Below are 94,077 nucleotides of genomic sequence, written 5' to 3'. Positions count from 1 at the left end.
CCTGTGTTACGTCGTTGTTCCATTCGTTTTTGTCCAGTTCCTTGTAGAAGTTCTCGTACAGCATCGGGCGCAGGTTCCCAAAATCAAGGGCCGTCTGTCCTTCCTCGCCCGGCTTCACGCTGACATCCAGGATGCCCGCCGTGAAGTTCGTATCGACCTTCTCCGTGTCTGTGAACCACGCCATTGTGCCGCCCACCAACAGGCACAGCACCAACAGCAGGGACACGCCAGACAAAATGACTCTGCTCTTTTTTGCCTTCATGTCTTTTCCTCCATTCTATTTTTACATCCTCAATAGCCGCCCTTTGCGGCCGTACAAAATAAGGAATATAGGCATTCCTTATTTGTTGTATTATTATACCATTTTATGGTTCTGCTTTATTTCTATATTTAAAATTTGGTTATTTATATCCTATATAATTTATCCATAAATATTATTATATTTTGGTGAATCATGCATTATTCGCCCCGATTTATGATTCATTTTTCTATTTAATATATTATAAGCTGTTAATTACACGTTTGTATTCCTAAAAAATTTAGGAACAGGCAAAATTTATATTCCAGGTCATGTTTACACGCTGCATTTCATGAAAATCTAATTTATCATACTCAGAAAATTGTAGTCAGCTTTCCAAAATAAAAGATGTGCCGTAGAAAAATCCACGGCACACCGAATCAATCGAACCAATAGAAATCATTCGATACTTGTCAACCTTTTCCACTTTTACAGTAAATCGCACGGGCGATGTAGACGTAATTGCCTCCTGGGTCGCAGCATCCAGCAAAACGCCGTCTTTTTAAGATTGCTTCTTAAGCTATGGCGGCCCTCGCCGTGCGCCCTCTCAGCCGAACAGCCGTCCTCCCGTCACGCCCACAAAGACCATGGAGAGAATCCCCACATAAATCAAAACGGAGGGCAAGCCGCGGAACGCTTTCGGCATATATTCGTTGCGGTAACGTGCCAACGCCTCAGAAAGCACGAGTGCAGCCAAAAAGAACGCTACGCCTGTCCCAATCGCGAATCCTGCCGCCTCATGTGGGCGCATAGCAAAACTGCGCTGCATATACGGCATCGACAGCACGATGCAGTTGATCGCAGCAGGCGAAAGGATCGCCCCAACCTTGCCGTAAATTTTCGGTAAAAAAGTCTTTAAGACAAAGGCCACCAGGAGATAGGCCAGCGCCGCACAGAACGCATAAACCGCCGGGCGCATAAACAGCAGGGTGCTGTTTGATAACAGCACCGGCCCCAAATAGCAGGCCGTCAACGCTGAGGCCAGGGAAAAAAGCCCAACAAAACAGCTATAAAGCGCAATGGTTTTTGGCTTGCGCGCAGCGCGCAGCACACGGCTGAAGCCAATCCCGCCTGTAAAAATGACATTTTCTGCGGTAACCGCCAACAGCGCGGCCAAGCAGAGCTCCATAAACATATTCATCCGCGCGGCACCCGCCTTTCCGCCTTTTTATCCCGCCGGGTATCCGCCCATTTGGTGAAAGCAGCAGCAAAGCCCAATAGGATAAACCCAAAGAACGGCAGGGCTGTGCCCTTATCTGCCGCAATGTAAGTCCCGGTATTGCTGTTCCAGACACTGCCACGCTGAAGGAATTCCCGCAAACAGGCAAACCCACACAAAACCAGGGAATATCCGATCATACAGCCAAAGACATCCGCCAGTACAGCGCGCGCCAGATGATACGGCGCATAGTCGTTGCAGCGGGACAACACCATCGAATTGCAGATGGTCAACCCCGCGTATATCCCCAACGAATGCAGGGACCCCGGGAACAACTGGTTCAAGCACCAGGCTGCCGGCAAGTAGAACACGGCGTTCACGGCAAGCACAGCACCAGGGCGCAGCCAATTGGGCACTAAACCGCCGAGGAAACAACAGGTCAAGGCCGCCGGGAGCGTCATCAAAAACAACAGGAGCGAAAGCTCCACCGCCATGCGCAGGTTGTAACCCGCCGCCACTACCGGATACAGCCCTAAAGCCCCGATCAGCACAGGGCTTTTAAAGAACAGGCCGTTTGTAAAGACCGTCCGGGTTTCCCGCAGGGTGGAACGTCCGGATGGACGCGTTTGTTCGGTTTTAGCTTTCAACGATCTTCCCTCCCCATACGCGCACCGCGCCGGCCGCCCGGTCCAAGAGCGGGGCAATCGCATTGGACGCCAATATTGCAAAGCACGCCCCCTGTTCATATGCACCAAAATGGCGGAACGCCATCACCAAGGCGCCGCAAAAGGCGCCGTAAATGCTCCGCGCCACCGCGGTGCGGGGGGCGGTCACCGGGTCCGTCACCATAAAAATTGCGCAGAAAAACAGGGAACCGGACATCAGCTCGTATTTGACGGACGTCAGCGGGCTGCAAGCGATGCGCGGGCACAGCGCCGCCCACAGCGCTGCCGCAAGCAAAAAGAATACCGGCGCTTCCCAATTGGCAATCCGCCGGAAAACCAGGAACAGGCCGCATGCGCCGATCACCAGCATGGCGGTCGTCCCCATGGGCCCCACAAAGCGGCCCCAAAGCATCTCCAACGGCACGATATCGGGCTTGAGGCCCTCCTTCAGGACCCCCGCCGGCGAGCGCACTTCCATATAGGTACAATCCCCGAACACCGGCAGCACCCATCCAATGGTGGAATTCACATAGGAAAACATGCGCTCCGGCCAACAGATGGTGACAAACGCAACCCCCGCCGCAGCCGGATTAAACGGCGTGCAGCCCGTCCCCCCGAACGGCGCGCGCACGACCAAAACCGCAAACAATGCCGCCACCGCGGGCATCCAAAAGGGCGCGTTCACCGGCATCAACAGGGCAATGACCAAGCCGGTAACCAATAGGGACGGGTCCGAATGGATGGTGCGGCGGCGGACCAGGCAGACCGCGACCTCCGCCAGGCAGCAGAGGGCCACCGTCACAAAGGCCATCGCCAGCGGCCGCCATCCATAATAGACCGTTGGGAGCACCAACAGCGTACACAGGGCGAGCGTCACGTTCCACATCAGGGACGGGACGCTGCGTTCTTTTCTTAAACAGGGCGTTTCCTGCAACGAAGGCATCTCATTCGCCCCCTTTCTTGAATTCCGCCGCGCGGAGCATCTGCGCGACCAAGTCGATGCCGGAGGGACACGCCAGGCTGCACGCAGCGCAGGCGATGCAGTGCTGGACGTTTACCATGCGCAGGGGATCGGGGTTTTCCCGGGAAAGCTGGTCGCATACCTCCCAAGGGCGGATCCCCCGGGGGCAGGCGCGCACGCAGCTTCCACAGCCGATGCAGGGATAGGTTCTCCAGCGGGGCTGGCGCTGCAAGGCGATCAGGCAGCGCGTGTCCAGCGTCACAGGGGCGTCCAGGTCGGGCGCCCGCTTTCCCGTGATGGAGGAACCGACAAAGCAGGCGCCGGGCGTCCCCTCCACGCCGCAGAAGGCGAGAAGCTCCCGCAGCGGGGTCCCGACCGGCACACGCAGGTTATATGGGTGCGGGACCGCGTCCCCCGCCACCGTGACCACCGTTTCGGTCTGCGGCGTCCCATTCTCCAAAAACGACGCCAAGGCGGCGCAGGCCTGTACGCCGATGAATCCCGTTGTGTTTCCCTTGGCATATAAGCCCCGCTTGAGCAGTGCGCGCGCCGGGTAGCGCTCCCCTGCCGGCATTGGTTCTACCGCAGGGCAGGCCTCGTGAACCCGCTTCATCTCCTTGCGGGAGCTGGCGGTGACCCGGCACTCCGCCGCGCCGCAGGCCCTTGCCGCGGCAGCCAACCCGTCGGCCACCTTCTGCGGCTGTTCCCGCAGGACGGCCACCGCGGATGCGACATAGGGGTCGTCGTCAATCGCATTGGCAAGCAACAGGTTTACACCGCGCCTGCGGAACCGCTTCAGCTTTTTGTACAGCGGAAGGCCATCAAATTCATCGATAATCCCGGCGGATGCTGCGGCCGAAATTACTTCTTCCTGCTGCCCCTGGGCGGGCGGCTTTTGTTCCGGCCCTTCATACGCCCAGTCCGGCACCAAAAGGGCGCAGGGGATCGTCCCCTGCAGGGGAAGCGGGAGCTCACGGATCTCCTTGATCCGCCCTGCAGCCGGGGCATGGGCTGGCACGGAACGCTGCGGGGCGGAGAGCGGGGCGCCTTTGTCCACCCAATCCCCGGGCTCTACCAGGCGTTCGGAAAGCACCGTACATCCCACCAAGGGAACCCACAGCTCCGCTGGCCTTGGGAGCTCCTGAATCCCCTGTTTGAGCGGTTCTTCTCGGTGCGGCTCCAGATGGACGCCGCGCGGCAGTAGCGTCAAAGGACCACCCCTTTCCCTTCCCGGAGCGTTGCAATGGCCTTTGCAGCGTCCGGCGCGTGGAATACGCTTGTCCCCGCCACGCAGACGTCCACCCCTGCTTCCTTCGCGACGGCCGCTGTCTGGGGATTGATCCCCCCGTCCACTTCCACAAATGCGCCATGGGCTTTCAGGGTGCGCACTTTGTCCATCATGGGCGCCATAAACGACTGCCCACCAAAGCCGGGCTCCACCGTCATGACCAAAACCATGTCGAGGTCGTCCAAAAACGGCAGCACCGCCTCCACCGGGGTCTTGGGCTTCAGGGCCACGGCGGGCTTTGCGCCCCCCGCGCGGATCGCCCGGATCGTCTCATGCACACTGCTCTCCGCCTCCAAGTGAAAGGAAATGATATCCGCGCCCGCCTTTAAAAAGTCATCCACATAGCGGAGCGGCTCGCTGATCATCAGATGGACGTCAAACGGCAGCTTCGTATAGGGCCGGATCGCCCCCACAATGGGCGCTCCGAAGGTCAGGTTCGGCACAAAATGGGCATCCATCACATCCAGATGGATCCAATCCGCGCCCGCACGTTCCATCCGCGCGGTCTCCTCCCCCAGTTTGGAAAAGTCCGAGGACAACATCGATGGTGCAATCAGCATGACCGCAGCCTCCTTTTTTCAATTCCATGGCCGCCTTGCGGCGCCGGTTGTCTTTTTCTCCATTTTAGCCGAAAACGGTCTTTTTTTCAACCAATGGCGCACCGCCAAGTGATTTCTGGGAAAAGGCATCGCAGGCTTCCCTGGGAAAACACCCTTCTTTATACATCTTGCCAAAACGCCTTTCATTCGTTTGGCGCAGATCCCTAGTCCCCCAGAAAAGCCAAATGTGCGCAGGGCAAAAGCCCTGCGCACATTTGCCGCCGCGAGCGAACAGACGCCAAGATCCCGGGGCCAGCTGGACGCCCGGGCCTTGGCCGGGCCCGGGCAATCTATCTGAAGCGGTGGAAAATATATTTGCCCCGCACCCTCATAGTATGCGCCCCGGCCCAAAATGGATTGCAATTTTCCGAGAAATTGCTTTGCTTCCGATCGAGCGTTAAGCTTCACAACCTCAGCCTTTTCTTTGGCATGGCTGCCAACCTCACTGCCCGCCGCTTTTCTTCCGTTCCCGGTAATACGCCATGCACAGCAGCACTAAGGCAACCGCCATCACCCCGCGGAACGCCCAGCCCAGCGCGCCGGCAAACAGATCCTGCTGCAAAATAGCCCCTGCGAGCCACCAGCCGCCCATCACCAGGAATAATGCACCGGCGAAGTAGAAGATCTTATTCATCTTCCCAAACCGGAAGAACAACAGCAGGGCAACAGCAAACCACATGGCTGCATATACGTAATCCAACAACCCCCACAACCCTTCCTACCGGACCTTTGGGTCCGCATTTGCCATCCAGTATACGCCCTGCCAAAAGCTCTGTCAACCGGTCAGCTAGCGCGTTTGAGCGGCCCAGCCCCCACCGGCGCGCGGTGCAGGGCTCGCATCCTCCTTTGCCGGCGCAGGCGGCAGGCATACTCCCTGCGCACCCGCAGCGTGCAGCAGACCGCCATGGCAGCCCCCAGCCCCACCTGTACAGCGGTAAAAAGCCCGTTACCCTGCCCCGCAAGCAGGGCAACCAGCCCCATGACCGCCATCATACCGCACAACATTTGATTTTCCAATATCCGCGGCTGGTATTTCACAAACAGCGCGCACGCGCCGGTTATTAACAGAATCCCCATACATGCTAACATCTTATCCCCTCCTGTAAAACGCTCATATGTTCTATTGCAAAGTTATAATAACACATATGTTCTATAAATACAAGGGCCTCCGCCAAAAAATTCGAACATAAGAACGATCCATTGCGTTCCTCCCCTTCTCTTTAGACACCCCAGCCCCCCAAAAAGACAAAACAAAAAGCGCCCACGTAGGGCGCTCCTTGAAATTCCTTATTCCACTGCCAATCCAAGAACCCCATGGCCTTTCCGGCGTTTGGGTAGGCGAAGCCGACTCCCCGCGGCAAATGCCGCGCAGAGGGATTTCCGGCCTCTTTTTGCCTATAACAGGGTTTCCCTTTGGGGAAACCTTACTCAAGGATATAGAGGTTCATATTCCGCACACCGAAGTTGATGCACTCATTGTACGTATCATAGTACAAGTCCGCTACAATCCGGCCGCTCTTTACGCCGCCGCCGGTATCCGCAGCGATCGCATAGCCGTAGACGGTCTTGCCGTCCGGGGATGCAATATACATTCTCGTTCCATACGGGATGATCTTCGGGTTGACCGCCACAAGGCCGACCGCCGCGGGCTTCCCGGTGGACGTATATCCACCGCCCGTATAGGCCGAACTGCGCCCGGATACCACCTTGGAATACTTAATGGTATTGCCGTTGTGATCCGTGAGCGTGCCGTCCCCATTGACGATTGCAATGCCGTTCTTCGGCTTTGCACCGACCGTGACCACCCGCGTGACAGGCTCCTTGAGCACAGTTGTGTTCAGAACCGTCTCCTCCACGAGCTGGCCGTCGATAAACTTCTGGCGCTTCTCAACAGACTGGCTTCCGACCTGGCCTTCTACTTCCACAATCGTCTTGCCCTTGTCAAGATTCGCATCCTTGTTTGTTGTCGTCTCATAAGGAATCTCTTCCGTCACCGTGACGTCCTGATAGGTTACGCGAGAGACGACGATCTGCATACCGTCGCATACGCGCTCATCCAGGTCTACACTGACGAGGTCGTCGGAACCAAGGGTGATCCCCTGGTCCTCCAGGGTCTGTGCCACCGTATTGGAGGGGGCCAAGAGCTCTCTCGTTTCCCCATCCGCTGTGATGGACACCTCATATCTGCGGGTGACCGTAATTTCCGTGTCATCCGTCACTTTCTCGTTCTTCGCAGGCTCCACCACATCGTTCACGCCGAGGGTGACGCCCACTTTTTCCAGAACATCTTCCACGTCCTCACCGTAATAAGCAAGCATAGTGTGGCCGGCGCCGTCCGCCAAAACCGTTGCGTCATACGCGCTCTTCACGGTCAGGTTGATCGCCGTCTCGTCCTCCGAACGGGAGATGTCGTCCATCGGCCCAACTTCGATTTCCGGATATTGAGCCTTTGCCTGATTCAGGATGTCCTGCGTCCCGCCGCTGGTTGTTTGCAGCGTGTAGATCTCCCCATTGTACGTAAGATTGACGTCGCGCGTGGCGGCCATAACCGTGATAACAGAACTCACTGTAATCACGACCATCACCAGCAGGGCGGTCAACCGTTTCAACGGGGTTTTGCACAGGAAGCGCTTTGCGTTCTCCACAAATTGCTTCGCATTCTGATTGAACATTGTTTCACCTTTTTCCTTTTCTGCGGCAATTTCGGTTCGTGCCATCACCCTCCCCCAGCCATCCTGTTTGGCAGGGAAAAGAGCCTACGACAAAGTAAATCAATTACTACATGCGGGAAAAAATCTTCCCGCTCGCCGCTTCATGGTTATTGGGGTTGTCAATGCACGTATTATATTCATCCAATCGCCCATTGTCAAATTTGGAAAAAGCGCGATTTTGAGCATTATGAACAAGTCGAAAATCAGAATTGTCCACCGTTTTCCGGAGAAGCTTCCGTTTTCGACCGGATTTCCCCGTTGCTTAGGAAGATTTTGACCGTGTTTTCTGTGCAGAATGTAAAAACTTTCGGTTACAAACTTGTTACAAAGGTTTCAAGCCTGTATTTTATGCCAGGGGACGGGAAAAAAGCGCGGCAAAAATGCGGGGAGACAAGCCCAAAAACGGCTTGTCCTCTGGCTTTCCGGGCGGATTGGCCTTGGGGGACATTGTATGTCTTTGGCAGTTCTCCCGTCAATGATTTCCATTTTGCAGGTTTGGCATTTCTTCTTCGCGCAAGAGAAAGGCGGACGGCAATTTTCCACACTTCTCAACCGCTTTTCCACCGGATTCCCACGAGTTTTCCCTCTCTTCCACAGGGAGAGCCTTGTTTCTGTGGATTTTCCTCGGACCGGACAACTGTCTTTTTCCTCCTACTGTATATTGGGGTTTGAAGCGGATTTTTGAAAGGTTTTCCACTATTTCCACACAGTTTTCCACCGTTGAAAGGGAAAACTCTGTGGAAAGCCGGTCGAATTGGGGCGCCGCCCACGCTCAAAAACACCGTTTTCCACAGGCACACAGCGGGCACACAGTGCCTCTCGCGGACCTCCGGTCAGGACGCGCCTACGGCGGGCACACAGTGCCTCTCGCGCCTACGGCGAGGGCCACGGCAGCAAACGGCAACGATTGTATCCTCCGCTCCACGGGGGAAAGCCCTACAGAAGCAGATGGGAAGCCTTATTGCCCACCCACAGGGAGCACTCCACAAAGGCCAGGCACACAGTGCCTCTCGCGGACCTCCGGTCAGGACGCGCCTACGGCGAGGGCCACGGCAGCAAACGGCAACGATTGTATCCTCCGCTCCACGGGGGAAAGCCCTACAAAAGCGAGATGGAAGTTTTATGTCCCATCCACAGGGAGCGTTCTGCAAAAGCAGGCGGAAAAGTATATAAGGTTACAAGTTCCTTCCCTGCGGCATGAGCAGGCGCGCAGCGGACGCACCGCGTCTTTCGCGCCTACGGCGAGGGCCACGGCAGCAAACGGCAACGATTGTATCCTCCGCTCCACGGGGGAAAGCCCTACAGAATCAGATGGGAAGTCTCCCACCCACAGGGAGTATTCCGCAAAGGCAGGCGGAAAAGTATGCAAGATGGGGAATCCCTTCCCTGCGGCATAGGTGGACGCCCCCAGTTTCCTTTATATAAATAGAAACCTCCTTGCCAACGCAACATGCTTTTTCTTTAAATATGAGCGCATCAAAATAGACGCAAAGCAACGAAGCTCTTCTTCCGATTGCAAAATCCTTATTAGAAACTTATATACATCTATATACATCAGAAAAAGCCCTTGGAACACGCAAAAAGCCTCCCAACGGGAAATTCCGTGGGAGGCTTCGAATGCTTTTGAATTGGGACTCCAGACGCGCAATTATCTCTTGGAGAACTGCGGTGCACGGCGTGCAGCCTTCAAGCCGTATTTCAATCGTCTGAGCGATGATTTTCCTTGATATTCCGGGCTTTTTTGAGCCTCGGCCCCTCGGTTGTCCTATTCCTTAACCAAAAAACAGGCCACTTTTACGAGGGGACAGCTTGATGAAATGCAGAATTTACTACATCGAATAGCTGTTCTGGTTTATTATACTTTACTCTTGCATAGATGTCCATAGTTGTCTTGCTGTTCTCATGTCCGGCAAGGTACTGGACCGTCTTGGGGTCAACACCTGCATACAGAAGATTGGTGATGTAGGTATGCCGCAGCAGGTGCGGTGTCACATCGAAGTCCAGGCTATACACAATGTTGGGATTGTTTTTCTGATGTCCTCCCAGACTCGGCTGAACAGTGTACTTGATGCTCTGTCCGTTCACATACTTATAATAGGTACGCTCCTTGGTAGACCGAACAACGATGTACTGCCAGACACGTTTGAACTGCGAATATGACAAGGGCTGTCCCTCACTATCGGCAATCACATATTCCGATTTGGAGGCAGCCTTGGCTTCCCGCAGACAATTCACAAGGCATTTGGGAATGGGAATATCCCTTCTTGCTGCTTTCGTCTTAAGCGTTGTAGAGATAACCGGTCTGTTATGCTCTGATCGCCATGCGCGCCGCACAGAGATATATGGAGTGGGTGCATCGAGGAACACACAATCCCATTGCAAGGCGAGAGCTTCTTCTCGGCGCAGACCGGCATATAAGCCGATCATGGTAAACAGATACGGCGGAAGTCCTTTGACGGTTTCCAGCAGCACTTCCACCTGCTGGTCTGTCAGCGAATCTTTCTTTTGGGTCGGTTTCCCTCCTTTTGCCGAAATCCCCTCACACGGATTGTATTCCAGCAACTGGCTCCGCTCTGCCGAGTAAAAAATGCACTTGAGGAGCATATTCACCGTATTGTGCAGGCTCTCGGACTTATTGGACAATGGGATCAGCGCCAGACGAATATCATCCGCTGTTACTTCCTCCATATACATATCTCCCAAAGGCTTGATAACCGTAGGCGATCTTCGACGAAACGTAGTACTGTCAATCTGCTCTAACGCCTCCAGTTCCTTGTCATAAAGCTTTTCGGGCGTCTTTGCATAAAGCGCCACTCTGTTTCCATCCGAATCTTCGACTCTGGTTCTATAATATTCAATGCCGTTAAGCACGACCGTACCATATTGAGGAATTGCCCTTTTTCTTTTTGCCAATTCCGTCACCTCCTAAGAATAATGTCCAGCGCTGTACCTTTGTTTTATCAGACATATTAGGTTCCAGCAAGGATACGGAACAGCTCAAGCTCGGACACTTCGCAGCTTGCGGTATGTAGCGCTTTTTTCCACTGGCTTTGCACGATGGGTGCATTTTGCGATATACTCCTGAAGGCCAGCATCTGTAAAGTACACGCAACCATTTTGCACATACTGAACATAGGAAATTAGCCCACTGTTTCGAGCTGCATCCAAAGTGGCAATGCTAATCCCCAGTAATTTGGCAGCCTCTTTCCGCGAAATCAATTTTTCCATAGGTGGTCCCCCTTTCTGTCAAAGATGTGGTTGTTGCTTTCAAAATCACATGAATGCGCTGGCAACCGAAGCTGCCAGCGCATGGTATCTGACTTTGAAAAATTTACTCGCCACATTTGCCACGCACCCCTGGCGATGGGGACATTCCGGTCTCCGCTGGCGCGGCTGTCATAACTCCACAGCGTCGTTTTACTCGTGCGCCGCAGAGTTCCCCCCAAGTCTTTAGGAGGCCGTGAGGAAGTATCTTAAACCCCTATGCAGTCATCGCGCCCTGAAATGCCACTTTCGGGTATCAGGCTGACGTGGATCGCTCGGAACAGTCCTATTCATCACCTCCTGGGGCTGTCCATCTTCGCGGCGTGCCTGATTCGCTCGTACATAGGTTATGTACCGGAAATGCCGTCTATGAAATTGTCAAGCTCCACATTGGGAGAATGTTCTTCCCTCAATGGGTAGGCACTGATACGCTTCATTTGTTAAGTGTTATTCAAAAATTTTTTTATTTTTTTAAATCTTTGTGCAACAGCACTTCTGGAACAATGCCAAAGACGTGCTACATCAATTTGACGATAACCATCCACAAAAAGTAATGTCAATAGCTCCAAATCTTTCTTCGACAGCTTCTTCAATCTCAACAGTAGTTGTTCGTTTTCCACCGAAGCCAACCATCCATATCGCGTTTGATCAATCTTATCAACATCCCATTGATAAGATAACGATGCAAACTTTCGGAACAGCTGTGATTGACCACATACTTCATCATATTGTTCACAAGGTATTGGTTGCGTATGGTTTTGAAAAACCCTTTGACTGCAAAACCATGCCCAGTCATATTCTTTCATGGCAGCAATCTGTTCTTCGCTCATCCCTGCATCACAATACTCAACTTCTAAACGCTTCCATCTACTATCAAACTTCTTTTTCTCATATCCATAATTAAATCCCATTATTAACCTCCTGTAGATTCAATTTGCAAAATTCACCATGCAAACTAAAATCAGGAGGAGATCGACAACGAGAATCTCTGGGTTGTTTTCCATCCCCAGAAACAAAAATGCCAGCTGATCTTAAGGACCAACTGGCATTTTTATTCGCGCACAAAGAAAACGCATTATTAAGATTTTATAAGTACAACAAGTATACCAAGCACAATTCGATACCAACCAAACACCTTAAAATCATGTTTTTTGATAAAGTTCATTAGGAATTTAATTACTAAGACAGATACCGCAAATGCCACAGCCATACCGAGAACAAGAGCGAGCAGTTCTGCACTTGTAAATTCAAACCCGAATTTTAACAGCTTAAAAGCACTTGCTCCAAGCATAGTAGGTACTGCGAGGAAAAAAGTAAACTCTGCTGCTGCCACTCGTGAAACTCCTATGAGTAAAGCACCTATAATCGTTGCTCCCGACCGTGATGTGCCGGGTATAAGTGATAACACTTGAAATGCCCCTATCAAGATTGCTGTTTTATAGCTGATGTCAGAAAGTGCCATAGTAGTAGGAGTACGCTTTTTATTCCAATTTTCTATGAGAATGAATAACAAACCATAAAAGATTAACATGATTGAAATCACAATGGGGGTTTGGAGGTAAGCATCCAAATAATCATCAAATAGAATCCCCATAATAGCTGACGGTACACAAGCTACCGCAACCTTGAACCACAACGAGAAAGTATCCTTTTTAACAATTGACTGTGCTTTGTTCTTAAATTGAAAGGGAAACATCTTGTTCCAAAACATTACAACCACTGCGAGTATAGCTCCAAGTTGAATAACAACAAAAAACATTTCTTTAAATGCTTCGCTCATATTAAGTGTGATAAATTCGTCCACAAGAATCATATGTCCTGTGCTGCTGATAGGTAGCCACTCAGTAATACCCTCAACAATTCCAAGAAAAATAACTTTTAAGATTTCTATAAAATCAAGTACCATTATTTCAAATCCTCCTTTTTAAAATGATGAAAGGTCATAAGAAAACCAACTGCTGATACAAGAATAATAATAGATACAGACAGCAGTGTAGGATAGCCGGTACTCTGAAGTTTACCCTGCACCAAGAAATAGGTGGCTGTCCACGGATACAACGCTCCCCATTCTTGATTTGAAAGTGCGGCACTTCCCATGACAATCACGGCAGAGCCAATCATCGGGGCGACAAATCCTTTTGTTTTCATAGCAACAAACACAAAAGGAGAAACTGTTAAAAACATCAGGATACTGCCAAACAAAAACTTGGGGAGCCATACTATTGCCACTAGTAAGCTATATCCCTCCAATGTAAAGACAGCGTCATATAGCCCACAAACGATAAATATACCTGCCCATGTTACAAGGGTTAGCATAACAATCCAAAGAAGCAGGGTGCAAAATTTTCCAATTAATAGTTTTGTCCTTGAAATGGGTATGGGCAATATGGTTTTGAGGGTGCTTTCTGTGTACTCTCTGCTAAACAAGTAAGCTGCAATTGCCACATATATCATAATGTTTACCAGCAGCATGATATACAGTACACTGTCGCTGTATATGTCAGACAAGGTAAAGATAATCTCCGGCTTATCAAAATGTGTTTGCAAGGCTTCTATTAACATCAAAAGTGGGGTAGATAATACCCCTGCCACACTAATTAGCACCATTTTTGAACGCTTTAGTTTTAATAATTCACAAGAAATAAGATTAAGCAATACCGCCACCTCCAATCAGTTTAGAAAAGTAGTCCTCTAAGTTTTCCTCACTATCATTTATCCTTGTCACGAGCAGTCCATTTCGTGCAAATTCTCGATTGATTTCTCCAACACTTTGGCTAAAGTCATAAATTCTCACCGTACCGTCCTGCACTGTAAAATCCGTCATGTGGTAGTGGTTTTCTAAAATCTTTCCGGCTATCTCACTGTCAGATAAATCAAATTGAATGTATTTTCGATTCCTTTTGTGAAGCTCGGATATATTCACTTCCTCTACTAAATGCCCCTCGTGCATAACGCCGATAATATCTGCTATCTGTTCAATCTCGCTTAAAACATGGCTTGAGATAAAAATGGTAATGCCATGATTGTGACTAAGTTCAGATAAAAATGAGCGTATTTCAACTATTCCAATGGGGTCAAGTCCGTTAATCGGTTCGTCAAGTATTAAAAGCTCCGGCTCGTGCATAATGGCGGCGGCAATACCAAGCCGTTGCTTCATTCCGAGGGAATAATCGGAAAAGACTTTTCTTTTCTCCTTATGCAGCCCCACAACTTCAAGAGCTTTTTCTACTCCACTTTTAGATACTCCCCCTCGCAGTTTAGCGAGAATTTGCAAATTCTCATACCCTGTTAAATTACTGTAAAATCCCGGTGTTTCGATAATAGAGCCTACTTTGCTATAAAGGGTATGGATATTTTCCTTATAGTTTGTGCCAAACAAGCGTACCGTTCCCTCCGTTGGGAAAGCAAGCTGCAACATCATTTTCATTGCTGTGGTTTTGCCTGCTCCGTTTCTGCCGAGCAAACCATAAATTTTGCCCTTTGGCACATGAAGATTTACCTTATCGACAACGGTGGCTGTTCCGTATCGCTTCGTAAGATTTTCTGTTTCAATGATATAATCCATATTTGATTCTCCTTTCCGTGGGTTGCTGTTCTTGTTTTCGCTGACCACAATCTTATTATCCACGAGTATTGCATAGAAGCCAAGAAATCTACCGTCACAATGCCGACACAATAGATGTCAGCACGAAAAAAGCTCCGACACTTATCGTGTCAGAGCCTATTTTAAAGGGTTTATGGCATTTTACTTTGTTTGGGTTTGCTTTATCCAGACAAATATTTTAGCAACAAATAGCAGAAACATAAGGGCGGTTACATAGGGTTGTCTTGCCGCAGCGAAGAAGCAGATAAAAAGCGTACTCAGCACGAGAGAGCATTTTGTGATTATGTTGCTCCATGATTCCTTTTCAAAACAAACACACATCAGTTTCGCTATCCCAAGTGCAATCAAAACAATAAAAACAATCCAATAGATTGCAAGATATATTGGGGTAGTGTCTGTAAATGAAAGTAGATTGACAGAATAAATATATCCGTCAACAAGGTTACCGTTACCATACAACGGCAAAAGTATAAAAGTAACCGCCATCATATCTAATATTCCATAAATGAAACTGTAAATTTTTTTCAAGTTGGAACGATTTTCAGTTTCGGCAAGTGTAATCAGTTCTTCGCCCGATAGCAGTTCATCTATGGTCACAGAAAAGAATTTAGAAATACACTTGAGCGACTCAATGTTAGGGTAACCCTTGCCGCTTTCCCATTTTGAAATGGCTGTTCTTGATACATATAATTGCTCCGCAAGTTGTTCCTGCGTTAAGTTCTTTCCAGTCCTAAGCTGTTGTAGCTTTTCATTAAATTCCATGATTCTCCTCCTGTTTGTTCCTTGTTTTCATACGTCCATCAACGGGTTTTTCTGCATCTTTTGGTATCATCCATGCACGACCAAATTTTTCAGTTCCGTCAATGCGATTTTCCTCACATAATTTTTGTATCCGTCTTTCCGATATGCCCCATTTTTCAGAAGCGGCTTTCACAGAAATGTAATTCATAATATCAACTTCCTTTCGCAAAGAGTATATAATTATTATATACGGAATGACGAATAATAGCAAGTTTCTCTCCACTAATACGAAATTATACACTACTAAACATAAAATCATACTTCGTTCAAATATCATCACCCGAAATGTACAATGATATAGGATGATATTAAAATGTACCAAGATGAAAGAAAACTTGATTTTAAGCCGTTAGGTATAGCGATAAAAAAAGCTCGGGAAGCAAAAGGGTGGACACAGGAATATCTTGCCCAACTGGTAGACCTTACGCCACGCTCTATTATGTATATAGAGAACAGGGGGCAGCACCCAAGGCTTAACAAATTTTATCTCATTACTACCTTGCTTGACATCTCTGTAGACCAGTTCTTTTTTCCATGCAATGAAGATGGCGACAACAATCGCCGCAAACAAGTTGATGTACTGTTGAATGATATGGAAGAAAAGGAGCTTATCGTGATGGAAGCTACGGCTCAAGGCTTGAAAAAGGCAAGAGAAACTGCGGAATAATTAACGCTGTTTTCGTAAGCCAAGCCAACTGAAAAAAGTGCGACACCTACACAGGCTATCGCACTTTTTAGGTTATTTTTTTATTCTCCACACAAATCATAAAGCTGTTCACATCGGTTTTGAATATCTAAGATTTCTGTTTCGGTTAAACTCCTGCGGTTATGAGTAAGTTGTTGCTCTAAAAAATCACGATAGCCATCAAGTAAGGCATCCCGTAAAAGCTCGGGGGCTTTGCAATGTTCCACACCAAACCATTGCTCATCTTTTTCATCCCAAATCATAACGGTGTATCCTCGCTTAGTGTTCACCACCTCCAAAACACTATCTTTATTTAGGTAATCGTTGAATACTTCTAAAACCTTTTCAAAGGTCATCATTTTATCAGCCCTTTCATATTTTAGGTGCTTATATGTAAGTAGTTTATATACTTATTACGACTATGATAATAAAAGTAAATCATCGTGTAAAGGATACGGATATTGTTTGCGAACAAAAGTGGCAAGCAATGCCGGTGTTAATACACTCGGCCCACAGAGGGAAAAATCCTGACGTGATTTCCCCCTCTGCTTTGCTTGTTGAGGGCAGCGCCCCCAAGCCCCTTTGAACGCAGAATTTCATTCTGCGGCTACGCGTCCGATGGACGCTTATGACCATGACCGGCTTACCGCTGGCCGTGGTCTTTTTCTTGTTCTTTTTTCTGTTCCTCATCCATTTTCAGCAGCCGATCCACATTGGCCTTTGCCGTCAAAAGTTCCCGCATTTCCTCACGGGAACGCCGGTACTCGGCGTAGGTTTTCTTCTTTTCCTCCAGCAGTTTGGCATACTCAGATTGCAGGTCTTTGACCTTGGGCAGCTTCTTCACTCCCATCTCATCAAAGGCATTTTTTGCCGCCTGATGGAGCAGAATTTCTTGCTCATGTTCCTCCCGAAATTTTCGGGAATAACCGGCCTTGCGATAGGCAACATAGGTCTCGCGGGTCTTGGCATAATTAACGATATGGGTACGCAGGACGGCGATCTCTGCCATGCGTTTCTCCGTCGCCTTAATCTGCGCTGACAGCTCATTGTGATGGGCGGTAGCCGCCACCGCTTTTTCTTCCAGCTCTGTATAGTCCAGTAGGTGATGTTCGGTAAGAAAATTCACGGTCTGCGCCATCTGTTTTAAGTTAAAAACCTTGGCCCAGCGTGCATATCCAGCACCTTTCCCGGCCTGCAATTTTGCCTGAATATCCACCAGCAAATTGACCTTGGGTGGCTCCGGCTGCACGGTGGATTTCTTGCGGGGCGTGTGCTGCTTTTCTCCAGCCAGCACCGCACGGATTTCTGTTTCGCTGTACCCGGCTCCCAGCTTGTCATCCATACGGGCTACATTCTTCCAGCCGGGAGCTTTAAGGCGGATTGCTTTCCCGCGCCGAGATACCTCGCAGCCCATCTCGGAAAGCAGTTGCAGAAGTGTGTCAAAGTCTGCTGGCTTTTGCTCCAGCGCCCGGTCAATCATCACCCGTAGCTGTTCCCGATGGGAGGGCTTGGCTTGTTCGCCCAGCCACTTGTTGTAGCTTTTTCCGTGGGGCTTGGGGTTCTCCACAATGGATAGTCCGTTCTCGATACAAATGGTGTCACTTAAACGTCGAACAGCTCTGGTGCTTCCCCAAAAGTTACGGAACTTCCGGTCACAATCCATATTGACCGCCGACCAGATGATGTGATTATGAATATGCGATTTGTCGATGTGGGTGCAGACCACAAAGGAATGATTGCCTTTGGTGAACCGCCTGGCAAATTCTATGCCCAGCCGGTTGGCTTCCTCCGGTGTGATCTCTCCGGGCCTGAACGACTGGCGCACATGGTAGGCGATCACATCATCTGTACCGCGCACTCGTCCGGTGGCGGCAATATACTGCCGCTTTGCCAACAGAAACTCTGCATCAGCAGTGCGGCTGTCACATCCATAGCTGGTAATCAATTTTCCGTTGTCGGTCTTTTGGGGATTTGCCACATAGTCAATAATATCGCTGATGGCACGGCTCTCAGTCCGACCCTTGCCGATATGCAGCGGCATGATGCGTGTGGTTGCCATAAGGGAGACCTCCTTTCCAAAAAAGAAACGGCCTGCATGGTGCAGACCGCTTTTGTTATTCTATTAAATCGTCCTCATCGAGAAAATCAAAATTGTCCTCGATGTCCTCTAACCGCTTCGGAGGAAACCTCATCTCGTATTGTTCTTTTGCCAGCGCACGAACTTCCCGGCGCTTATCTTTCATTCGGTTCTTCAGCCAGGAAATCTGCTCCTTTGATAATCTCCATGGGAGATTCAGCAAGCGGTTTATTGTCATTTGCTCCGCTTGCTTCTCCGGCGGCAAAGAAGCACAGGATTTACAGACGTGCGCCGCATGACCTTTGCCGGAAAATTTTTCATTAGCCTTATATTCTCCGCAGACTTTACAATAATGGCCGTGCTTCTTCATAGGCTCGATTCCTTTTCACTGAGAGCGTATAAACTGCGCACCGCCCCCATGATGATGTTCCACTCCAGATCTGCCGCATAGGAAAATTTTTTGCGGTACGATTCCCAAAGTTTCTGCATAACCGAGCTGTTCTCCACTTCCTCAAAAACTTCGGCAGCTTCTGCAAGATGTCGTTCTGTCCCGCGTTTGTGAGCAGTGGCCCGCAGCGCATCATGGAGAATCTGAGGGTCCAATGTATTCCCATGCAGCTGTTCCAGAATATAAATGTCATAGAAATCTCTCATGCGGGTGTTGGTGGTAGTTCTGGTAATGATCGTTTCCAGCTTTTCGGCCAGAACCGTTTCCAGATTGTACGCCCAAATATCAATGGAGCGATCTTCCAGCATCAGCTTGAAAGAGTAGCGGATCTCCCTGGGGGTAATGGCATCCCCTGTGGAAATGTCAATCTTCAAAGGCGTCACCACACCGTCAAAGGTTGTAGTCATATTTACGCGAATCCCCGGATATTCCGCCTCATCCATAATCTCCGAAATACTTTTCAGCTGGAATTTGACGCCATCATCAAGCGGGACACTCACAATAGCGGAAATCAAATTCTCTATGTCCTCCACATTGACATTGGCTCCTTTTACAGTAGCGTCCAAATCCATCGTGGAACGGGCATCCAGACCAACCATAGCCGCTACCAGCATACCGCCTTTCAGAATAAATTTGTCACGATATTCAGAAAGGGAGATACGCTCCAGAAAACGCTCCATCATGTAGTTCCGCATCAAGAGCTGGGCGTCCGCAGATTTTTTTCTGGAAAGATTGCGGATCAGATCCTTCAACTGCCTTGCTGTTTTTATCATAAAAGCACCTCCAAATACTGCCGCAGAATTTTTTCTACCCGGAACATACCGGCATACCGCATCAATGTCCGCAGGTCTTTGTCTTTTCTTCTGGCATACATCTTTAATGCCCCTTGAAAAGTCTGCATCTCCATGTTGTTCCTGCTGCGGAGCAGGTCGCAGATGGTGCGCTCCAGGTCATAGACAGGAACTGTATGCCCAAATGGTGTCTGAGCCGTTGTCAGGCCCACCCCATGCAGTTCCGCCTTAATGGTGAATACCTGTACGCCCTCTGCTTTCAGCTTGGAGGGATTATATCCGGTCTTGACTGTGACCGTATATTCCAGCGGCTCGCGGTCTGTCAGATCGTGAAAAAATAAAGCTGTCTCATGGGAAAACACTGCCTGTTCGACCCGCAGATGAAGTAAGTACATGGCATCGACCCAGGCATCCTTGGAAAGATAAATTCCATGCGCGACCCGCTCCAATTCCCGTGAGTGCACATAATCATAAAAAACAGGCTTAGAAATACCAGCAGATACTACTTGAGCTGTTCGCAGCATCCCATCCTGTGTTTCCAGCAGCTGATCCAGCTGTTCAAATTGTCCCACCGTACCACTTCCTTTCACACTAATATTATAAGCAATATTAGTTCAAAAGTAAAGTGATGAAAATTCGGCATAATTTTACCGACAGCTTAACGTTCAACAGTTTTGGAAATATGAAGTGGCAGCAAAATAGACAACCTCAGCTGCCCATTTCATCACGATATGAAATAATCTGCTTCTTTTTCTGTTTGGCACACCGTAACGTTGTGGCTGCTCCGCCCCAATCATGGAGAACATAGGCCACCACTACATCGGCGGACTCTACCATCCAGCGATTTCTATGAGAAATCGAAAAACGGCGCGGTACGTTTTCCAGCGGTGGATACACGGTACTGTCATAGCCAGAAACATCCCGGCCAGTGTTCAAATATGCCAATACAAGAACCAGCTCGATTTGCGGATACTTTTTCTTTTGTTCCCGTAAAATAGACGCTGCTAAACTGTCGAACTCTCCATATCCTCCAAGATAAAAAGTTGTTGCTCCTTGCTCAATTAGGTCTTGTGTTACATTGCGAAGCCAATTCGCAATATTGTCTGCCTTTGTGATTTGCGAATGGCCACAAAAAGTTACGTTCATACGATGGCACCCCTATTACCATCATACTGCAAATAGCTCTATTAGTACAGGTACAGGGACCAATTTTAGCAAAACTGCCCATATACTAAATATAGTACAGTCACAGGGGCGGTGTATAGAATGAAGCTAAACGAGGCGGTAAGCAAACGTCTGTTAGAATTACTAGATGAAAGAAAAATGACACAATATCAACTGTATATGAAAAGCGGTGTTCCCAAGTCTACGATTGGAAATGTCATCAACTGCTCGTATGATTCGGTTAAGCTACGGATCATTCATGAGATGTGCCAAGGAATGGGGATTGGGATAGATACCTTTTTTGCATCGCCGCTTTTTCAAGAAGATAACCTAGAACCATAAAACCTCCGACGAAATTCGTCGGAGGTTTTCATATTATCCATAAACCAAATCTTGAATGATAAACTTCAAGTCCTGTACCTTGCCCAGTAGCCAGATTGCAGCCATTGGCAAACCATAGGGACTAATGAGAAATGCTATCACCAGCAGGATAATGCCGTTTTGCAAGGAGTAAGTAATCAGAACTGCCACACCCAGCAGGGCAACCACCATGCTGATAAGCCCCAGCACCAAACCGGAGACATAGACAATCCCCACACAAATCCAGACGAACAGGGTCAGCGACAGAATCACCGGAGCCATTAAAATCTTCAACGGCAGTTTCAGAATGAACCAGATCGCCCTCATTTTTCTTCCTCCTTCCATCGTTCCCGAAAGCTCTGACAGAGAATTTCTGCCTGTCTTTCATCTTCTTCCGTCACTTCTCGGCATCCTTTGGTTAGCCGCAGTTCCTCATAGCTGCGATAATCAGATAACAGCACCTCGAATAGTTCGTCCGGTGTCCGGCTGAGAAGTCCATCCACACAGTAGCGGGAATCTCCATTCCATGTGACGCGGAGATAACCTTCTCGACAAGGGAGGACTTCTTCCTCTAGATCACAGTCCAAATACTCACGAAAAATCTCCAACACCTTCTCAAAGGTTTTCATCTATTCTCAACTCCTTTGCGGCAATCTGTTTTCTACCCATATTATCCTTCCAACATTTCAAAAAGACAAGGATATGGGCAAAAGAAAAAACGGAGGAAGGCGCGGCGAAAAGAACGCCGTTCCTCCCTCCGCAGTTGGGGCATATATCCCTGTTACGAAAGCCTGGAAAGCTGGGTTAGGATTTCTTTCACGCCCTCCCATAACTGCTCCTGCCGTTGGGCTATATCCTCCAGGTCAGCATCATAAATCCGCCCCGTTTCATGTACCCGTCGGGTGAGCTGGTTCAGGTTATTGCTGCTTCGGCGCAACAGGGATACCAGTTCCTTCAGCTCCGGCAAGTCCAGCTGTACCACATAGCCGTCCACAGCCATCTTCCGCAGATAGGCGCTCAGGTTTTTTGTTCCGAACTGTGCCATTTTCTGCTGGATCGCTTCCATCTCCGCATCGGAAACCCAAAACAGGACCGGCACATCCCGTTTACGCTTTTTGGCGCTCATCGTTCCGGCTCCTGTTTCTTCGATAAAGCAGGCTTGTGGGTGGTAGGCTCCTGTTTGAGCTTTTGCAAGACAGAGCCTTTCTCCGGTTCCTGAAGCGTTTTTCGTGCCTGCCGTGTAAACAGATCGGTCAGACCAAGATTGACCTCATCCACAACCAGATAAGCACAGTGGCGCGAAGTGCCGCTGTCCTCCGGCATGGGAATGGTCTTTGCCCAGGCTTTGTTGTCACGGGAAACGCGACCGTCGCTGTCCTTATGCTGGATGGTGTTGGCAAGGATGAACTGTACTCGTTCCGACCCGAACTTTTCCAGCACCGCCTTAACCGCAGACTCCGTATCCAGTCGGTTATCCGCATAGTGGGCGCTGATGGCGTGTTCAATGGCCTCTTTACAGTCAAAGTTTGCCTGATAAGAGCGGTTATATTGTGCCATCTCCCCATGCTGGGACGCATAGGCGGCAGAATGGAGATAGAGAGGGATGGACCGCTGTTCTTCCAAAACCTTACACACATCATCCGCTCGGTTTTCAATGCTGTCCCGGATCACATCCATGTAGCCGGTCTCCAGCTTCTCAAAGTGACGGTACACATCGGCCAGCGGTGTAGGCGAATCCAAAAGCGCCTGGGCCTGGGCATCGGTCAGCTCCAAGTCCTCCATCGCCATCACAATGTCCTCCCGGACGGTGTACTCATAGGTATGGTGCAGGATTTCCTCCGGGGGCTGGCTTTTCAGCCAGTCCCGGTATTTGTCCTGTTCAGCGGCCATCTTCTCATAAAGGGCCGTATTCAGATCGTTGGTATTCATGTTATCGCACCTCCTCATGTTGTTTCGGTTTCTTTTCAGGGCTACGGGGTGGCACCGGGCGCTTCAAGCTGTCCAGCACCGAAGGCCGTGCGCTCTTGGCAACCACAGTTTCCGGCTGGGCATGGCCCTTGCCGTCAATGTTCAGCAGCGTGTCCAGTTCCACCAGACGGGCGGACTTGACTCGCAGATCATCCTCAAAGGGAAACGGCTTTCCGATTTCCTCTTTGGCTGCGGCCTGCTGTTGGTAAAGGTTGTCCAGCTGGTTTTTCACGGCTTCCAAACGCTGAGGCATTTGAGCCAGTGCATTGTCGATACGGGTGAGGTTTCCGCGCGGGTCTGTGCCGAGGCTTGCCCGGTGGGTCATCTGGCCTTTCAACAGGAGCGTATATTCCTGTTTCCAAGCGGAAAACTCCACGGACATAGTAAAGCCCCGATAGCTGCCGATCTGCACCGGTTCGGAGCCTTTGACCTCCTTACAGGCGTCTAGCAAGGCTGCACCGGCGTTTTCTTTGTCAGTCAGCACATCGCCCCGGATCTCCATTCCAGCAAAGCCATCCTCCGGGTGAGGATGGGCGGCCAGGGTCTCCAGATCCGCTTCAAAGCCTTTAATAAACCCCTTGTTAGTTTCGATTTCCTGGGGGAAGTATTTGAGCAACTGATCCTCCAGGCGGTACTGCTTGCTCTGATGGTCAGCTTTCATCAGCTTCAGACGCGCAACCTCCACATCCAAATCCATGCGCTCCTTGATACGGGGGTCTCCGGCGCACAGGGCCTTGATCTCGGCAAAGGACAGCGCCGTTTCGTCCACATCATCGCAGGAGCGGACCGGGCTTTTGCTGGTCATGATTTGCGAAATGAATTTCTGTTTGTTCTCCACCGTCTGCCACAGGTAGGCATCGAAAGTTCCCTCGGTAACATAGCGGTACACATGGACCAGCGGATTCTGGTTGCCCTGGCGCTCGATACGGCCCTTGCGCTGGGCAAGGTCTCCCGGACGCCACGGACAATCCAGGTCATGGAGCGCCACAAGCCGGTCCTGCACATTGGTGCCAGCGCCCATTTTGGAGGTGCTGCCCAGCAGGACGCGCACCTGCCCAGTGCGAACCTTGGAAAACAGTTCTTTCTTCTGCACCTCGGTCTTGGCTTCGTGGATAAAAGCAATCTGCTCGGCGGGCATTCCCTGGGCGATGAGCTTCTGGCGGATGTCCTCATAGATGGTAAAGGCAGGCTCAGGCTCATCCAACGGCACAGCCTGTTCCAGCGCATGAAGTGTGGGATTATCCAGCTGTTTGGCTGCCTTTTTGGAGGGGGCTGCCTGGGGCGTGGAAATGTCGCAGAATACCAGCTGGGTCAGCTTGTCAGCCTCGCCGTCCCGCCAGATCTGCATGATATTAGGCTGCCACATTGTTCTGGCTTACAGAGCTTTTGCCGGTGATCTGCCACTCAGCGGTGAAAGAAGAATAGTTGACCTCGATATTGCGCTGGAGATAAAACGGCGTGTCGAAGGTCTCATACATAAACTGCTGGATGTACTCTTTGTCGATCCAGGTAGCGCCCAGGCGCACCTCAATCTCCGACGCATCCAGGTCTTTGGGCTGGGCAGCGGTAAGGGCCTCCACATTGACTGCAAAGGAAGGGTCCTGCTGTGCGGCCCGCTGTGCCTGACGCAGCTTGCGCCGCACATTGCCGGACAGGTATTCGTCGGCTGTTACATAATGGGGAGTGCCGTCTTTCTCCAACTGCCCAGGTACACGGAAGATCACGCCTTTTAGCTCGGCGGCCAGTTCGTCGCCGGTCTTGCCGGTCAACTCCGCCATATACGCCATATCGACAAAGGCTTTTTCGGAAATTGATACGGCCAGAGCTTCACTTGCGGTATCCACAGTGTCCACCGCCTTGTGGGGCTTGATGGTGCGCTTGGTGAACATATCCGCCTTGCGCTCCAGCTTGCCGTCCTCGTCAATGACTTCCAGCGCGCAGAGCAGATAGTAGCTGGAATCATCAGCAAAGGCCAGCCGGTTCGCCCGGTCATTGATAAGACCATATTTTGCAGAGAAGCTGTCATAGAGCCGGTTCAGTTCGGCCTGTTTGTCCTGGATGGCGCTGTCCGGTGTGGCGGCGTCCATTTGCAGATCAATGAGCTGCTGGACACATTCTCGCAGACCCACCAGTCCTTTCACACGGGCTTCGGCGGTGGCATTCAGGTCAGGCCGTACCATACAGCTGTTTTCACGGTAATACACATCGCCGTCCACAACGGTGTAGGAGTAATTTTTCACATTGGGGTCAGCAGGGATAGAAGTGTCGATGGCTTCGCCCTCGCCCAGCTCCGGCAGCTCGGCCTCCTGGTAGGTGCCGCGAATGTACTTCACGGCATCATGCAGCTGATCGGCAAGCTCCAGCCCCTCGATGGGGTTCACGGTGTAGTCCATGCCGTGGGCGGTGCTTTCCGGTTCCTGTCGGCCCAGCACCATTTCCGGGTGGTCCAGGAAATAGCGGTTGATGGCAAAGCCGTCCTCGGTCTGCCCGGTCTGCGTCCACTCCGGCACGATGTCCAACGGACGGTCACGCTTTTGCAGGAAGATGATGTCCGAAACGACCTCGGCACCTGCGTTCTTTTTGAAAGCGTCATTGGGCAGACGGATGGCCCCCAGCAGTTCGGCGCGCTGAGCAAGATACCGGCGCACGGTGGAATCCTTGGCGTCCATCGTGTAGCGGCTGGTGACAAAGGCCACCACGCCACCGGGACGAACCTGATCCAGAGCCTTGGCGAAAAAGTAGTTGTGAATGCTGAAATTCAGCTTGTCATAGGCTTTATCCCGAACCTGATACTGGCCAAACGGTACATTACCCACCGCCAGATCGTAGAAATCCCGCCTGTCGGTGGTCTCAAACCCTGCCACGGTGATGTCGGCCTTGGGGTAGAGCTGCTGGGCAATACGCCCGCTGATGGAATCCAGCTCCACGCCGTAAAGACGGCTGTTTCGCATTTCCTCCGGCAGCATACCGAAGAAATTGCCTACACCACAGGACGGCTCCAGGATGTTGCCGGTCTCAAATCCCATGCGGCCCACAGCCTCGTAAATCGCTTTGATGACCGTAGGGCTGGTGTAGTGCGCGTTGAGGGTGGAACCTCTGGCAGCAGCGTATTCCTCCGGGGTCAGCAGTTCCTTCAGCTGGGCATATTCCTTGCTCCAGCTTTCCTTGTCGGGGTCAAAGGCATCGGCAAGGCCGCCCCAGCCCACATACCGAGAAAGGATTTTCTGCTGTTCCGGCGTTGCCTGCTCGGTGGTTTCCTCCAGGTATTTCAGCAGCTTGATTGCCTCGACATTGGCCTGGAACTTAGCCTTGGGGCCGCCTTCGCCCAGGTGATCGTCAGTGATACGGAAATTCTCGGCGGTGCGACGCAGATTGGCCTTGTATTCCTCATAAGAGGCTTCCTCGGCAGCTTTGACATTGGGGAAGGTCTGCCACTCGCCGTTTACCTGAATGGAAACGGGGTGTTCGTCCAGTACCTCATCCAGAGTCTTTTCCGGCTCGACAGCAGGCGTGGGCGGCTCCGGCTCATTGGTTCGCAGGGTCTGAACAACCACATCATAGGGCAGATTGTTCTTATCGCCCGGATAGACAGCCACAGTCTCGGCTTGGAAGGCCGGGGTTTCGGCAGCCGGTTCGGGGCGTTCCTGCTCAAAACCGTCCAACTGACGGGCATACATCCCGCGCAGCAAAGGCGCAACCTCGCTCCACTGGAAGAACAGCATGGCCAGACGCTTTTCATCTGCATCCAGCACTTCCAGCTCGATACCTTCCGGCATCGTGCGGTAATCGGCGGTCTCGCCGGTCTCCAGCTCCATCGTTTCCACGATGTTGGGATAGGCCCGGCTCAGCCACAAGGCTACCTCCTGGTTACTCTTGCCGTTGCGAAGAAGCTCGGAAAGCTCCGCCTTGTCCGCCTCACCAATCAGGCCATGGGCCAGCACATCCCGAAGGTCCTGGTCCACCGTATCCAGATTTGCAGGCAGGAATTCGGTATAGAAGTCGTTGCGGTTATCCTCCCGCAAAAGCTGCTCAAACCGTTCCCGGCTCTCAGCCCGGTAGATGGGATAGCTCATGCCGGTGGGCAGCAGCTGCACCGTGTCATCCCGCAGCTCTGTGATCTGATGGGGCCGGTCATCCAGATAGACAATATCACCCACATTGTAAGGAGGAACCGCTGGATCGTAGGAGGTTCGCTCCCGGAGTGTGCCACGAGCCGCAGCGTATTCCTCATCTGAAACCAGAACACGCAAATTATGGGGAGAAGGCTGTTCCGGCTCATCTGCCGGGACGCTCTCTCTGGATATGGCCTCCACATCCGCCATAACACGCTGGATGAATGGGTCATTATCCAGTTTTTCCTCATCCACCAGTTCACCATTCACAATGCCGCGCTCGGCCAAAGCCTCCCGAATGGCGATGGGGTCGATGTTGTCGAACCGGTCCTGTTCCGCTTCGGTGTAGAACCGGTCCTCCTTGATAAGCTGAGCGATCCGGCGCTGTACCTTGGGCCAGGGCAGCACCGTTCCTTCGGGGCTTTCCGGGCGAACCGAAAACGGGGTTTTGCCATCGCCGCCGTCAAACTCATGGGCCAGCCATGCAGCGGTATCTTTTTCCCGCCCATGTTTCTCCATGTAACGGACAACGGCGTGTTTACTTTCGATTTTGCCGTTCCAGTCCTGGATAGCCTTGTCGATGTCATTGTCCGTGAGAGGGTGCAGCAGCTCATGGAGCTTGGGATAGGTCTCGTCGATGATTTCTCGATGAAGGCGCTGGCGGAACTCCGGTGTGTCGGAATAGAGGCGGAGCAGCTCCATGTTGCCAGATCCCAGGACAGCACGGCGAATAGCGGCATTGCCCTCGATCACGGCGTTCTCATGGTCACTGTGACCGCAGGCATTGCGATATGGCACATCTTCCATAACAGCGGCAAGTACAATGGGCTTGTATTGCTCATGCAGTTCTCGAATCGTAGGGGCTGCGGCTGCTTCGGTCTCCTGAAATACTCTGGTCCCGTCTGCGCCAAACTCCGCTTCCTGGGCATTGATGTGCTGTTCCGCCTCATGGTCGATAGAGGGCATGGAATACTCCTGCCGCTCCCTGCCGCCCTTCGGGACAGCGGAAATGGTCACATCATGCTTATCCCGCAGCTGTTCCACAACCTGCTCCAGCCGGTTTGCCGGAAAGCCGCACATTTCCACACGGCCACCGCCGGGGATAGCGCGGGTCGTGAGATTGAGGTCCAGTTCCGCAGCAGCAGTTTTGGCGTCCTCACCGTACAGCTCAAAAAAATCCCCCATTTGGTAGAGGATTATATCATCCGGGTGGCGCTCCTTGACGCCGTTGTATTCCCACACAGCCGGGTCCGGCTGCTGGGCTTGCAGGGCATCTTCTTCCGCCAGGGCCTTTTCTGCCTGGATTTTGTCATACTCCGCCTGTTCCTGTTCTGTGAGATAGCGTCCCTTCTGGATCAGGTCGGTAATCCGTTTGGCGACTTTCTCCCAGGTGAAATGCACATCCGGGCAGCCGTCTTTTTTGTAGTGCAGACCTTTTCCGTCGTGGCTTTCATCGCTTTTCATTGCACCGGACAGGGCATGGGAGTGACCGCCAATACCATACTTATGTTTGAGAAAATCCACCTTTTCCTTATCCGTATGGGGTTCCTGGAAAAAGGTGAAAACTCGGCCCTTACCGCCCTCAAATCCGCTGCCTCTGGTCATGGCGGCGTCGATCTCGTCCTCAGAGATAAACTGCTTGACCGAAGGTACTTCCGTCAACTGAGAGGTAAAGGTGGTGCGAGGCAAGGACAGATCTTGCAGGTTCTCCCAAATTTCTTTGGGTTTATGGTAGTGGAAGCGCAGCAAATCCCGATCCTGCTGGTAGGCCGTCCAGAAGGCAGCATATTCTTCCGCAAGGTTCTGGCGAAACTCCGGGCTTTTCAGCTGTTCGGTGAGCCATGCAGATTCCTCCGGGAAACCGCGCCCCGGATTGTTGGAAAGGATGGGCAGATACCCAGCTTCTCTGGCTTCCTCGCTGAAATCGTGGTACAGATTCCAGAACTTTTCCGCGAGGAGGGAGCGTTCATAGCCCGCAGCCTCAGCCAGCTCCACATTGGTGGCAAACTGGCCGTCCTGCAAAAGCTGGCCGATACGCTCAGCGGCACTCTCCCAGGAAATGACCTGGGCGGACTTATCGTAACGGGCAGTTTTGCCGTGGGAAAGATGGATTCCATCCTCGGCATACCATGCAGTGATGCTGCCAATCCCGCAGCCAGCTTGTACTTTTTGTACTGACGGACGGCGAAGTGGTTGGGCTTCTCTGCCTCCAGCGCGTCAAACATCAGGTCCACGGGGTTCTTGAACTCCTCGTCATCCTCCCGGACCTCCATCGCGTTGATGAACTCGATGAGGGTGGAGAAATTCTGTTCCTCCACCGGGGCCTCGTAGTGGATATACCCAATGAGGGCGCAGTACAAAAGCGTCTCGGCCTTAACCCAAAAATCGTCCCCGGCCTTGCCCTCGCCCTTGGTGTTGGCGATCAGCGTCGTGACCAGTTTCAAGATGTCCTTTTCGGAGTGGATGTAGGCAAAGGGATTATAGTGCATGGACTTCTTGAAGTTGATGGTATTGAGGACTTTGATCCGATAAGGCTCATAGATGTCCTTGCCGTGCTTATCCTTCATGGGCTTGCCGTCCTTGCCCAGCTTGGGTGTGCCGCGCTGAAGCATTTTGCCGCACTCCACCAGGATGGTGCCTTTTGGGTCTGTCACCACATAGGAGCTGTGCATCTGCATCAGGTTCGGTTTCAGCCAGAAGCGGGTCTTGCCGGAACCGGAGCCACCGATCACCAGCACATTTTTGTTTCTGGCGGTCTTGGGGTCCTTGGGGCGGCTGTTCATGGTCAGGCTCTCGGTTTTAGTCAGAATCACATTGTTCTGGAACACCGGGTCGATGTAGGGTGCGATGTCCTCATGGGTGCCCCAGCGGGCGCTGCCATACTCCATACCGTGCCGGTACTTCTTGGCGTTCTTGCTTTTGAGATACACGGCCAATCGCAGGCCAGCGCCGCAGCACAGCCCCACCAGCAGGTCCAAAGGGTGCAGGCTGGGCCACCAGCTGGCCAGCGCCACCGGCAGCGTGGAGAAGAACGAAAGCATTTTTGCCGAAGCGTCCGCACCCACGGCCATCCGCCATCCTTCACCGAAGTTGGTTGCGAACAGCCCCATCAGGATATAGGGCATATTCAGCAAAAGGAGCTTTTTGATGTCAAGTTGCTTTTTCATCTTCATCGTTCCAGCTCCTTCCGCTTGTTCCGGTCCACAACGGCGTGTTTCACCAGCTCTTTGAACTGGCTCAGCTTTGCCAGCACGGACGGACGCTCTGTTTTCTGCGCCTTTCTGACCTTCTTGCCGGTGTACTCGGTAAAGGCAGCGGTCAGGGCATCCGCATCGCGGCCTTTGAAAAAGATCAGGTACTTGGGCGGGGAGCTGCTGCGGTCCTTCTTCACCGCATAGTCAACGCCGTATTTCCGGGCGATCTTTTCAAACTCCTTGATGGAGGGGTCGGTGATCTCGATGTTGGAAACGCCCTGATTCTGGCCGATCAGCTGCTTCACCGTCTGTTTGCCGTGGGGAATCACGGGGGTATCCCGGCTTTTCTGCTTTTGCAGCTTCTTTTCCTTGCGGTGGGCAAGGTACTTGGTGATGGCGGCCTTAAACAGCCGCCCGGTAAACTTTGTTCCGCTGACTACCAGCGTCAAAGTCCTGTTTTCCACTTCCTCCTGCATAGGTCATCGCCTCCTTTCCACGGATTTTGCAGGGGTGGCGCTTGATACTAAGGCGGGACCACCAGCCGCCGCAGCAGGTATTTCATCATGGCAGGCTCCTTTCAACGCAGCTGATCGGAGCGGTCATAGTACAGATGTCCCTGGCGCACCTTGGCATGGCTGAGAATCTTGATGTGGCCCTTTTCCTGGTTCTCCAGGCTTTTCTGGTATCCGGCCTCCGTCAGAAACAGGCGGGTCCGTTCGCCTTTCCAGCCCACCGGCGAATCGTGGGTCAGCACATCGAAGATAATCATGTGCCGGGTGTCCTCGGCAAACCGCTCCAAATCCATGTACTCATGGCCGTGGTAGTTCTGCGCCCCGGCCTTGAGCCGCATTTCCTCCATCAGCTGGCCCACGGTCTTACGCTCAGGCATGGCGCGCACCTCCTTTCCCGCGTCCCTGGCCTTTCACAGTCAGGATACCGTCCAGGGTGGTAGCGGTGATCCGCAGGCGCTCAGCGGTGGCGATGTCATTCTTCACGGTCTCGTCGATGCCGTGGCCGCAGACCACCAGCACATGGGACCGGCGCAGATAGTCTCGCACCATATCCAGCCCGTCCTTGTGTTCCTGGGGAATCTCGTCCTTGAGGAAGGTGGACAAGAACAGAACCGGGCAGATGGGCGAATACCCGGCGTCGTACACCTGGCGGCAGTAGGTGGCAGCGTTCTCGGCGTTCTCATACTGGTTGTTGCTCCAGGGAGCCGTAATGTAGGCAAGAGGTCGTTTCATGGCAAAATCCTTTCTCCCGGTATTGCCGGGCAACAGAAAAGCGGCTGTTTACCAGCCGCCTGTGTTCATATCGTGATTGACTTGTACGGTGTAGTGATTGCTGATCGTGGTGGGCGCGTTGAACAGCACTGCAAGCAAATACTGTTTCATATTGCGGACCTCCGTGGTGTTTTTCTGCATACCGTCCATGACAAATCGGATATGCTCGCTATCCAGCTTCAAGAACCGGGAGCGCACGACTTCATGGGGAAAGTCGCTGCCAGCGATCCGAGTGGTTTTACGTTTGGCACAAACGGTCTCCACCATCAGCTCCACAATCTCGTCCAGGTCCTCACGGTAGGTCGAAAACTCTCTGCACAGATAGTCATACTCGATGTTCTCCAGAATCAATTCCCGATAATTTTCTATCTCTGAGACAGACATCGCATCCCTTCCTTTCCGTTCCGGCAGCTGTGCTGCCGCTGTTTCCCGGAAGGGAATGGAATCGGTACTTGCTCCATGAGTATTTTGTTTTTGAGTATTTGGTTTCTCTATATTTAATTCTGCGGGCTTTTCCGTATCCGGTTTATCCAGATACGGGTTTTCCGTATCTGGTGAAGCCGTATCTGGTACAGCCGTATCCGGCCTTGGCGTTTCTGGCTGCCTGGGCTGGGGTTTCTCATAAATCACATACTCGGTGTCGCTGATCCGGCCTTGTTGGTCCCGCAGCTGGTTCCGCACGATGTAACCGGCGGTTTCCAACTCCCGCAGCGCACTGCCGATGGCATCAACGCCCTCCTTGCAGATTTTCGCAAGTCCACGGGTAGTATAGTTCCAGTCATCAGGCAGGGATAACATCATGGAAAGAAGCCCCTTTGCCTTGAGGGATAGTTCGTGGTTCCGCAGGTGATGATTGCTCATCACGGTATAATCTTTGGTCCGTTCAATGCGAAAAACGGCCATTGACTTCACTCCTTTCTAATTTTAGGGCATGAAAAAAGCCACAATCCTTCGTGAAAAAGACTGTGGCTTTCAGCTGTTTTTGTTGTTCTGCCAGGGCCGGTAAGGACGCTTGTACTTCGGCGGATGACTGAACATCGGCTCATGCTCCGAAAACGGGAGGGTCTGCAAAACCCGGTCAATGTCGGTGGATTCCATATCATACTGGGACTGGCAACTTTCCCGGATGGCATCTTTGATGCTCTGGACAGTACACATATTCATTCCTTTCCTTTCGTAGTGATAATGAGTTTACGGGTGGCGGCGGCGCTTGTCCGGTTTGAAGTCGAGCACATGGCCCTCGATCACACGGGCATACCGCTTGATTTTGATTTCCCGACGCTTCTGGCTTACGAGGGCGGCCTGATACCCGTCCTCCGTAAGAAACAGCCGCATATCATCGCCGGGGCAGCCGTAGGAACAAGGGCGCTGAACGGAAAACTCGATCATCCAGCGGGTGCTGTCCTGAAAACGCTCTACGGCCAAGATATTGTGTCCTTTCAGCTCACGGGCTGAAATATCCCTCATAGGCGGCTCCTTTCATCGTTCCTGGTCTCTCTGGCGCTTCTTCTGCCACGCCTCCAGCAGTTTGATAATGGTTTCCTGCATCCGCTGGGGCGTATAGCTTTTGGGGAAATACTTCCGCAGGGTGTCGGAGGTGAAAGTCACTTTGTCGAGATCACTTTTCTTTTCCTCACCCATGATGACGCGCATCATATCGAGGGTCAGATGTCCCTCCTGGCTGTATTTCTTGAGTCGCTGAGCCTGGGAGAGAGAGGGGGTAGCCTGTTCGCTGTCCATCGCGTCCAGCAAATCCCGCTGTTCTTCTTTTTTGAGAAAGGACAGCTCATAAGCCGGATTGAGGGCGATTTTCTTTTCATCGACCATATCCAGCAGTTCGGGAATCAGCTCCGTCAGGCGGATATAGCGCTGCACCTGGTTCCTACTCGAACCAGCCTGCTGCGCCAACAATTCATCTGCACGCAACTTCGTCCCAAGTTGGGACGAAGTTAAGTCCCCCCGTGCGCCTTGGTGTTTCATAGCCTCCAGCTTCATCTTGTAAGCAAAGGCCCTTTCGCTGGGGAGCAGGCTTTCACGTTGTAAGTTGCTGTCCACCATGATGATAGTGGCAGCATCATCGTCCAGGTCTCGGACAATGACAGGCATGGTTTCTTTCTCGGCCAGCTCACTGGCCCGGTGCCGCCTGTGACCGGCAACCAGCTCATAGCCGCCCTCCGGGTCCGGGCGGGCGATCGCCGGAACCAGAACACCATACTGCCGAACGCTGTCGGCGGTCTCCATCATGGCCTCGTCATCCTTGACTTTGAAGGGATGCCCCTTAAATGGGTGCAGCTCAGACAGCGGAATTTCCTGTATCTTCTCCAGCTTGGCATCCTGGCGGCTTTCCTCGGTGGAAAACAAATCATCGTATGGAGCCAGCTCTACTTTTTTCGCGCTGCTTTTCAAGTTTTATCACCTCCTTGGTCAGATTCTTATAGCCCTCGGCCACCTTGCCATTAGGGTCATGGGCAAAAATGCTTTTGCCCTCGGCGCTGATCTCCTTTGCCCGGACAGAATGGGGAATCTCGGTGCCGAACACCTTGATTTTGCTGCCATAGGTCTCCCGCAGCAGGGCGGCAATCTCCTTGGCGAAGTTGGTGCGGTTGTCCACCATCGTCAGCAATATGCCGTCGATCTGGAGCTTGGGGTTGATCTGCCGCTTCACCTTGTTTACGGTCTGGAGCAGCTGTTCCAGGCCCTTGGCGGGCAGGTACTCCGCCTGAACGGGGATTATGACCCTGTTGGCGGCGGCCAGGGCGTTGACCGTGAGCATACCCAGGGATGGCTGGCAGTCAATCAGGATATGGGAATACTGTCCCTTGAGCGTGTCCAGATACTGCCGCAGGATGGTCTCTCGGCTCATGGCGTTCACCAGGGAGACCTCCATGCCGGAGAGCTGGATGTCTGCGGGCATCAGGTCAACGCCCTCCGGGTGGTGCAGGATACCCTCGCCGGGGCGCAGCGGCTCGTCCATCAGGATACGGCCCATCGCGTCGGACAGGGTAAAGGGCAGCTTGTCCGGCTGGGGGTGGCCCAGGCTGATGGTCAGGCTGCCTTGCGGGTCCCCGTCGATCAGCAGCACTTTCTTTCCGGCCTGCGCCAGCCCAATCCCCAGGTTCGCGCAGGTGGTTGTCTTGCCAACGCCGCCTTTCTGGTTGGCGATGGCGATGATTTGCGTGTTCAATGACTTCACCTCATTTCTGAATTGTTCTATGGCTTCTGGAAATAGAAAAAGCCGCCACTTCAAAAATTGAAAGTGACGGCCTTTTCTTATCCCGGAATGAAATTCCCCGGAAACGCAAAAAGCGCCCAGTAGAAAATACTGAGCGCTTGGCGATTAGATTTATTCTCTTTTGTTCAAATTAGGTCAAATTCAGACAAACCGTTTTCACGAAAAAGGTCTCTTGGAGATGTATAAATAAACATCCCCTTGGCATCCCAAAATCGCGTCTCGGTTGTCCTATTTTTTAACCCATAAGCCCTCTTTTTGGGGTGGTTGTCCACCATTTAACCCATAGAAAACGGGTTAAAAGAGGCTTCGTTCTGTCAAATTGCGTCAAACCATTTGAAAAGGAAAAACCCCGGAAACCGCGTAGTTCCGGGGTTTTTGACCACTTTTGATAAAGTTTAGCGCTTGCTGAACTGAGGCGCGCGACGGGCAGCCTTGAGGCCGTACTTCTTGCGTTCCTTCATTCTCGGGTCGCGCGTGAGGAAGCCGGCCTTCTTCAAAGAGGCGCGGAGGTTCTCGGAATCGTACTGCAACAGGGCGCGCGCAATGCCGTGGCGGATTGCACCGGCCTGTCCCGTTACGCCGCCGCCTGCCACACGGCAGACAACGTCGAACTTCTCGTTGGTCTCGGTAAGCACCAGCGGCTGACGCACGATCAGCTTGAGGGTCTCGAGACCGAAATAATCGTCGATGTCACGATCGTTGATCGTCACCTTGCCGGTGCCCTGGTACAGGCGCACACGGGCGACGGAGCTCTTTCTTCTGCCAGTTCCGTAAAAATAAGGCGCTTTCTCGTACATAGTTCAGTCCCTCCCTTATAACTCCCAGGCTGCGGGCTTCTGGGCGGCATGCTTGTGCTCCGCGCCGTCAAACAAACGCAGTCTGGTCAATGCAGCGCGGCCGATGGTGGTGCTCGGAATCATGCCCTTGACGGCCAATTCCATCGCCTTGGTCGGACGCTGTTCCATGAGGGTGTCATAGCGGACCGCCTTCAGGTGGCCGATATAACCGGTGTGGCGGTAATAGAACTTCTTCTCCAGCTTCTTGCCGGTGAGAACTGCCTTTGCGCAGTTGATGATGATGACATGATCCCCGCAATCGACATGGGGAGCATAGGTCGGCTTATGCTTGCCGCGCAGAAGAACCGCAGCCTGGGCAGCAACACGGCCCAGCGGCTTTCCTGCCGCGTCAATCACATACCACTTGCGGTCGACTTCGCCGGCCTTGGGCATATACGTGGACATAGCGTTTACCTCCAATATTCTTTCAAGATTCCCGAGCCTATCCCTGAATCGCCGCAGGGTTTCCGGCGGCTCAGGGATAGGCTCTTGGCGGGACGGCCATCCCTCAAAAAGGCATGGCACTTCCTACAGTGCGGTTCTTAATATACCATCTGCGGCGCACGGTGTCAAGACCAAAATGCGAAATTTTTAATTTACTTTGTGGATAGCTTCCGTTTTCTCGCATTTTTGGCCGATTATCTCCTGCAAACTCCCCCGTCATTTCAATTGTTAAAGAAATGTCAATCGGGTGGCACTTTTCTTTTCGCCGCGTTTCCGGTATAATAGCACGGAATCCATTGGAACGCTCTTATACATTATATAATATAGGTTATATGGCTGGGGGCGGTCTGAGGCGAAACGGGGGATCATTCATGCAAAAGATTATGGGGGAGATGCGCGCCGCCATGGAGCGCTACGAAATGGTATCATCCGGGGACCGCATTGCGGTCGGCGTCTCCGGCGGGAAGGACTCCCTGGCGCTGCTCTGCGGCATGGCCCGCCTGCGGGACTACTACCCGCAGCCTTTTGAGGTCGTCGCGCTGACGGCCGACCCCTGCTTCGGCGGCCAGGAGACGGATTACAGCCCTATTGCCTCCCTGTGCGCCTCCCTGGGTGTGGAATACCATCTGCGCCGCACGCGCCTGGGGGAGATCATCTTTGAGGAGCGCAAGGAGAAGAACCCCTGTAGCCTCTGCGCGCGCATGCGGCGCGGCATCCTGCACAACATGGCCAAGGAAGCGGGCTGCAACAAGCTGGCGCTGGGGCATCACTTCGACGACGCCGTGCAGACCTTTTTTATGAACCTCTTCTACAGCGGCAAGCTCTCCTGCTTTTCCCCCAAGACGTATCTCTCCCGCAAGGACCTCTGGATGATCCGCCCCCTGATCTTTACCGAAGAGGCGTCCATCCGGGCCGCCGCGCGCCGGAACGCCTTCCCCGTGGTCAAAAGCGCCTGCCCTGCGGACGGCGCAACCAGCCGCCAGGATACGGCAGAGCTCCTTGCCAACCTGGAGCAGCAGTTCCCCGACCTGCGCGCCAAGGCGATGGGCGCCATGCAGCGGGCGCACCTCTCAGGCTGGTGAGCAGGTTGCCCTGCCAGCAGCCATCCAAAGGGGCCCTGCCCCATGAAACAACCGGGCGCACCGCACAAAGGACGCTAAGAGGCAACGTTCACAAGGCGTCCCTTAAACGATCTCGCAGAAACGGCATCCAAGCGGGTATTTCCCGCTGGATGCCGTTTTTTTACAATATCGCCTGGCAGCTATTTTACAACGCCCCTTTTTGTAGGACCGTTTCCAGCGCCGCGTCCTGCTTCTCCTTTGCCCACTCCAAATCCTCAAAATCGCCAAGGGCGGCCAATGATACGGCAGAAGCGTCCACCCCGGCCTCCGGCTGTTCCTGCCGCCCGCGGATGGTCGCCGGGATTTTCCCTTCCAGCTGGCCCCGGGCACTCTGCGCCCGGAGCAGGCAGACCTGTTCCAGCGTATCCACGGCCAGCTGGTGATCTTCATAGGAGCAAAACGCCGTCGGGTCCCGTTCCACATAGGGGGCAATCCTTTTTTCCGTCTGCCGGAGGACAGCTTCAAACCGGCCATTCTCAAAATATCCCGAAAGGAATTCATCAAAGTACCTGTGATAGCGGGCAAAATATTCGTCATGCTTCATCAGGTTGTGATACAGGGGCCGGTTGCGCATAACCTCCCCTTCTGCGGGGGTGTTGATGGGATAATTGATCAGCACGTTGGAGTCCTTGATGGGATTGGTCATCCCCAGGGCATAGGTGCCAAAGGATAGGTTATAGTCCCAGGGAAGGATGCGGAGAATTCCGTCCTCCTCATATAAAAAGTAATTATGCCCGGTGCGTCCCAGATAGCTGTCCCAGTTCATCACAAAAACCTGTACGGTAAAATAGCGCAGCACCTCGTCCACATCGACCGCCGATTCCAAATTTTCGCCGGTCGATAAGACCCGCAGCGCCTCGACCAACCGTTCCCGGTCGGCCTCCGACGCTTTAAACTTCGCGTTCTCGAAGATGTTGGGGTAGCTGTCCGGGTCCCCGTCGATGTATTTGAGCGCTACATCGGCGTTCTCCTCCTTCAGGGAACGATAGTCCGGCTTGTATAATTGCCCAAAATCCTTGCCAAAATTCCGGCGCGCGAAAGCTTCCTCCGGTTCTTCCACCGCCAGAAACAGCCCCCAGTCTTCCCCATTCACCGTCACCCACGCATAGCTGCACAGCGGGGTGGGGACGCCCATAAACGCCATCATATCATAGGCCATATAGGTTTTCAGGTAGCTGTTGTCCTGAAAGGAGGCGTCCAGTGACAATTTGTCAAGGCCGTAGTAATTCCCGCCGTCAATGAATTGGTCGAATTCCAGCTTGAGGCTGTACCGCGACAGGCCGTACTCTTCCGTCAGGCGCAGGGAATTGTTCCCCTTGGCGCGCAGGCCCACCTGCCGGAACGCCTCCCCGTCGATCTCCACCGTACAGGGGACGTATTCCTCTTTTCCCGCGTTTTCGACAAACGCGCCCCAGTCATTGATCTGAAGATCGATGGTATGTACCCTGCTGCTGTTAAACAGGCGGGACGCATACCCCGGCGAGGCGCTGGCCTTTGGGAGCCCCAACGGTTCGCCAAACATCAGCAGTATGGCAAGCAGGGCCGCCAACGCTGCCGCGCCGATGCAGATCCGGTCGATCCATGCACTTTTTATCATCGCTTTATCCCATATAATCGCCGTTGTAGGAGACAAGCACCACCCGGGAAACGCCGGGCATGGCCTCCAGCTGATTGACAAAGGCGCTGTTGTCATCCTTGAGGCGGACTTCATAGTTCAGCTCCACGCAGCCGCTGCACACGCTTTTGCTTTTCAGGTTCAGCCGTTTGACCTGCGACTTTACAAAAATGCGCACCTGTTCCTCGATCCCGCTGTTTTCGCAATGCGCCACCAGGATATACGGCGAATCCACCGTCTTCCTTTTGGAGAATGCGACCAGCACCGCCCCAATAAAGATGCTGCCGAACACCGCCAGAGGGATGAGGCCGGCCGCCAGCACAATGCCCACCGCAATCGACCAGAACAAAAAGGCGATGTCCATGGGCTCCTTGATCGCCGTGCGGAAGCGCACAATGGACAGGGCGCCCACCATGCCGAGGGACAGCACAATATTGCTCACGACCGTCATAATCAGCAGCGTGGTGATGAGCGAAAGGGCGACCAGTGTCACGCCGAAGCTGGCGGAATACATCACCCCGCTGTAGCTCTTTTTATAGACGAAAAAGATAAACAGCCCCAACAGAAAGGCCAAGACAAGGGCGATCGCCATGTCCAGCATGGAGATGCTGGCGATGTTCTCCAGAAAGCTGGATTTGAAAATATCCTGAAAAGTCATTTCAGCCGTTCCTCCCGATTTTCCTTTAATCAAACCTGCGGCATACAGCGTATTTGGAACAGGCCGCCGCCTGCCTTCCGGGAACCTGCACCGCCATGCGGACAAGCTCCGGTAAAAACGCATCGTATTTGACCTCCAACACCGTGCTCTGTTCCAGCGCCCGCAGGTAAAACGTGTCTGGGTTTTGGAAATCCACGTTCCCCAGCCCGGTACAGATGTCCCGGTCCAGGGTAATGCGCACATTGCCGGGCGCATAAAGGAACGCTTCGCGGTCGTAGCGGACGATGGTTTTCGGCCGCAGGCCCTTCCCTTGCAGTTTGCTGTAAAGCTCTATGAAGAGCGGTTCCCCGGAGTCCAACAGGAACCCGTATTCGCCGGCCAGAAGGCTTTGCACCTGCTCCGCCGTCATGCGGGCGCTGCGCTTTCCGCACAGGCCGTTCTGCTTAAACTTTTTTTCCAAGCGGATAAAGGAGGGATCCGCCCCATAATAGCGCAGGCGGAATTTTTCCCTCCGGTTCACCCCGTCGAGCTTCTCCCGCAGGGCACTGTCATAGGGGGTATCAAAGTAGAGGCTCGTCACCCGGTAGCATCCGTCCGCCCCTGCATGCGGGTCATGGGGAAACAATTTGCGCAGCCTTTGGGAAAGCACCAGGTCTTCCCGCAGGTTGATCTGGTGCTTGTATTCGTGCCGCAGAGGGATGGCCTCCGGCGGGTTAGCCGTCATAATCGGAATTCCCATCGTCGTTGTCGCTGTAGTCGCTGCCGCCGTCGTCATAGTTGGTGTCGCCGTAATGGGTTGCGCCGCTGTAGTCCGTGATCCCATCGTTGTTCGGGCCGTAGTCCGTATCGTTGTAGTCCGTCACGCCGTCGTTGTTCGGGCCGTAGTCCGTATCGTTGTAGTCCGTCACACCGTCGTTGTTCGGGCCGTAGTCCGTATCGTTGTAGTCCGTCACACCGTCGTTGTTCGGGCCATAGTCCGTGTCGTTGTAGTCCGTCACACCATCGTTGTTCGGGCCATAATCCGTGTCGTTGTAGTCCGTCACACCGTCGTTGTTCGGGCCGTAGTCCGTGTCGTTGTAGTCCGTCACGCCGTCGTTGTTCGGGCCATAGTCCGTGTCGTTGTAGTCCGTCACACCGTCGTTGTTCGGGCCGTAGTCCGTGTCGTTGTAATCCGTCACGCCGTCGTTGTTCGGGCCATAGTCCGTGTCGTTGTAATCCCCGGAGGAACTCGCCTGCTGCTGCCCGGCCTGCGCATTGACCGCCTTGTGCCCGGCTTTGACCACTTTCCCTGTGGCCGCGTGTACATCGTATTCGTATTCATTGCCATTGGCGGTGAACTCCAGTTCAAAAACCGGGGTCCCGTCGTCGTGGTCGAACTCCTTGTCGTCAAACACGGCGTCTTCTGCCGGGACGTTGGCCTGGGTCAGGGCAATCTCCTGCGCTTTTTCCAGGGTGATGTAGGGGGAGGGCTCCCCGCCCTTCGCATATGCGGGGTCATAATCGTCGCCGTCAATGGTCACAATCCCGGAAGAAAGGCTGATCTCTTTGACCGCCGCCTGGGTGCTGGCGCTCATATCCGCCAGGAAATGGTCGCTTGGGAGTACCGATCCGGGTTCCAACTGCAACACAATATTCTTTTCGTTCCCATCGATGTCCTCTACAAAGTATCCGGCCTCGTTGATTTTCTCAACCAGGTCTCTCAAAACAACGTCGCAGTTCTTGCCGATGTAATCCGGGTAGGCTTCTACAATCCCCTTCCCCTCTTCATTCTGGCCGGCGAGGGCGATCACTTTTCCCTCTTTGTTGTAATCGATTTGAATCTCAGGGTTCACGCTCAGCATGAGGGTTCCCGTTTCTTTCAGCGCAGCGCCTTCGGCTGCCGGTGTTTCCGGAGAGCCGCAGCCGGTCAGAAGGGCTGCTGTGAAAATCGCCAGGGAAGAGACCGCTGCAAAAATTTTTCTTCTCAATTTCATTTTGATAACTCCTCTCAATCTTATTTCAGGTGGCTTTTGTTTTGCCTTACACCCATAGATTACGGAGGGGCGTTTCAGAAACCGGGGTCTCTTGGAAAAATTTTTTAAATTTAATCATCGCTGTCTTCGCCGTCATCGTCGTCGTCATCATCGTCATCGCCGTCATCATCCCCGCGGTCGTTGCCGCCGTCGTAGTCCGTACCGCCTTCCTCGTCCGGACCGTCATCGGTATCCCCATCGCTGTAGTCCGTGGCGCCGTCGTTTCCGGGCCCGTAGTCCGTATCTGCGGGAATGGACGCGCTGCCGGTGGGCGGCAGATTGCCGGAAACCCCGCCGCTATTCTGTCCATTGCCGGTGTCCCGATCGCCGTAATCCGTCACGCCGTCGTTTCCGGAGCCATAGTCCGTGTCCGCTGGGGCGGGCGTGCTGCCGGTGGGCGGCGGGTCATTGGCCGCACCGCCGTTGCCCGGGCCATCGTTGGTATCGCTGTAGCTGGACGTCCCTGCCGGATTGGTGCTGTCCTGGCCGCCAGTGTTTTGGGGCTCGGAAGATGCCGGTGGCACAACGGCTGGCTCCGCCGGTTCGGACGCCGGCTCCGGCTGCGTTTGTGCGGGCTGGGAAGGCGCTGCGGGCAAAGCGCTCTCCGGCGGCTCCTGCCGCCCCTTCTTATGGTCCACAATTTCGACGGTAACCGTCATCCGCCCGGCCAGATGTTCCTCCACTTCCGTGCGCAGCTCCGTCCCGTATTCCTGGAACAGGATGTCGTCCGGGGAGTCGATGGAAATGGAAACCTGGCCCCCTTCGGAAAGGAAGCCCATCGCAATCGCCCGGTCGACCAGTTCATCGGCCACGATCACTTTGTCCTTCCCCTTGCCGTCGTAGCCCTCCAGGAGCTTCTCCCCGTCTTCGTTTGTTCCAACCAGCCCCACAACGTCCCCATGCCGGTTCAGGTCCATCTGGACCTCCGGATTGATGGTCAGGTAGATGGATGAGTAGGGCTGTATATAGTCCTGGTAATAGCCGAACCCAAAGAGGAAGAGGAAGCAGGCTGCGATTGCCGCAACCCCGCTGCAGACCCATCGGGCCGTGCGGCGTTGTTTGGCCGGTCCCTCTTTCATCAGCACCGGATCGTATACCGTCTGCCCCACCTCATAGCGGAGATTTGCCGCTTTTAAAAACCGGCCCTCTTCATCCAGTAAAACCACGTAACCGGGGTGGCATTCCATAACGACATAACTCATTTTGCCGCCACTCCTTTCATCACCTGTTTTAAATGGCCTCGAATGATTTCATATCCATTGGTATAAATCAACAGGAGCGCGACCATGTATTTGCGATGCCGCTCCAGTGTTTTGCGTTCCACGCCGCTGCCGGCCGCGAGCTGTCCAACCGGCAGTTTTTTGGTATGTAAGAGCACATCGAAGAGCTCCGGGTTTTCCCTTGCATATTGCAGCGCTTGCCGGCACGCGGCCAACGTGCGCTGCTGCTTGGGGCAGTTGTCCGCCACGTCGCTGATGCTGACGCCAAATTCCTGCATTTGCCGGGTCAACTCCTCGATTTCCGCACGGGTAGCGTCCCGGGAAAGCATTTCCTCCTGGTGATCCCTTTCTTCCGGCAGCGTATCCAAAAGCGCCGCATCCTCTTCCCCCGCCGGCGTGTCCAGCGAAAGGGTACGGCTGTGCCGCCGTTCCCTGCGGCTGTAATCGATCAGACGGCTCCGGATCAGCATCGCCGCATATTTCAGGAAAGCCCCCCGGACGCGGGAATATCCGCCGATCGCCTCATGAAATGCGATCATCGCGATGCTCAACTCGTCATCGTGCCCTTCCACCGGCGGTCGTTTTAAATATTTTGCCGTTTCCGCCTTGATAAAGGGCATGTATATGCCGATCAGACGGTCCGCCGCCTCCACATCTTCCTTTGCCGCATAGACCTGTTGAATGATTTTGTGTTCGTCACGCATGCAGCAGATTCCCCCCCATTTATAGAAATACGGCCCCTGTTTTTTTAAACCGGGGTCGATAACAAAGGAACTGAAAAAATTATTTAGAATGTTCCATTATAATATCATACAAAGCACAAGGGGAAAGCAAAACGGATGCGGGTTAAATCTATGTAAAATCCATGTTAAATTTCTATTTTGATTTCGATCCCTATCGTTCCCTGAGTATGCGGTGGGACGTAAAGGCTTTCTTTATAAAATCATCTTCGGGCCCTATAACCGGTTGGAGGTCCTGTTTCCCTGGCGGCTTTTTCCGCGTTTTTCCGTATAGAGGTTTCCCTCCAGATACAAAAACCGGGCGCTTCGGTGTGAAGCGCCCGGTTTTCGGAGCCTGCTGCGGCCCGTCAAACAAAGAGCCTTGCAATTGCGGGTACAATCTCCTTGATGACGGTCTGTGTGGTGTTGATGCAAAGGTCAAAATTCAATTTATCTCCCCAGGCGTGCCCGGTATAGACCTCATAATACTTGGCACGCTTCTTATCGATTCCGGTAATCTTCTGTTTCAATTCCTTATCGGTCAGCTTTTCGTCCTCCGGACCCTTTTCCCGGCAGCGCTTGATTTTGCTTTCCATGTCCGCATAGATAAAGATCCGGAACGGCCGGTATTCCTTCAAAATATAATCCGCACACCGCCCCACGATCACGCAATTGGATTTCGCCGCCATTTGTGTGATGATGCGCGCCTGCTCCTGATAGACCGCCATCGTCTGCTCAAAAGCAGGGTTCACCGCAGGGTAAAAACTCCTTCCAATATGGATGGGGAACGAAAACGAGGGCTGATGTTCTACAATCGCCTCCACATACTGTTCGGACAGTGAGGTCCGTTTTGCAATTTCGCTGATGATTTCCTGATCGTAATAGGCAAATCCCAGCGCTTCCGCCAACCGGCGGCCAAACTCTCGGCCACCGCTTCCGAATTCGCGGCCAATGGTAATGATTCGGTTCATCCTACACAACTCCTTTCGTTTTCAGAGGTTTTGTACATTTTACCATCTCATAAACGACATAGATGGCAACGAGCAGCTCCGTAATGGGCATCGCGAACCAAATGGAGTCCGCCCCCGTGACCAACGGAAGCAAATAGATCAGGACCCCGCTGACCACCAATCCGCGCGCCACGGACACAACAAACGCCACCTTGGGCTTCATAAGGGCCTGGAAGTAATAGGTAGAAAAGATGTTCAATGGCAGCAAAAGGAACGAGATGCCATAGCAGCGGAAAATCGTTGGAGCAATTTCCAGGACCTCGGGCGTTGGCGTCATAAAGACGCGGATAAACAGGTTGGGAACCGCCAAACTCAATGCTGTCCAAAAGATGCCGAAAAAGGCCGTTGTGCCCAAAGCATATTTTAAGGTCTGACGAATCCGGTCCCCCTTGTTTGCACCGAAATTTGTAGAAATAATGGGCTGGGAGGCCTGCCCAACACTGTAGGCGCAGCACTGCGCAAACGTACTGATGTTGACAATTACGCCGTACACCGCCAGCGCATTTGTCCCCAAATAGTGCATAATCTGCCGGTTAAACAGGATGGTGAGGATGCCCATCGCAACGTCAATGAAAAAGGTGGAAAATCCGGTTACAGAGATCTCCTTCAGCATTTTGAACAGGCCGGTGGGTTTCACGAAGTGCAGTGTATTCCGCTTCGTGAAGAAATGCGACAGCATCACGATAAACGTGATGGCCGAACCGATGGCCGTGGCAAGCCCCGCGCCATACGCGCCCATATCGCATGTAAAGACAAAGAAATAATCCCCAAACACATTGAAAATGCCGCCCGCCAACACAGCCCCTGTGGCCAGCGCGGGGTTTTTATCGTTCCGCAGGTAGGCCGCAAGCATCTGGTTGAACAGGAACAGCGGGATTGCAAATTTGATGGGGCTCACGTATTCCCGCGCCAGAGAAAGCGTGTTGTCCTGCGCGCCAAACAGCAGCAGGAGTTCGCGGTCGAAAAAGATCACCACCAGCCAAATGACCGCCGCAAGAAAGATCGAGCCGATCACGGAAGCGGTAAAATACGCATTTGACCGCTTCTCCTGGCCTTCCGCCTTTCCCCGGATGGTGCTGAAAAGGACCGAGCCGCCGATCCCCATCAGGAGCCCAAAGCTATAGATGATGTTCCAGACGGGCGCGACCACCGCCAGGGCCGCCGACCCCTCCGGGCCGTGGTACTGGCCGACCATGGCCATGTCTACAATCGAATAGATCGACGTGATCAGGGCGCTGCCAAACGCCGCCGCTAAGTATTTAAAATAGATGGTTTTGATGTTGCCGTTCAGAAAGTCCATTCGTATTCTCCTTCTTCCAAATAAAAAAGGCTGGATAAGGTCAGACATTTCAGTCTGTGCCTTATCCAGCCCATCATTTCTACCGAATGATTTGCCCTCCGAGCAAGCCTATCTATTGTAACAGATTTCTTTTTGCATGTCAAATGCGAGCGGAGGAATCCAGGGATGGGAAGTGCAAAACCCTGATCCCGGCCTTCCGTGCCAAACAAAGAGGGGCCGGGTGGCGCCCCAGCGATCGTATCCTCTTCGGGCGCTGAATCGCTCCGCCGGTATAAAGGCGCTAAAGGCGATATCCTATTCGTATAAATCATTATGATTATACGAAACGTATCGTTTAATATGATACACTTTGTATAATTTATTTCAATTATTACAGATTCTGCTTTGTCCCCGGCAGATATCCAGCCACTGGCATCCCTGGCAAATCTGCTCCAAGCGGCCGGGCCGTAGGATCTGCTGCTCCACCCGCCGCTCAAATTCGTCCCAGGGAATCCGCTGCCCAAACCGCAGGCCGCAGTCCCGCAGCACGGCACGGTCATACCCATCGGGCTTTGGCGCGGACGCGCACCGGCCGCTTTGATTGTGTGGGCAGCTCGCGCAGAGGACGTCCGCACCTGCGGTCAGTTCGATGTCCGTCTCCGGTGCGGCTTGCAGGCCGGCGATGACGCGCGTCATATTCTCGACAAACGCAGGGCTATAGCCCTTTCCCGTAAAGTGCCGGATGCAGAGCCCGTGGTGGGGCCGCAGCCGTATGGCCTTCCCGTTCATACCGAAACCGCCATCCCTGCTTTGGACAGCGTCTTGCGCAGTACGGGTACCAGCAGGGCGGCCACGGCAATCTTGGCCGCATCTCCCGGAAGGAAAGGAACGACACACAGCAACAGGGATTCCACCAGGCCGGTATGCGCGACCACCATATACCAGGCGGTGCCCAATAGATAGCAGAGCGCCAACCCGCCAGCCATGGACAGGGCAAACCAATATGCCTTCCCATGGCACCGTGCGGACAAGAGCCCCACCAGCCATGCCGCCGCAACGTACCCAACGATATAGCCGCCCGTCGGCCCAAACAAGATCCCCATTCCTCCGCTAAAGGAGGAAAACACCGGCAGGCCAACCGCCCCCAGCAAGACATAGACCGCCTGGCTGATTGCCCCGCGCTTCGCCCCCAGCACGCCGCCCGCCACAAAGACCGAGAAGGTTGCCAGGTTGACCGGCACGGGCTGAATCGGGATGGCAATCTGTGAAAGCACTGCGGTCAGTGCTGCAAACAGCGCGCAAAGGATCAGGTTTCGCGTTTTTTCCAACCGGGTCATACCGCCCCTCCTCTATTGTTAACTAAACAATTTATTTAGGTTTACAATTTGCATTATACGGGTTCCGCTGGAAAATGTCAAGGATTGGAAGAATGAAAGGGGCGAATTTTCCAGAACCGTATGAGAGGAAGGCTTTTGATACAAGCCTTCCCCTCGTCTCCCTGTTTTCGCAGCAAAGTCCAACCGGCCTTTGCAGGCGGCAAATACAGGATATATTAAATACATTTTGGATAATTTTCTTTATTTACAACCAAACGTAAACGACGTGTCGTGTGCATAGAGCTCTCCCTTATGCAGCACCGGCGACGGAAAATGCGGGCACGACATCGCATTGGGGAAATACTGCGTCTCCAAGCACAAGCCCATGTTCGTCTCATAGGGCACCCCGGATTTCCCGACCGGGCCATCCAACACATTCCCGCTGTAGAACTGTACGCCGGGCATGGTGGTGCGGACGGTCATCGCAATCCCTGTATCGGGCGAATAGAGCTCTGCGGCGACCTTCTCCCCATCCCCGCCGTCCAGGATAAAGTTGTGGTCATATCCCTTCCCGTTGCGCAGCTGCGGGCAGTCCACGTCCATATCCCGCCCGATTTCCTTGCTCTCCCGGAAGTCAAACGGCGTCCCCTCGACGGAGAGGACGGTGCCGGTCGGCAGGCAGTCCGCATCGTTTTCCGTGAACGATTCCGCCGGAATGCGCAGGATGTGGTTGCGGATCGTCCCCTTCCCCTCGCCGGACAGGTTGAAATAGCAGTGGTTCGTGAGGTTGACCACGGTGTCCGCGTCGGTCTCCGCACGGTATTGCAGGAGCAGCCGGTTGTCATCGGTAAAGGTGTACGTCACGCGCACATCGAGGTTGCCGGGATACCCCTCTTCCCCGTCCGGGGAAAGCCGGTGGAACATCACCGACTGCCCCTCAATGCTGGCGTCCCAAACGCGCTTGTCAAATCCGCAAATCCCGCCGTGCAGATGGTTCGGCCCATCGTTGACCGCCAGATGGTATTCCGTCCCATTGAGCTGGAAAATCCCCTTTTCAATGCGGTTGCCATGGCGCCCGACCACAGCCCCCAGATACCCATTGTTCTGCTCGTATTCCGCAAGGGTGCGGTACCCCAGGCAGACGTCCGTCAACGTCCCGTTGCGGTCGGGCACCCGGATTGCCTGGATGGTGCATCCGTAGTTCATCACGCTCACGGACGCCCCGCTCGCATTTTCGATGCAAAACCGGTATACGGGGACCCCGCCCCGTGTCGTGCCAAACAATTCTTGTGTGACCATGCTTTTTATCCTCCTTATCAAACTCAGTTGGTTGCTGCTGCGCGCCCCGGCATAAGGAAGCTTGCGCGGCTTCCCCTCCGGCACGCGCGCCGGGAAGTCTGGAAGCGATCCCGCTTCCCTTTTCCCCGGAAATCAATATTTCCTGCTCCGGATGTACTGCTGCGCATTCTCCTGTGTATAGACCTTTTCGTCGGTGATAATGCGCAGGGGCAGCTCTTTTCCCGCCATCAAGTCCTTGACCGCCTTCATCAGCTGGGGTCCCAGCAGCGGGCTGCATTCCACCACACAGTTCAGCCGTTTATCGATCAGCGCTTGAAAGGCCGAGCGCGCGCCGTCCACAGAGATCAGCTTGACGTCCACGCCGGGCTTCAGGCCATGGGCCTCCAACGCCTCCGCCGCGCCGAGCGCCATATCGTCATTTTGGGAGAAGATCACGTCGATGTCCCACTTATGGGAGGCCATGTAATCCTCTACCACCTGTTTCCCGCCCTCATAGGTGAAATCCCCGCAGGCTGAATAGACAATTTGGCAATTGGGGTATTCCTGCATAACCTCCTGGAACCCCTGGCTGCGCTCCTCTGAAGGGGACGCCCCCACGGTGCCCTCAATTTCCATAATGCGCACATGCTCCAACGGGTCTTCCATGGTCCCGGCCAACCACCGCATGGCACGCCGCCCTTCCTCCAGGAAGTCCGCGCCGATAAACGTCATATACATATCGTCCTTTTGTGTGCTGACCTTCCGGTCGGAAAGGAGGACCGGAATCCCCGCGTCCTGCGCTTCCTCCAGCACCTCGTCCCAGCCGCTGTCTACAACCGGGCTTAGCACAATGACGTCCACTTCCATCTCAATGAACCGGCGCAGCGCCTCGATCTGCCGCTCCTGGCTCTGGTTGCCGTCCTCGTAGATCAGGTTGATGCCAAAATCCTTGGCCGCGGTCTTGATCGACTGGGTGTTTGCCAAGCGCCAGGCGCTCTCCGTGCCAACCTGTGCATATCCCACGTCGATGATCCGGTCGGGCTCTTCATACACCCGGTTGAGGCTCTCGACGTATTCGTCCGCATTCTCCTTTGTGATGCTGTGGCTCCGCAGGATCACCTGCTTGGGGACGCCGCTGACATTCTGCAAAATCTCCAGCGCATATTGGACAGCCTCCCTGCCGCCGGTTGGGCAGGTGATCGTCTCGTCGATCAGCCCGCGGCGCACCAGGTCGATCCCCCGGTTCTCCCCGGTGAACCCATCGACCCCCACAATGCGGATATCGTCGTAGCCCAACTGTTCCAGCGCGCGGGCAGCGCCGAGGGCCATATAATCGTTGTGTGCGAAAATCGCGTCGATGTCGCGCAGATGCGTGCCGAACGCCCGGACAATATCCTCCGCGGAGTCGCGGGATTCGCTCACAACATGCACCTGCTCCACCCTGACGTTGCCCGCTTCTTCGATGACGCTTCGGAAGCCCTCGCTCCGGTCGATGCTCGCCTGCGAGACGGAACTCCCGCAGAGCTCCAGGACGGTCCCTTTGCCGCCCAGCATGGCAGACACGGATTTCCCCGCCCGCTTCCCAATCAGTTCGTTATCCGGGCCGATAAAGAGGGAATAATCGTACCCCTCCACCACGCGGTCAAGGACCACCACAGGGATCGACTGGTACACTTCGCTCACCAGCGGCGTGACCTTTTTGACGTCACAAGGGGAGACGATCATCAAATCGACCCCGAAATCCAGCAACCGTTGGATGTCCGCGATCTGTTTATCGCTGTTGTCCGTCGCGTCCGTAATGACCAGGCGCACGTCCGGATGTTTGGCAGCTTCCTCCTGGATCTCCTGCGTGAGCACCAACCGCCAGGGCTCCCGCATATTGGCCTGCGATACGCCGATCACATAGGAGATCTGGTCTGGCTGCTGCTTTACCACACACGCGGAGAAGATCGTAAAGAGCAACACAAAAATCAGGATACATGCGCAGGCAGCTTTCCCGATCAACCGGTAGCCTGCCTTTTTGATCCGTTCCCGCATGCGGATTCCCTCCTTTCTACATTCCTGCCGTTGGGCCGGTCATGGATTGGGTTCGCCCCTTTTCTGCAAGCTCTTCTTGTACTCCATAGGCGAAACCCCCAGCACCTTTTTAAACGCGCTGCTGAAATAATGCTGGCTGGAGTACCCGACCGCCTCCGCAATCTCATACATCTTGTGGTCGTCATCGCGCAAAAGCTCAATCGCCCGGCGGATGCGTACCCGCGTGATATAGTCCATAAAAGTGATGCCCGTGCTCTGGCGGAACACCCGGCTCAGGTGCTGCGGGGAGACATGCGTATAGTCCGCCGTCTCTGTGAGGGAGAATTCCTCCCGGGCAAAGTTTTCTTCGATGTATTTTTTTGCATCCCGGACAAGCTGCGGCGTCTCCAACAGGGTACGCAGGTCCTCGGACGCCCCTTCGTATGCGGCAGGCAGGCCTTGCAGCGTATCCCCCAGGCGCCGGGTGAGGAAGACATCCACCGGCAGGTGGGTTTGCAGCAAGTGTTTGAGCTGTTCCCCCGCGGCCTCCCACACAGCGCGCGGTTCCCCCGCGGTGAGCAGCACCAATTCGCCGGCGGAATTCCGGCAGGTGGATACAGGGCGCAGCGTCTGGAAGACCTCATTCGCCATATTTTCCGCCGCATAGAACAGCAAGTCCTCGTCCCACTCGCCGCCGATTTCCGCATTGTCCTTGTTCTCAAGATGCACCAGCGTCACGCCGACTGGCTCCGGGAGTTCCAGCCCAAGGGCAGAAATGCGCTCCTGGATCTCCGCTTCCGTAAAGCGGCCGTCCAGCCAGCCCTCCAGGAATTCGGCGATCAACGCCGGCCGGTTTTTCTCCACCAGCGCCCGGGCCCATTCCAGATACTGGGCCTGTTTTTGCCGGTGCCCAAGCTGGTCTTTTGCCTTGCCCAACGCCTCATAAAAGGTATCCTCCATAATGGGCTTGAGCAGATAGTCAAAGACCCCTAGGCGCAGGGCCTTCTGGGCATATTTAAAATCGTCGTAGCCGGTAATCACAAGGATCAAGGCGTCCGGCTGGACGGTTTTCAGCTTCTCAATAAAATCCAGGCCGTTTAAAAACGGCATGTTGATGTCTACAAAGAGCAGATCCGGGTGATATTCCATCGCCTGTTCCAAGGCCATTTCCCCGTCTTCCGCTTGGGCGACCACCTGTATATCGGGGTCCTTTTTCAGGAAATGGGCAATCCCCCTGCGGATAATCTCCTCGTCATCCGCAATCAGCACCTTGTACATTCCCATCACTCCTCATCAAATTTTTTCGGCTTTTGATACAGGGGCAGCGTAATGGTCACGCGGGTCCCCTCGCCCAGGGCACTTTCCACATGTACGCCATACCCCTTTCCGTAGCAAAGCTGGATCCGTTCCCGGATATAGAACAGGCCGAAGCTCTTTTTTTCGTCCAGCACACTGCGCTCGCTCATCCGCCGGTTGAGTTCCTCCACTTTCTCCTGGAGCATCCCCGCCCCGTCGTCCTGGACCGTGAACACCAGGTTTTCCCCCTCGGGCACACCGGTGATGGTAATGGTGCCGCCGCCGCGCTTTGCCTTTACGCCGTGGTAAATGGCGTTTTCCACCAGGGGCTGCAAAATCAACTTGGGCACCTCGATGGCATAGAGCGATTCGTCCACATGGATCACATAGTTGAGCTTATCCTTATAGCGGATCTTTTGGATATAGAGGTAGTTGGAAACGTGTGTGATCTCTTCTTTTACCGTGATGATGTCCTTCCCGTGGCTCAGGCCAATGCGGAACATATTTGTCAAGGCGTCCACCAGACGCACGATATCCTCCGCATCGTAGTCGCGGGCCATCCAGCTGATGGTATCCAGCGTATTGTAGAGGAAATGCGGCTTGATCTGCTCCTGGAGGGACTTCATCTCCGCGGTCCGCTTGTTCTCCTGCTCCACATAGACCATTTGGATCAGCTGGTCAATGCGCGCAATCATGTGGTTAAAGCTCTGCCCAAGCTCCCCGATTTCATCGTTGTGTTCGAAATTGAAACGGACCGTAAGGTCGCCGGATTCCGCCTGTTTCATCAGGCGTTTGAGCTTAAAGATCGGGTTTGTGAGCGTCCGGCTGAATTTAAAGGAAACGATGACCACCAATACCAGGGAGATGATGACGCAGGTAAACAGGATGTACACAATGGTATTGACGCTGGACATCACTTCGTCCATGGAAAATACGCCCACGGTCCGCCAGCCGGTATAGGGGGACAGCTCGCTGCGGATCTGGTAGCTTCCGCCCTGGATCTGCACCGACATGGGCTCCATCGCCTTGACCCACTTGGGGTTGACGCGGTATACAATGCCGTTGACGGGCGTATAAACAATATTGTCCTCCTGGTCCATCACAAAGACAAACCCTTTTTCCCCGATGGTGACGCCGTTGATGGAACTCTGGATAATGTCGTGGCGGATATCCAGCAGGATCACCCCCAGCACTTCCCCGGTTTCCGGGTCTTGCACAGCTTTTGCCAGCGAGAACACATCGTCGATGCTATAGCTGCGGTTGGTCACAATATTCCGGCCCGTCACTACGCTGATAAGCTGGATTTCCTCGGGGTTTTCCGAAGCTTCCCGGTACCACCGTTCGTTTTGAAAGGGGTCGCGCGAAATGCGCGACATCCCCGTGCTGACATAAAGATCCTCTTTTGTCGCGATAAAGATCCCGGCCACCTCCCGGTGGGAATTTGCAACGTTTTCCAAAACGGAACGGATATAATCCGTTTCGCTCTCCCAGCCAGAGGCGCCTTCGGTTTCCATAGTGAAAAAAGGCGTGTCTTGCAATTCCAATTGGATGTAATTGACCATCTTCTCAATGGTTTCCACATAAACATCCATGGAGTTGCTCACCTGGTGGATCAGCTGCACGGAGTGCTCTTCCGCGGTCTTCTGGGCATGATCCAGAAAGACGAACCCACTCACAATGGAAAAAATCAGGAAGGGGATAAGCGCCACAACGATATTGGACAGGACCATCCTGGTCCGCAAACTCACATTCAACAGCATATCCTTTATTTTCCGCAAAGCCTACACCCCTCTTCCCATCCTGCATGGCCACATTGTCATGTATTTCGAGGCAGAGAAATCTTTCTGCCGAATTGTCCAATGAATGGTTTGATAAGCAGTTTTCTGTATGTAATATCCATAAAATTCTATAAAATTCAAACGTAAATTATGCAGTTTGTTTTTCGAAAGGAAGAAAACAGGCATTGACAGGCAAAAGGGTCCAAACGCCTGTCAATGCCTTTTCCGAATCCACTATGCCGGGCGGCCTACCCGCCTGGGTCATAATGGTTTGCTGTTTATGCCTGTGTCAACAGGACTTTCTTCCACTGGATCATATCACGGATATCAACGGTACCGTTGCCGTCATAGTCCATCAGAGCCATCTGGTCTTCCGTCAGTTCCAGGTCGCCCAAGATGTACTGCTGGAGCATCTCGATATCCGCATCCGTCAGTTCGCCATCGCCGTCGAGGTCGCCGGCGACCACGTCCAGGGACTTCAATGCATCGCGCAGTGCCTGCTCCGCTGCATTGACGTCTTCCTGCGTTGCCTCTTCATCCAAGTACACTTCATATGCTGCGTCATAGACTTCCTCAAAGGCCGCCCACTTATCCGCATCATAGTCTTCTTCGTTCAGGGATTTCGCCATGATAATCGCGCCATAGAGGCCCGCCTTATCGACAACCCACTTGGAATCGGTGAATTCCTGCATCGCAACGCGCAGCTGCTTCGCGGCAAGCGCCATGTCGTCCTTATTGGCTTCGCTGCCCAGGTCGACGAGCGCCTGTGCTTCGTCAATCGCGTTCTGGAGCAATTCGATTGCTTCGTCCGTGACGTTGTCCGTTGTGTTGAACAGCTCTTCCGCCTCTGCGATCAAAGCCGCCAGCGGCTCGGTAGAGGTGGTGAAGCGCGGCTCTACCCAGCAAGCGTGGTCATATTCGGTGCTGTCTACTTCTTCCACAACCAGTTTCAGGAAATCATAGCCTGCCATCGGCAGTTCAACGTCAACGGATTCCGAAGTGGCATCCATATACTGTTCAAAGAGGAGTTCATCGTCTCCGTAAATCTTATAATTTACGGTAGCGCCGTTGGCGTCGTCCTCCACCTCATCGCCGATGCCGATCTTCGTGGTAAAGACGCCGGACGCGCCGTTCAGGTAATACACAACCTCGCTGGGCGGGTTCACCTGGAAGCCGCCGTCCGGGCGGTCATAGTTCACGCCGTCCAGGATCATGGAGCCGCCGTCCATGTTCTTGCCGTCCGCCGGGTCTCTCCAGTAGCTGTTCGCAGACCAAGCGTTCGCAATGGTCAATACATCGTCTGCCAGCACTTCCGGATCATAGGAATCGATTCGCGGATTGATCCAGTCCGCGTGGTCAAAGTCCATATTGCCGCCCGAGTCGACGACCAGGCGCAGGTAATCGTAACCCATCAGCTTCACAGCGACGGACTTCGCATCGTCATGCCAATCCATCTCACCGCTGTCATACAGCAGGTCGTCGTCGCCATAGACCTGGAAGGTAATGTCGCCGCTGTTGCCGGAATCTGCATCGGAGCCGACCAGTGCGGTGAACTCTACGTTGCGTCCGCCGATGTAGTATACCAGCTCGGAAGGCGCATGCGTGCCGATACCGGTCTCATAGGTGGTGCCGTTGATGGTCAGCGGGTTGCCGTTGATGGAGCGGTCCTGCTGGATGTTGCCCCAGCCGGCAGTTCCGGATACCCAGTTTTCGGTGGTCAACGGGCCGTCCGGCAGCGGGTCGCCCGTTGCTGCCGCTTGCACAGTGATCATCGTATCGAACGTCACGGTGACCGGCTGGTTGGAGCCTTCATACGTCAAAAGTGCCTTGACCGTGATCGGTTCATTGGTCATGGGCACATCGCCCGCGGTGACGCGGAACTGGACAGTAAAGCTTTCTCCCGTGGTGAGGTCGCTGCTCACGGTGGAGGAGAGCGCCTTGGAGGTGAAGCCTTCCGGCAGGTCGAGGCTGATGCCGACGGTGTCAACCTTCGTTGCGCCGCCGTTGACAAAGCGCGCTGTCAGGATTGCACTCTCGCCGCTTCTCAGGTTGCTGTCGTCGAGTTCGCCAACAATGTAAGCGCCTTCCTGGACGTTCTCATTGGGTTCGATGATGTACATCTTGACGCCGTGCGCCGGGACGGATGCGGTGGCAACCGGGGAGTCAAACTCGATGTTGTTGCCGTCTTCGTCCTTCTCCCAGACGTCCTTCAGATGATATACATAGGTGTTGTCGAGCTTGTAGTAGTTGTCATAGTAGTACTCGTCTTTTTCTTTCAGCAGTTCGCCGATCTGGGAAATTTCCTGGGTCATGGTCGCCGCAGAATTGGAGCGGTTGAACATAAGCAGGGAAATGCGTCCGTCGGTCAGAGGCTTTACGAGGTACTCGAAATCGCCTTCATCGCGATAGCGGATGCCCTGGATGGCCGTCGGGTCCTGGTCGACCGCAATGGCGTCTTCGTTCGTGATGATTTCGAGGATTTCCGGATGCTCGTCGAGCGTCCGCAGGTCGTTGCCGAGGATCAGCGGGGATGCCATCTGGCACCACAGGCTGAAGTGCGAGACATACTCGTCATACGTCAAGGAAGAACCGACGCCGACTTCCAACATATCCGGATGGTTCCAGCCGTAGTTGTTGTCGCCCTCTTCTTTGCCGTACTTGCCAGCATACTTATACAGCTCTACGTTGGTATCGTAGATGCTGGAGATGGAGTTCCAGTTGGCCGCGATATCGCCGGTAGTTCTCCACATGTTGCCGGTTTCGCCGCCCCAGACCCAAGGCTGGCGGCCGCCCCATTCGCAGATTTCCAGCGTGATCGGGCGGTTTTCTTTGCCGTTCTCCTCTGCATACTTCTCCGTCGCCTGCATCAGGTTCGTGCTCATGAACTTGTAATTATAGCGGGCGGTGTCGTAGTCGCGGTTGGAGCTGCGGATCGGGTTGTAGAACCGCAGGGTGTTTTCGCCGGCTTTCAGCTCAAACAGAGCGGATGCACGGCTGCCCGGTGCGCCGCCGGTGTAGTTGGAGGCCGGCAGCATCATGCGGTACGGATGGGCGCTGTCGCCGTTGATGTCGACGAACATCGGCACGTCCTCGTTGGACGGCTTCTTGTAGAAGTCGAGGTTGATCGCATATGTACCATCTTCCGGCACCGTTACGGTGAAAGTTGCGGCGCCCGCGTTTTCACCCAGGCCGTCGATGTGGTCGCCAGAGATGTAGGCGGTGCCTTCCAGCTCCGCGTCTCTATAGGAATACTCATAAACTTCCGTGCCCGGCGCATACGGCTTTGCGACATCCAGGCCGTAAATGCCATATGCCGTGGGGGAGAGCTGCACATTGTGGCAATAATCGTACTTGAAGAAGTCGATCTCCCAATTTGCAAAGCTCGTCGCGTCGCTCAGCTCCCGGAACTCGGAGGCCGGCAGGTCCTGGCAGGTGTACAGGCCGTTGGACGTATACAGGCCCATCTTCAGCCCTCTGTCGTGGATCTGCCCCGACAGCCAGTTGCCGTCGTGCGGGAAGCGGATCGGGTCAAACTGCAATCTCCCGTTGACATCGCGTTCGGACGACTGCCAGTTGTCGTCGAGGTTGACATACTCGTACCCGGCGTCATCCAGATTGTACTCCACCATCGCGTCCGCGATATCGACGATCAGATCCTCATCGATGTTGGCCGCGAAGAGGTTCCAGCTCGACCACCCCATGGGCGGCGTCTGGGCAGCCCCGTTGTCGTGCGCGCTGGCGCCCGTTGCCAAAACCGCTGCCATCAAAAAGGCAGTCGATAGGGCTGTGGCAAATTTTGTAAACCTTTTCACTTGAATCCTCCTTCTTTTTCTTGAATAACCTTTGCTCCCTCTAGTTTGTCTCCCACCCCATTTCTCCAGCCCCAAAAGGACCTGACACAATTGGTTTCTGTAGACCTCCGGTATCGGGCTAACTTGCCCTTGCCGGCGCATACAGCAATGTCCTGAAAAGACGCCCCGCCTCTGCGTGCAGCCATGCGCCCGCCCCCAGTAAACCCCCGTCCCAAACCGGAGGATCTTCACAGGGGCTGCTCTATGCTTCCGCTACGCCGCCCTTTGGAAGCGATGCGGCGGGACATCAGGCGCCCCACAGATGGTAGGCGCTCAACGCGGCAAAGCCCAGGAAAAGGACCGCCATCACAAGCTTGATGAGGTGCTCTTTTCCGGCAAATTTCGCCGCAATGTCTAAATATTGCTTCCCCTTATAGATCAAAAGCGTTACCACAACTGCGGGCAGGGAAAGCATCACGGTATAAAGCAGGAATATGAGGGCCCCCACCATCATATTTCCTGCACTGGCATCAAAATAGTAGAGGACGGTCGCCGCAAACAGCTGGCCCGTGCACAGGAATTCCCCAACCGCGATGACCGCGCCTGCCAACATGGCGGCAATAAACACAGCTTTCCCTGTGGAAAGTTTCTCAACGGTCCTGCGGTAAAAATCCTTCATGCGCGGGGTGAACTGCAAAATCGCCTTTCCCGCGCGCCCGTTCTTTGTGCGCAGGAAATCGATAAAGCTCAGGACGGCAAACAAACACCCGATGACAACCACCAACACGGCTACCACGGTATTGATCCCCGAAAAGAGCGACCGGTCGATTGCCTGCAATAGGCCGAAGAACACGGTCCCCAGCAGGAAATACAGGATGATCCTGCCCAGGATGAACCCGAACCCGGCCTTCAGTACCTTTTGCTTATCGGCAATCAGCAGCGAAAACAGCAGAAGGACCAGCGACATGGAGCAGGGGGACAGCCCCCCGATCAGCCCGGACAGGGCTACCCAAAACAAATTGGCCCCCGAGAGGGATTCCTCCGCCCCTTCTGCAAAGGCTTGGTCATTATAACTAAGATTACCATTTTTTAGCGCATTTATCAAGTTCTTTTGGATATTTTCATAGCCGACGAAATAACCTCCATCATATAACACAATTGGCACACGCCGCTCCTCCGGCTTGACCTGGTGCTCGCTGTAAAGCGCATTGATCTCTTCGATGTCCGCAATATTGCCCGCGTCGATGCGCTCCACGCGCAGGGGCTTTTCTTCGACCGAACCATCCTCGTTCTGCACTTCGACGGCCGTGATCCCATCCAGGAATTCCGTCACCTGTTCGCACTCGGAGCAGCCCTCCGCATACAGGTATTGGATCGTGACCGATTCGTCCTCAGCAGCGCGCTGTTCCTCCAGATACGCCGCCACCGCCGGTTGGAACTTTTCCCCCAGCTCCTGCGAGCCGATCAGCACCTGGTCGCCGATGAACACGATCGGATGCTGCATCAGTTTTTCTTCCCCAACCCCACTGTCGATCAGGGCCTGGCGCAGGGCCTCCAGGTTTTCCTCTTCCGCCACATTTTTGATCGTGAGGTCCGCTGTGACGTTTGGGAAATCCTTCTTGAGCATCCCAAGGATATTTTCCTCAATGGTTGCTTCCTCGTCGCAGGAAAGGCACCGGTTGTAGAAATAGTATAGGATCTCTATGTTGCCTTCCTCCAGGTCCGCATCCGGGCTGACGGACACCGTATCCAGATAACTGACCTCTTCCGAAGCGGAGGGGTCCTGCTGCGCGCTCGCCCACGCCGCTGTGGGGAACACAGCTGTTGCCAGCAGGAACAGGGCGAGCAGCACCGCCCACGGGGCCTTTGTTTTCCTTGTTTGTCTTTGCATCTGCATGCACCTCAACATTCTCTCGCATTTGGATCATCCGTTGTTCAGATGGCGGTTTTACAGCACATGGCAGAAAGCACAATACCCCTGGCGGGCGGCGCAGGGCCTCCCGCCAGGGATGGCAATACGATGGGTTCCTTCGGGCCCCTGTTTCGTATCGGATATGGATTCTTTGAAAGGAAGCAACGGCTTTAGTTTGCGGTCCCCTTTGCTTTTTCCGCGCGGATGGCGATCACCCTCTGGATCACGATGAAGATGCACAGCAGCGCCGCGATGGTCACCTTGGTCCACCAGGTGTTCAAATTCTGGTAAGTCACGATGGTCTGGATCACGCCCTGGATCAGGACGCCGACCGTCGTGCCGATCACGTTGCCCACGCCGCCGGTCAGCAGCGTGCCGCCGATGACGGAGGAGGAAATCGCATCGAGCTCCAGGCCCATGTTCTGCAGGGAATAGCCCGCCAGCGTATAGAAGCTGAACACCACACCGGCCAGCGCCGCGCAAAAACTGCTGATCGCATACACAGCGACCTTGGTGCGCGCCACGGGCAGGCCCATCAGGATGGCGGACTGCTCGTTGCCGCCCACCGCGTAGACCGTGCGGCCAAACCGCGTGAATTTCAACACGAACAGCGAAACCAGCAACACCACGATGGCGATAAACACGTAGAAATAGATCCTGCCGCCCAACAAAGTGACCTTCGTCAGGGCCATGGTCTTGTAGAATTCATCCGAAATCGGGATGGACTCCGTGCTGATGACCGCGCACATGCCGCGCATGAAGAACTGGCCCGCCAGCGTGACAATGAACGGCTGAAGCTTGAAATAGTGGATCATGTATCCCATCAGCGCGCCAAACGCCAGGCCGATCAACAGGACCAGCGGGATCACGATCAGCGGGGTCCAGCCAAGCCGCAGCAAAAACGCGGAAAACACGCACGTAAACGCAATGGTCGATGCAATGGAAATGTCGATGCCGCCCGTCAGCAACACAAACGTTACCCCGATGGAAGCGATCATCAGATACGCGTTGTCGTTAAACAGATTGAAGAACGTTGAGAACGAGAAAAAGTTGTCGTATGCAACCGACCCAGCGCCGAACAGCACTAGGAACAGCACAGTGGTGATTGCCAGGGAAATGTTCTTGATCCGGAACGTTCTCTTCTTTCCACTCGTCTCTCTCATGCCTGGCTCACCGCCTTCCGGGACAGGAACCGCCTCTTGAGCATATCCTTAAACGCCTTGGATTGGAACAGGCAGATAAAGACAACGATCAGCGATTTGACCACGAGCGTGACCTCCGGGGCAACACCCATCGCATAGATAGACGTGGTGATGCTCTGGATAATCAGCGCGCCAACCAGGCTCGCCGGGATGGAGAACCGCCCGCCGTTCAGGGATGTGCCGCCGATTGCGACCGCCAGGATCGCGTCCATCTCGATCAAAAGGCCCGCATTGTTGCAGTCCGCGCCCTTGATGCCCGCGCTCTCGATCAGGCCGGCAACCGCCGCCATCACGCCGCAGAAGGTATAGACCAGCCATTTGATGCGGTCCACGTTGATGCCGGCAAAGCGGCTGGACACCGGGTTGATGCCCGTGGACTCCAAAAACAGGCCGAAGGCGGTCTTTTTGGTGAACAGCATGGCGATAAGCACGACAAACGCCACGATGAAAATCGGGAACGGGAGGCCCAAAATATAGCCGCCGTTGATAAAATAATAAGAATCCGAATTGATGGTAATGATTTTACCGTTGGTGATGAGCTGCGCAATGCCGCGGCCCGCCACCATCAGGATCATGGTTGCGACGATGGGCTGAATTTTGACCTTCGCGACCAGCATCCCATTCCATGCCCCTGCTACAACTCCTGCCAAAATCGCCACCAACACTGCGACGGCCACGTTACCGCCATTTGCAACAATACTGCACGCGATCGCGCCGCTGATGGCCATCACAGAGCCGACGGAAATATCGGTCCCCCCGGTGGCCAAAACGAACGTCATGCCGGTGGCTAACAACATAAGTTTACTACCATTCCGCAAAATGTCAATAATTCTGCCATACAGATGCCCTTCCACGATCTTCATCTCGAAGAACGCGCCGCCCGAGACGATCCCATTGACCAGCAGGATCAACAGGAAGATCACAATGGGCCAGAACACCTGCGCCTTGCTCCATTTTTTAAGCAGGTTCATTCTCCGCACCTCCCGCAATATAATGCATGATCGCCGCTTCCGAGATCTCCTGCCCGTTCAGCTCCGCGACCTTCTTTTTGTCCCGCAAAACGACCATGCGGTCGCAGCAGCGCAGCATCTCGTCAATTTCCGAGGAAATAAAGATAACCGCCATGCCCTGCTCCGCAAGCTGGACCACCAGCTTCTGGATCTCCGCCTTTGTGCCGATGTCGATGCCGCGGGTGGGTTCGTCCAGCATCAGCAGGTCTGGGTTGGTAGCCAGCCAGCGCGCCAAAATGACTTTCTGCTGGTTGCCGCCCGAGAGATTCTTGATGAGCTGGTCCGCGGACGGCGTCTTGATTTCCAGTTTTTCGATGTATTCGTCGGCGAGCTTCTGCGCTTCCGCCTTAGAGATGGCCTTGACCATGCCGCGCTTTGCCTGGAGCGCCAGGATGATGTTGTCCCGGATGCTCAGATCCCCGATGATGCCCTCCGTCTTCCGGTTTTCCGGGCAGAAGGAGAAACCCTTGCGGATCGCGCCCAACGGGCTGCGGTTGTGGATGGGTTCGCCCTTGAGCACCATCTCACCGCCGCTGAGACGGTCCACGCTGAAGATCAGGCGCACAATTTCCGAGCGGCCCGACCCGAGCAGGCCGGACAGCCCCAGCACCTCCCCGCTGTGGACGTCGAGCGAGATGGAATCGATCGTGCCCGCGCCGCTGGCATCCTTGAGGGACAGCAGGGTTTCTTTTTCCGTCTTTGCGGCCTCTTCGTTGACAAAGCGCTGGTTGAGGTCGGCGTATTCCTTGCCGATCATCTTGGCGACCAGCTGCACGCGCGGGAGGTCCGCCGTGGCGTATGTACCGACATAGCCGCCGTTGCGCAGCACGGTGATGGTGTCCGATACCTCATACACCTGGTCGAGGAAGTGGGTGACAAAAACGATCCCCATCCCCTGCTTTTTCAGCATCCGCATGATCTCAAACAGCTTCTGCACCTCCAGCGTGGACAAGCTGGACGTCGGTTCGTCCAAGATCAGCACTTTTGCAGAGATATCCACCGCGCGCGCGATGGCCACCATCTGCTGCACTGCCACAGAATAGGAATCGAGTGTTTTGGTCACGTCGATCTGTAGGTCAAACCGCTCCAAAAGCTCCTTGGAGCGCGTGTTGATGGTTTTCCAATCGATCCGCCCGCCCTTTTTGGGTTCGCGTCCAATATAGACATTTTCCGCCACCGAGAGGTTGGGACACAGGTTGACCTCTTGGTACACCGTGCTGATGCCGGCGTCCTGGGCCTCCTGCGGGGTCTTGGGGAAAATTTCCTTTCCCTCCAGCAGCACTGTCCCTCCGTCGCGCTCTTCGACGCCCGTGAGAACCTTGATGAGCGTGGATTTCCCTGCGCCGTTTTCGCCCAGCAGCGCATGGATCTCCCCTTTTTGCAATGTAAACTGCACGTCGTCGAGCGCGACGACGCCGGGGAATGTCTTGGATATGTGCGACATTTGGATCAATGCCGTTTCGCCGCTCATAGCAGCCCCTCCTTTTGATATGCAAAATCCGCCTCCGTCTCAACAGGCGGGGCGGATTTCACAGAATCGGTAAAATTTATAAAATGAAGAAGAAAGAAAGTGAAGGAGAAATCAAATTAATAGACACGGGTCTTGATGTCTTCTGCGGCGGTCTCCTGACGGAAGATGCCCTCTTCGGACTTGATCCATTTCTCAACGGTTTCGCCGTTTGCAAGCTTCTGCGCCGTCTCAAAGAAGACCGGGCCGAGCAGCGGGTTGCACTCGATGGTGACGTTTGCTTCGCCGGCAGCCATTGCTTCAAAGATCGCCTTGACGCCGTCGCAGGAAACGGTCTTGATGTCCTCGCCGGGCTTGAGGCCGGCTTCCTTGATGGCCTCGATCGCGCCGAGCATCATATCGTCGTTGTGCGCATAAACGCCCTTGATTTCAGAACCATAGGTCTTGAGGAAGGACTCCATGACTTCCTTGCCCTTTGCGCGGGTGAAGTCGCCGGTCTGGGATGCGATGATCTCGATGTCCGGATATTCCGCCGCCATCTGATCCTCAAAGCCCTTCTTGCGGTCGTTTGCAGAGGAGGCGCCCACGGTGCCTTCGAGCTGTACGATCTTGCCGCTGTTGCCGATCAGCTTCGCCATTTCGTCGGCTGCGTTCTTGCCCTCTTCGATGAAGTCAGAGCCGATGAACGTTGCATAGAGGTCTTCCGGGACGTCCGCCATACGGTCTACCAGGATGATCGGGATGCCTGCGTCCTTTGCCTCGGTGAATACGGCGTCCCAACCGGTCTCTACCACCGGCGCCAAGCCGATGACGTCAACGCCCATATCGATAAAGGATTTGATTGCTTTGATCTGGTTTTCCTGTTTCTGCTGTGCATCTGCAAATTTGAAATCGATGGTATCCAAATTCTGGCCTGCATAGAACTGGATGGAAGCGGTCTCCGCGTCGCGCCAGCCGGATTCCTGGCCGATCTGTGCAAAGCCGACCTTCAATTTCCCGTCGTCCTCGCCGCCTGCGTTCGTATCGCTTGTACTCTCGGTCGAAGCGGTGCCGTCGGTTGCTGCGGGGGTTTCTTCCGTGCTTCCGCATCCGGTCACACATGCGCTAAACATCAATACGGAAAGGATAGCTGCTGCAAATCTTCTCATTTTCATAGATCGTTCCTCCTATGTAACTTTGACTGTTTGATTTGGGCCGGCCGGATTCTCCGCCTCCCCGGGGCCGTTCCCCTTTCGTTGTCTCTATTGTATCCGGTTTGGTTTTTAAAGTCTTTACGATAACAAAACCGGAATTTACAATATTTTAGCAGACCATTCCGCTCTTCCTTTTTTGGCCGGCCTCCCAAAAGCGCGTCCCAGCCGCCCGTTTTCCCCCTCAATATAAGGAAAAATGCCATGCAAACGCAGGAACGTTCCTACATTTGCATGGCATTTTTCACATGATGGTTCCAGATAAAACCCCTATCCCGTTCAAAATTCCGCCAGGTTGTTTATGCAAAGCAATCCCCGCTGTTCCCGCAGGCGGGCATACTTCCATGTCTGATAGGCGCCGTTGGAAACGCGGTAGACATAGGCAATCACGTAGTCGGAGGCGTCCACCACCATGCGGTTCAGAACCGGGATCGCCGCCTTCTCCGGGACCCGGGCCAGCTTCTTTGGATAGACGGCGCGTTCGCAGCCGGGCGGCAGTTCCATCCACTCCTGCTCCGGCGGATAGGCGAGCATCTGATAGAAGCGGATGTGCGGATACCGCGCTTTGATCTCCCCCAACACGGAAGCCGCCATGCGGTCAAAATTGCCGTAGGTGCCGACAAAGAAGCGGTTCACCCCGTATTGCAGGATGTGCCTCTCCACTTCCTTGCGCAGCAGGGGATACAACCCATCGGGTGCATCCCGGTGCCCCATAAAGCAACCATTCTTGTAATGGCCCTTCTGTCCGGCGCGCATCGCTGCCCCCTGCCCTTCCGCTTGCGTTTATTTCTTATTTAGCATAACATAGATACGCATCCTTGTATATGGGAAATGGCCGCAGAGGAGGGCTCCTGATGGAAAAATTAAAGGCCGATCTCAACATGGGAAACAACCTGCGCCGCCTCCGAAAGGCGAACGGGCTGACACAGGACCAGTTGGTGGCCCGGCTGGGCATCCTCGGCCTTTCCACCACGCGGGGCCTGTATTCCCGCTACGAAACCGGCGAGCTGAATATCCCGATCCGCCTGCTGGTTGCGCTGCATCAGATCTACCATTGCAGCTACGATTGCTTTTTTGAAGGGCTGACGCTGGGCGAAATGGGCTGACCGGGTTGCGCGCATCCCGCAGGCGCTTTCCGTGCGGACAACTCTGCCGGAAATGCACAAAACGGGCCCCGCCCTCCACTTGGGAGAACGGGGCCCGTTTCATCGATTGCCATTCCATGGTTCCTTCGTCTAAAGTTTATTCCCCGGGAAACTATTTCCCCGGAAATCCCAGAGCGGCTTTGTTTTCCACCGAGAACGCCCATCCTGTGGAAAACTTCCCCCGCTTTATGGAGCCGCCGCCCGCTTGGAAGGCATTCCAAAGCCGCAGCCAGCCCCTGCGGCCGCTCAGCAGGGCAGTTCCCTTCCCACGGCGGCGGCCACTGCGCCAACCTTTTTGACCAACGCCTGGTATTCCGGAATGGTGAGCTGCTGGGCCGCGTCGCTCATGGCGACCTTCGGCTCCGGATGCACTTCGATAATCAGGCCGTCCGCCCCGGCAGCGATCCCCGCCAGGGACAGGCTTTCAATGTAGCGCGATTTCCCCGCCGCATGGGAGGGGTCGATGATGATCGGCAGGCTGCTGCGCTCCTTGACCACCGGCACCGCGGAGACATCCAGCGTATTGCGCGTGGCGGTTTCAAAGGTACGGATTCCGCGTTCGCATAATACAACATTATAATTGCCTTCGCTCATAATGTATTCGGCAGCGTCCAGCCATTCCTCAATCGTGGAGGCGATGCCGCGCTTGAGCAGCACCGGCACCTTCGAGCGGCCGATCTCGCGCAGCAGGCGGAAATTCTGCATGTTGCGCGCGCCCACCTGGAACATATCGCAGTATTTGGCCGCCGTGTCGATCTGGTCATGGGAGATCACTTCGCTGACGACCTTGAGGCCCGTGGCGTCCGCCGCCTTGCGGAGCAGCTTGAAGCCCTCGTCCTCCATGCCCTGGAACGCATACGGCGAGGTGCGCGGCTTATACGCGCCGCCGCGCAGGAATGTTGCGCCCGCTGCCTTGACCCCTTGGGCCGCCTCCAGGATCTGTTCCTCGCTCTCGACCGCGCAGGGACCCGCCATCAGGACCAGCTGTTTCCCGCCGATCCTCTGGCCGCCCACCTCTGCAACGCGCCCATCCGGGCACATCTCCCGGCTGGCCAGCTTATAGGAATGCATGATGGGCACGCACTTCTCCACGCCGTCCATCAATTCCAGGTTGGCGTCCGCCAGCCTGCTCTTGTCGCCCAGCACGCCGATGATGGTCGCCTGGGCGCCAGTGGAAAGGTTTGCCCCGAGGCCGTGTGCCTTCAGGACTTCTACGATTTTATCAACGTTCTCCTGGGTGGAGCCGTGTTTCATGACAATAATCATACGATCACTCCTGTCTGTACTTTTATTACTTTATGCTTTAAAGCGCTAAATAACATTATATAGAAAACCGTGCAAAAAAACAAGGGGATCTACAAAACCTCTGCATGGATGTTGTTTCCGGTTTGTTGCAGAACATGCGCCCGGCACGCAATTGCGCCACGCAGATCTGGCGCGGCTGCGCAAAAACGGCAAAAAAGCATATGAAATTATAAAAAAACAGCCACCCTATTGGGTGACTGCTTTGATGTTGGCGCCTTCCTATTGTCCCGGGCCGTCGCCAGCCAAGTATCTTCGGCACTAATGAGCTTAACTTCCGTGTTCGGGATGGGAACGGGTGGACCCTCATCGTCATCGACACCAACTATTCAATTCTTGTCGTCCTCACTGGCGACTCCCATATAATAGCACAGGATATTTGAAAATGCAAGCGTTTTTTTCAATTTTTCTGAAAAATTTTTTACAAGCCCTTTTTCCCTCTGTGGCAACGGTTTCCTGGGGCGCTTGGCCTGCTGGCCGCCCAACATCCCGCCATAAATTTTTCTATTCATATAATATTATCAAAAACTGCTTTATAAATCAATATGCGATCAGAATTTATGCAATATAACAAAAAGAATGGTTATATATTATGCACGAGTATTCTTTACTTTACAATTTGTAAATGTTAATATACTATTAAACATTCATCTGTTCACATATTTCGTTTCGCCTTTATTAAGATATGGATCGTTCTGCCTGAAATTCTTTTATAGGGTTTTTTATTTTTGGAAATCTTTCAAAAGAAGGGAGGCCATCCAACCGATCCCTGCCGCCTCCAGCGGGAAGAGGCGCGGCGCCCTCTCCAAGCGCTTGCTGGGGACCCAGCGATTCCCGCAGATCGAAACATTTTGAAAGGAAGGAAGTCTCATGAAAAAACTGCACCGTTCTGCACTTGCAATGCTCCTGTGTGCCACACTTGTTGCGGGCACAATTCCAGGCGGCGCTTTTGCGGCCGCGGCAGCGCAGGAGGATTCGATCCTTGCCCCGGAACCGATCGGCTATGCCAATGTGCTGGACATGACCGCTGTTCCCACCACACAGATTTATGGTGACTACAGCACGAACAAATACAACAATTTCTGTGACTTGGGTTCCTGGCACGGTTACTACCTGCACACCCAGGACAACACCGATGCCTACGGCGGCTTTGCCGGCCCGGTGATCCTCGCGGAAGAATACCCGGTGAATCTCTCGGATTGCATCGGCAAATGGGTAATTGAGGGAACGGACGGCACGACCTATGACCTGGCGGATGCAGAAGCGACCGTCAACGCCTATCCCGGCAAGCTGGTGCAGGGCTATGCCATGGAGGACATCGACCTCAAGCTCGAATTGATCTTCGCCAGCGACCGCACCGCTTTAATCCGTACCACCATCGACAATAAGACGGACGAGGCGCTGGAGCTGAACCTCAAGCAGACCGGCTCCATCTTTGACTCATACGACGCGTATGGTTCCCCCTCCGGAACCTCTCTGGAGGCCACGGAGGACGGCGTAGCCGTAAACTTCCAAACCATCCGCGAGATCTGGAGCTACATGACCACAGAGGAAAACAGGTTTAACATCCGCTTTGACCAGCCGGTCACAACGGAGGTCTCCGAGGATGCGCTCTCCTATGAAAGCACATTCGAAGCGCCCATCACCGTGGAGCCGGACGAGCCCTATGTGACCTACCAGACGCAGAGCTTTACCTTCACGGACGAAGAGGCCGCAGAGGAAGCGGACAAAACCGCGGACATGCTGGCCAGCGGCGACGGCTACTTTGTGGAAAACAGCGAGCGTTGGCAGGGCTATGTCGATACCATCGACAACGCGGACGTGGACCAGGCGTACAAAAACGCGGCTGTGAAAGCTATCGAAACCCTGATGACCAACTGGATCAGCGCGGCGGGCGCCCTGCAGCACGGCGGCATTGTCCCGTCCAAATCCTACCAGTGGTTCATCGGCCTGTGGGGCTGGGATTCCTGGAAACAGGCGACCGGTATGGCCCGCTTCAACCCTGAGGCCGCAGAGGATAATATCCGCGCACACTTCGATTATCAGATCACCCCGGACGACCCGGTCCGCCCGCAGGACGCTGGCACGATCGTTGACTGCATCTTCTACAACCTTGGACCGGAGCGCGGCGGCGACAGCGGCAACTGGAACGAACGCAACTCCAAACCAGCATTGGCGGCATGGGCGGTCTACAACATCTACCGCCAGACGGGCGACGTGGCCTTCTTGGAAGAGATGTATCCGAAGCTGGTCGCCTACCACAATTGGTGGTACACCAACCGCGACGTCGACCACAACGGCATTGCGGAATACGGCGCCATGGTGCACGATTCCCACTATCAGTATGACCGCGAGGGCAACATCCTGCTGGACGAGAACGACGAACCGCTCTTTGACGAGGACGCCATCATCGAGGCAGCTGCATGGGAAAGCGGCATGGACAACGCCACCCGCTTTGACAAAGAGGGCAACGGCCCGGACGACATCGGCGTGCATGTCTTCCCGGTGCGCAATGCCGATAATGAAATCGTCGGCTACAGCATCAACCAGGAATCCGTGGACCTGAACTCCTACCTCTATGCGGAGAAAGCGTTCCTGATGTCCATGGCAGAAGTGCTCGGCTACGACGAAGACGTTGCCAAGTACGAAAAGGAAGCGGCATACGTCCGCGATTACATCAACACGAACATGTTCGATGAGGAGACCGGCTTCTACTACGACCTCCAGACCAACGAAGACGGCAGCGAAAAGAAACTGCTGGTCAACCGCGGCAAGGGCACTGAGGGCTGGCTCCCGCTGTGGGCAAAGCTCGCCACGCCGGAAAAGGCTGCGCGCGTTGCCGAAAACATGCTGGACGAGGACAAATTCTACCGTCCGGTTCCGTTCCCAACCGCTTCTGCGGACAACGACAAGTACAGCCCGAGCACCTATTGGAGAGGCCCGGTCTGGCTGGATCAGGCGCTGTACGCGGTAGAGGCCCTGCAGAACTACGGCTATGAGGACGAAGCCAGAGAAGCGGCTTACCGCCTGTTCGACAATACGGAAGGCCTGCTGGGCGACGGCCCCATCCGTGAAAACTACAACCCGGAGACCGGCGAGGGCCTGCACACCAAGAACTTCAGCTGGTCCGCAGCGGCATTCTATCTGCTGTTTGAAGACACGCTGGCCGGCAATGAAACCACCTCCCAGGACGCCCTGCCGATCCCTGCATCGGAAGAGCAGAACCTGACGGCGACCTACAACAATAAAGACGTCACCCTGACGGTGGACGGCGAACCGCAGAAGATCGCGGACCTGCTCGGCAAGTTCGAAATGAAGGACGTTGCAGACGGCACGGAAGCCGAATTGACCTTTGCGCCGCGCGTGGAGGGCAAGAACTTCCGCTCCGTGACCATCAACGGCGGCGAACCGCAGCTCATCAGCGGCGATTCCTACACCTACACGGCGACGGTCGAAAATGGTTCCATTGCTCTGGACTTCGTCTTCGAAGTGACGGACAAGCGCATCCTTGAAGAGACTTACAACTATGCGAAGACCTATGTGGACGACGGCACGGTCGATTCGCTGGTCACTGCAGCGAAGGAAGCCTTCATGGAGGCTTACGACGCAGCGGCAGCGGTATTGGCCGACGACGCAGCAACCCAGGCGCAGATCGATGCGGCTTGGAGCGGCCTGCTGAACGTCATCCACTATCTGGACTTCCAGGCGGGCGACACGAGCGCACTGGAAGAGCTGTATAACCTGCTGAGCGGCCTGGTGGAGGACGACTTCACGAGCGACAGCTGGGCGGCATTTGCCGGCGCAATGGCGCAGGCAGCAGAAGTGATCGCAGACGGCGAGCCGCTGGAAGCGGACGTCACGAAGGCATACGACGGCCTGCTGAACGCAGCGGAGGGCCTGGTGCGCGCCTCCGATCGGAACAGCCTGAACGACTTGATCGAGAAGGCGGAAGAAGTAGCGGCGGAGATCGCAGAGGGCAAGTACCTGCCGGACGGACAGGAGGCATTCCAGGCAGCGCTCGATGCAGCAAAGGCGCTGACGAAGGACGACGCGCAGGCGACGATCGACGCGGCGGCACAGACGCTGACCGAGGCCATGGCAGCGCTCCGCAAGAAGGCGGATAAGAGCGAACTGGAAGCTCTGCTGAACGAGCTCGAAGCACTGGACGCTTCCGATTACACGGCAACGAGCTATGCAGCGGTTGCCGCTTCGATTGCGAACCTGAAGACCCTGCTGGCGGACGAGACCCTCGACGCAGAAGAGGGCCAGGCGGTTGTAGACAACGCGGTCGCACAGGCGCATGCAGCGAAGGCCAACCTGGTGGAAGTGAACAACGGCGGTTCGAACGCCGGCAGCTCCGGCGGCAGCACGTCCGCGAACGTTGGCAATGCGTACGGTGCAGCGGGCGTGGTATCCGCAGGCCAGAGCGTGGCGGCGAATGCCTATGTGGTTTCCGACACGACGGTGAACTTCACGCTGAAGCACGGCCAGGCGTATTGCTTCAAGATGACCGTGGTCAACGGCAACGCCATGACGCCGGGCTTCACGGTCGGCAACGGCGATGTGCTGAAGACGCAGTTCGTGGCGAAGATCGGCAACGACTACTACTACAGAGTCTATGCCATCGGCACGCCGGGCCAGAGCACGGGCGTTTACACCACCCTGCCGGGCCAGAACGCTACAAAGCACTGCACGGTAACGATTGCGTAATCGTGGACTGGACATCGAAATAAAAGGGAAGGCTTCTTCCCGATAACGGTAAGGCCCCAACCCCGGGAGTTCCCAGGGTTGGGGCTTTCTGTGTTTTTCGCTGCTGTTTTCCGGATGTCGTGTGGGAACGTTGGATTTCTTCCTTTCTCGCTTTTGTAAAGCGATTGGCTTGCTTCTGTAGAGCCTTCCCCGTATGGAGTGGCAAGCAAATTCCTTGCAGTTTCCTTTTGTAGGGAACGCCGTAGGCGCGTCCTGACCGGAGGTCCGCGAAAAGACGCCGTGCGTCCGCGTCCCGACCGGAGGTCCGCCGTAGGCGCGAAAGACGCCATGCGTCCGCCTGGGAGTTACAGGGAATTGGTCAACTCCACATTCTCCAGGTTGTTCCGGCAAAGGGCAAACACACCGGCCGAAACCGCCAGGTTCCAGAGCACCACCGGCATCCCGATGACGATCGCGGGCAGGAAATCGCCCATCGTGAGCAGCAGGACCAGGGAAATCCCCACGCCCGGCAAAACCAACAGCAACAAAATCAGCATGTACAATATCATAATCAGCCCTTTGTTCGCCACCGTGCCGAGAATGCGGTCGGAAAGGACGCTGCCCGCAATGTACAACACGCCCATACTGGCATACACCAGGATACATAAAAGGACGGTCAACGGGTTTGCTTGTGCGTAGATGCCCAATATCGCGAATACAATCACGCCGTCCACCACCGGCTTGAGCATGGTGGACATTGCCGCCCACACCAGCTTGGTAAAGCCGCTGGCCGGGACCAAATAGATATAGGGCTTCATCAGTTCCTGCATCCATGCGCCCGCGGCATTCAGGAAAAACAGGATATAACAGCTAAACGCTGCCCCAATAATCATCATCAGGCCCGCCGGCATCACGTCCCCCTCTTCGCTCCAAACATGCGAGAGGATAAACGCCATGCCCAGGTTGACCAGCACCAAGATAATCGTGTTTGAATCCACAAACGGGATGCGGCTTCTGCGCCGCGCCTCACACAGATGCTTATAGAAGAAGGTATTCGCGCCCCAGCCGCGCCGGATGCCCGTGGTGCGCACCTTGTACTTGCGCTTCTTCCCATTGTTGGTGGTCATCATCCCGCTGTCCGCGGCCTTTTTGAGGGCGTCGCGCTGCTCCTGCGCCGTCTCCGTGGACTGCAAGACGTCTTCAAAATAATCGACATTGCCGCGCACAAACACCAGCACGCACGCGGCGACCGCCAGCACCGTCAGGCCGGCAAACAGGCCCGCCTGCGCCAGGTTCCCGGCGATGAACGCAAAGCATGCGCCCTTGATCCAGCCGAGCAGGGGCAGGTATTCCAGCTTGGGGGAGGAAACCGCCGCCAGCAGCGCCTCCATGTTCGAGCCGCCTTCCGTGAACTCCAACAGGATGATCCCCGCGATCGCAGCAAGATAGACATATAGGATGGCTTTTGCGGTACGCACCCGCGCCGGATTGCCATTTGTAAAATTGTAAAGCAACAGCGAGAGCACCTGTACGGAAAACAGCGTCACCGCAGCCCCCAGCACCAGGGCCAGCGTGTCCGTCCAGACAATCCCGAACGTCTGCGCCATCATCGCCCCGTAGAACAGGAAAAAGAACATCATCAACAGCGTGCGGCCCATCTGCTTCATCAGGCCGTATGCCAGGATCTTTTTGGGGGATATGGGCGACACAAACAGCAGGTTGACGTCGCTCATGCCAAAGAAGGTGGTGCCCTTTTGCAGCGCATTCAACAGGATGGGCACAGTGAACAACAGCAAAATCCCCAAGTAAGCGCCGTGCAGGATGCGCAGATCCAAAAAGCCGCCCAGGTCCGCCTGCGGCGTCAGCGCGGTGCTGATCACCGAATTGACCAGCAGCACCACCAGAAGGATATAGACCACCAGCTTGCCCGGGTGCCGGAACAGCGCCAGCAGGCGGTTTTTCCACTCCTTGCGGAGCATATAAAAAATGGTACTCATGCCGCGCCTCCGTCGGAAGCTCCCTCCGTGATGGAGAAAAAGAGCTGCTCCAGGTCTTCGCCGTTGGCTTCGATTTCGGAGCGGGTGCGCACCGCGGCGATCTTCCCCTGCACCATGATGAGCGCCTTATCCCAAAGCTCTTCCACGCTGTCCAGCATGTGCGTGCTCACCAGGATGGAGCAGCCGTTCTGCCGCAATTCCAGAAGCATCTGCTTGAGCTCCTTGATCGCGTGGGGGTCCAGGCCGACCAGCGGTTCGTCCAGCATGACCACCTTCGGCGCGGGCAAAAGCGCGCAGCAGATGCTCACCTTTTGCTGCATGCCCTTGCTCAGCTCGCCGCCCAGCTTGTTCTGCTTATCGTCCAGCTCCATGCGCTCCAACAGCGCATCCGTCTTTTTCTCCCAATTTTCCACCTTATAGGCCCGCGCGATAAACTCCAGATGCTCCCGCACGGTCAGCGCCTCAAACAGCGCCGGCATCTCCGGGATATAGCCGAACTCCTTTTTGGCCTCCACGCTCTTGTTTGGATGGCCGCAGATCGTGATATTTCCCTGGAAACGCAAAAGGCCCGCGATGCATTTGATCGCCGTGGATTTTCCCGCGCCGTTCGGCCCCAGCAAAACGGCGATTTCGCCCGGATTTACCGTGAAATTCAGATGGTCGTTCGCCACCAGGCGATTATAAATCTTTGTCAGGTCCGTCACCTGTAACATATATTGTCCTCCCAGTCCCAATCTTTTTCATTCCCGCGGGGGAACGTCCTCGTTCTCTCTTGAAGAAAACCGTCAATACATGGCCACGCCAACCAAAGACGTCATCAGCCCAAAGACGGCGACAAGAGTCAGCACGATCACCGCGGCATAGGCCACAACCGCCCAGATCAACAGCAGTTTTGCGCGGTGCGCCTGCTGCTGCGTGAGGGGGTTTTGAAACGGCGCGCTGTATGGATTCTGCACGCGGCACTGCGGGCAGAACGGCTCCGCCACCCGGTGTACAAACCCACACTGCGGGCAGGTCATCAGCCGGTTCGCGTTGTTATTGCGCAGGCACAGATAGACGATGCCGGGAATCCAGCCCAGAAAGCCCACCAGCAGGCCCCACATCACCGGGTCGTTGTTCCCGCGCGCCTTTGCGTCATTATACGTCGCCAGCCCCAGAAGGACCTGTGCGGCAACCCCCACAAGGCAAACGAGGACGATCATCACGACAAATCCCATCACTGCGTTCATGGCCGCCACTTCTGCTGCATAACTGCTCCCCATGATCCCACTCCCTTTGTACTAATATGTTAGTACAATAATATACACTGCATCGCGCTTTGTCAAGAAAAACTACAATTTTGTAAAGAGGGAATGTTTTGCGGAAATGCGAAACGCCCCCGGCGTTTGCTCGCCGGGGGCATCTGAATACCACTGCACAAATTTAATACAGGCAATTATGCCATCAAAAAGGCCTTACCGTCTATGAGCTCACCCTGTTTCTGCTCCACATTTTCCAGCTTATACGTTCCGTCCTGGACGGAGAACGTAAATTGATAGTTGACGCCTTGACCATCCTGTTTTAGAACCAACAGTGTCCGGCCATCCTTACTCATCAAGTAAACAGGCTTGGTGTCTCCAACGGCTCTACCAATTTGTTCCGATACATTTTTTAATTGAAATGTCGTATAGTCCTCGCTATAACAACTGATATGGGTATATTCGCTCACAGGGATTTGGAAAGCTTTAACAAGCGCGTCTTTAAAACCAATTTCCAGCTTAGCGCCAGGTGATTCGCCGTCCTTTGCCGAAATAAAACTTTTTGTTCCTATCTCGTCAAATGGATCGCTGGCAATCCCATGTTTATAGGAAAAACTACCCCATATATGTATCTCATAATACAGGCCGCTTGGATTTTTGACATCCCAATCTGTATCGTAGCTTACTTGATCGCCCCCTGCCATTTGGTAGAATTCTCTACCATCTTCCTCAATATATCCTTCGTAAGAACTCCCTTCTAAATCTGATTTTGAACAATTTGTACTGGCATGAGCGCTGCAGGTGATCGCATTTTTTCCTCCGGTAATCCCTGCCCATGCATCTACATTATATGCGAAACCTGCTGTTGAAAAGATACTTACGAAAACCATCGCAGGCATGAATGAACTAACCCTTTTTTCGTCCTTTCTGTATGGTCTTTTGTAATGGCAGTGGTCTCCGGAACTACTGAGGAATGCATCTGTTTTCGATAATGGGATACCAATTTTCCTCTCCGCTTATTTTACTCCTGTCTGTATACGCCCCCATTCTAAAAAAGTGTGCATATATCCCATTTCCATCTTGGTTGAACAGAACTCCTTCCGTATGGTCTTTTTTTATATAAGCCCAAGTATGGTTAAGAGAAAACTTCTCAAAGGAATAACGGCCCATTTGTGCCAACTGTTTTTTTATAGATCCCCCTAAAAGATACGCTTGGTTTTGAATTACGGAAGGATAGACCGTAGAAAAAGCTTCTTCATATTGTGACAAATCAATCTGAAATTGTTCTGCAATTGTTTGTATATGCCGCTTTTCGGATTGCCGCTGAAAATATCTTTGATTCAGTTGCTCTCCCTGACAAGCAAAGGCTGTACCGATTTCAAAAACTTCTGGATGAAACGGATCGGAGAATTCTAATTCGATAAGCGTTATCTGCCCTTGATCTACCTGGTTATCGGCTTGACAGCAAAAGAGCCCGGATGTAATTTCCCCTTTCTTTTTACTATCGACCGCGAGAAAGAACGGATGGTTTGTATATTCGCGCGTTTGCATTGCAGGGGAGACTTTTTCTAAGAGGCTTCGGTACGATTCTTCCGCCTGTTCGCACCTCTGATAATTTTCATCGGTCAACGGCAAATCGCGGAAGGGCTGATAGGTTTCAAACATCGAGCCTTTTAGACATTCTGTCAAAAGCGCCTTGGTGGCGGCCCGTTCTTCCGGGGTTGTACGGGCCGCCTTTAACTGGGAAAGAACCGAAGGATTTAACGCCTGCACAGACGCCGGGTTCAGGGAGCTGGTAAGCAATATTAAACCTGCTGCAATACAGACGATCAGAATATGTCCATTCCGCTTTGATGATGGATGGACAATATTTTGGAAACGCCTGACCATTTCCTTTTTCTTGCCTGAAAAATTAGTAGAAAGCGGAACCCTGTGGGACTGTTCCGTCAGGACTTCCAGTAGGACCGTCCCGTATTCCTTCCGGTAGAGGCGGCTTTTCCCCTTTAGGACGGTATCGTCGCAGGCATTTTCTAAATCCAAATTTGCCTTCTTTGCCAGAATATGTGCCAATGGGTTAAACCAGTGGACGCTCTGCGCCAGCAGAAACACCCACTTGATCCAGAGGTCGCGCCGTTTATAATGGGCGAGTTCGTGGCGGAAAATAAATACCAACTGTTGTTGCGACAGTTCCATCTGTGGCAAAATCAGTACGGGACAAAATAGGCCCAGGATCATAGGCCCCTCCGCATGACTGCTGATTCTTACGGGGATGTCCCGCCGGATATGCATGTCCTTCCGCACCTGTTCCAAAAGAATGGATTGTTCCCGGCTCAAGCTGGATTCCCCGCTTTTCTTCAGGAACCAGATATGAAACAGATAAAGCCCTATGTGAGCAAACAAAAAGCAAATACTTCCCATAATCCAAATCAGGGCAAGGCCTTCCAGGAGAGAAAGGTGTTCATAGAACGGTTTGATAGGGGCGTCAAATGTAGGGATGGGACTGGGGAGAAACGCCTGCGAAAGAACGTCCGGCTGCGGGTAGGCAGCCTGGGACCCAGCGGAAGAAATGGTTCCGGCCGAACCCTGCATAGTTGCATTCCCCTTTGAAAGGGGAAACATAAAGGTTATCGGAATCAATAACCGGACACCAAACACCAACCATAAAAAGCATTTTGCCTGAGAGGAAAATGTTCTTGTAAGCCATCTATCGGTGACAAACAACGGCAATAACAGCAAAGCCATCTGTACGGATACACTGAAGGTTTGGATAAACAGATTTTCCAACATTCTTACTCCTCCTCTCGATCCAGCAGCGCCCGAATTTCTTCCAAGTCCTCCTTGTTGTAGTGGTCTTGCTAAAGCATCTGCCTTTTAAGCTTTACACTCGGATCGGAATATGGGGAACTGGCTCTCTAACGTCTTCCTTTGATTCCTTTCGGCAATTGTAGGGACTTCAAAATAATGGACATAGGTCCCACTCCGGTCCATATGAATCATTACTCCTTCTGTATGATCTTTTTTGATGAACGCGGTCATTTGCCTATGGTGAAACTGTTCAAACTGGTATCCTCTCATCCTCTTTAGCTGCTCTTGCAAAGACCATCCTAAATTGTCCGCCTGATTTTCTATAATCGCTGGATCCATCATCGAAAAAGCCTTTTCATATTGTGATAAATCAATGTTAAATTCTGTTGCGGCCTCTTCTATGGAATGCCACTGCCTTGTGATTTCTTGCACCCGCTCATCGACATCGTTTCCCCTGCCCGGATAGATCGTTCCCACGTCCATCACCTGCAAATTCGATACATCCGAAAAATCCAGCCAAATAAAATGCATTTTCCGATTTCCCTCTGGAATATCCGCATTTGCCTGGCAACAAAACAGGCCAGATTGAATGTCCTTTTCTCCCTGCCCATAAACGGCCAAAAAAGAGGGATTTTTTCTATATTCCTGCGCAATGGATCGGGCATCTGCTTTTAATAAAAGCGAACGATACGCCTGCTCCGCTTTTTCGCATCGGTCGTAATTCTCTTGCGACAAAGGAAGTTCCTGATAAGGTACGTATCCTTCAAACATCGAGCCCTTTAGACATTCTGTCAAGAGTGCCCTTGTTTCCGCAATCTCCTCCGGCGTTGATTGCGGCTGGGAGGAGGCCCCCGCGCTTACCGCCTGGGCCGGCGCTGGATACAGCGTGCTGGTAAGCAACACCATCCCCACCAAAACACAGCAGAGAAATCCATACCCTTTCTTTTTGGGAGCTGTGTTGATCATGTTTCGAAAGCGTCCGATCATTTCTTCCTTCCTCCCTATAAAATGGGTGGACAGCGGCACTGCATGGGTTTGATTGGTTAAGACGTCCAGCAGGACCGTTCCATACGCCTTCCGGTAAAGGCGGTCCTTTCCCTTCAGGACGGTATCGTCGCAGGCATTTTCCAAATCCAAATTTGCCTTCTTCGCCAGAATATGTACCAAGGGGTTAAACCAGTGGACGCTCTGCGCCAGCAGAAACACCCACTTGGTCCAAAGGTCGCGCCGTTTGTAATGGGCAAGTTCATGGCGGAAAATAAACATCCGCTGCTCTTGTGAAAACTCCGTCCGCGGCAAAATCAACGTGGGATGAAACAGGCCGGTGAGCATCGGGCTGTCCACTTTGCCGCAGATCCAAACGGGTAGATTGCGCCGGACATGCAGCTCCTTCCGGATCTGCTCCAGGAGGGCTTGCTGCTCCCCGCCACATACAATTTCGCTGTGTGCCCGCAGGAACCGCATATGGAAAACATGTATGCCCACGTGTGCCAAAAGAAAGCAAACCGCCCCGATCAGCCAGAGCAGTGCAATGCCCTCCCCTGCGGATATCTGTCCATAAGAAATCTCAGCTGGGGCCGCGAATCCTGCGGTGGAACCCATGGGAAGCACATCCACAAATACCGGCGCCTCTGCCTGTCCCATCTGTGCCGCAGAGGGCAGGGCAGCTTCCGTGGCCTTTTGTATTTCTGCACCCCAAGACGGGAGAGCAAACGAAAGAGATGCAGGAATCAAAAGGCGGATGCTAAAGGCCATCCAGAGGAAGCATCTTGCTTGCGCAGCAAACCGCCGTGTGAGCCACTTATTTCCCAGGAAGGAAAGCAACAGCAGTATGGACATTTGCAGGGAGAGCCTCAACACCCGGAAACAGATGCTTTCCAACACTACGATTCCTCCCCTCGGTCCAGCAACGCCCGAATTTCCTCAAAATCCTCCTTGCTCAGGGGCTGGGATTGTACCAGCGCTGCAATCAGGGATTTCGGGGAATTCCGGTACAGCTTTTCCACAAAGGTTTCCGTCTCCGCCGCACGGTAGTCCGCTTCCGCGACCAATGGAGTGTAATAATTCAAACGCCCGATTTTCTCACAGGAGAGATATCCCTTCTTGACCAGCCTGCCCAAAACCACCTGCACGGCCTGTATTTTCCAGCCCTTTTGCAGGCGGCGCGCAACTTCGCCGGTGTCCAAGGCCTCCTGCGCTCTCCAAACAACCAACATGACGTCCAATTCCGATTCTGAAAGCCTTTTCAACATATCCATTTACCTCTTTTTGTCTGTTTAACATACAATTGTATGTTAAAAGTATATACCATCTTTCCTCCAGTGTCAAGGTTCTGTAAACAAGCGGAAAAGGGGGCAGCGAGGAGGTTCTCCCTCTTTGCCCTCTTTTTTAACTAGGCCGAAGCCATTTGCCCGCCGCTAAAACACGTGCTGTACAGATGGCTACCATTCAGCGGTTCTTGTATCCGGATAGAGGCTAACTTTGTGGAACTTCTTCCATGCCTGTTCCAGCGCTGCCGGAAGCCCCTCCTATTCCTTTCCCGCTTCTGCATTTGCCTGGGAAATCCGTTCGGCAATCGGACGCAATTGCTTCTCAAGCTCTTCTGCGGAAACGTTCACTGTTCTTGGGTCGATCGTATTGGTAAGGCCCGCTGCCTGTAACTCCTCGTCGGTTGGGAAGTGAAACGTCGTTCCATATTCTGCGTTTAACTTGTCCAATACCGACTGATAGGCTTGCAAATTTCCAGTCCCTCCTAAAGGCACTGCGAAAAGCATGAGCAAACAAAGGCATAAACAAAAACTTAAAAATTTTTTCAATACAACCACCCCTTCCAAAGACGCTTATTTTACTTTCTACAAAATTACTTCTGTATAAATCTTATAACGATTTCTTCATGCGGTCAATCCACCCATTTAAATATTATTCAATTTATATTTTTATTTTTAATATTCTTTAATCCAAACCTTACCTGTTTTTAACGATGGATTCCTATACTTTTTGGGAAGGCGTGTGACGACACGCGCCGTTCCCTATCAAACGTCCCAAGGGACGAAAGGTGATTGCAGAATTGGAGGAAAAAATGATGCAAAGCCACAGGAAATGGTACAAGCGAACCCTTGCGCTGCTCCTGGCGGTAGCCATGGTCGCTACGCCGGCAACAGCGTTTGCACAGACGGAGCCAGCCGCGGAAGAACCGGCGGCCAGCGTCGTCTATGCGCCGGAGGACCTCGCTGCGTTCTCCGAAGCCCTCGACAGCGCCGGTTACGACCTGCCGGACAACACGGCAGCCCTCGCGGCACTTTCGGAAGAGCAACCTGACCTCAGCACCCAGAACATCCAGATGGAAGTTTCCCCGGCAGCGCCGGCCAGCGTCCTCCGCACGGCGCAGAGCGCCGCGCCGCAGGCGGAGACCTCTTCCACCCTCAAGATCATGCAGGTTTCCGACACCCACCTGCTGCCGGAATCCATGCAGCCGAACGGCGGCGAAACACAGCAGCCGGGCCAGTTCCAGCCCGCACTGGACGGGGACGGCAACCTGGTGAACACCGAGCCGTTCGAATACCCGGATTTCGCCGCGGCCCTGCACTCCGACCGCAAGATGATGGCGGAGAGCGAGGACATCGACGCCCGCGTCTTTGAGATGGTTGACGAGGCCGACCCGGACGTGCTGGTCATCAGCGGCGACCTGACCAAGGACGGCGAGGAACCGGCCCACCGCGAGATGGCCGCGATGCTCACCGAACTCCGGGCCGCCAACCCGAACATGCAGATCTATGTCATCAACGGCAACCACGACGTCAACAATTCCGATGCAACCGACTTTTCCACCTGTGTGAAGGATTCCTATGGCACGGCGACCACCAGCGCCATGGACCCGGACCTCAAGACCACCCCGGAAGAGTTCAAGGAAATTTACCATGACGTCTCCTACACGGACGCCATTGCAACCTACACCCCGCCGGAAGGGAAGCAGCAGGGCGGCCTCTCCTATGTGGCGCGCCCAGCGGAGGGCTTCACCTTTATCGTCATGGACTCCGGCAAATACAGCGCGGACATCACCGACAGCGGCACGGATGAGCACATGACGGGCGGCGCGCTCAGCGAAGACCTGCTCCAGTGGGTCGCGGAACAGGCTGCGGAAGCCAATGCGCGCGGCGACGTTGTGATCGGCGTGGAACACCACGGCCTGGTCCCGCACTTTGGCATGGAGCCGGACATCCTCGGCGAATACCTCGCGGACAACTACGAAGAGGCTGCGGAAGCGCTTTCTGCCGCAGGCGTGAACATCGTCCTGACGGGCCACATGCATGCCAACGACATCGCCTCCCGTGAGATCAACGGCAAGATGTTCTATGACATCGAAACCGGTTCCTGCGTCACCTATCCCTCCCCGGTGCGCACCATCACCCTGACCCGCACCCAGGAAGAAAACGGCAGCATCCAGGTGAACGCGCAGATTGCCACCGATCTGGTGGACACCGTGAATTACAACGGCGTGGAAATTGAGGACTTCACCGCCTACGGCAAAAACGCCACGGCGCTTTCCGGCGACATGATCAGCGGCGCGGCCGGAAACCTGCTGGTACGTCCTCTGGTGGAGCAGGTCCTTGCGGCGGGCGGCACAAAAGCGGCCCTGACCGCCCTGCTGGAACAGGACCCGGGCGACCTGGTGGTCTCCATGCTGGACGAGTACCTGCCGCACACCGAGGAAGACGGCATGCATGTCACCCTCTCCGGCATTGACGCAACCCTCTGGCACGCGGACGGGAAGGTGCATGGAACGGCTTCCGTCAGCGGGCTGGATGCACATATCGTCATTGCGGACAGCGACGTCAAAGAAAAGCTGGTGGATGTGCTGCTCCAGCAGGTGGACGAAAAGGTCCTCCCCGAGGGCGGCCTGCTCGACCAGACCATCGAGGCAATCGCAACCTCTGTCGCAGACATGCAGATCGACGCGGAACATACCGTGATGGGCTTGGCCAACTACGTCTACCAGGGCCATCTGGCGGGCGATGAGCCCCAGGAAATCCCGGATTGGGTCAACACCGGCATCGCACAGCTGCGCGACGTGACGCTGGTCAACGCGCTGGTGACCGCTGTGGTGGACTGCGCTTCCAACGAAGCGTCCGGCATTGCCGATGCACTGACCTTCAACGCCTCTGACCTGATCAAAGGCAACGACGGATTCGTGGATAACCTGGCCGCCGCGCTGGTGGCCGGCATGGTGGGCGGCTCCAATGCCACGGTCGGCAAAGTCGTGGAGATCCTCCCGGTCACGGTCCCGGGTGTGGAGGAACCCACCAATGAGCAGAAGATTGCATTCCTGCTGAACGGCCTTATCAACGGCGACGGCACGGAAGAAAACCCCGGCCTTCTGACCGAAGAGATCAAACAACAGGTCGGCGATTTCGCTGCGAACGTCTGCGAGTCCTTCATCCAGGACGACAACAGCGCGACCGGCGGCACGGAAAACAACGGCGAGATCGACTTTGTCCTGCCGAACGGGAACATCGTCGTGTCCGGCGGCAACCTCACGGGAGAGACGTATCAGAACCTCGACGATGCCCTGCTCGCCATCAAGCGCGATACCGACGGCGAAGGCCCCTACACCCTGTATCTGAACAAAGACGAAGACTTCCTGATGTACGAAGAGACCGCCGGCCTCTCCTGCTACTATGCGATGCGCAATGTGGATAAGCCGCTGGTCATCGACGGCCAGGGCCACACGCTGGGCGTAGCCGATACAAGGCCCTGCTTCCTGCGCACCTATGGCGACATCACCTTTAAAAACGTAAATTTGGATATGGCGAATACCACCCTGATCACCTGGAAGAGCAACGCGGAAATCAAGATGGACGACACCGTGTCCGGCTCCCTCAAGAGCTTCCGCGACGACTCCGTCTCCCGGTATTGCTACTATACCGTCGATCTGAGCAACCTCTCCATGGAAAGCATGGAGGGCAATGGGCGCAGCATCCTGCGCGTTGCCAACTGCGGCACGCCGGAAGAGCCCGCCGTGATGGACATCACGGGCATGGGCGGCACCAAGCTGGACCGCTCCTGGCTGTCCATCGAGGGCGACTGCACAGCCGATCTCGGCACTGTGAGTACTACGAGCGTCGGCGGCGGCCTGGTGCTGACGGGCGACGCCACCATCAAGGGCCTCAGCGGATGGAATAAACTTGAGAGCAACACCCCCGCCACCGTAGAAATCCCCGCCGGAAGCGTCCTGACAGTCACCGACTTCCTGTTCGGCAAGAACAGCGTCACCGTCACCGGGGATGCGCAGGTTGGCGACGTGGTTGTCCGCGCAGAGGAGCAGGAGGACGGTTCGTTCTTCCTCAGCAGCCCGGAAAACATGGAGCTGGTTTACGCGGACGGCGCATACACCTTGCAGGAAAAAGCGCCGGTGGAATACCCGCTGACGGTCCACTTTGACCCGCGCACGGTGCAGATTGCCGTTGACGACATCTTCCCCGGCATTGCAAACGTGACCGGCACGTATCAAACCACGGTCTTCTCCGGCGACGAGTTCACGATGCTCTTCGTGCCCACGGCGGACGGGCGCGAAATCGCCTCTATGGAAATCAACGGGGAAGCGCAAGTTTTGGAGAGCAGCGGCCCCTTCTCTTACACGCTGACCATGCCGGAGGGCGAAACCACTTTGGACGTCGTCGCGACGGTGGTCGATAAGAGCGTGCTCCGCGCCGTCATCGAGGCGGCGGTAGCCCTGCAGGGCGGCGAAGAATACGAAGCGGCTGTCCCTGCGGTGCAGGAAACCTTCGACAAGGCTTTGGAAAACGCACAGGCAATTGAAGCGGTGATCGCTGTATCCCAGGCGGAAATCGACGAAGCATGGAGCGGCCTGCTGGATGCGATCCATCTTCTGAGCTTTGAAGCGGGCGACCCGGCCGCGCTGAACACGCTGTTGGATATCGTGGCTTCCCTGACGGAGGAGAACTTCACAACCGGCAGCTGGGCGGATCTACAGGCAGCTGTTTCCGATGCGCAGGAAGCCATCGAGAGCGGCCTGAAGGCGGAAATGGACAAAGCCTATGAAACCCTGTATGACGCCCTGAACGCCCTGGTTTACCGCGCGGACTTTGCGCAGCTCGACCAGGCAATCGCAGAGGCACAGGAAATCGATTTGGACGAGTACCTCGATTTGGAAGGCACCAAAGAGGCGTTCACCGCCGCTTTGGAACGTGCGCTGGCCGTACAAGCCAACGTGGATGCAGACCAGGAAACGGTCGATCAGGCGGCGCAGGCGCTGATTGAGGCCATGGCAGCGCTGCGCAAGACGCCGAGCAAGGAAGCGCTCGCGGAGCTGGTGGGCACTGCCTCCGCGATGGACACCTCCAAATATACGGTGGCCAGCGTATCCGCTCTCAACCGCGCCCTGGACGGCGCACAGGCAGTCCTGGCGGATGAAGCCGCTACGGAAGCGGATGTAGAAACCGTTTATCGTGCGCTTTCCACCGCGCTGGACAATTTGGTGGAAAGACCGGCGAGACCGGTATCCGGCAATCACGGCAGCACATCCGCGAACATTGGCAATGCATATGGTGCAGCGGGCGTTGTCTCCGCAAGCCAGACCGTGGCGGCAAATGCCTATGTGATTTCCGATACGACGGTCAACTTCACCTTGAAGAGAGGCAGCGCATACTGCTTCAAGATGACCGTGGTCAACGGCAACAGCATGGTGCCGAGCTTCACGGCCGGCAACGGCGATGTGCTCAAGACGCAGTTCGTGGCGAAGGTTGGCAACGACTACTACTACAGAGTCTATGCCACCGGTACGCCGGGCCAGAGCACGGGCGTTTACACCACCCTGCCGGGTCAGAACGCGGTCAAGCATTGCACGGTGACGATTGCGTAAGTGCTTTCGTAGACAAATGTTGTGCGTCTGATTGGCAGATCGGAAACAATAAAATAAAAAGGAAGGCTTTTCCCTAATAAACAGCAAGGACCCAATCCTGGAACTCCCGGGATTGGGTCCTTCTGTATTTGATGCTTCTATTTCCCACATGTGGCGGGGCTGCGATGGTTGCCTTTATGAAGATTCTTGCCTTGCTTCTGTAGGGCTTCCCATATGGAGCGGAAAGCAAACTCCTCGCAGTTTGCTTTCTTAGGGAACGCCGTAGGCGCGAAAAGACGCTGTGCGTCCGGCGTAGGCGCGAGAGGCACTGTGTGCCCGGCGTAGGCGTGAACGGCACTGCGTGCCCGCTGCGTGCCTGTGTCCCGACCGGTAGGTCTAGTTCCCGGACGGGATGAAGCCTCTGAGGGCGCTTGCAAGGCTTGAAAGGGGCATGGTTTGAAGCCAAACCTTGCCAGGGCCGGTCAATAGCGTATTAAAAAATCCTTCGCCGCCCAAGACCTTATTTTTCAGGCCGGGGACCTGTTGAATATCAATGGAAACGCTTGTTTCAAATCCGGCGACGTTCCCGGTATCCACAACAAGCTGCTGCCCAGCCGCCAATTCGTATTCGACCAGTTCGCCGTCGATTTCAACAAACGCCATCCCCTGGCCGGACAACCTCTGCATAATAAAGCCTTCGCCGCCAAAAAAGCCTGCGCCGATCTTTTTGTTGAAATGGATGCTCAATTCAACACCTATCTCTGACGCAAGGAACGCCCTCTTCTGCACAATCAATTCTTTCCCCGGCTCAATCTGCAACGGCAGGATTTTTCCGGGAAAACTGGACCCAAAGGCAATCATGCCCGGACCGCCTTGCGCGGTATAGATATTTTGGAACATACTCTCCCCCGAGAACGCCTTGGAAAACATTTTCCCAATGCCGCCCCCGGTCGTGGACATCATCATATTCGGTGTTTGCCATACCATAGAGCCTTTTTCGGTGATCATCGTCTCGCCATTGTCGAGATAGCAAACGACCACCGGAAATGCGCCGCCTTTTATTTCGTATTTCATAACTTCTTCCTCTCCTTACATGGATGATCTTGGATTCTTTCGATCCATCCCCTGTGTTTCCTGGGAAAAGCCGCTAATGCATTCGTTGCAGGGCCCCCTTTCTCAGCCCCCGCTTCCACCATTCCGCTATGACCCAACCGCCTTTCCCTTTTGTTCCAGTCTATCATTTTATAGACCGTTTGAAAAGCTTTTTTGTGCATTTTTAATCTTATCTGCTTTTGCCGGGACGATCCCGCATGTTCCTTTGCCCTGTGCCTACAACATAAAAACACCGGTGGGATGCGGCTGCACCCCACCGGCATTCTCTTCGCTGCTTTTCATCGATCGGCACGCTGGTTTGCTTCCCACACGGCCCCTGCCGTTGCTTCAAACCGGTCAGCCTTCCAGCAGCATTCTTTTGAGCTTTACAAGGTCTAAGACGTTGCACACACCGTCGTGGTTCAAATCCACCGCTGACAGTTCTTCTTCCGTCAGTTCCACATTTCCAAGGATAAAGTCCATGACATAGGTGATATCCTCGTCATCGAACACGCCGTCGCCCGTGACGTCGCCTTCTACCCCGCTGGCCGCTACCACAATCACAACGCGGTCGATCACCTCGCCTTGTACGGTCAAAGTCACTTCACAGCCGTCTTCGAGCAGCGCGTCCGGCTCCATTTCCTTTCCGTCTGCATCTACGATCGCCAGTTCGCCCTCATAGGCATAGAACTGCTCCAGTGCCTCCTGGACCGTGGTGCCCTCCGGAATGGTGGCCTGCCCGCCGGCAATCTCATAGGTGTCGGAATAGATGTGGTTCTCCGATGCAGAGACCTCTGTGAGGAATTTCGCATCCGCCCAGTCCGCGTGGTCCGAGTTGTTGGTGTCCACCATCAGCGCGTCCAGCTGGATCGTCTCCACGCCGGTGAGGTCCAGGTCGATGAACTGCGCGGGCGACTTTGCGTTCATCACGCCGCTGTCAAACGCGGGCTCCCCATCCAAATATACAATAAATTGCACGGTTGGGGCGGAACTGTCGTAGTAGGAATAGTCGATGCCGCACCAGCTCTGGAACCGGGTAAAGCCCTGGTCCGCAATGTCATAGACAATCGTCGATTCCGCATGGGTGCCCAGGCCCTTCTCATAGGTCACCGGGCCTCCCGCTTCCTCGTTATAGAGCGTGAGCGGACGGCGCTCGATCTCCTGGTCGCGCAGGACCGGGTGGCCTTCCCAGCCGCTTTCTGCGCGCACCCACGGGAGGTCGGACAGATAGGCTGTGTCTGTCACGTCGATGCGGAAGACATACTCCTGTTCGCTGCCGTCCGGGGCGGTCACGGTTGCACGCAGCACATTCTCGCCCAGATACAGCGGGATCTCCCCTTCCAGGAGATTGCCTTCCGAGGTGAAGGATTCCCCGTTTGCGGTAAAGGCGATGGTCGCGCCCATCTCCTCCGCCTCCAGCACAAACTGGGTGCTGGAGCGGTACGAAGAACCGCGGTAGGACAGAACGTCCGGCTGCACCTCTTCCTCCAGGGAAATATCCGAGAAGGACGCGCGCTCCAAGTTGGCATTGTCCTCCTGCGCTACCTTGACGCGGATGGTGTAATACTTTGTCTCCGCCAAGGATTCCGCTTTCACGGCAATGGTAAATCTGGTCAGGCCGGGCCCCGCCTCGCAGCTGAGCGCAGAGCCGCCCGTCGTCTCGTGGCCATTGGAGACGATCACGGAGGAACGGGAATTGGCCGCCTCTGCCTCAAGTGTAAACGAGACCGGTTCTTCGCTGGTAATCAGGTAGTCGGTCTTCTCCGGGTCGAAGCCCTCGATGGTCTCCCCGTTGACCTTCAGGTCTGCGAGGTCCGTGTCCGTGTAGCCGTTGCGGACAACCACCAGGAGGTACTGCTGCTGTTTCCCATCCGGCGCCGTCACATCCATATCGATATAGTTGAGGCCGGAAAGGATTTGGATCTCTTTGTCAAAGCTGGCGACATCCTCTGCCAGCACTTCGTCATTGACCGTGACCTTCATGCGCGCGTCCGGGTTTTGCGTGGCGCAGCGCAGCGGCAGAGATTCGACATCCTCCGTCACGCCCGTGATATAGCCGTAGGTGGTAAAGGAGAACGGGGAGGACAGCTCCTCTTCGCCCAATTCGAGGTTGGACAACCACGCATTGGGGGACTCCGGCAGCGCCTCATACGTGACTGTCACCGTATAGGTGCGGGACGAACTGTCCGCTGCGGTCACCGTGACCGCCAGCTCGTTTTCGCCCTCTTGCAGCGTCAGGCTTGCCGCATCCACCGGTTGCCCATTCAGAGCAAAGGATACCTCCGCCCCTTCGGACTCCGGCTGCGCGGAAATGCGCAGTTCCGCCGCAGAGCTATATGCCTGATAGTCGAGGTTCTCACCCGAGAAGTTCGGGGAGAGGGCGATTCCCGCGCCGCTTGCCTTTTGCAGGGTTAGGGTTTTCAGATATGCGTTGCCCATGGGGTCGCCGCGCATGTCCACCGGACCCATGGCGCCGGTATAAACTGCCTCACCCGGCATACCGGAGGCGTCGGCCGGGATCACGCTGGCCTTGATGTATTTGCCCTGGTAGCCTGCCGGGATGGTCCAGGTATCCCCGGACGCGCCGCTGATCTTTGTGTATTCCCCATCGGCTGCATCCGCAGCATACCAGGCGATCACGCTGCCCGCCTCTGCATCGCCGTCCGGGTCGCTGAACGCATACTGCACGGAGAGGGTGTCCCCGACAGCTGCCTGTGCCGTGCCGAACGCCGCATCGGAGGCAGCCGGGGCCTGGTTCTCATACGCAAAGGCCTGCGGTTCGCCGTTGATGGTCAGTTCGCTAAAAGTAATCTGATTGCCGCTATTCTCCCCGGACGCTGTCCACAAAGCCAGTTTCAGCCCGGTATTCCCAACGGTTGTGTTGTCGAGTTCGGCAAACTTGACCCAATCCGCGCCCTCTGTGGTGCGCCTATAATAGCCTTCAAAATGGTCGCCGCTTTTGACAATCTTGAAGTCGATCGCATCGTCATAATAAAAGCCGTCCTGGTCGTCCTTGCCAACGCGATGGTCCTCATTGCCAACCCGGTTGGATTCGGTCACCAGAATCGTACCCAGATGGTTCTTTTTCTGGCAAGCGACATAATTGTCGAGATCTTTCAGGATGCCGAACCCAATTTCCTCATACGTCTGATAGGTCTTGCCCGTCACCCTAACGGTGGCCTCAAAATTTTCTCCGTCTGCAATCGGGAACGTCACAACGTTCTGCTGTTCGTCGCGGATATCAAAAAAGCCGTATAGGTTCGGCACGGTCAGCGTCAAGACGTCCGGATCGTCAATGGCCCAGAATCCCGGCACTTCATATTCGATTTCCGGGATCACGGTTTCGCCGCCGATGCTGATGGAAACCAGCATCGAGTCGGAAACGCCGTTTGCACTGGCCGCCCGGACCTCCACAACGCCGTCCTGCACTGCGGTCAGGACGCCGTCCACATCGATCGTCGCCGCTTCTGTGGCTTCGCCCGTCGCCGCATCGGCCACGGACCAGGTGAGTTCCGCGCCGGCCTCCGCCGGGACAGTCTCTGCCGAAAGCTGCATCGTTTCGCCCGCTGTGCGCAGGATGTCCTGCGGGGCGGAAATCTTGACCGATTCCGCTGCGGCGCCCTGGCCGTCCGAAACGGTGATGTCCACGCGGTTGCTCTCGAAGACGCTGCCGTCGGTGGCCACCATGCTGGCGTACACCTGCGCATGGCCGGGGGCAACCGCTTCAACGGTTCCGCCCGCCCCATCCACGCGCACGACCGATTCGTCCGTGCTGATATATTGGACTTTGCAATCCTTTAAGAGGAACTGCTTGATCGAATCCTCGTTCAAACGGACGTCTTCATCCTCCAAATGGATTTCCGACGTATCCATATCGCTGACGCTGGCGCGCGTATTCAGGCCGTCTCCATAGGTATTGCCGGAGAGCACCACATTTTTACAGCCCCGGAAGGAGAAAAGCCCCGCATCGTTGACGTTGGTGCTCATCTCCAGCTTCAGCCCGGCTTTCCCTCCGGGCTGCAATTGGTCTGTGGAAACCGTCAGCTCGCTGTCGATCCCATCGTCTGCACGCTTAAACGCATTGTCGCGGATGGTCAGATTTTCCACACTGAGCGCCGAAATAGCCGACGTGTTATTCAGATAGAACGTGTTGCCTTCAATGGTCATGTTTTTGTGCAAGGGGTTGTTTGGATCGAGTTCCTGGATAATCGGTTCAATGTGGATGTTCGTCTGGTTGCCCTCCCAAAAAACATTGTCGCGGATGGTCACATTCCGGGTATACCCGGATTCATACCAGCCGTTTGCATCGTCCGAAATAAAAATCGTCCACATATCGATGTTCCGGAACTGGTTGCCTTCGATCAGCACATCCCCGCGGGTGGTACAGAGCAGGCCGCGGCAGCTCGACTGGGAGAAGACATTGTTGCGGATCTCCACATCCGGCGTATAGGTGATGTTTTCCACCACGTATCCGGTGGGGTCCCCACTGTTTAAAATCTCGTCTGGGAGGTCCCGGTCAAAAGTGAGGACGATGTTCTTCCGGTTTTCCGGGTCATAGTCTTCCTCTGCGGGATTTTCCACCTCGGTGACAATGGCGTTCCGCACCTCTTCAGAACCAACGGCCTGCAAGCTGGAACGCGCAATAAACTCGACCTCGTCGCCCACATAATAGTTCGGGAAACCGTAGGTCTCGCGCTCCATATAGCGCACGCGGACTTTATTGGGCGCCAAGACCTCCTGAATTTCCAGGAAGGTGCCGTGGATGTTGATCGGGTCATCCTGGGAATTGTTAAAGTAGCAGTTCTGGACCGTGATCTTCCCGCCGCAGCCGGACATCTGAATCACGTCCGCAGAGGCCGCGGTTTTTGTGCCCTTGCGCGCATTGGTGGCCACATCGACGTTGTCAATGGTGATGTCCTTGGAGAACTGGCCGATGATTGCAAAGGAATGCAGGAAATTGGCGTTAATATCACGGATTGTGACGTCTTCGCTCTCCCATAGCAGCATCGAAGGATTGTCGCGGGTCGTCTCCTTGATCTGGATGTTGTAACCCGCCTGCGCCTTGGGCGGCGCGGAATAGTGGAAGAGCACCCGGCGGTTGCCCAGCTCTTCGATGGAAGTGCAGTTCTCAAACAGCGTCATGCAGCCGTCCCAAGCGCGGTGGATTTCGCCTGTGAGCAGGTTGTTCCACTGGTCAAACGGGTAATTGTCATAGATCCAATACCGGTTGCCGGTCTTCGGGCTGACTTCCCCGTAGAAGATCAGGCGGTTGCCGTCGATTGCATATTCATAACAATCCGGGATATAGACCGTGGCCGTATCCTCCGTGACCGCTTCGACCGTTAAGTCGATGACATATGGCCTTGCAAAATCATACGTCAAGTTTTGGATTTTTACGTTTTCACAATCGATGACGGCAAACGACATCATTTTCCCGTGGAAGATCAGCTTAGAACCGCCGCCGTCCAAGGTGATATCCTGCATATCTTCCAAGAGGATTCCAATGGTGCGGATCGAATTCTCCTCCAGCTCCGTATTGCTCGGGGTGGTGGAGTTCGATATGTAGATTCTCCGTGTGATGGCGTCGTCCGGCCAAATATTGTATTCCCCTTTCGGGAAATAGATGGTGACCGGCCCGTCCACTTCCTTCGCGGCCTCAATTGCCTTTTGAATCGGGACCGCGCTGTCTTCCTGGCCGGAAGGATCGGCCCCAAAATCCGTTACATCAATGACCGTGCCCTCTTCGCTGGCAAACGCATTGGTTGGCAGTGCGAACGTTGCAAAACAGCTTGTCAAAACAAGCGCGATGATACACAGCCAGGAAACGGCCCCTTTCCATTTGTTCCCTTTCATTTCTCTCTCCCTTTCCAAAAGATACAACTTTCATCCCCTTGTTAAAAAACCGCTCTATCCCCCTTTACAATTTGATGGCTGTTTCTATTTTACGTTTAAATATTCAACAAATCAATTGGTAATCTTGTAGAAGTTTATTAATTTTATTGCAATTTATATAAATATTACAACGCAAGCATATTGATAACGCTCCTACGCCTTTGCAAAATACAAAACGCCCCGGCCCTCGCCGTGTGAAAACGGGCGAAAGCCGGGGTTATTTTCTGATTAAACAGGTTTGATATGGGCAGGGATGGAGTTGCTTCCTGTGCGGCCAAACGGCCACGCAGTCGCAACGAACTTTTGTATTCCTCTGGCAGGCAAAAAGGGCACCGCGGCGCTACAGGCTGCCGGTTTGACTGGAGCACTCTTTCCGCAGAAAATTCCTAGGGATATCCACTGGAGAATCCGGCTTTACCGCCCGAAAGTTTCCGGATGCAAAAGGAATGCCGCCAAAAGGCATGCCGCAAGCAGCGCAATGGTCGTGCAAATGCCATACACGGTTGCCTTTGCAATCGCCCGGCGCTTTTCCGCAAGCCCCTCCGGAATCCTGCCATAATAGAAGCTCAGGCTGTCTAACAAGATCGCAAAAAGCAGGATCGGGATGCTGATGTAGAAATAGTTCTCCGGCAAAACGAATGCAATCAATGAGGGGAGCACCCCTATATAGAAACCATAGCGCCGGATCAGTTCATAGATGCGTGTGCCCAGATGCATACAATCCTCCGGGAAACGGCTCCCTTTTACAATTTGGTTTCTCTTCTCCTTTTCTTCTGTATAAAAGAGGCGATCCAATAAAGAAGGCATGCCGCAGATACGATTTCTATCCCGCCAACCAAGGATAATCCAACGGAAAAAACCACATTCTGAACAAACATGGGATTAAGCATCCATTGAAAGGCAGGAAGAACCATCAACAAAATCACAAAATACAGGACGTTCCCCTCCAAATAGGTTGAGAGCCGCATCCTTCCATAGAAAAGAAGGACAGCCAGGCCCGCAAGCAGCCATTTTGACAGGGCCAGAAACACGCCGTCCAGAAATGTCCCCGCACTGGAAGCCCAGGAAGCAAAGGCCATGTCCTGGTGGGAAATGACCGCCTGGTTTCCCATGAAATAAAGGACCCGGCAGGCACCCTCTGCCAGCACTCCCGCGAGGGAAGCGGCGGCAAACCACCCATATTTTTCCCGCTCCTGTAGGAACCGGCAGCGTGTGGAACCGCCTTGCGCCGGCGCGGTTTGTCTCCCAGCAGCCATCTGGAGGAATCCGCCGAGCGCCGCCATCAAAATCGACGCCCAAACCATTCTTGGAAAGGCCCAAATACAAATACTCCATCCTATCCCAGCAGAAGGCCGGAAAAGGATTGCAAACAAACCGGCGAAAAGGAAAAAAACTACAAACCAGCTCCATGCCAAAAGCGTATAGCGCCGCAAGCTCAGCCGATTTTTCAAAAGGGAAATCCCTAAATACACAATCACTGCAATCGAAAGCCCTAAGACAAGGATTTTCGCACTTGCCTCAAAACTCCAAAGGCGGTCTGTGCGGACAAAATCCGTTCCCGACGCCACCCCGTAATACAAGAGCAAAGAGAGAACCGCCAGGACAGCAATCCCTGCCCCTAGAAATTTTCCCCTTTTTCCAAAAGCGCCGCTTCTTGCCATCATAGAAGTGCCTCCCTGCTTGTTAAGTTAATCAGAACCTGGCGTTACTTCTACTGTATCTCCTAATGTTCCAAAGTCCGCATCCTCGATTTTTACATTTTCTCCTGAGAAGTTCCCATACAGATGAAAACTCGCACTAAAACGTGCAGTATACCCATCTGACGATTTATTTGCATTTGTAGATATATTTTTGGGAGAAAAATGCCATCCCACTCCTGCGTCAGCGTACATAATATTCTTCAAGGACGCATTATAAGCACTCAAAATTTTTCCAGTATTCCCTTACAAATATTACTATTATTTATATAATCTGTCAACATTTTTCATATAGCATTTAATATAATAATATAATTTAATATGGAATATTTTTATAATTTTTATATAAAATTTTTACACAAAAAAAGACCCATCCAATCTGGATGGGTCTTTGCCAGTACACTGAAAACTGAATAAAGATTTAAGATAGAAGTTCTTGGAAAAAGCTTCGAACCAAGGAACTATGGTCAAGCCCTCGGCCTATTAGTACTGCCAAGCTGAACATGTTACCATGCTTACACACGCAG

The 94,077-nt window shown here is 54.2% G+C and carries 79 protein-coding genes, 1 rRNA gene and 3 pseudogenes; 6 read left to right on the top strand and 77 right to left on the bottom strand.

Going from position 1 to position 94,077, the window contains the following annotated elements; genetic code table 11:
* From I2G69_RS11295 to I2G69_RS14450, 18 genes are all read right to left on the bottom strand, one after another.
* Window positions 1-262 (bottom strand): TasA family protein (locus I2G69_RS11295; protein WP_243254953.1); only part of this gene is annotated, 262 nt, incomplete at its 3' end.
* 583 nt (window positions 263-845) lie between these two features.
* The gene (locus tag I2G69_RS11290; protein WP_191405963.1) at window positions 846-1,439 is read right to left on the bottom strand and encodes an Rnf-Nqr domain containing protein; all 594 of its coding nucleotides are present in this window, start codon (window positions 1,437-1,439) and stop codon (window positions 846-848) included.
* Entirely contained in the window at window positions 1,436-2,104 is a 669-nt protein-coding gene (locus tag I2G69_RS11285) for an Rnf-Nqr domain containing protein (protein ID WP_191405964.1), read from the bottom strand. Before I2G69_RS11285 ends, I2G69_RS11290 begins: the two co-directional genes overlap by 4 nt.
* Window positions 2,094-3,065: an RnfABCDGE type electron transport complex subunit D gene (locus I2G69_RS11280; RefSeq protein WP_087235064.1), complete on the bottom strand. Its 972-nt coding sequence runs from the start codon at window positions 3,063-3,065 to the stop codon at window positions 2,094-2,096. The genes I2G69_RS11285 and I2G69_RS11280 overlap by 11 nt, the downstream gene beginning before the upstream one ends.
* A 1-nt stretch (window position 3,066) precedes the next feature.
* A complete protein-coding gene (locus I2G69_RS11275; protein WP_195560797.1) occupies window positions 3,067-4,293 on the bottom strand; it encodes a 4Fe-4S dicluster domain-containing protein in 1,227 nt (408 codons plus the stop codon).
* On the bottom strand, window positions 4,290-4,931 hold the full coding sequence (gene rpe, locus I2G69_RS11270; protein ID WP_195560796.1) for a ribulose-phosphate 3-epimerase: 642 nt from the start codon (window positions 4,929-4,931) through the stop codon (window positions 4,290-4,292). Before rpe ends, I2G69_RS11275 begins: the two co-directional genes overlap by 4 nt.
* 481 nt (window positions 4,932-5,412) lie before the next feature.
* A complete protein-coding gene (locus I2G69_RS11265; protein WP_191396071.1) occupies window positions 5,413-5,673 on the bottom strand; it encodes a hypothetical protein in 261 nt (86 codons plus the stop codon).
* Between the two features lie 80 nt (window positions 5,674-5,753).
* Window positions 5,754-6,059 carry a hypothetical protein gene (locus I2G69_RS11260; RefSeq protein ID WP_191521528.1) on the bottom strand — a complete coding sequence of 102 codons (306 nt, stop codon included), beginning with the start codon at window positions 6,057-6,059 and terminating at the stop codon, window positions 5,754-5,756.
* Window positions 6,060-6,394: 335 nt separating this feature from the next.
* The gene (locus tag I2G69_RS11255; protein WP_195560795.1) at window positions 6,395-7,687 is read right to left on the bottom strand and encodes a 3D domain-containing protein; all 1,293 of its coding nucleotides are present in this window, start codon (window positions 7,685-7,687) and stop codon (window positions 6,395-6,397) included.
* A gap of 466 nt (window positions 7,688-8,153) precedes the next feature.
* Window positions 8,154-8,387 (bottom strand): hypothetical protein, encoded by a 234-nt coding sequence (locus I2G69_RS11250; protein WP_195560794.1) that lies wholly within the window; start codon window positions 8,385-8,387, stop codon window positions 8,154-8,156.
* A 1,088-nt stretch (window positions 8,388-9,475) separates the two neighbouring features.
* Window positions 9,476-10,594, bottom strand: a complete 1,119-nt coding sequence (locus I2G69_RS11245) for a tyrosine-type recombinase/integrase (protein WP_195560793.1) — start codon at window positions 10,592-10,594, stop codon at window positions 9,476-9,478.
* An 84-nt stretch (window positions 10,595-10,678) separates the two neighbouring features.
* Entirely contained in the window at window positions 10,679-10,909 is a 231-nt protein-coding gene (locus I2G69_RS11240; protein ID WP_002576320.1) for a hypothetical protein, read from the bottom strand.
* Window positions 10,910-11,385: 476 nt separating this feature from the next.
* Window positions 11,386-11,856, bottom strand: coding sequence for an RNA polymerase subunit sigma-73 (locus I2G69_RS11235; RefSeq protein WP_002576321.1), 471 nt, complete (start codon window positions 11,854-11,856; stop codon window positions 11,386-11,388).
* Between the two features lie 167 nt (window positions 11,857-12,023).
* The gene (gene bcrD, locus I2G69_RS11230) at window positions 12,024-12,851 is read right to left on the bottom strand and encodes a bacitracin resistance undecaprenyl-diphosphatase BcrD (RefSeq protein ID WP_002576322.1); all 828 of its coding nucleotides are present in this window, start codon (window positions 12,849-12,851) and stop codon (window positions 12,024-12,026) included.
* Entirely contained in the window at window positions 12,851-13,600 is a 750-nt protein-coding gene (locus I2G69_RS11225) for an ABC transporter permease (protein WP_002576323.1), read from the bottom strand. The genes bcrD and I2G69_RS11225 overlap by 1 nt, the downstream gene beginning before the upstream one ends.
* Window positions 13,593-14,510, bottom strand: a complete 918-nt coding sequence (gene bcrA, locus I2G69_RS11220; protein WP_002576324.1) for a bacitracin ABC transporter ATP-binding protein BcrA — start codon at window positions 14,508-14,510, stop codon at window positions 13,593-13,595. The genes I2G69_RS11225 and bcrA overlap by 8 nt, the downstream gene beginning before the upstream one ends.
* A 180-nt stretch (window positions 14,511-14,690) precedes the next feature.
* Window positions 14,691-15,311, bottom strand: coding sequence for a bacitracin resistance transcriptional activator BcrR (gene bcrR / locus I2G69_RS11215; protein WP_087166405.1), 621 nt, complete (start codon window positions 15,309-15,311; stop codon window positions 14,691-14,693).
* A complete protein-coding gene (locus I2G69_RS14450; RefSeq protein ID WP_009246557.1) occupies window positions 15,301-15,498 on the bottom strand; it encodes a helix-turn-helix domain-containing protein in 198 nt (65 codons plus the stop codon). Before I2G69_RS14450 ends, bcrR begins: the two co-directional genes overlap by 11 nt.
* A gap of 159 nt (window positions 15,499-15,657) precedes the next feature.
* On the opposite strand from I2G69_RS14450, the gene I2G69_RS11205 reads away from it, so the two are divergent.
* Complete coding sequence (locus I2G69_RS11205) at window positions 15,658-16,017, top strand: helix-turn-helix domain-containing protein (protein ID WP_425330774.1); 360 nt, start codon at window positions 15,658-15,660, stop codon at window positions 16,015-16,017.
* 80 nt (window positions 16,018-16,097) lie between these two features.
* Here I2G69_RS11205 and I2G69_RS11200 read toward each other — a convergent pair whose 3' ends face one another.
* The 6 genes from I2G69_RS11200 to I2G69_RS11175 all read right to left on the bottom strand — a co-directional run bounded on the left by I2G69_RS11200 (window position 16,098) and on the right by I2G69_RS11175 (window position 20,497).
* Window positions 16,098-16,394 (bottom strand): hypothetical protein, encoded by a 297-nt coding sequence (locus I2G69_RS11200; RefSeq protein WP_002576327.1) that lies wholly within the window; start codon window positions 16,392-16,394, stop codon window positions 16,098-16,100.
* Between the two features lie 284 nt (window positions 16,395-16,678).
* Window positions 16,679-18,094, bottom strand: a complete 1,416-nt coding sequence (locus I2G69_RS11195; RefSeq protein WP_002578499.1) for a relaxase/mobilization nuclease domain-containing protein — start codon at window positions 18,092-18,094, stop codon at window positions 16,679-16,681.
* A 55-nt stretch (window positions 18,095-18,149) separates the two neighbouring features.
* Window positions 18,150-18,482, bottom strand: coding sequence for a hypothetical protein (locus I2G69_RS11190; RefSeq protein WP_002578498.1), 333 nt, complete (start codon window positions 18,480-18,482; stop codon window positions 18,150-18,152).
* Complete coding sequence (locus I2G69_RS11185) at window positions 18,479-19,333, bottom strand: nucleotidyl transferase AbiEii/AbiGii toxin family protein (protein WP_002578497.1); 855 nt, start codon at window positions 19,331-19,333, stop codon at window positions 18,479-18,481. Before I2G69_RS11185 ends, I2G69_RS11190 begins: the two co-directional genes overlap by 4 nt.
* Window positions 19,330-19,923: a type IV toxin-antitoxin system AbiEi family antitoxin domain-containing protein gene (locus I2G69_RS11180; protein ID WP_002578496.1), complete on the bottom strand. Its 594-nt coding sequence runs from the start codon at window positions 19,921-19,923 to the stop codon at window positions 19,330-19,332. Before I2G69_RS11180 ends, I2G69_RS11185 begins: the two co-directional genes overlap by 4 nt.
* A 136-nt stretch (window positions 19,924-20,059) precedes the next feature.
* Complete coding sequence (locus I2G69_RS11175) at window positions 20,060-20,497, bottom strand: hypothetical protein (protein ID WP_002578495.1); 438 nt, start codon at window positions 20,495-20,497, stop codon at window positions 20,060-20,062.
* A 120-nt stretch (window positions 20,498-20,617) separates the two neighbouring features.
* Here I2G69_RS11175 and I2G69_RS11170 point away from each other — a divergent pair, with 120 nt between their 5' ends.
* Complete coding sequence (locus tag I2G69_RS11170) at window positions 20,618-20,857, top strand: helix-turn-helix domain-containing protein (protein ID WP_002578494.1); 240 nt, start codon at window positions 20,618-20,620, stop codon at window positions 20,855-20,857.
* 33 nt (window positions 20,858-20,890) lie between these two features.
* On the opposite strand, the gene I2G69_RS11165 is transcribed toward I2G69_RS11170, so the two are convergent.
* The 17 genes and pseudogenes from I2G69_RS11165 to rplM form a co-directional block, all read right to left on the bottom strand.
* A complete protein-coding gene (locus tag I2G69_RS11165) occupies window positions 20,891-21,202 on the bottom strand; it encodes a CD1845 family protein (RefSeq protein ID WP_002578493.1) in 312 nt (103 codons plus the stop codon).
* Window positions 21,199-21,504: a hypothetical protein gene (locus tag I2G69_RS11160; protein WP_002578492.1), complete on the bottom strand. Its 306-nt coding sequence runs from the start codon at window positions 21,502-21,504 to the stop codon at window positions 21,199-21,201. The genes I2G69_RS11165 and I2G69_RS11160 overlap by 4 nt, the downstream gene beginning before the upstream one ends.
* 152 nt (window positions 21,505-21,656) lie before the next feature.
* On the bottom strand, window positions 21,657-22,001 hold the full coding sequence (locus tag I2G69_RS11155) for a plasmid mobilization protein (RefSeq protein ID WP_002578491.1): 345 nt from the start codon (window positions 21,999-22,001) through the stop codon (window positions 21,657-21,659).
* Entirely contained in the window at window positions 21,998-22,804 is an 807-nt protein-coding gene (locus I2G69_RS11150; protein WP_002578490.1) for a DUF3848 domain-containing protein, read from the bottom strand. Before I2G69_RS11150 ends, I2G69_RS11155 begins: the two co-directional genes overlap by 4 nt.
* A 4-nt stretch (window positions 22,805-22,808) precedes the next feature.
* Window positions 22,809-26,448 (bottom strand): annotated as a pseudogene (locus I2G69_RS14560) (helicase-related protein); the annotation flags it as partial.
* Between the two features lie 608 nt (window positions 26,449-27,056).
* A pseudogene (locus tag I2G69_RS14555) lies at window positions 27,057-29,112 on the bottom strand (SNF2-related protein); the annotation flags it as partial.
* Window positions 29,094-30,122, bottom strand: a pseudogene (locus I2G69_RS11135) (type IV secretory system conjugative DNA transfer family protein); the annotation flags it as partial. The pseudogenes I2G69_RS11135 and I2G69_RS14555, both read right to left, overlap by 19 nt.
* Window positions 30,123-30,124: 2 nt before the next feature.
* Window positions 30,125-30,625 carry a PcfB family protein gene (locus I2G69_RS11130; RefSeq protein ID WP_002576352.1) on the bottom strand — a complete coding sequence of 167 codons (501 nt, stop codon included), beginning with the start codon at window positions 30,623-30,625 and terminating at the stop codon, window positions 30,125-30,127.
* Between the two features lie 101 nt (window positions 30,626-30,726).
* Window positions 30,727-31,038 carry a DUF5720 family protein gene (locus tag I2G69_RS11125; RefSeq protein ID WP_002576353.1) on the bottom strand — a complete coding sequence of 104 codons (312 nt, stop codon included), beginning with the start codon at window positions 31,036-31,038 and terminating at the stop codon, window positions 30,727-30,729.
* Window positions 31,031-31,393, bottom strand: coding sequence for a DUF7768 domain-containing protein (locus tag I2G69_RS11120; protein WP_002578791.1), 363 nt, complete (start codon window positions 31,391-31,393; stop codon window positions 31,031-31,033). Before I2G69_RS11120 ends, I2G69_RS11125 begins: the two co-directional genes overlap by 8 nt.
* Window positions 31,394-31,441: 48 nt before the next feature.
* Window positions 31,442-32,335 (bottom strand): DUF6017 domain-containing protein, encoded by an 894-nt coding sequence (locus I2G69_RS11115; protein ID WP_002576355.1) that lies wholly within the window; start codon window positions 32,333-32,335, stop codon window positions 31,442-31,444.
* A 69-nt stretch (window positions 32,336-32,404) separates the two neighbouring features.
* On the bottom strand, window positions 32,405-32,596 hold the full coding sequence (locus I2G69_RS11110) for a hypothetical protein (protein WP_002576356.1): 192 nt from the start codon (window positions 32,594-32,596) through the stop codon (window positions 32,405-32,407).
* A gap of 27 nt (window positions 32,597-32,623) precedes the next feature.
* Complete coding sequence (locus I2G69_RS11105; protein WP_002576357.1) at window positions 32,624-32,899, bottom strand: DUF5720 family protein; 276 nt, start codon at window positions 32,897-32,899, stop codon at window positions 32,624-32,626.
* Between the two features lie 12 nt (window positions 32,900-32,911).
* Window positions 32,912-33,838 (bottom strand): ParB/RepB/Spo0J family partition protein, encoded by a 927-nt coding sequence (locus I2G69_RS11100; RefSeq protein ID WP_002576358.1) that lies wholly within the window; start codon window positions 33,836-33,838, stop codon window positions 32,912-32,914.
* Window positions 33,795-34,616, bottom strand: a complete 822-nt coding sequence (locus tag I2G69_RS11095) for a ParA family protein (RefSeq protein ID WP_002576359.1) — start codon at window positions 34,614-34,616, stop codon at window positions 33,795-33,797. Before I2G69_RS11095 ends, I2G69_RS11100 begins: the two co-directional genes overlap by 44 nt.
* 443 nt (window positions 34,617-35,059) lie before the next feature.
* Complete coding sequence (rpsI, locus tag I2G69_RS11090) at window positions 35,060-35,461, bottom strand: 30S ribosomal protein S9 (RefSeq protein WP_054324959.1); 402 nt, start codon at window positions 35,459-35,461, stop codon at window positions 35,060-35,062.
* Between the two features lie 15 nt (window positions 35,462-35,476).
* Window positions 35,477-35,905, bottom strand: coding sequence for a 50S ribosomal protein L13 (gene rplM, locus I2G69_RS11085; protein ID WP_087234568.1), 429 nt, complete (start codon window positions 35,903-35,905; stop codon window positions 35,477-35,479).
* A gap of 410 nt (window positions 35,906-36,315) precedes the next feature.
* Here rplM and I2G69_RS11080 point away from each other — a divergent pair, with 410 nt between their 5' ends.
* Window positions 36,316-37,026, top strand: a complete 711-nt coding sequence (locus I2G69_RS11080) for a tRNA 2-thiocytidine biosynthesis TtcA family protein (protein ID WP_195560792.1) — start codon at window positions 36,316-36,318, stop codon at window positions 37,024-37,026.
* A gap of 184 nt (window positions 37,027-37,210) precedes the next feature.
* On the opposite strand, the gene I2G69_RS11075 is transcribed toward I2G69_RS11080, so the two are convergent.
* From I2G69_RS11075 to I2G69_RS10975, 21 genes are all read right to left on the bottom strand, one after another.
* Window positions 37,211-38,662: a CotH kinase family protein gene (locus I2G69_RS11075; protein ID WP_191448994.1), complete on the bottom strand. Its 1,452-nt coding sequence runs from the start codon at window positions 38,660-38,662 to the stop codon at window positions 37,211-37,213.
* Window positions 38,663-38,666: 4 nt separating this feature from the next.
* Entirely contained in the window at window positions 38,667-39,338 is a 672-nt protein-coding gene (locus I2G69_RS11070; RefSeq protein ID WP_195560791.1) for a DUF4956 domain-containing protein, read from the bottom strand.
* A 25-nt stretch (window positions 39,339-39,363) separates the two neighbouring features.
* On the bottom strand, window positions 39,364-40,113 hold the full coding sequence (locus I2G69_RS11065) for a polyphosphate polymerase domain-containing protein (protein WP_243254950.1): 750 nt from the start codon (window positions 40,111-40,113) through the stop codon (window positions 39,364-39,366).
* Entirely contained in the window at window positions 40,052-41,311 is a 1,260-nt protein-coding gene (locus I2G69_RS11060) for a PepSY domain-containing protein (RefSeq protein ID WP_195560790.1), read from the bottom strand. Before I2G69_RS11060 ends, I2G69_RS11065 begins: the two co-directional genes overlap by 62 nt.
* Before the next feature lie 110 nt (window positions 41,312-41,421).
* Window positions 41,422-42,552 carry an anti-sigma-I factor RsgI family protein gene (locus I2G69_RS11055; protein WP_195560789.1) on the bottom strand — a complete coding sequence of 377 codons (1,131 nt, stop codon included), beginning with the start codon at window positions 42,550-42,552 and terminating at the stop codon, window positions 41,422-41,424.
* Window positions 42,549-43,274 (bottom strand): sigma-70 family RNA polymerase sigma factor, encoded by a 726-nt coding sequence (locus I2G69_RS11050; RefSeq protein ID WP_087234575.1) that lies wholly within the window; start codon window positions 43,272-43,274, stop codon window positions 42,549-42,551. The genes I2G69_RS11055 and I2G69_RS11050 overlap by 4 nt, the downstream gene beginning before the upstream one ends.
* Window positions 43,275-43,657: 383 nt before the next feature.
* Window positions 43,658-44,260: a cytidylate kinase-like family protein gene (locus I2G69_RS11045; protein WP_191405727.1), complete on the bottom strand. Its 603-nt coding sequence runs from the start codon at window positions 44,258-44,260 to the stop codon at window positions 43,658-43,660.
* Between the two features lies 1 nt (window position 44,261).
* Complete coding sequence (locus I2G69_RS11040; RefSeq protein WP_191448881.1) at window positions 44,262-45,599, bottom strand: MATE family efflux transporter; 1,338 nt, start codon at window positions 45,597-45,599, stop codon at window positions 44,262-44,264.
* A gap of 363 nt (window positions 45,600-45,962) precedes the next feature.
* On the bottom strand, window positions 45,963-46,367 hold the full coding sequence (locus I2G69_RS11035; protein ID WP_191521552.1) for a DUF1284 domain-containing protein: 405 nt from the start codon (window positions 46,365-46,367) through the stop codon (window positions 45,963-45,965).
* Entirely contained in the window at window positions 46,364-46,915 is a 552-nt protein-coding gene (locus I2G69_RS11030; protein ID WP_195451244.1) for a biotin transporter BioY, read from the bottom strand. Before I2G69_RS11030 ends, I2G69_RS11035 begins: the two co-directional genes overlap by 4 nt.
* Window positions 46,916-47,155: 240 nt before the next feature.
* Window positions 47,156-48,193 (bottom strand): aldose epimerase family protein, encoded by a 1,038-nt coding sequence (locus tag I2G69_RS11025; RefSeq protein ID WP_195560788.1) that lies wholly within the window; start codon window positions 48,191-48,193, stop codon window positions 47,156-47,158.
* Window positions 48,194-48,325: 132 nt separating this feature from the next.
* Window positions 48,326-50,209 (bottom strand): substrate-binding domain-containing protein, encoded by a 1,884-nt coding sequence (locus I2G69_RS11020; protein WP_195451245.1) that lies wholly within the window; start codon window positions 50,207-50,209, stop codon window positions 48,326-48,328.
* Between the two features lie 39 nt (window positions 50,210-50,248).
* The gene (locus I2G69_RS11015) at window positions 50,249-51,466 is read right to left on the bottom strand and encodes a response regulator transcription factor (RefSeq protein WP_195560787.1); all 1,218 of its coding nucleotides are present in this window, start codon (window positions 51,464-51,466) and stop codon (window positions 50,249-50,251) included.
* Window positions 51,467-51,471: 5 nt separating this feature from the next.
* The gene (locus tag I2G69_RS11010) at window positions 51,472-53,262 is read right to left on the bottom strand and encodes a sensor histidine kinase (RefSeq protein ID WP_195560786.1); all 1,791 of its coding nucleotides are present in this window, start codon (window positions 53,260-53,262) and stop codon (window positions 51,472-51,474) included.
* Between the two features lie 278 nt (window positions 53,263-53,540).
* Window positions 53,541-57,074 carry an NPCBM/NEW2 domain-containing protein gene (locus I2G69_RS11005; protein WP_195560785.1) on the bottom strand — a complete coding sequence of 1,178 codons (3,534 nt, stop codon included), beginning with the start codon at window positions 57,072-57,074 and terminating at the stop codon, window positions 53,541-53,543.
* A gap of 286 nt (window positions 57,075-57,360) precedes the next feature.
* The gene (locus tag I2G69_RS11000; protein ID WP_195560784.1) at window positions 57,361-58,944 is read right to left on the bottom strand and encodes a cytochrome c biogenesis CcdA family protein; all 1,584 of its coding nucleotides are present in this window, start codon (window positions 58,942-58,944) and stop codon (window positions 57,361-57,363) included.
* A gap of 191 nt (window positions 58,945-59,135) precedes the next feature.
* Window positions 59,136-60,128, bottom strand: a complete 993-nt coding sequence (gene yjfF, locus I2G69_RS10995; RefSeq protein ID WP_191405552.1) for a galactofuranose ABC transporter, permease protein YjfF — start codon at window positions 60,126-60,128, stop codon at window positions 59,136-59,138.
* Window positions 60,125-61,138, bottom strand: a complete 1,014-nt coding sequence (locus I2G69_RS10990; RefSeq protein ID WP_087234587.1) for an ABC transporter permease — start codon at window positions 61,136-61,138, stop codon at window positions 60,125-60,127. Before I2G69_RS10990 ends, yjfF begins: the two co-directional genes overlap by 4 nt.
* Complete coding sequence (locus I2G69_RS10985; RefSeq protein ID WP_195560783.1) at window positions 61,125-62,648, bottom strand: sugar ABC transporter ATP-binding protein; 1,524 nt, start codon at window positions 62,646-62,648, stop codon at window positions 61,125-61,127. Before I2G69_RS10985 ends, I2G69_RS10990 begins: the two co-directional genes overlap by 14 nt.
* A gap of 116 nt (window positions 62,649-62,764) precedes the next feature.
* Window positions 62,765-63,799 carry an ABC transporter substrate-binding protein gene (locus I2G69_RS10980; RefSeq protein WP_195560782.1) on the bottom strand — a complete coding sequence of 345 codons (1,035 nt, stop codon included), beginning with the start codon at window positions 63,797-63,799 and terminating at the stop codon, window positions 62,765-62,767.
* A gap of 315 nt (window positions 63,800-64,114) precedes the next feature.
* Window positions 64,115-64,591, bottom strand: a complete 477-nt coding sequence (locus I2G69_RS10975; RefSeq protein WP_195560781.1) for a hypothetical protein — start codon at window positions 64,589-64,591, stop codon at window positions 64,115-64,117.
* 98 nt (window positions 64,592-64,689) lie between these two features.
* On the opposite strand from I2G69_RS10975, the gene I2G69_RS10970 reads away from it, so the two are divergent.
* Window positions 64,690-64,941: a helix-turn-helix domain-containing protein gene (locus I2G69_RS10970; RefSeq protein ID WP_191441711.1), complete on the top strand. Its 252-nt coding sequence runs from the start codon at window positions 64,690-64,692 to the stop codon at window positions 64,939-64,941.
* Between the two features lie 285 nt (window positions 64,942-65,226).
* Here the strand turns inward: I2G69_RS10970 and aroF are convergent, their stop codons facing one another.
* Window positions 65,227-66,246, bottom strand: a complete 1,020-nt coding sequence (gene aroF / locus I2G69_RS10965) for a 3-deoxy-7-phosphoheptulonate synthase (RefSeq protein WP_087234593.1) — start codon at window positions 66,244-66,246, stop codon at window positions 65,227-65,229.
* Between the two features lie 245 nt (window positions 66,247-66,491).
* Window positions 66,492-66,608: ribosomal RNA gene (gene rrf, locus I2G69_RS10960) — 5S ribosomal RNA — on the bottom strand.
* A gap of 544 nt (window positions 66,609-67,152) precedes the next feature.
* Between rrf and ygjK the strand changes: the two genes are divergently transcribed.
* Window positions 67,153-70,992: an alpha-glucosidase gene (ygjK, locus tag I2G69_RS10955; RefSeq protein ID WP_195560780.1), complete on the top strand. Its 3,840-nt coding sequence runs from the start codon at window positions 67,153-67,155 to the stop codon at window positions 70,990-70,992.
* A gap of 344 nt (window positions 70,993-71,336) precedes the next feature.
* On the opposite strand, the gene I2G69_RS10950 is transcribed toward ygjK, so the two are convergent.
* From I2G69_RS10950 to I2G69_RS10915, 8 genes are all read right to left on the bottom strand, one after another.
* Window positions 71,337-72,968: a putative ABC exporter domain-containing protein gene (locus I2G69_RS10950; RefSeq protein WP_195560779.1), complete on the bottom strand. Its 1,632-nt coding sequence runs from the start codon at window positions 72,966-72,968 to the stop codon at window positions 71,337-71,339.
* A complete protein-coding gene (locus I2G69_RS10945; RefSeq protein ID WP_087235228.1) occupies window positions 72,965-73,681 on the bottom strand; it encodes an ABC transporter ATP-binding protein in 717 nt (238 codons plus the stop codon). Before I2G69_RS10945 ends, I2G69_RS10950 begins: the two co-directional genes overlap by 4 nt.
* 72 nt (window positions 73,682-73,753) lie before the next feature.
* Entirely contained in the window at window positions 73,754-74,230 is a 477-nt protein-coding gene (locus I2G69_RS10940) for a hypothetical protein (RefSeq protein ID WP_195560778.1), read from the bottom strand.
* A 173-nt stretch (window positions 74,231-74,403) separates the two neighbouring features.
* Window positions 74,404-75,105 carry a hypothetical protein gene (locus I2G69_RS10935; RefSeq protein WP_195560777.1) on the bottom strand — a complete coding sequence of 234 codons (702 nt, stop codon included), beginning with the start codon at window positions 75,103-75,105 and terminating at the stop codon, window positions 74,404-74,406.
* Window positions 75,106-75,169: 64 nt separating this feature from the next.
* A complete protein-coding gene (locus tag I2G69_RS10930; RefSeq protein ID WP_195560776.1) occupies window positions 75,170-76,993 on the bottom strand; it encodes a M56 family metallopeptidase in 1,824 nt (607 codons plus the stop codon).
* Window positions 76,994-77,077: 84 nt separating this feature from the next.
* On the bottom strand, window positions 77,078-78,895 hold the full coding sequence (locus I2G69_RS10925) for a M56 family metallopeptidase (protein WP_195560775.1): 1,818 nt from the start codon (window positions 78,893-78,895) through the stop codon (window positions 77,078-77,080).
* Window positions 78,895-79,263, bottom strand: coding sequence for a BlaI/MecI/CopY family transcriptional regulator (locus tag I2G69_RS10920; RefSeq protein WP_191405961.1), 369 nt, complete (start codon window positions 79,261-79,263; stop codon window positions 78,895-78,897). The genes I2G69_RS10925 and I2G69_RS10920 overlap by 1 nt, the downstream gene beginning before the upstream one ends.
* Window positions 79,264-79,539: 276 nt before the next feature.
* Complete coding sequence (locus tag I2G69_RS10915; RefSeq protein ID WP_087235223.1) at window positions 79,540-79,749, bottom strand: hypothetical protein; 210 nt, start codon at window positions 79,747-79,749, stop codon at window positions 79,540-79,542.
* A 341-nt stretch (window positions 79,750-80,090) separates the two neighbouring features.
* On the opposite strand from I2G69_RS10915, the gene I2G69_RS10910 reads away from it, so the two are divergent.
* A complete protein-coding gene (locus I2G69_RS10910; RefSeq protein ID WP_195560774.1) occupies window positions 80,091-84,890 on the top strand; it encodes a metallophosphoesterase in 4,800 nt (1,599 codons plus the stop codon).
* 375 nt (window positions 84,891-85,265) lie between these two features.
* On the opposite strand, the gene I2G69_RS10905 is transcribed toward I2G69_RS10910, so the two are convergent.
* The 5 genes from I2G69_RS10905 to I2G69_RS10885 all read right to left on the bottom strand — a co-directional run bounded on the left by I2G69_RS10905 (window position 85,266) and on the right by I2G69_RS10885 (window position 93,745).
* The gene (locus I2G69_RS10905; RefSeq protein ID WP_087235221.1) at window positions 85,266-85,943 is read right to left on the bottom strand and encodes a TIGR00266 family protein; all 678 of its coding nucleotides are present in this window, start codon (window positions 85,941-85,943) and stop codon (window positions 85,266-85,268) included.
* Between the two features lie 375 nt (window positions 85,944-86,318).
* The gene (locus I2G69_RS10900; RefSeq protein ID WP_195560773.1) at window positions 86,319-91,814 is read right to left on the bottom strand and encodes an NPCBM/NEW2 domain-containing protein; all 5,496 of its coding nucleotides are present in this window, start codon (window positions 91,812-91,814) and stop codon (window positions 86,319-86,321) included.
* Window positions 91,815-92,267: 453 nt separating this feature from the next.
* Window positions 92,268-92,570, bottom strand: a complete 303-nt coding sequence (locus tag I2G69_RS10895; RefSeq protein WP_195560772.1) for a hypothetical protein — start codon at window positions 92,568-92,570, stop codon at window positions 92,268-92,270.
* Between the two features lie 26 nt (window positions 92,571-92,596).
* Entirely contained in the window at window positions 92,597-93,517 is a 921-nt protein-coding gene (locus I2G69_RS10890) for a hypothetical protein (protein WP_087235217.1), read from the bottom strand.
* Window positions 93,518-93,541: 24 nt separating this feature from the next.
* Complete coding sequence (locus tag I2G69_RS10885) at window positions 93,542-93,745, bottom strand: hypothetical protein (RefSeq protein ID WP_140400405.1); 204 nt, start codon at window positions 93,743-93,745, stop codon at window positions 93,542-93,544.
* Window positions 93,746-94,077 lie beyond the last annotated feature (332 nt).

Origin of the sequence: Anaeromassilibacillus sp. D41t1_190614_C2, from assembly GCF_015558525.1 — a bacterium.
GTDB classification, from domain to species: domain Bacteria; phylum Bacillota; class Clostridia; order Oscillospirales; family Acutalibacteraceae; genus Anaeromassilibacillus; species Anaeromassilibacillus stercoravium.
Note: the sequence above shows the minus strand (reverse complement) of the source record. Positions and strands in the feature narration are given on the sequence as shown.

Coding starts and splice junctions, on each gene's coding strand:
- I2G69_RS11290 (WP_191405963.1), bottom strand. CDS start 1,439: ATGAATATGTTTATGGAGCTCTGCTTGGCCGCGCTGTTGGCGGTTACC.
- I2G69_RS11280 (WP_087235064.1), bottom strand. CDS start 3,065: ATGCCTTCGTTGCAGGAAACGCCCTGTTTAAGAAAAGAACGCAGCGTC.
- rpe (WP_195560796.1), bottom strand. CDS start 4,931: ATGCTGATTGCACCATCGATGTTGTCCTCGGACTTTTCCAAACTGGGG.
- I2G69_RS11260 (WP_191521528.1), bottom strand. CDS start 6,059: ATGTTAGCATGTATGGGGATTCTGTTAATAACCGGCGCGTGCGCGCTG.
- I2G69_RS11255 (WP_195560795.1), bottom strand. CDS start 7,687: ATGGCACGAACCGAAATTGCCGCAGAAAAGGAAAAAGGTGAAACAATG.
- I2G69_RS11240 (WP_002576320.1), bottom strand. CDS start 10,909: ATGGAAAAATTGATTTCGCGGAAAGAGGCTGCCAAATTACTGGGGATT.
- I2G69_RS11235 (WP_002576321.1), bottom strand. CDS start 11,856: ATGGGATTTAATTATGGATATGAGAAAAAGAAGTTTGATAGTAGATGG.
- bcrD (WP_002576322.1), bottom strand. CDS start 12,851: ATGGTACTTGATTTTATAGAAATCTTAAAAGTTATTTTTCTTGGAATT.
- bcrA (WP_002576324.1), bottom strand. CDS start 14,510: ATGGATTATATCATTGAAACAGAAAATCTTACGAAGCGATACGGAACA.
- bcrR (WP_087166405.1), bottom strand. CDS start 15,311: ATGGAATTTAATGAAAAGCTACAACAGCTTAGGACTGGAAAGAACTTA.
- I2G69_RS14450 (WP_009246557.1), bottom strand. CDS start 15,498: ATGAATTACATTTCTGTGAAAGCCGCTTCTGAAAAATGGGGCATATCG.
- I2G69_RS11200 (WP_002576327.1), bottom strand. CDS start 16,394: ATGATGACCTTTGAAAAGGTTTTAGAAGTATTCAACGATTACCTAAAT.
- I2G69_RS11195 (WP_002578499.1), bottom strand. CDS start 18,094: ATGGCAACCACACGCATCATGCCGCTGCATATCGGCAAGGGTCGGACT.
- I2G69_RS11190 (WP_002578498.1), bottom strand. CDS start 18,482: ATGAAGAAGCACGGCCATTATTGTAAAGTCTGCGGAGAATATAAGGCT.
- I2G69_RS11185 (WP_002578497.1), bottom strand. CDS start 19,333: ATGATAAAAACAGCAAGGCAGTTGAAGGATCTGATCCGCAATCTTTCC.
- I2G69_RS11175 (WP_002578495.1), bottom strand. CDS start 20,497: ATGAACGTAACTTTTTGTGGCCATTCGCAAATCACAAAGGCAGACAAT.
- I2G69_RS11170 (WP_002578494.1), top strand. CDS start 20,618: ATGAAGCTAAACGAGGCGGTAAGCAAACGTCTGTTAGAATTACTAGAT.
- I2G69_RS11165 (WP_002578493.1), bottom strand. CDS start 21,202: ATGAGGGCGATCTGGTTCATTCTGAAACTGCCGTTGAAGATTTTAATG.
- I2G69_RS11160 (WP_002578492.1), bottom strand. CDS start 21,504: ATGAAAACCTTTGAGAAGGTGTTGGAGATTTTTCGTGAGTATTTGGAC.
- I2G69_RS11155 (WP_002578491.1), bottom strand. CDS start 22,001: ATGAGCGCCAAAAAGCGTAAACGGGATGTGCCGGTCCTGTTTTGGGTT.
- I2G69_RS11150 (WP_002578490.1), bottom strand. CDS start 22,804: ATGAATACCAACGATCTGAATACGGCCCTTTATGAGAAGATGGCCGCT.
- I2G69_RS11130 (WP_002576352.1), bottom strand. CDS start 30,625: ATGCAGGAGGAAGTGGAAAACAGGACTTTGACGCTGGTAGTCAGCGGA.
- I2G69_RS11125 (WP_002576353.1), bottom strand. CDS start 31,038: ATGCCTGAGCGTAAGACCGTGGGCCAGCTGATGGAGGAAATGCGGCTC.
- I2G69_RS11120 (WP_002578791.1), bottom strand. CDS start 31,393: ATGAAACGACCTCTTGCCTACATTACGGCTCCCTGGAGCAACAACCAG.
- I2G69_RS11115 (WP_002576355.1), bottom strand. CDS start 32,335: ATGGCCGTTTTTCGCATTGAACGGACCAAAGATTATACCGTGATGAGC.
- I2G69_RS11110 (WP_002576356.1), bottom strand. CDS start 32,596: ATGAATATGTGTACTGTCCAGAGCATCAAAGATGCCATCCGGGAAAGT.
- I2G69_RS11105 (WP_002576357.1), bottom strand. CDS start 32,899: ATGAGGGATATTTCAGCCCGTGAGCTGAAAGGACACAATATCTTGGCC.
- rpsI (WP_054324959.1), bottom strand. CDS start 35,461: ATGTACGAGAAAGCGCCTTATTTTTACGGAACTGGCAGAAGAAAGAGC.
- rplM (WP_087234568.1), bottom strand. CDS start 35,905: ATGTCCACGTATATGCCCAAGGCCGGCGAAGTCGACCGCAAGTGGTAT.
- I2G69_RS11080 (WP_195560792.1), top strand. CDS start 36,316: ATGCAAAAGATTATGGGGGAGATGCGCGCCGCCATGGAGCGCTACGAA.
- I2G69_RS11075 (WP_191448994.1), bottom strand. CDS start 38,662: ATGATAAAAAGTGCATGGATCGACCGGATCTGCATCGGCGCGGCAGCG.
- I2G69_RS11070 (WP_195560791.1), bottom strand. CDS start 39,338: ATGACTTTTCAGGATATTTTCAAATCCAGCTTTCTGGAGAACATCGCC.
- I2G69_RS11065 (WP_243254950.1), bottom strand. CDS start 40,113: ATGACGACGGCGGCAGCGACTACAGCGACAACGACGATGGGAATTCCG.
- I2G69_RS11060 (WP_195560790.1), bottom strand. CDS start 41,311: ATGAAATTGAGAAGAAAAATTTTTGCAGCGGTCTCTTCCCTGGCGATT.
- I2G69_RS11055 (WP_195560789.1), bottom strand. CDS start 42,552: ATGAGTTATGTCGTTATGGAATGCCACCCCGGTTACGTGGTTTTACTG.
- I2G69_RS11050 (WP_087234575.1), bottom strand. CDS start 43,274: ATGCGTGACGAACACAAAATCATTCAACAGGTCTATGCGGCAAAGGAA.
- I2G69_RS11045 (WP_191405727.1), bottom strand. CDS start 44,260: ATGAACCGAATCATTACCATTGGCCGCGAATTCGGAAGCGGTGGCCGA.
- I2G69_RS11040 (WP_191448881.1), bottom strand. CDS start 45,599: ATGGACTTTCTGAACGGCAACATCAAAACCATCTATTTTAAATACTTA.
- I2G69_RS11035 (WP_191521552.1), bottom strand. CDS start 46,367: ATGAACGGGAAGGCCATACGGCTGCGGCCCCACCACGGGCTCTGCATC.
- I2G69_RS11030 (WP_195451244.1), bottom strand. CDS start 46,915: ATGACCCGGTTGGAAAAAACGCGAAACCTGATCCTTTGCGCGCTGTTT.
- I2G69_RS11025 (WP_195560788.1), bottom strand. CDS start 48,193: ATGGTCACACAAGAATTGTTTGGCACGACACGGGGCGGGGTCCCCGTA.
- I2G69_RS11020 (WP_195451245.1), bottom strand. CDS start 50,209: ATGCGGGAACGGATCAAAAAGGCAGGCTACCGGTTGATCGGGAAAGCT.
- I2G69_RS11015 (WP_195560787.1), bottom strand. CDS start 51,466: ATGTACAAGGTGCTGATTGCGGATGACGAGGAGATTATCCGCAGGGGG.
- I2G69_RS11000 (WP_195560784.1), bottom strand. CDS start 58,944: ATGCAAAGACAAACAAGGAAAACAAAGGCCCCGTGGGCGGTGCTGCTC.
- yjfF (WP_191405552.1), bottom strand. CDS start 60,128: ATGAGAGAGACGAGTGGAAAGAAGAGAACGTTCCGGATCAAGAACATT.
- I2G69_RS10990 (WP_087234587.1), bottom strand. CDS start 61,138: ATGAACCTGCTTAAAAAATGGAGCAAGGCGCAGGTGTTCTGGCCCATT.
- I2G69_RS10985 (WP_195560783.1), bottom strand. CDS start 62,648: ATGAGCGGCGAAACGGCATTGATCCAAATGTCGCACATATCCAAGACA.
- I2G69_RS10980 (WP_195560782.1), bottom strand. CDS start 63,799: ATGAAAATGAGAAGATTTGCAGCAGCTATCCTTTCCGTATTGATGTTT.
- I2G69_RS10975 (WP_195560781.1), bottom strand. CDS start 64,591: ATGCGCGCCGGACAGAAGGGCCATTACAAGAATGGTTGCTTTATGGGG.
- I2G69_RS10970 (WP_191441711.1), top strand. CDS start 64,690: ATGGAAAAATTAAAGGCCGATCTCAACATGGGAAACAACCTGCGCCGC.
- aroF (WP_087234593.1), bottom strand. CDS start 66,246: ATGATTATTGTCATGAAACACGGCTCCACCCAGGAGAACGTTGATAAA.
- ygjK (WP_195560780.1), top strand. CDS start 67,153: ATGAAAAAACTGCACCGTTCTGCACTTGCAATGCTCCTGTGTGCCACA.
- I2G69_RS10950 (WP_195560779.1), bottom strand. CDS start 72,968: ATGAGTACCATTTTTTATATGCTCCGCAAGGAGTGGAAAAACCGCCTG.
- I2G69_RS10945 (WP_087235228.1), bottom strand. CDS start 73,681: ATGTTACAGGTGACGGACCTGACAAAGATTTATAATCGCCTGGTGGCG.
- I2G69_RS10940 (WP_195560778.1), bottom strand. CDS start 74,230: ATGGGGAGCAGTTATGCAGCAGAAGTGGCGGCCATGAACGCAGTGATG.
- I2G69_RS10935 (WP_195560777.1), bottom strand. CDS start 75,105: ATGCCTGCGATGGTTTTCGTAAGTATCTTTTCAACAGCAGGTTTCGCA.
- I2G69_RS10930 (WP_195560776.1), bottom strand. CDS start 76,993: ATGTTGGAAAATCTGTTTATCCAAACCTTCAGTGTATCCGTACAGATG.
- I2G69_RS10920 (WP_191405961.1), bottom strand. CDS start 79,263: ATGTTGAAAAGGCTTTCAGAATCGGAATTGGACGTCATGTTGGTTGTT.
- I2G69_RS10910 (WP_195560774.1), top strand. CDS start 80,091: ATGATGCAAAGCCACAGGAAATGGTACAAGCGAACCCTTGCGCTGCTC.
- I2G69_RS10905 (WP_087235221.1), bottom strand. CDS start 85,943: ATGAAATACGAAATAAAAGGCGGCGCATTTCCGGTGGTCGTTTGCTAT.
- I2G69_RS10900 (WP_195560773.1), bottom strand. CDS start 91,814: ATGAAAGGGAACAAATGGAAAGGGGCCGTTTCCTGGCTGTGTATCATC.
- I2G69_RS10895 (WP_195560772.1), bottom strand. CDS start 92,570: ATGCATCTGGGCACACGCATCTATGAACTGATCCGGCGCTATGGTTTC.
- I2G69_RS10890 (WP_087235217.1), bottom strand. CDS start 93,517: ATGATGGCAAGAAGCGGCGCTTTTGGAAAAAGGGGAAAATTTCTAGGG.
- I2G69_RS10885 (WP_140400405.1), bottom strand. CDS start 93,745: ATGTACGCTGACGCAGGAGTGGGATGGCATTTTTCTCCCAAAAATATA.